The 114,024-nt window shown below is 71.9% G+C and carries 98 protein-coding genes, 3 pseudogenes and 1 riboswitch (1 of these 102 only partly in view); of the genes and pseudogenes, 37 read left to right on the top strand and 64 right to left on the bottom strand.

Translation table 11 applies throughout. From position 1 onward, the window contains the following. Positions 1-1,388, top strand: a pseudogene (gene dnaE, locus ACZ6CL_RS09270) (DNA polymerase III subunit alpha); its annotated part reaches 325 nt to the left of the window's first position; the annotation flags it as partial. Between the two features lie 6 nt (positions 1,389-1,394). Here the strand turns inward: dnaE and ACZ6CL_RS09265 are convergent. Beyond that, positions 1,395-2,177: an SAM-dependent methyltransferase gene (locus tag ACZ6CL_RS09265; RefSeq protein WP_468933116.1), complete on the bottom strand. Its 783-nt coding sequence runs from the start codon at positions 2,175-2,177 to the stop codon at positions 1,395-1,397. Between the two features lie 120 nt (positions 2,178-2,297). After that, complete coding sequence (locus tag ACZ6CL_RS09260) at positions 2,298-3,212, bottom strand: alpha/beta fold hydrolase (RefSeq protein WP_468933113.1); 915 nt, start codon at positions 3,210-3,212, stop codon at positions 2,298-2,300. 85 nt (positions 3,213-3,297) lie between these two features. Between ACZ6CL_RS09260 and ACZ6CL_RS09255 the strand changes: the two genes are divergently transcribed. Further along, positions 3,298-5,484, top strand: coding sequence for a BTAD domain-containing putative transcriptional regulator (locus ACZ6CL_RS09255; RefSeq protein ID WP_468933110.1), 2,187 nt, complete (start codon positions 3,298-3,300; stop codon positions 5,482-5,484). A 161-nt stretch (positions 5,485-5,645) separates the two neighbouring features. Here the strand turns inward: ACZ6CL_RS09255 and ACZ6CL_RS09250 are convergent, their stop codons facing one another. Then, complete coding sequence (locus ACZ6CL_RS09250; RefSeq protein ID WP_468933108.1) at positions 5,646-6,434, bottom strand: HipA family kinase; 789 nt, start codon at positions 6,432-6,434, stop codon at positions 5,646-5,648. A gap of 76 nt (positions 6,435-6,510) precedes the next feature. Here ACZ6CL_RS09250 and ACZ6CL_RS09245 point away from each other — a divergent pair, with 76 nt between their 5' ends. Then, a complete protein-coding gene (locus tag ACZ6CL_RS09245; RefSeq protein ID WP_468933106.1) occupies positions 6,511-6,723 on the top strand; it encodes a hypothetical protein in 213 nt (70 codons plus the stop codon). Here ACZ6CL_RS09245 and ACZ6CL_RS09240 read toward each other — a convergent pair. Then, a complete protein-coding gene (locus ACZ6CL_RS09240; RefSeq protein ID WP_468933103.1) occupies positions 6,720-8,126 on the bottom strand; it encodes an amidase in 1,407 nt (468 codons plus the stop codon). The genes ACZ6CL_RS09245 and ACZ6CL_RS09240 overlap by 4 nt on opposite strands. A gap of 183 nt (positions 8,127-8,309) precedes the next feature. Between ACZ6CL_RS09240 and ACZ6CL_RS09235 the strand changes: the two genes are divergently transcribed. Further along, complete coding sequence (locus tag ACZ6CL_RS09235) at positions 8,310-8,447, top strand: SCO1431 family membrane protein (RefSeq protein ID WP_468933101.1); 138 nt, start codon at positions 8,310-8,312, stop codon at positions 8,445-8,447. A gap of 12 nt (positions 8,448-8,459) precedes the next feature. On the opposite strand, the gene ACZ6CL_RS09230 is transcribed toward ACZ6CL_RS09235, so the two are convergent. Both ACZ6CL_RS09230 and ACZ6CL_RS09225 read right to left on the bottom strand, forming a co-directional pair. Continuing rightward, positions 8,460-8,672 (bottom strand): hypothetical protein, encoded by a 213-nt coding sequence (locus tag ACZ6CL_RS09230; RefSeq protein ID WP_055546847.1) that lies wholly within the window; start codon positions 8,670-8,672, stop codon positions 8,460-8,462. An 84-nt stretch (positions 8,673-8,756) separates the two neighbouring features. Beyond that, positions 8,757-10,331: an acyl-CoA mutase large subunit family protein gene (locus ACZ6CL_RS09225; RefSeq protein ID WP_468933098.1), complete on the bottom strand. Its 1,575-nt coding sequence runs from the start codon at positions 10,329-10,331 to the stop codon at positions 8,757-8,759. A gap of 132 nt (positions 10,332-10,463) precedes the next feature. On the opposite strand from ACZ6CL_RS09225, the gene ACZ6CL_RS09220 reads away from it, so the two are divergent. After that, positions 10,464-11,378 (top strand): L,D-transpeptidase family protein, encoded by a 915-nt coding sequence (locus ACZ6CL_RS09220; RefSeq protein WP_468933096.1) that lies wholly within the window; start codon positions 10,464-10,466, stop codon positions 11,376-11,378. A gap of 167 nt (positions 11,379-11,545) precedes the next feature. On the opposite strand, the gene ACZ6CL_RS09215 is transcribed toward ACZ6CL_RS09220, so the two are convergent. From ACZ6CL_RS09215 to ACZ6CL_RS09200, 4 genes are all read right to left on the bottom strand, one after another. Beyond that, a complete protein-coding gene (locus ACZ6CL_RS09215; protein WP_468933094.1) occupies positions 11,546-12,796 on the bottom strand; it encodes a hypothetical protein in 1,251 nt (416 codons plus the stop codon). Further along, entirely contained in the window at positions 12,796-13,440 is a 645-nt protein-coding gene (locus ACZ6CL_RS09210) for an RNA polymerase sigma factor (RefSeq protein ID WP_468933352.1), read from the bottom strand. Before ACZ6CL_RS09210 ends, ACZ6CL_RS09215 begins: the two co-directional genes overlap by 1 nt. A 55-nt stretch (positions 13,441-13,495) precedes the next feature. Continuing rightward, positions 13,496-14,470, bottom strand: a complete 975-nt coding sequence (locus ACZ6CL_RS09205) for a DUF4328 domain-containing protein (RefSeq protein ID WP_468933092.1) — start codon at positions 14,468-14,470, stop codon at positions 13,496-13,498. A 459-nt stretch (positions 14,471-14,929) separates the two neighbouring features. Further along, positions 14,930-16,585: a beta-N-acetylhexosaminidase gene (locus ACZ6CL_RS09200; protein ID WP_468933090.1), complete on the bottom strand. Its 1,656-nt coding sequence runs from the start codon at positions 16,583-16,585 to the stop codon at positions 14,930-14,932. 181 nt (positions 16,586-16,766) lie between these two features. On the opposite strand from ACZ6CL_RS09200, the gene ACZ6CL_RS09195 reads away from it, so the two are divergent. The 7 genes from ACZ6CL_RS09195 (at position 16,767) to ACZ6CL_RS09165 (ending at position 23,925) form a co-directional block, all read left to right on the top strand. Then, on the top strand, positions 16,767-17,345 hold the full coding sequence (locus tag ACZ6CL_RS09195) for a 2-oxo-4-hydroxy-4-carboxy-5-ureidoimidazoline decarboxylase (RefSeq protein WP_468933087.1): 579 nt from the start codon (positions 16,767-16,769) through the stop codon (positions 17,343-17,345). Positions 17,346-17,502: 157 nt separating this feature from the next. Further along, the gene (gene sdhC / locus ACZ6CL_RS09190; RefSeq protein WP_450874210.1) at positions 17,503-17,883 is read left to right on the top strand and encodes a succinate dehydrogenase, cytochrome b556 subunit; all 381 of its coding nucleotides are present in this window, start codon (positions 17,503-17,505) and stop codon (positions 17,881-17,883) included. A gap of 5 nt (positions 17,884-17,888) precedes the next feature. Further along, entirely contained in the window at positions 17,889-18,359 is a 471-nt protein-coding gene (locus ACZ6CL_RS09185) for a succinate dehydrogenase hydrophobic membrane anchor subunit (RefSeq protein ID WP_391182440.1), read from the top strand. Between the two features lie 24 nt (positions 18,360-18,383). Then, on the top strand, positions 18,384-20,138 hold the full coding sequence (gene sdhA / locus ACZ6CL_RS09180; protein ID WP_468933082.1) for a succinate dehydrogenase flavoprotein subunit: 1,755 nt from the start codon (positions 18,384-18,386) through the stop codon (positions 20,136-20,138). After that, on the top strand, positions 20,138-20,911 hold the full coding sequence (locus ACZ6CL_RS09175; RefSeq protein WP_468933080.1) for a succinate dehydrogenase iron-sulfur subunit: 774 nt from the start codon (positions 20,138-20,140) through the stop codon (positions 20,909-20,911). Before sdhA ends, ACZ6CL_RS09175 begins: the two co-directional genes overlap by 1 nt. A gap of 179 nt (positions 20,912-21,090) precedes the next feature. Then, positions 21,091-22,554, top strand: a complete 1,464-nt coding sequence (locus ACZ6CL_RS09170; RefSeq protein ID WP_468933078.1) for a protein kinase domain-containing protein — start codon at positions 21,091-21,093, stop codon at positions 22,552-22,554. A 105-nt stretch (positions 22,555-22,659) separates the two neighbouring features. Further along, complete coding sequence (locus ACZ6CL_RS09165) at positions 22,660-23,925, top strand: VanZ family protein (RefSeq protein WP_468933076.1); 1,266 nt, start codon at positions 22,660-22,662, stop codon at positions 23,923-23,925. On the opposite strand, the gene ACZ6CL_RS09160 is transcribed toward ACZ6CL_RS09165, so the two are convergent. Together ACZ6CL_RS09160 and ACZ6CL_RS09155 are read right to left on the bottom strand one after the other, a co-directional pair. Then, positions 23,911-25,221 carry a metallophosphoesterase gene (locus ACZ6CL_RS09160; RefSeq protein WP_468933074.1) on the bottom strand — a complete coding sequence of 437 codons (1,311 nt, stop codon included), beginning with the start codon at positions 25,219-25,221 and terminating at the stop codon, positions 23,911-23,913. The two genes, ACZ6CL_RS09165 and ACZ6CL_RS09160, sit on opposite strands and share 15 nt — an antisense overlap. Positions 25,222-25,279: 58 nt before the next feature. Further along, complete coding sequence (locus tag ACZ6CL_RS09155) at positions 25,280-25,531, bottom strand: SCO4848 family membrane protein (protein ID WP_468933350.1); 252 nt, start codon at positions 25,529-25,531, stop codon at positions 25,280-25,282. Between the two features lie 106 nt (positions 25,532-25,637). Here ACZ6CL_RS09155 and ACZ6CL_RS09150 point away from each other — a divergent pair, with 106 nt between their 5' ends. Then, positions 25,638-26,900 (top strand): D-alanyl-D-alanine carboxypeptidase family protein, encoded by a 1,263-nt coding sequence (locus tag ACZ6CL_RS09150; protein ID WP_468933071.1) that lies wholly within the window; start codon positions 25,638-25,640, stop codon positions 26,898-26,900. Between the two features lie 63 nt (positions 26,901-26,963). Here ACZ6CL_RS09150 and ACZ6CL_RS09145 read toward each other — a convergent pair whose 3' ends face one another. The 3 genes from ACZ6CL_RS09145 to trpS form a co-directional block, all read right to left on the bottom strand. Beyond that, positions 26,964-27,914, bottom strand: a complete 951-nt coding sequence (locus ACZ6CL_RS09145; RefSeq protein WP_468933068.1) for a YihY/virulence factor BrkB family protein — start codon at positions 27,912-27,914, stop codon at positions 26,964-26,966. A gap of 154 nt (positions 27,915-28,068) precedes the next feature. Further along, positions 28,069-28,680 carry a 2'-5' RNA ligase family protein gene (locus tag ACZ6CL_RS09140; RefSeq protein ID WP_468933066.1) on the bottom strand — a complete coding sequence of 204 codons (612 nt, stop codon included), beginning with the start codon at positions 28,678-28,680 and terminating at the stop codon, positions 28,069-28,071. 273 nt (positions 28,681-28,953) lie between these two features. Beyond that, on the bottom strand, positions 28,954-29,967 hold the full coding sequence (gene trpS / locus ACZ6CL_RS09135) for a tryptophan--tRNA ligase (protein ID WP_468933063.1): 1,014 nt from the start codon (positions 29,965-29,967) through the stop codon (positions 28,954-28,956). Positions 29,968-30,151: 184 nt separating this feature from the next. Between trpS and ACZ6CL_RS09130 the strand changes: the two are divergent. Continuing rightward, a pseudogene (locus ACZ6CL_RS09130) lies at positions 30,152-30,688 on the top strand (RNA polymerase sigma factor); the annotation flags it as partial. Between the two features lie 581 nt (positions 30,689-31,269). Beyond that, entirely contained in the window at positions 31,270-32,496 is a 1,227-nt protein-coding gene (rocD, locus tag ACZ6CL_RS09125; RefSeq protein WP_468933060.1) for an ornithine--oxo-acid transaminase, read from the top strand. A gap of 119 nt (positions 32,497-32,615) precedes the next feature. Here rocD and ACZ6CL_RS09120 read toward each other — a convergent pair whose 3' ends face one another. The 3 genes from ACZ6CL_RS09120 to pdxR all read right to left on the bottom strand — a co-directional run bounded on the left by ACZ6CL_RS09120 (position 32,616) and on the right by pdxR (position 35,786). Next, entirely contained in the window at positions 32,616-33,803 is a 1,188-nt protein-coding gene (locus tag ACZ6CL_RS09120; protein ID WP_468933057.1) for a glutathionylspermidine synthase family protein, read from the bottom strand. Between the two features lie 15 nt (positions 33,804-33,818). Next, on the bottom strand, positions 33,819-34,124 hold the full coding sequence (locus tag ACZ6CL_RS09115; protein WP_468933056.1) for a hypothetical protein: 306 nt from the start codon (positions 34,122-34,124) through the stop codon (positions 33,819-33,821). A 141-nt stretch (positions 34,125-34,265) separates the two neighbouring features. After that, positions 34,266-35,786, bottom strand: a complete 1,521-nt coding sequence (gene pdxR, locus ACZ6CL_RS09110) for a MocR-like pyridoxine biosynthesis transcription factor PdxR (protein WP_468933053.1) — start codon at positions 35,784-35,786, stop codon at positions 34,266-34,268. Between the two features lie 47 nt (positions 35,787-35,833). Between pdxR and ACZ6CL_RS09105 the strand changes: the two genes are divergently transcribed. After that, positions 35,834-36,316 (top strand): carboxymuconolactone decarboxylase family protein, encoded by a 483-nt coding sequence (locus tag ACZ6CL_RS09105; protein WP_468933051.1) that lies wholly within the window; start codon positions 35,834-35,836, stop codon positions 36,314-36,316. Positions 36,317-36,498: 182 nt separating this feature from the next. Beyond that, positions 36,499-37,287, top strand: coding sequence for an isocitrate lyase/PEP mutase family protein (locus ACZ6CL_RS09100; protein WP_468933048.1), 789 nt, complete (start codon positions 36,499-36,501; stop codon positions 37,285-37,287). A gap of 61 nt (positions 37,288-37,348) precedes the next feature. On the opposite strand, the gene ACZ6CL_RS09095 is transcribed toward ACZ6CL_RS09100, so the two are convergent. The 15 genes from ACZ6CL_RS09095 to purN all read right to left on the bottom strand — a co-directional run bounded on the left by ACZ6CL_RS09095 (position 37,349) and on the right by purN (position 55,688). After that, entirely contained in the window at positions 37,349-38,338 is a 990-nt protein-coding gene (locus tag ACZ6CL_RS09095) for an ABC transporter substrate-binding protein (RefSeq protein ID WP_468933046.1), read from the bottom strand. A gap of 1 nt (position 38,339) precedes the next feature. After that, on the bottom strand, positions 38,340-40,361 hold the full coding sequence (locus ACZ6CL_RS09090) for an ABC transporter permease (protein ID WP_468933043.1): 2,022 nt from the start codon (positions 40,359-40,361) through the stop codon (positions 38,340-38,342). A gap of 46 nt (positions 40,362-40,407) precedes the next feature. Continuing rightward, a complete protein-coding gene (locus ACZ6CL_RS09085) occupies positions 40,408-41,508 on the bottom strand; it encodes a quaternary amine ABC transporter ATP-binding protein (protein WP_468933041.1) in 1,101 nt (366 codons plus the stop codon). Then, a complete protein-coding gene (locus tag ACZ6CL_RS09080; RefSeq protein ID WP_468933040.1) occupies positions 41,508-43,094 on the bottom strand; it encodes a GMC family oxidoreductase in 1,587 nt (528 codons plus the stop codon). The genes ACZ6CL_RS09085 and ACZ6CL_RS09080 overlap by 1 nt, the downstream gene beginning before the upstream one ends. A gap of 202 nt (positions 43,095-43,296) precedes the next feature. Then, on the bottom strand, positions 43,297-44,799 hold the full coding sequence (locus tag ACZ6CL_RS09075) for an aldehyde dehydrogenase family protein (protein WP_468933037.1): 1,503 nt from the start codon (positions 44,797-44,799) through the stop codon (positions 43,297-43,299). A gap of 151 nt (positions 44,800-44,950) precedes the next feature. After that, the gene (locus tag ACZ6CL_RS09070; RefSeq protein WP_468933036.1) at positions 44,951-45,838 is read right to left on the bottom strand and encodes a serine/arginine repetitive matrix protein 2; all 888 of its coding nucleotides are present in this window, start codon (positions 45,836-45,838) and stop codon (positions 44,951-44,953) included. A 143-nt stretch (positions 45,839-45,981) separates the two neighbouring features. Then, complete coding sequence (locus ACZ6CL_RS09065; RefSeq protein WP_468933034.1) at positions 45,982-46,779, bottom strand: hypothetical protein; 798 nt, start codon at positions 46,777-46,779, stop codon at positions 45,982-45,984. 1 nt (position 46,780) lies between these two features. Beyond that, a complete protein-coding gene (locus ACZ6CL_RS09060) occupies positions 46,781-47,200 on the bottom strand; it encodes a hypothetical protein (protein ID WP_468933032.1) in 420 nt (139 codons plus the stop codon). After that, complete coding sequence (locus ACZ6CL_RS09055) at positions 47,187-48,911, bottom strand: hypothetical protein (RefSeq protein ID WP_468933030.1); 1,725 nt, start codon at positions 48,909-48,911, stop codon at positions 47,187-47,189. The genes ACZ6CL_RS09060 and ACZ6CL_RS09055 overlap by 14 nt, the downstream gene beginning before the upstream one ends. 149 nt (positions 48,912-49,060) lie before the next feature. Next, positions 49,061-50,050, bottom strand: coding sequence for a malate dehydrogenase (locus ACZ6CL_RS09050; protein WP_468933027.1), 990 nt, complete (start codon positions 50,048-50,050; stop codon positions 49,061-49,063). Positions 50,051-50,326: 276 nt separating this feature from the next. Next, the gene (locus ACZ6CL_RS09045) at positions 50,327-51,457 is read right to left on the bottom strand and encodes a helix-turn-helix domain-containing protein (RefSeq protein WP_468933024.1); all 1,131 of its coding nucleotides are present in this window, start codon (positions 51,455-51,457) and stop codon (positions 50,327-50,329) included. 422 nt (positions 51,458-51,879) lie between these two features. Next, a complete protein-coding gene (locus ACZ6CL_RS09040; RefSeq protein WP_468933022.1) occupies positions 51,880-52,452 on the bottom strand; it encodes a DUF3017 domain-containing protein in 573 nt (190 codons plus the stop codon). Continuing rightward, entirely contained in the window at positions 52,442-53,329 is an 888-nt protein-coding gene (locus tag ACZ6CL_RS09035; protein ID WP_468933019.1) for a bifunctional methylenetetrahydrofolate dehydrogenase/methenyltetrahydrofolate cyclohydrolase, read from the bottom strand. Before ACZ6CL_RS09035 ends, ACZ6CL_RS09040 begins: the two co-directional genes overlap by 11 nt. A 149-nt stretch (positions 53,330-53,478) precedes the next feature. Then, positions 53,479-55,044 (bottom strand): bifunctional phosphoribosylaminoimidazolecarboxamide formyltransferase/IMP cyclohydrolase, encoded by a 1,566-nt coding sequence (gene purH / locus ACZ6CL_RS09030; protein WP_468933016.1) that lies wholly within the window; start codon positions 55,042-55,044, stop codon positions 53,479-53,481. Further along, positions 55,041-55,688, bottom strand: coding sequence for a phosphoribosylglycinamide formyltransferase (purN, locus tag ACZ6CL_RS09025; protein ID WP_468933013.1), 648 nt, complete (start codon positions 55,686-55,688; stop codon positions 55,041-55,043). The genes purH and purN overlap by 4 nt, the downstream gene beginning before the upstream one ends. Before the next feature lie 353 nt (positions 55,689-56,041). On the opposite strand from purN, the gene ACZ6CL_RS09020 reads away from it, so the two are divergent. Next, a complete protein-coding gene (locus ACZ6CL_RS09020) occupies positions 56,042-56,971 on the top strand; it encodes a hypothetical protein (RefSeq protein ID WP_468933011.1) in 930 nt (309 codons plus the stop codon). Between the two features lie 69 nt (positions 56,972-57,040). Here ACZ6CL_RS09020 and ACZ6CL_RS09015 read toward each other — a convergent pair whose 3' ends face one another. The 8 genes from ACZ6CL_RS09015 to ACZ6CL_RS08980 all read right to left on the bottom strand — a co-directional run bounded on the left by ACZ6CL_RS09015 (position 57,041) and on the right by ACZ6CL_RS08980 (position 68,928). Continuing rightward, on the bottom strand, positions 57,041-58,819 hold the full coding sequence (locus tag ACZ6CL_RS09015; protein ID WP_468933008.1) for a cell division protein PerM: 1,779 nt from the start codon (positions 58,817-58,819) through the stop codon (positions 57,041-57,043). Between the two features lie 193 nt (positions 58,820-59,012). Beyond that, positions 59,013-59,897: a succinate--CoA ligase subunit alpha gene (sucD, locus tag ACZ6CL_RS09010; protein ID WP_009717120.1), complete on the bottom strand. Its 885-nt coding sequence runs from the start codon at positions 59,895-59,897 to the stop codon at positions 59,013-59,015. Between the two features lie 21 nt (positions 59,898-59,918). After that, a complete protein-coding gene (sucC, locus tag ACZ6CL_RS09005; RefSeq protein ID WP_468933006.1) occupies positions 59,919-61,091 on the bottom strand; it encodes an ADP-forming succinate--CoA ligase subunit beta in 1,173 nt (390 codons plus the stop codon). A 315-nt stretch (positions 61,092-61,406) separates the two neighbouring features. Next, positions 61,407-63,011 carry a hypothetical protein gene (locus tag ACZ6CL_RS09000; protein WP_468933005.1) on the bottom strand — a complete coding sequence of 535 codons (1,605 nt, stop codon included), beginning with the start codon at positions 63,009-63,011 and terminating at the stop codon, positions 61,407-61,409. Positions 63,012-63,105: 94 nt separating this feature from the next. Then, a complete protein-coding gene (locus ACZ6CL_RS08995) occupies positions 63,106-64,014 on the bottom strand; it encodes a hypothetical protein (protein WP_468933003.1) in 909 nt (302 codons plus the stop codon). Positions 64,015-64,172: 158 nt separating this feature from the next. Next, positions 64,173-65,351 (bottom strand): VWA domain-containing protein, encoded by a 1,179-nt coding sequence (locus tag ACZ6CL_RS08990; protein WP_468933001.1) that lies wholly within the window; start codon positions 65,349-65,351, stop codon positions 64,173-64,175. After that, positions 65,351-67,795, bottom strand: a complete 2,445-nt coding sequence (locus ACZ6CL_RS08985; RefSeq protein ID WP_468932998.1) for a DUF5682 family protein — start codon at positions 67,793-67,795, stop codon at positions 65,351-65,353. Before ACZ6CL_RS08985 ends, ACZ6CL_RS08990 begins: the two co-directional genes overlap by 1 nt. Next, a complete protein-coding gene (locus ACZ6CL_RS08980) occupies positions 67,792-68,928 on the bottom strand; it encodes an ATP-binding protein (protein ID WP_468932995.1) in 1,137 nt (378 codons plus the stop codon). Before ACZ6CL_RS08980 ends, ACZ6CL_RS08985 begins: the two co-directional genes overlap by 4 nt. A gap of 136 nt (positions 68,929-69,064) precedes the next feature. Between ACZ6CL_RS08980 and ACZ6CL_RS08975 the strand changes: the two genes are divergently transcribed. Together ACZ6CL_RS08975 and ACZ6CL_RS08970 are read left to right on the top strand one after the other, a co-directional pair. Then, a complete protein-coding gene (locus ACZ6CL_RS08975; protein WP_468932993.1) occupies positions 69,065-70,768 on the top strand; it encodes an SWIM zinc finger family protein in 1,704 nt (567 codons plus the stop codon). After that, entirely contained in the window at positions 70,765-72,453 is a 1,689-nt protein-coding gene (locus tag ACZ6CL_RS08970; protein ID WP_468932991.1) for a DUF5691 domain-containing protein, read from the top strand. The genes ACZ6CL_RS08975 and ACZ6CL_RS08970 overlap by 4 nt, the downstream gene beginning before the upstream one ends. A 188-nt stretch (positions 72,454-72,641) precedes the next feature. Here ACZ6CL_RS08970 and ACZ6CL_RS08965 read toward each other — a convergent pair whose 3' ends face one another. Further along, positions 72,642-73,052, bottom strand: coding sequence for a cobalamin B12-binding domain-containing protein (locus tag ACZ6CL_RS08965; protein ID WP_468932989.1), 411 nt, complete (start codon positions 73,050-73,052; stop codon positions 72,642-72,644). A gap of 235 nt (positions 73,053-73,287) precedes the next feature. Between ACZ6CL_RS08965 and ACZ6CL_RS08960 the strand changes: the two genes are divergently transcribed. Then, positions 73,288-74,148, top strand: coding sequence for an esterase/lipase family protein (locus ACZ6CL_RS08960; RefSeq protein WP_468933347.1), 861 nt, complete (start codon positions 73,288-73,290; stop codon positions 74,146-74,148). Positions 74,149-74,332: 184 nt separating this feature from the next. Further along, positions 74,333-76,003 (top strand): M23 family metallopeptidase, encoded by a 1,671-nt coding sequence (locus ACZ6CL_RS08955; protein WP_468932987.1) that lies wholly within the window; start codon positions 74,333-74,335, stop codon positions 76,001-76,003. Between the two features lie 36 nt (positions 76,004-76,039). Here ACZ6CL_RS08955 and pcrA read toward each other — a convergent pair whose 3' ends face one another. Beyond that, positions 76,040-78,553 carry a DNA helicase PcrA gene (gene pcrA, locus ACZ6CL_RS08950; protein ID WP_468932985.1) on the bottom strand — a complete coding sequence of 838 codons (2,514 nt, stop codon included), beginning with the start codon at positions 78,551-78,553 and terminating at the stop codon, positions 76,040-76,042. Positions 78,554-78,736: 183 nt separating this feature from the next. Further along, positions 78,737-78,914: riboswitch (cyclic di-AMP (ydaO/yuaA leader) on the top strand. A gap of 7 nt (positions 78,915-78,921) precedes the next feature. Between pcrA and ACZ6CL_RS08945 the strand changes: the two genes are divergently transcribed. Continuing rightward, entirely contained in the window at positions 78,922-80,112 is a 1,191-nt protein-coding gene (locus ACZ6CL_RS08945) for a C40 family peptidase (protein WP_468932983.1), read from the top strand. Positions 80,113-80,172: 60 nt separating this feature from the next. Here the strand turns inward: ACZ6CL_RS08945 and ACZ6CL_RS08940 are convergent, their stop codons facing one another. After that, positions 80,173-80,889 (bottom strand): L,D-transpeptidase, encoded by a 717-nt coding sequence (locus ACZ6CL_RS08940; protein WP_468932980.1) that lies wholly within the window; start codon positions 80,887-80,889, stop codon positions 80,173-80,175. Positions 80,890-81,079: 190 nt separating this feature from the next. Further along, positions 81,080-81,433, bottom strand: a complete 354-nt coding sequence (locus ACZ6CL_RS08935) for a hypothetical protein (protein ID WP_468932978.1) — start codon at positions 81,431-81,433, stop codon at positions 81,080-81,082. A gap of 235 nt (positions 81,434-81,668) precedes the next feature. Here ACZ6CL_RS08935 and ACZ6CL_RS08930 point away from each other — a divergent pair, with 235 nt between their 5' ends. Continuing rightward, positions 81,669-82,730 (top strand): C40 family peptidase, encoded by a 1,062-nt coding sequence (locus tag ACZ6CL_RS08930; protein WP_468932975.1) that lies wholly within the window; start codon positions 81,669-81,671, stop codon positions 82,728-82,730. A gap of 6 nt (positions 82,731-82,736) precedes the next feature. Here the strand turns inward: ACZ6CL_RS08930 and ACZ6CL_RS08925 are convergent, their stop codons facing one another. Next, the gene (locus ACZ6CL_RS08925; protein WP_468932973.1) at positions 82,737-83,660 is read right to left on the bottom strand and encodes an alpha/beta fold hydrolase; all 924 of its coding nucleotides are present in this window, start codon (positions 83,658-83,660) and stop codon (positions 82,737-82,739) included. A 26-nt stretch (positions 83,661-83,686) separates the two neighbouring features. Then, the gene (locus tag ACZ6CL_RS08920) at positions 83,687-84,013 is read right to left on the bottom strand and encodes a hypothetical protein (protein WP_468932971.1); all 327 of its coding nucleotides are present in this window, start codon (positions 84,011-84,013) and stop codon (positions 83,687-83,689) included. Between the two features lie 115 nt (positions 84,014-84,128). Between ACZ6CL_RS08920 and ACZ6CL_RS08915 the strand changes: the two genes are divergently transcribed. Next, positions 84,129-84,746, top strand: a complete 618-nt coding sequence (locus ACZ6CL_RS08915; protein ID WP_468932968.1) for a CGNR zinc finger domain-containing protein — start codon at positions 84,129-84,131, stop codon at positions 84,744-84,746. 229 nt (positions 84,747-84,975) lie between these two features. On the opposite strand, the gene ACZ6CL_RS08910 is transcribed toward ACZ6CL_RS08915, so the two are convergent. After that, positions 84,976-85,545: a DoxX family protein gene (locus tag ACZ6CL_RS08910; RefSeq protein WP_468932965.1), complete on the bottom strand. Its 570-nt coding sequence runs from the start codon at positions 85,543-85,545 to the stop codon at positions 84,976-84,978. A 458-nt stretch (positions 85,546-86,003) separates the two neighbouring features. Between ACZ6CL_RS08910 and ACZ6CL_RS08905 the strand changes: the two genes are divergently transcribed. From ACZ6CL_RS08905 to ACZ6CL_RS08890, 4 genes are all read left to right on the top strand, one after another. Continuing rightward, positions 86,004-86,270 (top strand): hypothetical protein, encoded by a 267-nt coding sequence (locus ACZ6CL_RS08905; protein ID WP_468932962.1) that lies wholly within the window; start codon positions 86,004-86,006, stop codon positions 86,268-86,270. Between the two features lie 415 nt (positions 86,271-86,685). After that, positions 86,686-87,693 (top strand): acyl-CoA dehydrogenase family protein, encoded by a 1,008-nt coding sequence (locus ACZ6CL_RS08900; RefSeq protein ID WP_468932960.1) that lies wholly within the window; start codon positions 86,686-86,688, stop codon positions 87,691-87,693. Positions 87,694-87,769: 76 nt separating this feature from the next. Continuing rightward, positions 87,770-88,834, top strand: coding sequence for a methyltransferase (locus ACZ6CL_RS08895; RefSeq protein WP_468932958.1), 1,065 nt, complete (start codon positions 87,770-87,772; stop codon positions 88,832-88,834). Positions 88,835-88,940: 106 nt separating this feature from the next. Further along, positions 88,941-90,119 (top strand): beta-ketoacyl synthase N-terminal-like domain-containing protein, encoded by a 1,179-nt coding sequence (locus ACZ6CL_RS08890; RefSeq protein ID WP_468932955.1) that lies wholly within the window; start codon positions 88,941-88,943, stop codon positions 90,117-90,119. A 105-nt stretch (positions 90,120-90,224) separates the two neighbouring features. Here ACZ6CL_RS08890 and ACZ6CL_RS08885 read toward each other — a convergent pair whose 3' ends face one another. Beyond that, positions 90,225-91,037 carry a MerR family transcriptional regulator gene (locus tag ACZ6CL_RS08885; protein ID WP_468932954.1) on the bottom strand — a complete coding sequence of 271 codons (813 nt, stop codon included), beginning with the start codon at positions 91,035-91,037 and terminating at the stop codon, positions 90,225-90,227. A gap of 115 nt (positions 91,038-91,152) precedes the next feature. Here ACZ6CL_RS08885 and ACZ6CL_RS08880 point away from each other — a divergent pair, with 115 nt between their 5' ends. Continuing rightward, entirely contained in the window at positions 91,153-92,136 is a 984-nt protein-coding gene (locus tag ACZ6CL_RS08880) for a redoxin family protein (protein WP_468932951.1), read from the top strand. 101 nt (positions 92,137-92,237) lie between these two features. Here the strand turns inward: ACZ6CL_RS08880 and ACZ6CL_RS08875 are convergent, their stop codons facing one another. From ACZ6CL_RS08875 to ACZ6CL_RS08865, 3 genes and pseudogenes are all read right to left on the bottom strand, one after another. Next, positions 92,238-92,879, bottom strand: a complete 642-nt coding sequence (locus ACZ6CL_RS08875; RefSeq protein WP_468932949.1) for a DUF1326 domain-containing protein — start codon at positions 92,877-92,879, stop codon at positions 92,238-92,240. Positions 92,880-93,136: 257 nt separating this feature from the next. Beyond that, positions 93,137-93,510, bottom strand: a pseudogene (locus tag ACZ6CL_RS08870) (Uma2 family endonuclease). Positions 93,511-93,574: 64 nt separating this feature from the next. Continuing rightward, positions 93,575-94,453, bottom strand: coding sequence for a hypothetical protein (locus ACZ6CL_RS08865; RefSeq protein WP_468932946.1), 879 nt, complete (start codon positions 94,451-94,453; stop codon positions 93,575-93,577). A gap of 362 nt (positions 94,454-94,815) precedes the next feature. Between ACZ6CL_RS08865 and ACZ6CL_RS08860 the strand changes: the two genes are divergently transcribed. After that, entirely contained in the window at positions 94,816-95,640 is an 825-nt protein-coding gene (locus tag ACZ6CL_RS08860) for an SAM-dependent methyltransferase (RefSeq protein WP_468932944.1), read from the top strand. On the opposite strand, the gene ACZ6CL_RS08855 is transcribed toward ACZ6CL_RS08860, so the two are convergent. Both ACZ6CL_RS08855 and ACZ6CL_RS08850 read right to left on the bottom strand, forming a co-directional pair. Beyond that, positions 95,627-95,881, bottom strand: coding sequence for a DUF397 domain-containing protein (locus tag ACZ6CL_RS08855; RefSeq protein ID WP_468932942.1), 255 nt, complete (start codon positions 95,879-95,881; stop codon positions 95,627-95,629). The two genes, ACZ6CL_RS08860 and ACZ6CL_RS08855, sit on opposite strands and share 14 nt — an antisense overlap. Beyond that, entirely contained in the window at positions 95,878-96,693 is an 816-nt protein-coding gene (locus ACZ6CL_RS08850) for a helix-turn-helix domain-containing protein (RefSeq protein ID WP_468932941.1), read from the bottom strand. Before ACZ6CL_RS08850 ends, ACZ6CL_RS08855 begins: the two co-directional genes overlap by 4 nt. A gap of 96 nt (positions 96,694-96,789) precedes the next feature. Between ACZ6CL_RS08850 and ACZ6CL_RS08845 the strand changes: the two genes are divergently transcribed. Continuing rightward, the gene (locus ACZ6CL_RS08845; protein ID WP_468932939.1) at positions 96,790-97,215 is read left to right on the top strand and encodes an ATP-binding protein; all 426 of its coding nucleotides are present in this window, start codon (positions 96,790-96,792) and stop codon (positions 97,213-97,215) included. Here the strand turns inward: ACZ6CL_RS08845 and ACZ6CL_RS08840 are convergent. Continuing rightward, positions 97,208-97,849 (bottom strand): TetR/AcrR family transcriptional regulator, encoded by a 642-nt coding sequence (locus ACZ6CL_RS08840; protein WP_468932937.1) that lies wholly within the window; start codon positions 97,847-97,849, stop codon positions 97,208-97,210. The genes ACZ6CL_RS08845 and ACZ6CL_RS08840 overlap by 8 nt on opposite strands. A gap of 90 nt (positions 97,850-97,939) precedes the next feature. Here ACZ6CL_RS08840 and ACZ6CL_RS08835 point away from each other — a divergent pair, with 90 nt between their 5' ends. Further along, positions 97,940-99,439, top strand: a complete 1,500-nt coding sequence (locus ACZ6CL_RS08835; RefSeq protein ID WP_468932935.1) for an FAD-dependent monooxygenase — start codon at positions 97,940-97,942, stop codon at positions 99,437-99,439. On the opposite strand, the gene ACZ6CL_RS08830 is transcribed toward ACZ6CL_RS08835, so the two are convergent. The 4 genes from ACZ6CL_RS08830 to ACZ6CL_RS08815 all read right to left on the bottom strand — a co-directional run bounded on the left by ACZ6CL_RS08830 (position 99,436) and on the right by ACZ6CL_RS08815 (position 104,072). Continuing rightward, positions 99,436-100,122, bottom strand: coding sequence for a DUF5701 family protein (locus tag ACZ6CL_RS08830; RefSeq protein WP_468932933.1), 687 nt, complete (start codon positions 100,120-100,122; stop codon positions 99,436-99,438). The genes ACZ6CL_RS08835 and ACZ6CL_RS08830 overlap by 4 nt on opposite strands. A gap of 90 nt (positions 100,123-100,212) precedes the next feature. Next, positions 100,213-101,007, bottom strand: a complete 795-nt coding sequence (locus ACZ6CL_RS08825; RefSeq protein ID WP_468932931.1) for a LuxR C-terminal-related transcriptional regulator — start codon at positions 101,005-101,007, stop codon at positions 100,213-100,215. Beyond that, a complete protein-coding gene (locus ACZ6CL_RS08820) occupies positions 101,004-102,281 on the bottom strand; it encodes a PspC domain-containing protein (protein WP_468932930.1) in 1,278 nt (425 codons plus the stop codon). Before ACZ6CL_RS08820 ends, ACZ6CL_RS08825 begins: the two co-directional genes overlap by 4 nt. Positions 102,282-102,419: 138 nt before the next feature. Next, positions 102,420-104,072, bottom strand: coding sequence for a serine/threonine-protein kinase (locus ACZ6CL_RS08815; protein WP_468933344.1), 1,653 nt, complete (start codon positions 104,070-104,072; stop codon positions 102,420-102,422). A 221-nt stretch (positions 104,073-104,293) separates the two neighbouring features. Between ACZ6CL_RS08815 and ACZ6CL_RS08810 the strand changes: the two genes are divergently transcribed. Together ACZ6CL_RS08810 and ACZ6CL_RS08805 are read left to right on the top strand one after the other, a co-directional pair. Beyond that, entirely contained in the window at positions 104,294-105,601 is a 1,308-nt protein-coding gene (locus ACZ6CL_RS08810) for a PspC domain-containing protein (RefSeq protein WP_468932927.1), read from the top strand. Further along, the gene (locus ACZ6CL_RS08805; RefSeq protein ID WP_468932924.1) at positions 105,598-105,822 is read left to right on the top strand and encodes a hypothetical protein; all 225 of its coding nucleotides are present in this window, start codon (positions 105,598-105,600) and stop codon (positions 105,820-105,822) included. The genes ACZ6CL_RS08810 and ACZ6CL_RS08805 overlap by 4 nt, the downstream gene beginning before the upstream one ends. Positions 105,823-106,334: 512 nt before the next feature. On the opposite strand, the gene ACZ6CL_RS08800 is transcribed toward ACZ6CL_RS08805, so the two are convergent. The 5 genes from ACZ6CL_RS08800 to guaA all read right to left on the bottom strand — a co-directional run bounded on the left by ACZ6CL_RS08800 (position 106,335) and on the right by guaA (position 111,596). Further along, entirely contained in the window at positions 106,335-106,910 is a 576-nt protein-coding gene (locus tag ACZ6CL_RS08800; protein ID WP_468932923.1) for a DoxX family protein, read from the bottom strand. Positions 106,911-107,011: 101 nt separating this feature from the next. After that, positions 107,012-108,286 (bottom strand): hypothetical protein, encoded by a 1,275-nt coding sequence (locus tag ACZ6CL_RS08795; RefSeq protein ID WP_468933341.1) that lies wholly within the window; start codon positions 108,284-108,286, stop codon positions 107,012-107,014. A gap of 124 nt (positions 108,287-108,410) precedes the next feature. Next, positions 108,411-109,214 carry a class II aldolase/adducin family protein gene (locus tag ACZ6CL_RS08790; RefSeq protein WP_468932920.1) on the bottom strand — a complete coding sequence of 268 codons (804 nt, stop codon included), beginning with the start codon at positions 109,212-109,214 and terminating at the stop codon, positions 108,411-108,413. A gap of 75 nt (positions 109,215-109,289) precedes the next feature. After that, positions 109,290-109,880, bottom strand: coding sequence for a Uma2 family endonuclease (locus tag ACZ6CL_RS08785; protein ID WP_468932918.1), 591 nt, complete (start codon positions 109,878-109,880; stop codon positions 109,290-109,292). Between the two features lie 129 nt (positions 109,881-110,009). Further along, on the bottom strand, positions 110,010-111,596 hold the full coding sequence (gene guaA / locus ACZ6CL_RS08780; protein WP_009717072.1) for a glutamine-hydrolyzing GMP synthase: 1,587 nt from the start codon (positions 111,594-111,596) through the stop codon (positions 110,010-110,012). Positions 111,597-111,881: 285 nt separating this feature from the next. On the opposite strand from guaA, the gene ACZ6CL_RS08775 reads away from it, so the two are divergent. Both ACZ6CL_RS08775 and ACZ6CL_RS08770 read left to right on the top strand, forming a co-directional pair. Further along, positions 111,882-112,151 (top strand): chorismate mutase, encoded by a 270-nt coding sequence (locus ACZ6CL_RS08775; protein WP_468932915.1) that lies wholly within the window; start codon positions 111,882-111,884, stop codon positions 112,149-112,151. 644 nt (positions 112,152-112,795) lie between these two features. After that, entirely contained in the window at positions 112,796-113,815 is a 1,020-nt protein-coding gene (locus ACZ6CL_RS08770) for a PT domain-containing protein (RefSeq protein ID WP_468932913.1), read from the top strand. The last annotated feature ends 209 nt before the right edge of the window (positions 113,816-114,024 follow it).

Here is a 114,024-nt window from a genome sequence, read left to right as displayed (position 1 = left end):
TGCAGAAGGCCGCGCAGGTGCTCGCCGGCTACTCGCTCGGCTAGGCCGATCTGCTGCGGCGGGCGATGGGCAAGAAGAAGCAGGAGGTGCTGGACAAGGAGTTCATCCCGTTCCGGGACGGCTGCCGGGCGCGCGGCTATCCGGACGACGCCGTCCAGGCGGTGTGGGACGTGCTGGTGCCGTTCGCGGGCTACGCGTACAACAAGGCGCACGCGGCCGCCTACGCGCTGGTCTCGTACTGGACCGCGTACCTCAAGGCCAACTATCCGGCCGAGTACATGGCGGCGCTGCTGACCTCGGTGCGCGACGACAAGGACAAGTCGGCTGTCTACCTCAACGAGTGCCGCAAGATGGGCATCAAGGTGCTGCCGCCGGATGTGAACGAGTCCGAGGCGGACTTCACGCCGCGCGGGGACGACACGATCGTCTTCGGCCTGACCGCCGTGCGCAACGTCGGGCAGAACGTGGTCGATTCGGTCGTCCGGCGGCGGGCGGCCGCCGGGCGCTATGTCTCGTTCCCCGACTTCCTGGACAAGGTCGAGGCGGTGGCGTGCAACAAGCGGACCGTCGAGTCGCTGATCAAGGCGGGCGCGTTCGACGCGCTGGGGCATACGCGCAAGGGGCTGGCCGCGCGGTACGAGCCGATGGTCGACACGGTGGTGGCGGTCAAGCGGAAGGAGGCCGAGGGGCAGTTCGACCTCTTCGGCAGCGATGAGGGTGACGCGCCGGGCCTCGGGCTCGACGTGGAGTTCCCCGACGACGAGTGGGAGAAGGCGTATCTGCTCGCCCAGGAGCGGGAGATGCTCGGGCTGTACGTCTCCGACCATCCGCTCTTCGGCGTCGAGCACCTGCTCAGCGACAAGGCGGACGCCGCCATCGCCCAGCTGACGGGCGGTGAGCACGCCGACGGCGCGATCGTCACCATCGGCGGCATCATCTCCGGCCTGCAGCGCAAGATGACCAAGCAGGGCAACGCCTGGGCCATCGCCACCGTGGAAGACCTCGCGGGCTCGCTGGACTGCATGTTCTTCCCCACCGCGTATCAGCTGGTGTCCACCCAGCTCGTCGAGGACACGATCGTCCTCGTCAAGGGGCGGCTCGACAAGCGCGAGGACGTGCCCCGGCTGGTGGCGATGGAGCTGGCCGTGCCCGACCTGAGCGCCGCCGACGCCCCGCTGTGCCTCGACATGCCCGCGGCGCACGTCACCCCGCGGTCCGTCCAGCAGCTGAAGGAGATCCTCCAGGCCCACCCGGGCCCCAGCGAGGTGCGGCTGAGGGTCCGGGGCCCGGCGCGGACGACGGTCTACCGGCTGGGCTACCGGGTCAGCGCCCAGCCCGGGTTCTGGGCGGACCTCAAGGCGGCGGTGGCGGTGACGCGGGGCGCGTGAGCGTGGTCAGGGCTTGCGCCCCACGCCTCCGTACGCGTCCACCCCGGCCCCTTCGGTTTCCGGACGCCACCGCGTGATCGGGACGATGCCGGGGTCCAGCACCTCCAGCCCGTCGAAGAACGACGCGATCTCGTCCACCGGACGGACGTAATACGGCACCGCACCGCTCGCGTTGTACGCCGCCGAGGCCGCGATCATCCCCTCGCTGGTGGCGGTGGAATCGCCGATCACGAGGTAGCTGCCGGACGGCAGCCCCGCCATCAGACGGCCCACCAGGGAACGGACTTCGGCGGGCTCGGCGACGTGGCCCAGGACGTTCAGCAGCACGAGCGCGACCGGCCGGGTGAGGTCCAGCGTCCCGGCCGCCGCCGCGAGGACGGCGTCCGGGGCGTGGAGGTCCGCGTCGAGGTAGTCGGTGGCGCCCTCGGGGGTGCTGCTCAGCAGGGTGCGGGCGTGCACCAGCACGAGCGGGTCGTTGTCGACGTACACGATCCGCGCGTCCGGCGCGACGCGCTGCGCGACCTGGTGGGTGTTGTCGGCGGTCGGCAGCCCCGTCCCGATGTCCAGGAACTGCCGTACGCCGTGCTCAGCGGCCAGGAAGGTGACCGCCCGGGCGAGGAAGTGGCGGCTGGCCACCGCGACGTCGGCCAGGCCCGGGAAGATCTCCTTGATCTGGTCGCCGACCGCGCGGTCGGCCTCGTAGTGGTCCTTGCCGCCCACGAAGTAGTTCCAGAAACGGGCGGAGTGCGGCTTGGTGGTGTCGATGCGCTGCGCGACATCATCGGACACGGAGCGGGCTCCTGACGGGTGGGGTCCGTACGTAGGGACGATCTGCCGCCAAGCTAGCCGGAGTTGGGCACGCGCAGGGCCGTTTGGCGGGTTTGGCGACCAAGGCCTCAGTCGGGGGCCTCAGGCGGGGCGGGCGAGCAGCGCGCGCAGCGCCTTCGCGACGTCGGCGGGCGCCTCCTCGGCCATGAAGTGGCCGTACGACACGGTCGCGTGGTGCAGATCGGGCGCCCAGGCGCGCCACAGGGCCTCCGCGTCGAACCCGAGGGCGGCGCCCCAGTCCTGCTGGAGGACGGCGACCGGCATCCGCAGCCGGTGGCCCGCCTCCCGGTCGGCCCGGTCGTGGTCGGCGTCGATCCCGGCGGAGGCCCGGTAGTCGGCGACGATCGAGGGCACGGCGGCGCGACAGGCGTCCAGGTACGCGGTGCGGATGGGGGCGGGGATCGAGGCGGGTTCCGTGCCCCAGAGGTCGAGGAAGTGGCCGAAGAAGTCGTCCGGGGCGGCGGCGATCATCCGCTCGGGCAGGCCGGGGGGCTGCGCCATCAGGTAGAGGTGGAAGCCGACGGCCGCGGTGGTGCCGTGCATCGCCTCCCACATGTCCAGCGTCGGCAGCACGTCGAGGGCGGCGAGGTGGGTGACGGTGTCCGGGTGGTCGAGTCCGGCGCGGAAGGCGACCAGGGCGCCGCGGTCGTGCCCGGCCAGGGCGAAGCGGTCGTGGCCGAGCGCGCGGGCTACGGCCACGATGTCGGCGGCCATCGTGCGCTTGGCGTACGTGGTGCCGTCGTCGGCCTCGGCCGGTTTGTCGCTCGCGCCGTAGCCGCGCAGGTCGGGGCAGATGACGGTGTGGTCGGCCGCCAGGTCGGCCGCGACGTGCCGCCACATCAGGTGGGTCTGCGGGAAGCCGTGCAGGAGGACGACGGGGGTGCCGGTGCCGCCGACCGCGACGTTGAGGGAGACGCCTTCGTGGGCGGCGAGGCGGTGGTAGGCGAAGCCGGGGATGGTGGGGGCGACGGGGGTGGTGGGGATCTGCTGTGGCATGTGACGAGGCTGCCGCCCCTCAATCAGCGGCCAATCAGCAGCCGATCAGCGCCGGAGCGTACCGGGGTGTGGTTACGGTGGCCGGGTGACGTGGGAACGGGTCGCGTTCGGGGTGCTCGGGCCGGTGGTGGCGGAGGGCGACGGCGGCGCGCTCGCGTTGAAGGGGCCACGGCACCGGGCGGTGCTGGCGCGGCTCATCGTGGCCCGCCGCCGGGTCGTACCGGTGACGCGGCTGGTCGAGGACCTGTGGGACGAACCCCCGGCGGGGGCCGTGGGCGCCGTACAGACCTTCGTCGGCGCCCTCCGCCGCGCCCTGGAACCCGACCGTCCGCCGCGCGCCCGGTCCCGGCTGCTGGTCACCGAGGGCCCGGGGTACGCGCTGCGGGCGGCGCCGGACGCCGTGGACGCGTGGCGCTTCGAGGCGGCCGTGGGCGCCGCCGCGACCCTGCCGCCCGAGGCGGCGCTGCGACGGCTCGGCGAGGCGCTGGAGCTGTGGCGCGGTCCGGCGTACGCGGAGTTCGAGGCCGAGCCCTGGACCCGCGCCGAACGCTCCCGACTGACCGAACTGCGGCTCCGCGCCGTCGAGCAGCGCGCCGAGACCCTGCTCGCCCTCGGACTCCCCGCCGAGGCGGTCCCCGACCTCGACGCCCACCTGACCGACCACCCCTGGCGCGAGGACGCCTGGCGGCTGCTGGCCCTCGCCCTCTACCGCGCGGACCGCCAGGCCGACGCCCTGTCCGCCCTGCGCCGGGCCCGCACGACCCTGACCACCCAACTGGGCCTGGACCCCAGCCCCCGCCTCCGCCGCCTCCAGTCGGCCATCCTGGCCCAGGACCCGGCCCTGGACGCCCCCGGACCGGTGGAGGCGGCGGCGCCCGGCGCGGTCCCGCTGGCGGCGGTGCCCGGCGCGGTCCCGGTGACGGCGGTGCCCGGCGCGGTCCCGGTGACGGCGGTGCCCGGCCGGGCGGCGGGCCCCGGCACGCCCACCGGCCCACTGCCCCCCGCCGAGGCGGCGACCCGGGCCGCGCCCGAAGAGCCGCCCGAACCGGCGGCACCCGGCGAGCCAGGGGCCGGGGCGGCTCGGGTGTGGGCCGAGGCGGCCGCGGTCTACGGACGGACGGTCGGCGGCGGGGCGCGGGCTCGGCTGGAGGCGGCGGTCGGGCTTATCCGGAATCTCGCCGTGACCGGCGGCGGAGGGCTGGAGGCGGCCCGGCAGCACCGGTGGGCGGCCATCACCGCCGCCGAGGAGTACGGCGATCCGGAACTGACCGCGCGGGTGATCGGCGCGTACGACGTCCCGGCGATCTGGCCCCGTAGCGACGACCCGGAGCTGGCGGCGCGCATCGTCGGCGCGGCCGAGCGCGCCCTGACCGCGCTGCCCGAGGGCAGCGCGGCGCGCTGTCGGCTGCTGGCCACCGTCGCGCTGGAGTCGCGCGGCACCCGCTCCCCGCGTGGGCCCGAGGCGGCTCGGGAGGCCGAGGAGATCGCCCGGCGGCTGGACGATCCGGCGCTGCTGGTCTTCGCCCTGAACGGGGTGTTCATGCAGTCCTGCACCCGGGCCGGGCTCGCGCCGCGGCGGGACGCGATCGGGGCGGAGCTCGTCGCCGTGGCCGCCCGGCACGGGCTGGTGACGTACGAGGTGCTGGGCCACCTGGTCCGGCTCCAGGCGCGCTGCGCGTTCGGGGACTTCGCGGCCGCGGACGGCCACGCCGCCGCCGCGGACCGGCTGGCCGCGCGCCACGAACTGCCGCTCGTGGGCGTCTTCACCGAGTGGTACGCGCCGCTACGGCTCGCCGCGACCGGGCAGACGGCGCGGGCCGAGGCCACCTACCGGGCCGCGGCCGGCCGGCTGGCGGGAGCCGGGATGCCGGGGGTGGAACGGGGGCTGTTGCCGCTGGCGCTGCTGTGCCTGCGTCTGTCTGACGGTGAGCGCTCCGCGCGGGAGGCGGGCCGAGGCGTCGACCTGGACGCGGACTGGGGTCCGTACCGCCCCTGGGCCGAGCCGTTCGCCCTGCCCGCCGAACAGGCACGGGCGGCCCTGCGCGCCCTCCCGGAACCGCCCGCGGACCTGTTGTACGAGGCACTGTGCTGCCTGGAGGCGGCGGCCGCCCTGCGGCTCGGCGACCGGAACACCCTCCGACGCGCCCACGCCCGCCTCCTCCCGGCATCGGGCCAACTCGCGGGCGCGGGCAGCGGCCTACTGACCCTCGGCCCGGTGGACAACCACCTCTCCGCGATCACGTCAGCACTGAACGCCCGCCCGGCGGGGTGAGCCCCGGCGCAGCTCGGGACCGGCGGCCTGGGCGTCAGCCGCGTGCCACGCGGGAGGGTGCGGGCGGTCCGCGCCGCTCGGCCCCGGCAGCGGGGCACCAGCCGCGCGCCACGCGGCGCCGGGGGCAGGGCGTCCGGCGGGCCTCGGCCCCGGCGGCGGGGTCAGCCGCGCCCCGTGGGTGGGAGCCATGCCGGGGAGTGGTGGGCTCGGGTGGCGAGGTGGGTTGTGTAGGCCTCGCGGAGGGCGGCGGGGGTGGGGAAGCCCGGCTCGGGGGGTAGCCAGGCGTCGGGGACCGTGGACACGATCTCGCGGAGCAGGCTCGGCGTGACCCGGGGGGCCAGTTCGGCGTCGGCCGTCGGCAGGGCGGGGGCGCCGTGGGCCAGGGCGTGGTGGCGTAGGTCGTACGGCTTCGTCACCGCGGCCGCCGCCGTCTCCCACCGGTGGTGGAAGACCAGCGAGGCGCCGTGGTCGATGAGCCACAGCCGGGGCGGCCGGTGGCCGGAGGTGGGCCAGGTCATGAGGTTGGTGCTGTGCACCGTGCGGTCCACGTTGGCGGTGAGCGCGTCCAGCCAGAGGATTCGGGCGCACTCCAGCGGGTCGATGTCGAGCACGTCAGGGGTGAAGTCGGCGGCGCCCGGCAGGTAGTCCATGCCGAGGTTGAGGCCCGCGCTGGCGCGCAGCAGGTCCTGGATCTCCTGGTGCGGTTCGTCCGCGGCGACCGCGGGGTCGAAGTGCACCAGAACCAGCTCCGGTACGCGCAACCCCAGCCGCCGGGCGAGTTCGCCGACGATGACCTCGGCGACGAGCGCCTTGCGGCCCTGCGCCGAGCCGGTGAACTTGACGACGTACGTCCCCAGGTCGTCGGCCTCCACCACGCCGGGCACGGAGCCGCCGCCGCGCAGCGGGGTGACGTACCGGACGGCCGTCACCTCGCGCAGGGCACCCTTCACCTCACACCTCCAACTGAACTGCGCTGCAAATATACAATGCGTTTCAGTTTTTGGCTGACCGAGAGGAGCCCGGTCCATGACGACGCCGGACGCACACCACGAGGCCGCGCGGCGCGCCAGCGAGGCGCTGCAGACCTACACGCTCTCCGCCGACGGCTGGCGCCGCAGCCCCGGCGAGACGCTGCGGCTGCTGCTCGCCGACCTGCTGCACTGGTGCGACGACACCCAGCGCGACTTCGACGCCGCGCTGGAGCGGGCCCGGGAGCGGCACGCGGACGAGCAGCGCTAGGCGACCGAGGGCCAGCGTTCGTACCAGCGCTGGTCGGCCTCCAGCTGGGCGGCCAGGGAGATCAGCAGGGGCTCGCTGCAGGCCGGCCCCAGGAGCTGGGCACCCAGGGGGAGGGTGGCGGCGGGGTCGGCGAAGCCCGCGGGGACGTTGACGGCGGGCCAGCCCATGACGTTCCAGGGCCAGGCGTACGGGCAGGCCGCGATCATCGCGCGGTCGGTGTGCCAGCCGGACAGCCGGGCCATGGCGCCGATCCGCAGCGGCGGGGTGGCGGTCGTCGGGGAGAGGACGACGTCGTACCGGCGGAAGATGGCGCCGACCCGGCGCCGCAGCGGCTCTTCGGCGGCGCGGGCGAGCCGCAGGGCGGTGCCGCGCAGGAGGCGGCCGTTGCGGGCGGCCGCGCGCGTACGGACGTCCAGCAGGAGCGGATCGGGCACGCGGGCCGCCCATTCGCACAGGCCCGCCGTGGCGCGCGGCAGGAAGGCGAGCCCGACGGCGCCGTAGCGCGGCTCGGCCTCCTCGACCTCGTGGCCGAGGGCTGCGAGCCGCTCGGCGAGGCCGGTCACGGCGGCGCGGACGGCCGGGTCCAGGCTCTTGGGCGTACCCGTGAAGGCGGGCTTGAACGACAGGGCGATCCGCAGCCGCCCCGGATCGCGCCCCGGGGCGGCCAGCACGTCGATGGGGTCGGGGCAGTGCAGGTCGCCGTCGCGGTTGCCGCTGGCCGCGTGCAGCAGCAGGGCGGCGTCGGCGACGGTGCGGGCGAGCGGGCCGTTGCAGGTGATGCCGTTGAAGGCCTCGGCGTCCGGCCAGGTGGAGATCCGGCCGCGCTGCGGCTTGATGCCGACGAGATGGGTCCAGGCCGCCGGGATACGGACCGAGCCCGCGCCGTCCGAGCCGAGCGCGGCGGGGACCAGCCCGGCGGCGACGGCGGCCGCGGCACCGCCGGAGGAACCGCCGGGGGTGTGAGCGAGGCTCCAGGGGTTACGGGTGTCACCGAAGGCGGGGCCTTCGGTGAACGGCCACTGCCCCAGCTCGGGCGTGTTCGTCTTGCCGACGATCACGGCCCCGGCCGCCCGCAGCCGCCGCACCGCCTCGCCGTCCTCCGTCTTGGCCGGAAAGTCGCCGCAGCAGCCGAACGCGGTCGGCTCGCCCGCCACGTCCGTATCGTCCTTCACCGCGAGGGGCACCCCGAGGAGCGGCAGCCGCTCGCCCGCCGCCAGCCGCCGGTCGGCGTCGGCTGCCTCGCGCAGCGCGGCCTCGGCCCGGACGCGCCGGAAGGCGTTGAGCGTGGCCTGGGTCTCCGCGATGCGGCGCAGCGCCCGCTCGACCAGCGCCCGGGAGGTCACCTCGCCGTCGGCCAGCGCCCTGACCTGCTCGCTCAGCCCCTTGGGAATGACGCTGGTCAACGATGGACCTCCTCGCTCGGACCCACTCGAACACAAGGGTGAGTTAGACCACTCCCCCTTTACCCGGAGAGGGGACCACCCGCACCCTGGGCAACAGTGATTGCCCGTTTCATCACCATCATCACCATCCTCCCCAGCATCTCCAAGCAGACTCAGCACCCTCCAGCAGCAAGGACGACCCGCATGACCGACATCGCGGTCCACCGGACCGGCACCGGCGGCCCCTCCGGCTCCGACCACGACAAGCTGATGGAGCACGCCATCGGCTGGGTCCTCGCCATCGCCATGGCGATGTTCGCCGCCCAGCTCGGCCTGTTCTAGCGCCGCTACACCTCAGAACAGCGGCTGCTGGCCCGGGGTCGGCGGCTCGTCCCCGCCGAACAGCTTCGGCGGGGTGGTCAGCAGCGGCGCGATCCGCCGCGACCCCGGGCAGGAGACCAGCTCGTAGTCGGAGCGGCGGCCCGGCGGGTCGTGGCGGGCGAAGCGCCCGCCGACCACCGCGATCTCACGGGTGCAGACCGGACAGGTGCGGCGGGGAGCAGACATGATCCCAGTGTCGCTCACCCGCCCCGGATGCCCCGGGCCTCCCCGGATGCCCCGGGCGTCCCCGGGGAGGAACCGCAGCGGCGCTCAGAACGCGTCAGCCGGGACATACGTACCCCACACGTCCCGCAACGCGTCGCACACTTCCCCGAGCGTGGCCCGCGCGGCGAGCGCGTCCTTCATCGGGTAGAGCACATTGGCCGTCCCCGGCTCGCTCTCGGCCGCCTTCTTCAGCGCCGCCAGCGCCGCCCCGACCGCCGCCCGGTCCCGCCCGGCGCGGAGCAGGGCGAGCCGGTCGCGCTGGCGCTCCTCGATGGCCGGGTCCACGCGCAGCGGTTCGTACGGCTCCTCCGCCTCGGTCCGGAACCGGTTCACGCCGACCACCACCCGCTCCCCCGCCTCCTGCTCCCGGGCGACGCGATACGCGGTGCGCTCGATCTCGTCCTTCTGGAAGCCCTGTTCGATGGCGGCCACGGCGCCGCCCAGATCCTCGATCCGGCGCATCAGGTCCACCGCCGCCTCCTCGACGGCGTCGGTCAGCGCCTCCACCGCGTACGAGCCCGCGAACGGGTCGACGGTCGCCGTCACGTCCGTCTCGTACGCCAGCACCTGCTGGGTGCGCAGCGCGAGCCGGGCCGAGGTGGCGGTGGGCAGGGCGATGGCCTCGTCGAAGGCGTTGGTGTGCAGCGACTGGGTGCCGCCGAGGACCGCCGCGAGGCCCTGGACGGCGACCCGGACGAGGTTCACCTCGGGCTGCTGGGCGGTGAGCTGGACGCCCGCGGTCTGCGTGTGGAAGCGCAGCATCTGCGACTTCGGGTCGCGCGCGCCGAACTCGTCGCGCATCACCCGCGCCCAGATCCGGCGCGCGGCACGGAACTTGGCGACCTCTTCGAGCAGGGTCGTACGGGAGACGAAGAAGAAGGAGAGGCGCGGCGCGAAGTCGTCCACGCCCATGCCCGCGGCGAGGGCCGTACGGACGTACGCGATGCCGTCCGCGAGCGTGAACGCGACCTCCTGCGCGGGCGAGGCACCGGCCTCGGCCATGTGATAGCCGGAAATCGAGATCGTGTTCCACTTGGGCAGCTCGGCCCGGCAGTACTGGAAGATGTCCGCGATGAGCCGCAGCGAGGGCTCGGGCGGGAAGACGTACGTGCCGCGCGCGATGTACTCCTTGAGGATGTCGTTCTGGATGGTGCCGGTCAGCCGGTCCCCCGGCACCCCCTGCTCTTCGGCGACGAGTTGATAGAGGAGCAGCAGCAGCGCGGCGGGCGCGTTGATCGTCATCGACGTCGAGACCTGGTCGAGCGGAATGCCGTCGAAGAGGACGCGCATGTCCTCGACGGAGTCGATCGCGACGCCGACCTTGCCGACCTCGCCGTGCGCGAGCGCCGCGTCGGAGTCGTAGCCCATCTGGGTGGGCAGGTCGAACGCGACCGACAGACCGGTGGTGCCGTGCTCGATCAGCTGCCGGTAGCGGGCGTTGGACTCGGCGGCGGTGCCGAACCCCGCGTACTGACGCATCGTCCACGGACGGCCGGTGTACATCGACGGATAGACGCCTCGGGTGAACGGGTACGCCCCGGGCTCGCCGACGCGGGCGTCATCACCACCGGGCCCGTACACCGGCTCGATCGGGAAGCCCGACTCCGACTCACGCGCCATGAGTCCCTGCCTTCCGGTGGCTTATACCTGCCCTTGTACCCATTCAGGGCCTTCTTCACAGCATGCGCCGATGTTCACGGCACGGCAGCCCCGGGCAACATTCCGGGCGACGAACCGGCGATAGGGGGATGCATGCACGGAAGATCGGTCGTCCGCACCGCACTCGCCACGGCCGCGGCCGCGGCCCTCGTGGCGGGCTGCCGGGGCGAGACGGTGACCCTGGACGGACAGCGACATACCAGAGCGGCGGAGCCGCGGGCGGGCACCAGTACGGCGAGCACGGCGCCCCGTACCCCGGCGGCCGCCGCCCCGCGCCCGCACCGCACGTACACCCACACCCCGCGGACCACACCCCGCCCGGCGGCCCCGCCCCGCACCCGGGTGGCGGCGAAGCCGCGCACCGCCCCGCGCGTGGCGCCGCCCGTCATCGCCTTCGGCACCAGCGGCGAACGGGTGCGCGAACTCCAGGCCCGGCTGCGCCAGCTCGGGCACTTCGACCGCAACCCGACCGGCTACTTCGGCACGGTCACGCGCGCGTCGGTCGCCTCGTACCAGCGCGCGCGGGGCCTCGCGGCCACCGGCTCGGTGGACAGCCGCACCTGGACCTCCCTGCGGTCCCGCACCACCCCGCCCACCCGCGACCAGCTGTACCCGCCGACCACCAACCCGCTGGCCAAGCCGGATTCGCGGTGCCTGACCGGGCGGGTGCTGTGCATCAGCAAGAACAGCCGGACGCTGGCGTGGATGATCAACGGCCGGGTCGTGTCGGCCATGGACGTGCGCTTCGGCTCGCAGTACACGCCGACCCGGGAGGGGCTGTTCCAGGTCAATTTCAAGAGCCGGGACCACGTCTCGACGATCTACGACACTCCGATGCCGTACGCGATGTTCTTCAGCGGCGGCCAGGCGGTGCACTACTCGGCCGACTTCGCCGCCCGGGGCTACAGCGGGGCATCGCACGGATGTGTGAACGTGCGGGACAAGAAGAAGATCGCGGCGGTCTTCAACCAGGTGAAGGCGGGCGACAAGGTCGTGGTCTACAAGTAGGCCCAGGAAAGTGGCGCGGGCAGAGCCGGGGGAACGTGCTCTGCCCGCGCCGATGCGCGGAGCCGTCGGTACGGGGGGAACCTCGGCTCTCGCGCGGCCGATGACCAGTCGGCCCGTTTCTTACTGCGTCGCCCCTGAAAAAAACGTCACACCTAGATTCACGAGCCTCATGGCGTGCTCGCTTTCGCGGCCGTCGCGGTGTCGGACGGGGTGCTCGACGGGCTGCCGGAAGGCGCCGTGGACTCGCTGTCGGACGAGGTGCTCGACGAGCCGCCGGACGGCGTGCCGGACAGGGCGCTCGACGGGGGGTCGGTCGGGGTGGGCTCCGGGCTCTGCGTACCGCCGCCGTCTCCGGACGGCGGCGGAGGCGCGGGATTGGAGGACCCGTCGCCGCTCCCGGAGTCGTCGTTGCCGTTGGTGCTGCCGGTGCCGGAGGGCGTGCCCGTCCCGTCCGTACCGCCGCGCGAACCGGCGTCGTCGTTGACGAGCTGTACGCAGTAGTCGTGGATGGCGGACCGGCCGCCCGCCGCTCGCTTCAGCTTCTGCAGCGCCTTGCGGCCGACGTCCGGTCCGGTACCGGCCTCCGCCGCGAGGTAGCGGCGGCAGGCGCCCAGGGCGCGCTGTCCGTTGCCGTTGTTCGCGCCGTCGCCGGTGCCGGATTTCCAGGCCCCGGGGGAGCCCTTCTCCCCCTTGCCGCGCTGACCGGGATTGTCACGCCCGTCGTGCTTGCCGTGCTCGTCCTTGCCGTGGCCCTCGCCACCGCCCGGCACGCCCCGGCCCTGGGGGCCCTCCGAGGTTCCGCCGCTCTCGCCGGGCGCCGTCGACGCGCCGCCCTCCCCGGAGATCTCCGGCCGCACCGAGTCCCCGCCCCCGGGACCGGTGTCCGACACGCTCGACCCGGGGCCCGGGGTGCCGCCGCTCTGCCCGAACGGCAGGACACCGGCCGCCGCCGCGACCGCGAAGCCGCTCACCGCGCAGCCCGCGACCGCGGCCACCATGCCCGCGCGCAGCGGACGCCGCAGCCCGCGCCGCCCGTCCCGCCGCTCGGCGAGGGCGGCACCGGAGGGCGCGTCAGCGGCCGTGTCGGCCGATCGCGCTATGCGCGTTGACTTGTCGCCGACCTGGGCGTCTATCGAAAGGGGAACCACGGTCGGCAGGGTCGGCTTGGGGTGCGCGGCGCGGAACGCGGCCACCGCCGCCTCCTCGCCGGGGAGCGGGCTCGTGTCCTCGGCGGCACCGTCCGGGCGGCGGGCCTCCTCGGCCACGGCGCTGAGCACGGCGGCCAGCCGTTCCGCTTCGGCGTGCGGCCGATCGCTCCGGCCGTCGGGGGTGCCGTGCTGCCCCTCGACCGGTTCACCTCGAAGCAGCCGCTCCGCGGCCTTGTCATCCAGCCAGCTGTAGCGGTGGTCGTCGGCCATCACATGTCTTTCTGCGTTGGCGCGCCCGATTCCGTCACACCCGCGGACCTGGCCACCCCCGTCTCCCGCTGCCCGGGTATCCCGTCGAGCACGGGAGTGTCGCCGAGAAGATCGGCCAGCCGCCGCAGGCCACGGTGCGCCGCGGTCCGTACCGCGCCCGGGCGCTTGCCGAGCACCGCGGCCGCGCTCTTGGCGTCCAGACCGAGGACCACCCGCAGCACCACGGCCTCCGCCTGGTCCTGCGGGAGCTGGGCGATCAGGCTGAGCGCGCGGCCGGTACCGAGGGCCTCCATCGCCTCACCGGCGGTGTCGGCCTCGGACGCCCGGGTCTCCAGCTCGGTCTCGTCGGCGCCGATGACCGGGCGGCGGCCGCGCATCCGTATGTGGTCGAGGGCGCGGTTACGGGCGATGCGGGCGGCCCAGCCGCGGAACCGGTCGGCGTCGCCGTGGAACCGTCCGAGATCGCGGGCTATCTGCAGCCAGGACTCGGAGGTGATGTCCTCCGCGTCCGCGTCGCCGACCAGGGTGCGCACGTAACCGAGCAGGCGGGGGTGGACGCACCGGTACACGACCCGGAAGGCGGTCTCGTCCCCGGCCTGTGCCGCGTTCACCGCGGCGGTCAGTTCCGCGTCGTCCCCCTGCACGCTCTCTTCCTGCCCCACTCGGAGAATTCTCGGTCCAGCGATGCCGGGCGGCGCGCTAGCCCTGCCCGTACGGCGGCTGCGGCCCGGCGGGCGGGCCGGACGGCGGCGCGGGCGGGGCCTGCGGGACGACCGGGGGCATCTGCGGGGCGCCACTGTACGGGTTGCCGCCGGAGGCGCCACCACCGTACGGATTGCCGCCGGACGCGCCGCCACCGTACGGGTTGGCGGGAGCGCCACCGTACGGGTTGGCGGGGGCGCCGCCGTACGGCTGGGCGGAGGCGCCGCCGTACGGGGCGCCCGCTGCCATCGGGGCCTGCGGCGGCATCTGGCCCTGCGGGCCCTGCGGCGGCAGCGCGGCGCGCTGCTCCTGCATCGCGGTGATCTGCCGGACGAGCAGCAGGCCGAGGATCGCGGCAGCGATGGTGAGCAGGTACGCGAAGCAGTTCGTGCCAATCGCCGTCTGCATGTCCTCGATGGCTCCCCGCGCCCCGAAGATGCCGCTGTCGAGGGCCCGCTGCCGGGCGTTGCTCCACTGCCCGAGGGACAAGCTGAAGAGCGGGCCGCTGATCACCCAGCACACCCACCAGCCGTTGAGCAGATTGCGGTTGGCCTGGTGCGGGCCCTGCGGGGAGCTGGCGCGCCAGATGTCGTTGGCGATCTGCTTGGGGAACCAGAGGCTGACCACGGGGGTGAACCAGGCGCCCGCCGCCCAGCCGGTGCCGAAGCGGTGCTGGCCGGGCGCGAACGTCTCGGCGTTCACCCGCAGCCGCCGGAACCAGATGGGCCACACGATGGCGACCGCGAGCATGGCCAGCGAGGAGAGGACCAGCGCGAAGGCGTAGAAGGAGTCGGCGTCGTCGGCGTCCGAGGCCGACACCGACCCGCCGTCCACGATGTCCCCGTAGAGGTTGTACTGCTGGACGCGGGCGATGAACGCCAGGATCAGCACGGCGATGGTCACGCCGAACAGCACGGTGAGCGTCGTGGCCAGTCCACGGCGCAGGTCGACGCCGCCGGGTGGCATACCCATCGGCGAAGCAGCGGGGTAGCCCCCGGGCCCGGCCACCGGCTGCTGCTGCTGATAGGTGCCGCACGCCGCGCAGCGACCGTCGGGGCCGACGGCGACAGCGCGGCAGTTCCCGCACGGATACATTTCTTGATCCCCCTGGGGACGTGGCCCGATCGGAACCACGCGAGAAAATAAATCTGACCGCGCCCACAGCGCGGACCTGCACGTTACGGGCATCCGACCGGTCCCGTCCAGAGTCGGCCCAGGGCATGGACGCGACCGGCGTGCCCGTAACGGTCAGGTTTCGTGTCCACAGCGGGTGTGACGCATTCGAAGCGTGCGACGCTATAAGGAGCAAGGGCCTTCGCGGGCCCGCGCTGGACGGCGGTCGGGGCCTCTCCTGTGGGGGGTGGCGGCCCCGGCCGTCCCTCCTTCTCTCCCCCTCAGCCTCTTCTGCCCCGCTTGTCCCCGCCGTGCTGCTCAGACTCCCAGCCGGTCGGCGAGACGAGTGAAGGCGGCCCAGCTCAGCGGGGGTGTCCCGGGGTCCCACAGACGCTGGGAGAGCGCGGCGAGCGGCAGCCGGATGCCCCTGGCCACCTGCTGCTCGGTCTGGGCGTCGGGCTGGTCGGACCAGACCGCGAAGCGGGCCCCGAGGACGCGGCTCGGACCGGTCAGCCGTTTGTCGGAGACGGGCTGGGTCCCGCGCAGGGTGCCGGGGGTCCATTCGTCGTAGATGCGCTTGCCGGTGGGGTAGTCGAAGCCGTTGGGCTCGCCGAGCACGTAGTAGAGGTACTCGGAGTTGAGGTTCACCACGTTCCGGCCCTCGCGCAGATACTCCACCGGCGGCCGGGCGGGCCACCGGGTGCGGCCCGTCCAGTACTCGACCTCGATGTTCTTGTCGGGGGTGATCACGCCGCCGCTGAAGAAGCCGTCGTTCCACGCCTTGGGCTCCTTGCCGAGCGAGCGGGCGACCGCCGCCCGGTCGTTCAGCCAGCCGGTGGCCAGGTCCTGGACGGTGGCCTGCGAGCCGTACTTGCGCTTGGCGGCGGCGACGAGCTGCGGGAACGAGGCCTCGGGGTCCTTCACGGTGAGCGCCAGGTACTCGTCGGCGCCCAGGTGCCAGTAGCGGCCCGGGAAGAGCGGGGCGTACTCGCGCATCAGCTGGTCGACGATCCGTGCGGAGCCCGGCTTGGAGATGTCCACGTCGCCCTGGAACGAGGTGCCGCCCGCGTTGCGCAGCTGGAGGTCCGGGTTCTGGCGGATCACCGCGCCGAGGTGGCCGGGCGAGTCGATCTCGGGCACGACCGTGATGTGGAGCTGCCCGGCCAGCGCGACGATCCGCCGGACCTGGGCCTTGGTCAGGTGCTGCGGCGAGACGATCTCGGGGTTCGTATCGCTTTGGATACGAAATCCCTGGTCGTCCGAGAAGTGCAGCCCCAGCTGGTTGAGCTTGAGGTCGGCCATCTCGCGCAGCCGCGCCTCGATCCATCCGGCGGTGTAGAACTTGCGCGCGATGTCCAGGTTCAGCCCGCGCTGGGAGCGGCCGGGGCGGTCGTTGATGACGCCCTCGGGGAGCTTGCCGCCGGAGCGCAGGGCCTGTTTCACGGTCCGGGTGCCGTAGAAGACGCCCGCGGTGGCCGGGCCGGTGACGCGGGCGCCGCCCTTGCGGACGGTGAGTGTGTACCCCTCGGCGCCGCCACCCTGACCGGGCGCGACGGCGAGGGACAGATCACCGCGGTGCGGGGTGCCGGAGGCGGTACGCAGCCCCAGCTCGTCGGCGATCATGCGGGCCTCGTCGGCGAGCGGGCCCTTGAGGTCGGCGACCACCCGGCTGTTCTTGCCGGGCTTCCAGCCGGGTCCGGACTTCGGCGTGAAGTCGCGTACGGAGGGGATCGTGCGGGGTGCGGTGGAGCGCGGCCAAGTGGCCGAGGCGGAGGTGGGCGCCGTACTGGCGTGGGCGGCCGATGAGCCCGCGGTGTGCCGCGTGGGGAGGGAGGGCGCCCGTGGGGAGCCCGAGCCGTTGTTCGTCGACTGCGTCTGCTGGCAGCCGAGGCCGATCAGGACGACGGTCGCGGCGGCACCAGCGACGCCGCCGCGGAGGATGGCCGCCTTGGCGGCTCTGACGGGCAACCCCATGGCGCGCACCTCCTGCTATCGGACTGTGCTGGGCCGCGATCTGCGCTGGGCCGCGATGTCTACTTCACGCCACAAAACGTCCCCCTACGAGTGAATTTACGCTCTCTCCGCCACACCGGCCTCCCCACGTCGTTACCGTGTACTGCTCACGCTTCCCAGCACACCTCCCCCACGCGCCACCGTGTGTCCCCGCGCGCCCAAGGAGTCCACGCTGTCCAGCTCCAGCACCCCAGGCGGCCTCGACCGGCTCAACCAGCTGACCGCCGACGCCGCCGAGACGGCGCTGCTCTCCTGCTGCGGCAGCCGCCGCTGGGCCCGGCTGATCGCGGACCACCGCCCCTATCCCGACCTCGGCGCGCTGCTGGCCGCCGGGGACGAGGCGAGCTATGACCTCACCCCGGCCGACCTCGCCGAGGCGCTGGCCGACGAGTCCATGACCGGCCATCCGCTGCCCGCCGAGGCCGGCCCCGGGGCCACCCCGGGGGTCGGCTGGCTGGCCGCGCACACCGCGTTACGCGCCGCGCACGCTGCGTACGAGCGGGACTTCGGCCATGCCTTCGTGATCTGCCTGGACGGCCTGGCCCCCGAGGAGAGGCTGGACCGGCTGCTGACCGGAATCCGGGACCGGATGGGGAACGAGCCCGAGGAGGAGCGGACCCACGCCGCCGAGGAGCTGCGCCGCATCGCCCGCGGACGGCTCACCCGGTTGGTTACCCCCAATGGGGCTATGCCCGATATCGCCCGGTTCGACCTGGCATGAAGCGCCCACCCGTGCCTCTTTGATCACACCTGAGCCCCCCGCGCGAACCCTCCGACAACACGTCGCTACGATGGCCAGGGCCGGTGGACCGTACCCGGCCGGGCCCGACCGACAGTCAAGCCGGCAGGCCCCAGTCCCCGCTTCCGGAGGGTTTTCCGTGCCGGCTGGAACGCTGTACCGCGGCCGGGAAGGTATGTGGTCCTGGGTGGCTCATCGAGTCACCGGCGTCCTCATCTTCTTCTTCCTGTTCGTACATGTCCTGGACACCTCGCTCGTCCGGGTGTCGCCCGAGGCGTACGACGACGTGGTCGCGACGTATAAGACGCCCATCGTGAACGTGATGGAGTACGGCCTGGTGGCCGCCATCCTGTTCCACGCCCTCAACGGCCTGCGCGTCATCGCCGTGGACTTCTGGTCGAAGGGCCCGAAGTACCAGCGCCAGATGCTGTGGTCCGTAGTCGGTATCTGGGCCGTACTCATGGCCGGTGCCTTCTACCCGATCCTCCAGCACACGCTGCGCGAACTGTTCGGGAGCTGACGCACATGTCCGCCGAGACCACCAACCCCGCGACCGACGCGGTCAGCGCGTACGACGTGGACCACCCGGCGCCGGTCATCGAGCCGCCCCGGGCGCGTACCCGTAAGACGCCCAAGACGACCCGGACCAACTTCGAGATGTACGGCTGGCTCTTCATGCGCCTGTCCGGCATCGTGCTGGTCGTCCTCGTCCTGGGCCATCTGCTGATCCAGCTGGTGCTGGACGGCGGTGTCACCAAGATCGGCTTTGCCTTCGTGGCGGGCCGCTGGGCCTCGCCGTTCTGGCAGGCATGGGATCTGATCATGCTGTGGCTCGCCACGCTGCACGGCGCGAACGGCCTGCGCACGATCATCAACGACTACGCGGAGCGGGACAACACCCGCCTGTGGCTGAAGGGGCTGCTCTACACGGCGGCCGGATTCACCATCGTGCTCGGCACCCTGGTGATCTTCACCTTCGACCCGAACATCCGCTAGGCCCCGGGGCTGAGGTATCCACTCATGAAGATCCACAAGTACGACACCGTCATCGTGGGCGCCGGCGGCGCCGGCATGCGCGCGGCCATCGAGTCGACGAAGCGCAGCCGTACGGCCGTGCTCACCAAGCTGTATCCCACCCGCTCCCACACCGGCGCCGCCCAGGGCGGCATGGCCGCCGCCCTCGCGAACGTCGAGGAGGACAACTGGGAGTGGCACACCTTCGACACGATCAAGGGCGGCGACTACCTGGTCGACCAGGACGCCGCCGAGATCCTGGCGAAGGAGGCCATCGACTCCGTCCTCGACCTGGAGAAGATGGGCCTGCCGTTCAACCGGACCCCGGACGGCACGATCGACCAGCGCCGCTTCGGCGGCCACAGCCGTAACCACGGCGAGGCCCCGGTCCGCCGGTCCTGCTACGCCTCGGACCGCACCGGTCACATGATCCTCCAGACGCTGTACCAGAACTGCGTCAAGGAGGGCGTGGAGTTCTACAACGAGTTCTACGTCCTGGACCTCCTGATGACCGAGGTCGACGGGGTCAAGCGCACCGCGGGCGTCGTGGCGTACGAGCTGGCCACCGGCGAGCTGCACGTCTTCCAGGCGAAGTCCGTCGTCTTCGCGTCCGGCGGCTGCGGCAAGTTCTTCAAGGTGACCTCCAACGCCCACACCCTCACCGGTGACGGCCAGGCGGTCGCCTACCGGCGCGGGCTGCCGCTGGAGGACATGGAGTTCTTCCAGTTCCACCCGACCGGCATCTGGCGCATGGGCATCCTGCTGACGGAGGGCGCCCGTGGTGAGGGCGGCATCCTCCGCAACAAGGACGGCGAGCGCTTCATGGAGAAGTACGCGCCGGTCATGAAGGACCTGGCATCGCGCGACGTGGTGTCGAGGTCCATCTACACGGAGATCCGCGAAGGCCGTGGCTGCGGTCCCGAAGGCGACCACGTCTTCCTCGACCTGACCCACCTGCCGCCGGAGCAGCTGGACGCCAAGCTGCCGGACATCACCGAGTTCGCGCGCACCTACCTGGGCATCGAGCCGTACACCGACCCGATCCCGATCCAGCCGACCGCGCACTACACGATGGGCGGCATCCCGACCAACGTCGAGGGCGAGGTGCTGTCCGACAACGACACCGTCGTGCCGGGCCTGTACGCCGCGGGCGAGGTCGCGTGCGTGTCCGTGCACGGCGCCAACCGGCTGGGCACCAACTCGCTGCTGGACATCAACGTGTTCGGCCGCCGCGCGGGCATCGCCGCCGCCGAGTACGCCGCCACGGCCGACTTCGTCGAACTCCCCGAGGACCCGGCCGGGTTCGTCCGCAACCAGGTCGAGGACCTGCGCGACGCCACCGGCACCGAGCGGGTCACCGAGGTGCGGCGGGCGCTGCAGGAGACCATGGACAAGAACGTCATGGTCTTCCGCACCGAGCAGACGCTCAAGGAGGCCGTCGAGGAGATCGGCAGCCTGCGCGCCCGCTTCAAGAACTGCTCCGTCCAGGACAAGGGCAAGCGGTTCAACACCGACCTGCTGGAGGCCCTCGAGCTGGGCAACCTGCTCGACCTGGCCGAGGTCATGGCCATCTCCGCGCTGGCCCGCAAGGAGTCGCGCGGCGGTCACTACCGCGAGGACTACCCGAACCGCGACGACGTCAACTTCATGCGGCACACCATGGCGTACCGAGAGGTGGGCGCGGACGGCTCCGAGTCCATCCGCCTCGACTACAAGCCGGTCGTGCAGACCCGCTACCAGCCGATGGAGCGTAAGTACTGATGAGCACCCCCACGCTTGAGAAGAAGGACCAGGCTCCGGAGCCGGCCGACGCCACCGCCGCGCACACGATCACGGTCACCTTCCGGATCCGGCGCTTCAACCCGGAGCTGGCGGCCGAGTCGTACTGGGAGGACTTCCAGCTCGACATCGACCCCAAGGAGCGCGTCCTCGACGGCCTCCACAAGATCAAGTGGGATCACGACGGCACCCTGACCTTCCGCCGTTCCTGCGCCCACGGCATCTGCGGCTCCGACGCCATGCGGATCAACGGCCGCAACCGGCTGGCGTGCAAGACGCTGATCAAGGACATCAACCCGGAGAAGCCCATCACGGTCGAGGCCATCAAGGGCCTCACGGTCCTCAAGGACCTGGTCGTGGACATGGAGCCGTTCTTCCAGGCCTACCGCGATGTGATGCCCTTCCTGATCACGACGGGCAACGAGCCGACGCGGGAGCGCCTGCAGACCGCCGAGGACCGCGAGCGCTTCGACGACACCACCAAGTGCATCCTGTGCGCCGCGTGCACCTCCTCGTGCCCGGTGTTCTGGAACGACGGCCAGTACTTCGGCCCGGCGGCGATCGTCAACGCGCACCGCTTCATCTTCGACTCGCGCGACGAGGGCGGTGAGCAGCGGCTGGAGATCCTGAACGACAAGGACGGCGTCTGGCGCTGCCGCACCACCTTCAACTGCACCGACGCGTGCCCCCGTGGCATCGAGGTCACCAAGGCCATCCAGGAGGTGAAGCGCGCGCTGATCACGCGGCGCTTCTGAGCCTCTCGCACGCCTGTACGGGCCCGCCCCCTCGCCCGGGGGCGGGCCCGTCGCGTTGTGGTGACCCATGGCGTTGTAGCCGCCCATAGCGTTTTCACAGCCGTTGAACGCCCGCCGCGACCTCGACGTACCTCCTGGGGAAGAGGGTGGATGGGGCACGTTCATCAAGGGGTGAAAGCGTGACCGGCACGCAGGAGCGCGGCACAGCGGAACGAATCGGCCGGCCCATGAGCGACAGCCGCCCATTAAGCGAGGAACTCTCCTGGCGCGGCGGGCTGGAACCGGTCCGTGCCACCCGCATCGGCCTGCAACTCCTCGCCGTCCTCGACTCCGCCCATCGCGCGGGCATCGTCCACGGGGACATCAGTCCCGCGCGGGTCCTGCTGCGCTCGGACGGTGAGGTCGTCCTCTCCGGTTTCGGCCAGGTCGGCACCGAACCGTCCCGGCAGGTCACCGACGCCGCGTACGCCTCCCCGGAGCAGGCGCGCGGGACCGGCGCCTGCGCCGCGTCCGACATGTGGGCGCTGGGCGCGGTCCTGTTCGCCATGGTCGAGGGGCGCCCACCGCACCGCAGCCGGGACTCACCGGAGGAGACGCTGCGGGTCATACGGGAGGAACCCGTACCGCCCCCGCCGCACGCGGGACCGCTCGTCCAGGTCATCCACGGGCTGCTGCGCGACGATCCCCGGGAGCGGCTGACCGCGCCGGTGGTACGCCAGGCCCTGGAGCGCATCCTCAACGAGGGCGAGCCCGTCGCGATCCGCGCCGCTCCCCGCCTGCCGTGGCTGCGCACCACGTACGAGGCGTGGTTCCCGTCGGCGCGGCGCGGCGGCGGGCGCGAGGGCGGCCGCGACGGCCGCCGGATCGCTCCGTTAGCCCTGGCGCTGGCCACCCTGGTCCTCGGCACGGCCGTCTCGGTGGTGGCCCTGGCCTCCACCAGCGGTCTGGGCGGCGGCGACGACCGCGCCGCCGACCCCTCCCCCTCTGCCCCACCGGCGGGCGGAGCCGCCCCGAGCCTGCCGCGCGACACTCCTCCGCCCTCCGCGCCGGACACCCCGGACACCCCGGGCCCGCCGGGCTCGTCCGCCCCCGAGCAGCCCCCGCCGTCGTCGTCCGCGCCCCCCGCCGGTGGCGGTGGCGGCGCGTACCCCGGCCCCGAGGACCCGCCGCCGCCCGGCTACTACCGCTATACGAGCGAGACGGGCGGGTTCTCCATCGACCTCCCCAAGGGCTGGAAGCAGGTCAAGAGCGGCTCGCGCTTCCACATCAAGTTCGCCGCCGAAGGCGACGACCGCGATCTGGTGGTGACCTTCGGGAAGGGCCCCGAAGAGGACCCCGTGGAGGGCTGGCGCCGCCTGATCCCGACGATCGAGAAGATCTACCCCGGCTTCCAGCGGATCGACGACATCCGCCCGGTCGACTACCGCGACTGGAAGGCCGCCGACATGGAGTGGAGCACCGCGGTCGGGCAGGACCGGCTCCGCACGTTCGGCCGGGGCTTCCTGGTCGGGGGCGGCCGGGGCTTCTCCATCCGGTGGACGACTCCGGCGCACGACTGGAACGCCAAGGAGAACAAGCAGGCGCTCGGCATCTTCCTCAGCTCCTTCGAGAAGACCCCGGCGAAGACCACGAAGGGCTCGTAGGCCTCGTACGGCTGGTGCCACCGTCCTGGGGTCCTCCCGGGCGGCGGCGCGGCCACCCCCGGCCCGCTATACATCCTGTGTATACACATGACGTATAGTCCGGCCATGGCCACCGCCTATCTCCTCCCGATCCAGACCGCCGCCGCCCTCTTCCCCCTGCTCGCGCTGTTACTGCTGCTGCCGACGGCCGTCGTCCTCTACCGGAGACACGGTGTGCTGTCCCATGGCCGGGCGCTGTCGCTGTACGGCTTCCTGTTCTACGGAATCACCGCCTTCTGCATGACGATCGTGCCGCTGCCGAAGGACGCGTCGAGCACGTGCACGCGCTTCGCCGCCGTCGCCCATCCCCAGTGGATACCGGGCAACACCTTCGGGGACATCTGGAAGGAGGCGGGGCGTCAGATCACCGCCGGCGCGCTGGTGTTCCAGAACCCCGCCGTCGCCGGGGCGCTCTTCAACCTGCTGCTGGCCCTGCCGCTCGGCCTCTTCCTGCGCTACCACTTCCGGCTCGGGCTGCGGCCCACCGCCATGATCGGGGCCGGGACGGCGCTGTTCTTCGAGATCACGCAGGTGACCGGGGTGTGGGGCCTGTACAACTGCCCGTACCGGCTCTTCGACGTGGACGACCTGATCATCAACACCTCGGGCGCGCTGCTCGGCTGGCTGCTCGCCGGACCGGCGGCGCGGCGGATGCCCGCGCTGGAGGCGCTGGACGGCCGGGCGCTGGGGCGGCGACCGGTGCCGTTCGGGCGGCGGCTGACGGCGCTGGCCGTCGACCTGGCCGGATACGTGCTCGCGACGGTATTCGCCGGTTTCGTGCTGACCGCTCGGAACGTGGCGCTCCCGGCCTGGCTGCTGCTCGTCGGGGGCTTCGTGGCCTGGTTCGTCCTGGTGCCGCTGGCGACCGGCGCGACCCCCGGCAAGTGGCTGCTGCGGCTGCGGCTCGTGGCGGCCGGTGGCGGCCCGCTGACGCCCTGGCGGCTCGTCCTGCGGGCGCTGCTGCTCGGGGCGTTCGTGCTGCCGCTGCTGACGGTGCTGTTCCTGGCCGTACTGATCGTGCTGGACGAGCCGTGGCCGCACAACCTGTTCGCCCTCGCCCATGACCCGGGCGCCCAGGGCGCGGAGGCGGTCTTCACCACGCTCGGCCCCGTCGAACTGCTCGCCGTGGCAGCGGGGTTCGCGCTTACCGTCACCTGTGCGCTGGAGACGCTGCGCCACCCGGACCTGCTCGGCCCGCACGATCACGCCTCGGCCATCCGCAACGAGGCGCTGCCGCACAGCCGCGCGGGGGCGGCTGCCGACGAGCAGCCGGTGAAAGACCCGGAACGCGTCCCGGCCGGGGCCTACGAGAGCACGTCAGGCGCGCGGTGAGGCCAGTTCCACGACGGTCACGTCCGGCGGCGCCCCGACCCGCACCGGCGGGCCCCAGGCGCCCGCCCCTCGGGTGACGTAGAGCTGGGTGTCACCGTACCGCTCCAACCCCGCCACGGTGGGGTTGGCCAGCTCAGCGACGTACGTGCCGGGCCAGAGCTGCCCGCCGTGGGTATGGCCGGACAGCTGGAGGTCGACGCCGCGCTCCACCGCGTCGTCGATCACCACCGGCTGGTGGGCGAGCAGGACGGACGCCCGCGCCCGGTCGCGGTCGCCGAGCGCCCGCTCGAAGTCGGGCCCCTGCCCCTCGTCCTCCCCGGCCACGTCGTTGACCCCGGCGAGGTCGAACCAGGGCAGCTCGACGCGCTCGTTCTCCAGGGGGCGGACGCCGAGTTCGCGGACGTGGTCGACCCACTGCTCGGCGCCGGAGAAGTACTCGTGGTTCCCGGTGACGAAGAAGCTCCCGAGGCGGCTGTCCAGGCCGCGCAGCGGCTCGGCGGCCGGGCCGAGGTCCGCGACGCTGCCGTCCACGAGATCGCCGACGACGGCGATGAGGTCGGGGTTCGTACGGTTGATCGTCTCGACGACGCGCCGGGTGTGGGCGCGGCCGAGGACCGGGCCGAGGTGGATGTCGCTGACGACGGCGATCCGGAAGCCGTGCGCGCGGCGCGGCAGCTTCGCGAGCGGCACGGTGACCCGCTTGACGCGCGGGCCGCGCAGCACGGTGTACGTCCCGTACCCGACCGTCCCGGCCGCCGCCGCCGTGGCGCCCACGGCCACGGTCCGGGCGACGAACAGCCGCCGGGAGGGGGCGGGGGCCGTGGCGGCCGCTTCGGGTGGCCGGGGCGGCTCGGGCGCCTGGGGTGTGACCGTCTCGGGCGCGCCTCCCGGCGCGGCGGCGGGCACCGGGGCAGGGGCCGGAGCCGGGGCGGCGGCGGATTCGGTGACGGTCGCGGCGGCGGTCGCCGCGTCGGCACGGCGCTTCAGCCAGGCGCGCAGGAGGGGGCGTACCGCCTCACCGACCAGCAGGGCCAGGGTCAGGTACAGCAGCAGCGCCAGCCACAGGTAGCCCGGCCAGGCCAGCACCCGCTGGACCGGGAAGGGCACGCCCGTGCGCCCCGCGACCAGGGCCCCGACGCTGATCAGCGGGAGCGCGAAGGCCGCCGCCGTGCCCGTACGGCGGGCCCGTCCGCCGGGCGCCGTCGTATCGCGGATCAGCCGCCGCCACACGTACCAGTGCACCCCGGCGAGCAGACCGACGACGGCCAGTGCGATCAAGACGAAGAGCACGACCATCCCCGGTCCTCCCTATGCGGCTGTATACGGCTATATGCGGCTCATGCGCGACGGCTGGCTACTCTTCGGTGTCATTCCGGCGCAAAGCACGCAGCCCACGCAACCCGATCACCCCGATGGCCGTCCCCAAGAGAAAGGACGTGATCGCGAGCAGCAGATGCACCCAAAAGTACGCGGTGGGGTCACCTGCGTCGTCAAAAGCGAGCCCGCTGGCGTCCTTCCACAAGTTTTTGACAAAGGTGAACCAGATGACCCAGCTCCAGACCCCGAAGGCGAGCAGGAACCAGGACACGGGGCGGCTGAGCTTCATGGTCTCCAGTATGGGCACCCAGTCGCGTACCTCCACGCGGGGGGCCACCACCCGTAAGACGGCGGTGCTTTCGCCGTCCGGAACGGCGACGGGTACGTTCGCAGACGTGCCGATCTCTTCGAACACCTTCCCGTCGCGAAGCGCCGCCGCGCCGCTGGCCACCACCGCCGCCCTGCTGCTGTCCGCCCTGCTGTCCCCGCTGCTCGCCTCCCCCGCGCTCGCCGCCGACGATCCCGGCGGCGCCAAGGGTGCCGAGGCCGCGAAGCCCCCCGCCCGGATGTCCACGGTGGGCGGGGCGCGGCTCGGCCGACCCGGCACCCAGGTGGATCCGAAGAAGGGCGCGCCCGCGCTGCCGAAGGAGCTGAGCGGTAAGTCCTGGATGGTGGCGGACGCCGAGTCGGGCGACGTGCTGGCCTCGCACAACGCCCACTGGCGGCTGCCGCCCGCGAGCACGCTGAAGATGCTGTTCGCGGACACCGTGCTGCCGAAGTTCCCGAAGACGCGGAAGCACACGGTGCGGGCGGCCGACCTGGCCGGGATGGGCGCGGGCAGCAGCCTGGTCGGGGTGAAGGAGAACCTCGACTACACGGTGCACGACCTGTGGCTGGGAGTCTTCCTGCGCTCGGGCAACGACGCGGTGCACGTCCTGTCCGCGATGAACGGCGGCGTCCCGGCGACCGTGCGGGACATGCAGGCGCACGCCAAGAAGCTGAACGCGCTGGACACCCATGTCGTCACGCCGGACGGCTACGACGAGGACGGCCAGTACAGCAGCGCGTACGACCTCACGCTGTTCGCCCGGTCCGGGCTGCAGAACGCGGACTTCCGGGAGTACTGCGCGACGGCGACCGCGCAGTTCCCGGGGGAATACAAAAAGGACAAAAAGGGCAAGAAGGTCCGCATGAGCTTCGGGATCCAGAACACCGACCGTCTGCTGACCGGCATCGACGTCAAGGCCTACAAGGGCCTGGCGGGCGTCAAGAACGGCTATACGAGCAAGGCGGGCTCCACCTTCACCGGTGTGGCCCAGCGCGGCAAGCGAGTACTGCTGGTCACGGTCATGAACCCGCAGAAGTCGGAGCCCTACGGGGTCTACAAGGAGACGGCGAAGCTGTTCGACTGGGGGTTCAACGCGGCGGACTCGGTGAATCCGGTCGGCACCCTCGTCCGACCCGGCCCGGCGGGCCTGGAGCAGAGCCACACCTCGGCGGACGGCAAGAAGAACGGGGACGAGCACACCCAGGCGTCCGTCTCCGGCGGCGGTGACTCGGGCGGCATGTGGACGGCGGCCGGGATCGCGGCCGGTTCCCTGGCGGTGCTGGGCGCGGTGGCGTACGCGGTGCACCGGCGCTGGCCGCGCCGGGGCTGAGGCCGCGCGCCGGGGCTGAGGCCGAGGTCGTACGCGTACGTACGCCGCTCCTTACGCCGTTCCTCACGCCGCCGAGCGGCCGGGCCCGTCGGCCCGGCCGTTCGGCCCGAGGGCACCGTCGCCCGTCTTCTCCTCCGCCTCCTGGGCCGTTTCCCCCGGCTCCTCGGCGGCGGATCCGGTGGCGGTCCAGGCGGCGCAGTACAGGGTGAGCTTCGCGGTGAAGTTGATCCACAGCAGCAGCGCGATGGGCACGCCGAACGCTCCGTACATGCTCTTCGCCGCCACCCCCCGCAGATAGCTGCTCAGCAGCAGCTTCAGCAGTTCGAAGCCGATCGCGCCGATCAGCGCCGCGACCACGACCCTCCGGCGCGGCGGCTCGACCCGGGGCAGCCAGGTCAGGGCGTAACACAGCAGCAGGAAGTCGGCCGCGACGGCGATCAGGAACGCGGCGATCCGCAGCAGCCAGCCGCCCACCCCGTTCTCGGGGATGTGGAGGAGCTGCGTCACCTGGTGGACGACGGTGACGGCGAGCGTCGAGACGGCGAACGAGGCGAGCGTGACGCCGCCCAGGCCGACGAGCACCAGACCGTCCTTGGCCCTGCGCGCCACAGGATTCCCGGGATCCTCCTCCAGCTCCCAGACGGCCCGCAGGCATTCGCGCAGCGAGCCCACCCAGCCGATGCCGGTGAACAGCAGCAGGGCGCCCGCGACGATCCCGATGGTCGTGGCGTTCTGGATGAGACCGCTCAGATCGAGCTGCCCGGAGATGCCGGGGATCTGCTGGGCGACCTTCCGCTGCAGCTGATGCATCTGCGGCTCGGTGAGCGCCGCGGCGCCGATGGCCGCCCCCACGGTGATGAGGGGGAAGAAGGCCAGAAAGCTGATGAAAGTGATCGCGGCCGCCAAGCGGTCCCAGTGGACGCGTTCCAGGCGCTCGTACGAACGCCAGGCGTGGGTCCGCATCAGCCGGGCGAGGGCGGGACCGATGAGCGGCAAGCGGGTCAGCCAGTCCATGATCAACAACTACCCTTCCGCCGAGTTTTACTCCTCGGCGGCGGGTTCCCATTTCTCCGCCACTCCACGACTCCGCTACGCCGTCCGGCTCAGGGCCCTTCCAGGGTCGGCCTTCCCGGGCGAGGGGCCGGCCTACCAGGGCGAGGGACCGGGCCTACCAGGGCGAGGGCGCGGCCGGGCGGGTGAGATCGGCCTGACGGGGCACCACGGGGGAGGCCGTATCCGGCTGTTCGCCCGAACCGCCGGGCCCGAAGGGGTACTCGCGGTCGAGCCGCCACACCCCGTCCTCCCCCTGCTCGTACAGCGCGAAGCCGTTGATCGTCCAGGCCGCCTCGAAGTCCTTCAGCTCGGCGAACGCCCGGTCCATCGCCTCCTCGTCGATGCCGTGCGCGACGGTGACGTGGGGGTGGTACGGGAACTGCAGCTCACGGGCGCACGGCCCGGACGACGCCCGGATCCGCTCCTGCAGCATCGCGCAGTCGTCCGCGCCTTCGACGATCTTGACGAAGACGACGGGCGAGAGCGGCCGGAAGGTGCCGGTCCCCTCCAGCCTCATCGGGAATGGCCGCCCCTCGGCCGCGACCTGGGCCAGATGGGCCTCGATGGCGGGCAGCGCCGAGGCCTCGACCTCGGTCGGTGGCAGGAGGGTGACGTGCGTGGGGATGCCATGAGCGGCCGGGTCCCCGAAGCCCGCGCGCCGCTCCTGGAGGAAGCTGCCGTACGGCTCCGGGACCGCGATCGAAACGCCGAGCGTTACGGTCCCCACTGCGTTCTCCCTCCTGGCCCTCCCGGGCTGCTGGGCTTCAGTCCGCTGCACCGGTGCCAGTGTGGCGGCTGTGCCGCCTTCGCGGCTAGATTCCTCGATTCTTCGGCACACGGGCCGAAGAACCCCCTGGTCAGGGGTGAGCCGCTGTACACTCCGGCGGCGATCGCCTCCGACGGTCCCCTGGATGCCCGCCTCCGGCGGTCTCCTGGAGCCCGCCTCGACGGCCTCCCGGACGCGGCCTCCTCCTCCTCCTGGACGCCCCGCCGTGGACGCTCAGCGCGTCGCGGGCAGGAACCCCACCTTGTCGTAGGCGAGGGCCAGCGTCTCGGCGGCGACGGCACGCGCCTTCTCCGCCCCCTTGGCCAGGACCTTGTCCAACGCCCCCGGGTCCCCCAGGTATTCCTGGGTCCGCTCGCGGAACGGCGTCACCCACTCGACCAGCACCTCGGCCAGGTCGGTCTTGAGCGCGCCGTACCCCTTGCCCTCGTACTTCCCCTCCAACTCCGCGATGGAGCTGCCGGTGAGGGTGGAGTAGATGGTCAGCAGATTGCTGACGCCGGGCTTCTTCTCCTCGTCGAAGCGGATCTCGGTCTCCAGGTCGGTGACCGCGCTCTTGATCTTCTTCGCGGAGACCTTCGGCTCGTCGAGGAGGTTGACGATGCCCTTGGGCGTGGAGGCCGACTTGCTCATCTTGACCGTCGGATCCTGGAGGTCGTAGATCTTCCCGGTCTCCTTGACGATGTACGCGTCGGGAACGGTGAAGGTCTCGCCGAAGCGGCCGTTGAAACGGTCCGCGAGATCGCGGGTCAGCTCGATGTGCTGGCGCTGGTCCTCGCCGACGGGGACGTGGTTGGCCTGGTAGAGCAGGATGTCCGCGACCTGCAGGATCGGGTACGTGAAGAGGCCGACGGTAGAGCGGTCGGCACCCTGCTTGGCCGACTTGTCCTTGAACTGGGTCATGCGGGAGGCCTCGCCGAAGCCGGTGAGGCAGTTCATCACCCAGCCGAGCTGGGCGTGCTCGGGCACATGGCTCTGGATGAAGAGCGTGCAGCGGTCCGGGTCGAGTCCGGAGGCGAGCAGCTGGGCGGCGGCGAGCCTGCTGTTGGCTCGCAGCTCCGCCGGATCCTGCGGAACGGTGATCGCGTGCAGGTCGACCACGGTGTAGAACGCGTCGTGGGTCTCCTGCAGCGCGACGTACTGCCGGATCGCACCGAGGTAGTTCCCGAGATGGAAGGAGCCTGCGGTGGGCTGGATACCGGAGAGCGCACGGGGACGATCAAGGGCCATGCCACCCATTCTCTCAGGTGTGGAACCAGACTCGGTCCGCCGGTGTATCAAAGGTGTGAGGACTCGTGAGGGGGCGCGGGAGGGGGACCTCGTCGCGCGGGACGAAGAGCAAGCCGAAACACAGGACGAAGCACTAGACGAAGCACTGGACGTCGCAGGGGTCGAAGCGGGCCCGGATGCGGCCGTGATCGCTCGGGTGCGGGCCGGGGAGACCGAGGCCTATGCCGAGCTGGTGCGCGCCCACGCGCCGATAGCGCTGCGCACCGCCGGGCTGATGGGCGCGGGCGCGGACGCCGAGGATGTGGTGCAGGACGCCTTCGTGAAGGCGTATCTCGCGCTCGGCACCTTCCGGGGCGATGCGGCCTTCCGGCCGTGGCTGCTGCGGATCGTCGCCAATGAGACGCGGAACGCGGTGCGCTCGGCGCGCCGTCAGCAGACGGCGGTCGACCGGGAAGCGGCGATGACCGGAGGCGGTCCGGAAGGTCCGGCAATACCGGAGAGCGCGGATCCGGCGGCCGTGGCGCTCGCGGACGAGCGGCGGGCGCGGCTGATGGCCGCGCTGGAGGAGCTGAGCGAGCCGCAGCGCTGGGTGGTCACCTATCGCTATCTGCTGGATCTGGACGAGGCGGAGACGGCGGCGGCCCTGGGCTGGCCGCGCGGCACGGTGAAGTCGCGGCTGAGCCGCGCGCTGCGGCGGCTGGAGCTGCTGCTGGAGGCGGGACCGGAGCGGGCACGGCAGACACGGCAGGCACCGCAGACACGGCAGGGAGGCATAGGGGATGGACGGGGAAGGGCTGCCCGGCGAGCTGCGGGCGCTCGGGCGCGCGCTGGAGGAGCCACCGCCCGCCGACCCGCCGGGGCACGACCTCCTGGCGGGCGGCGAGACGCTGGCCGAGCGGGTGCTGGCCCGGATCGTGGGCCTGTCGGACCGCGCGGGGCCCGGCGGCCGGTTCCGGGAGGAGCAGTGGTGGCAGGCCCTGCCCGGGCTTGAGGCCGGGCAGGCCTCCACGGGCCGGGGCCGCCCCGGCCGACCGACGGACCGGGACCGGGACCGGGGGTGCGACAGGCCACCACCGGCCCGGCGCCAGCGCCCTCTCCCCTGACCGTGGCGAGGCCCGGCCGTGGCGGGGCCCCGCCTCGTCATGGCCGACTCGCCAGTCACGGTGCACAGCCCCACCCTGGGTGGTGTCGCAGAGGTGGTGTCACAGCACAGGTGGTGTCACAGCACAGGTGGTCACAGCACAGGTGGTGTCACAGCACAGGTGGTCACAGCACAGGTGGTGTCACAGAACGGAGGACGTCTTGACCTCGACCGATCGCTCCTCGGAGCGCGCCATCGCGGCCGCCGAGGCCCACAGCGCGCACAACTACCATCCGCTTCCGGTCGTCGTCGCATCCGCCGAGGGGGCGTGGATGACCGATGTCGAAGGCCGCCGGTATCTGGACCTGCTCGCCGGGTATTCCGCGCTCAACTTCGGGCACCACAACCGGCGGCTGATCGACGCCGCCAAGGCGCAGCTGGAGCGGGTCACGCTCACCTCGCGCGCCTTCCACCACGACCGCTTCGCCGCGTTCTGCGCGGAGCTGGCCGCGCTGTGCGGCATGGAGACGGTGCTGCCCATGAACACCGGCGCGGAGGCGATCGAGACGGCGATCAAGACCGCCCGCAAATGGGGCTACCGCGTCAAGGGCGTGCCGGACGGGCGGGCCAGGATCATCGTCGCGGACAACAACTTCCACGGCCGCACGACCACGATCATCAGCTTCTCCACCGACCAGGAGGCCCGCGCGGACCACGGTCCGTACACGCCGGGGTTCGACATCGTGCCGTATGGCGATCTGGCGGCGATGGAGGCCGCGCTCGACGCGGGGGCCGGGGAGACGGTCGCCGTGCTGCTCGAGCCCATCCAGGGCGAGGCGGGGGTGCTGGTGCCGCCGCCCGGATATCTGGCCGGAGTGCGCGAGCTGACCCGGGCGCGGGGCGTGCTGTTCATCGCCGATGAGATCCAGTCGGGCCTGGGCCGCACCGGGAAGACCTTCGCCTGTGAGCACGAGGGCGTCGTTCCGGATGTCTATGTGCTGGGCAAGGCGCTGGGTGGCGGGGTGGTGCCGGTGTCGGCGGTGGTGTCCTCCGCCGAGGTGCTGGGCGTCCACCGCCCCGGTGAACACGGCTCGACCTTCGGCGGCAATCCGCTCGCCTGCGCGGTCGCGCTGGAGGTGATCGCCATGCTGCGGACCGGGGAGTTCCAGGGGCGCGCGGCGGAGCTGGGCGAGCATCTGCACCGGGAGCTGGCGCAGATGGCCGAGGGCCGGGCGGTGGTGAAGGTGCGGGGGCGCGGGCTGTGGGCCGGTGTGGACATCGATCCCTCGCGCGGCACCGGGCGGCAGATCTCCGAGCGGCTGATGGACCGCGGGGTGCTGGTCAAGGACACCCATGGGTCCACCATCCGGATCGCACCGCCCCTGGTGATCGGCACGGAGGATCTGGACTGGGGCCTGGACCAGCTCAGGGCGGTGCTGGCGGAATGACCGGAAACCGCGCATGGCCCCGGCCCCGGCCGCTCAGCCCCCGGTCACTCAGCCGCCAGTCCCCATGCCGCCAGCCGCCACGCCGCCAGTCCCCATGCCGCCAGCCGCTCTGGCGCCGCTTAAAGAATCACATGCGGCACAAAGCGCGCGTACTCGTCCGTGATCAGCCCGGCCGACTCCCGGATGCCGAGCCCGGCCGGTTCGTCCTCCACCACCCAGGCGCCGAGCACCACCCGGTTGCCGTCGACCTCGGGCAGCGGAGCCAACTCCTGGTAGCAGCAGGCCTCGTCCCGGATGACGGGCTCCGCGCCCGGCGGGTGCACGGTGACGCCCGCGCCCTCCCGGCCGAGCAGCGGCTTGGCCACGTAGCCATTGGTGCGGGCCAGTTCGCGGGGCCCGTCGAGGTAGGCGGGCAGCAGATTGGGGTGCCCGGGGTACAGCTCCCACAGAATCGCCAGCAGCGCCTTGTTGGACAGCAGCATCTTCCAGGCGGGCTCGATCCACAGGGTGGAGCCGGTGCCGCCGCCGTTGTCGATCGTGTCCAGCACATGGAGGCCGAACCGGTCGCTGACCAGCCACTCCCAGGGGTAGAGCTTGAAGCAGGCGCGGATGAAGCGGTGCCGCATGTCCACGAAGCGGCCGGAGAGCCGTTCCCAGCCGATGTCCTCCATGGAGATCGCCTCGGTCCGCAGACCCGCCTGTTCGGCCGTCTCCCGCAAGTAGGCGACGGTCATCAGGTCCTCGCCCAGCTCGTCCCCGGCCGAGTGGGCGAAGTACAGGGGCACGCCCGGCGGCAGCAGGGCGGCCTGGTGCCGCCAGGCGTCGACCAGCCGCTCGTGCAGGGAGTTCCACTGGTCGGCGCCCGGGAAGCGGTCCTCCATCCAGAACCACTGGGCGCTCGCCGCCTCCACCAGCGAGGTGGGCGTATCGGCGTTGTACTCCAGCAGCTTCGCCGGTTCCGGGCCTCCGTCGTACCGCAGGTCGAACCGGCCGTAGACGCTGGGCTGTTCGGCCCGCCGGCGCCAGGACTCGGCGATCAGCTCGGCCACCCGCGGCTCCTCGATACCGAGGTCGGCGAAGCGGTCGGCGTCGACGATGTGGGCGGCCGCCTCCAGACACATCCGGTGCAGCTCCTCGACCACCTCCTCCAGCGCCTCGACCTCGGGCAGCGAGAAGGCGTAGTAGGCGCTCTCGTCCCAGTACGGGCGCAGGGAGCCGTCCGGGTAGCGGGTCAGCGGGTAGATGACCCCCTGCTCCTCGACCGTGGCCTGCCAGCCGGGGCGGGGGTCCATGATGTGACGCTTCATCGGGTCGTCGTCCGGTCAGCCGCCGCCGGATCCCGAGCAGCCGAAGCCGCCGCGGTCGGCGGCCTGGCTCTTGCTGAAGGTGCCGTAGTCCGCCCAGCGGCCGTCGACGTCGGCGTCGTAGTACCAGTCGCCGTCGACCCGCTTGGTGGTGGTGCTGCCGCTGCCGCGCTTCTTCTTGCCGGTCGTGGAGCCCGAAGAGCTGTTGCAGGCGCTGGAGTCGACGATGCGGTAGCCGTTGACCACGTCGTAGCTGTTCCGGTCGACACAGCGCTTGTCGGGCTCGGACCCGCAGGAGGTGAGGGCCGCCGCGAGGGCTCCCATGCCACCGAGAATCACCGTGCTCGACCGCAGCCGACGTGGAAATTTGCGTTCCATTGGTACTGCTCCCCCGTTCGTTTGACGACCGCCCACCCTAGAGGGGGTTATCGCACAAGTGAACGTCGGGGGTGGGGAATGGCCCGCTCAGGGCAGCACCCGGCACAGCGCCTCCAGGGCGCCCGAGAAGGCGTGATCGGGCGGCGCCCCGTAGGCGAAGACCAGTCCGTCCGGCTCGGATCCGCCCCTTCCCGGCTCGTTCTCCTCGCGGTACCGGTAGCGATGCAGGCCCTCCATGGCCAAGCCCTGCCAGGCCGCGCCCTGGAGGACGGAGCGCACGGTGCCCGGCGGCAGTTCGAGCACCGCGTGCAGTCCGGCCGCGATGCCCGTGACGCGCACCTGGGGCGCGCGTTCGGCCAGCGCCGCCACCAGCTGGTCGCGCCGCCGCTGGTAGCGCAGCCGCATCCCGCGCACATGGCGGTCGTACGAGCCCGAGGCGATGAACTCCGCGAGCGTCAGCTGGTCCAGGGCGCCCGACTGCCACTCCCCCGTCCGCTTGACCGCCAGCAGCCGGTCCAGCAAGTGGTCCGGCACCACCATCCAGGCCAGCCGCAGCGCGGGCGCCAGGCTCTTGCTCGCCGTGCCCAGATAGACGACCCGTTCGGGATCCAGCCCCTGGAGCGCCCCCACCGGCTGGCGGTCATAGCGGAATTCGCCGTCGTAGTCGTCCTCCAGCACCAGCCCGTCGGTCCGGGACGCCCAGTCGACCACGGCGGCCCGCCGGTCGGGGTCCAGGGCGACGCCGGTGGGGAACTGGTGCGCCGGGGTCAGCAGCGCGGCGCGCACGTCGGTGAGGCGGTCCAGTTCGCCGGTGCGGGCGCCCCGCGCGTCGACCGGCAGCGCCACGGTGCGCAGTCCGGCGCGGCGCAGCACGTTCCAGTGGATGTCGAGTCCATACGACTCGACGGCCAGCGCGCGGTGGCCGTCCCCGTGCAGCGTCCGGCTGAGCAAGCCGAGCCCCTGGATGAACCCGGCGCAGACGACGATCCGTTCGGGTGCGGCCCGCACCCCGCGGGCGCGCGCGAGATAGTCGGCCAGGACGCGGCGCAGTTCGGGGCGCCCGCTGGGGTGGCCGTAGCCGAAGGCGTCGCTGGGCGCCGCGGTGAGGGCGCGCCGAGCGGCGGACAGCCAGGCGGAGCGGGGGAAGGCGGAGACATCGGGCGACCCGGCCCGCAGGTCGTACGCGGGGCGGCTGGCGGCCACGGCGGCGGGCGGCGGGGGGCGCGGCGGCGCGGGTTCGGGCGGCACGACGCGCCGGGCGACCCGGGTGCCGGAGCCCTGCCGGGCGGTGAGCCAGCCCTCGGCGACGAGTTCGCCGTAGGCGTCGGCCACCGTGTTGCGGGCGATGCCGAGGTCGGCGGCGAGCGAGCGGGAGGAGGGCAGCCGGGTGCCGGGGGCGAGGCGGCCGTCGCGTACGGCGTCGCGCAGGGAGCGGATCAGTGCGGCCCGCACCCCGGTGGTCCCGCCCCGGGGCAGGTCAAGGTGCAGGTCGGCGCCGAGCCCGTTCGCCTCCCCGGCCCCGGGAGTGGCCTCCCCGGACCCGGAAGTGGCCCCTTCGTGCTCGGAAGCGGCCTCTTCGGGCCCGGAAGTGGCCCACGAATCCTCCATGGAAATGGACCATACTCCTGGGCTGCCGAGCTTCTAGCGTGGACCGCATGACGACGCATGAGAGCACCCCTCACCACGGTCCCCGGATGGGTTTCGCCCACGCGGCACCCGCCGTCTACAAGGCCATGGTGCAGCTGGACGTGGAGGCCCGGAAGGGCCTGGAACCGGCGCTGACGGAGCTGGTCAAGATCCGCGCCTCGCAGATCAACCACTGCGCGTTCTGCATCGACATGCACATCAAGGACGCCCGGGCGGCGGGCGAGTCCGAGGAGCGGATCTACCTGCTCAACGCCTGGGAGGAGGCGGTCGGCGTCTACACCGAGAAGGAGCAGGCCGCGCTCGCCCTGACCGAGGCCGTCACCATCCTGACCGACGGCGTCCCGGACGAGGTGTACGACCGGGCCGCCAAGTACTTCGAGGAGCAGGAGCTGGCGCAGCTCATCGCGGTCATCTTCACCATCAACGCCTGGAACCGGATCGGGGTCACCACCCGCCTCGTCCCGGGTTCCTACAAGCCGACCGCGGGCTAGTCGCGTCAGCCAAGGTTCGCCCCGCTCACCGCCCTGGCACGGCCATCTGTGGCGTTGCCGATTCGACCGAGTAGGCCCACTACGAGGCCGATCCGGCGCCTTGCAGCCGACCGCACCAGGACGCCTCGCTACCGGGCAAACCTCGACTGACGCGGCACTAGATCTCTGCCAAGGGGGTTTCCATGACGGCCAGTGCCACGGCCGAGGCCAGGGCGTTCCGGGCGATGCACCACGGCCGGGACGCGGAAGCGCCGCTCGTGCTGCCCGGTCCCTGGGACGCCGGTTCGGCCCGTGCCTTCGCTGACGCGGGCTTTCCGGCGCTGGCGACGCCGAGCGCCGGGGTCTCGGCGTCGCTGGGCTACCAGGACGGCCGGCTACCGGCCGAGGAGATGTTCGCCGCGGTGGCCCGGATCGTCCGGGCCGTCGAGGTGCCGGTGTCGGCGGACCTGGAGAGCGGCTATGGCCTGGACGCCAAGGAGCTGGTCGAGCGGCTGCTGGAGACCGGGGCGGTGGGCTGCAACCTGGAGGACTCCGACCCGCTGACCAAGCAGCTGGCCGATCCGCGGGAGCAGGCGGACCGGCTGGCGGCGGTGCGAGCCGAGGCGGGCGACGGTCTGGTGATCAACGCCAGGATCGACATCTTCGCCCGCGGCGAGTTCGTCCGGGACGGGGCCGTCGTCGACACCGAGCGCGCGGCCGAGGCGGCGATCGAGCGCGGGCGGGCCTATGCGGCGGCGGGCGCGGACTGCGTCTACCCGATCTTCGCGCCCCCGGAGCTGCTGCCCCGGCTCGTGGCCGCCATCGGCATACCGGTCAACGCGGCGGCGTTCGCACCGGACGGCCCCTCGCCCGCCGAGCTGGGGCGGCTCGGCGCCGCGCGCGTCACCTTCGGCCCCCGGCTCTTCCGCGCGACGATGTCCGCCGCCCGGGACCTGGCCCAACAGCTGGGCCCCGCTCCGTCCACCCCATGAGGAAGACCCCATGAGGGGGACGGGCGGGGCCCGGCCGGGTGCGGCTTTCAGAAGGTGACCGCTAGGGCAGCCACTTCTTCCAGACGTCCGGGTGCGCCTCGACCCACTTCTTGCCCGCGTCCTGCGCCGACAACCCGTCCGAGGCGATCAGCTCGGACACCTCGTTCTGGTCCTTCTTGGTCCAGTGGAACTTCTTCAGGAAGGCGGCGGCCTTACCGCCCTGCTTCGCGAAGTCCGCGTTGAGGTACTTCTGCAGCGGGGTAGTCGGGTAGGCGCAGTCGAAGGAATCGGGGTCCTTCTCACCCTCGGCAGCACACTTGTCCGTGTACTTGGGCAGCTTCACCTCTTCCATCGGCACCTGGTTGAACAGCCACTGCGGCTCGTACCAGTACGACAGGAAGGGCTTCTTCTGCTTGGCGAACTGCTTCATCTGGGTGATCTGAGCGGATTCCGAACCGGCGAAGACGATCGAGTAGTTCAGCTTCAGATTCTTCACCAGCGCCTTGTCATTGGTGACATAGGACGGGGAACCGTCCAGCAGCTGGCCCTTCCCACCGCTTTCCGCGGTCTTGAAGGTCTTCGCGTACTTGTTGAGGTTCTTCCAGTTGAGAACGTCCGGATGCTTGTCGGCGAAGTACTTCGGCACCCACCAGCCGATGTGGCCGGTGACGCCGAGGTCGCCGCCCGACGCGATCGTCTTCTTGTCCTTGACGTAGCGCTGTTCTTGCTCCGGGTGGCCCCAGTCCTCCAGGATCGCGTCCACCCGGCCCTGGCTGAGCGCGTCCCACGCCGGAATCTCGTCCACCTGGACGGTGTCGACGTGGTACCCCAGCTTGTGCTCCAGCAGATACTGGGCGACGGCCACGTTGGCCTGTGCGCCGACCCAGGACTGGACGGAGAGCGTCACGCTCTTCGCGCCGCCCACATTGGCGTACGGCGAGGACTGCTTGGACATGTCCGCCGCGCCGCAGCCGGTCGCGGTGAGCAGGGCCGTGACCCCGGTGGCGGCCATCAGCAGCTGCCGACGGCGGTGCGTATGGGCCGTAGCCATCTCAGGCCCCCTTCTTCTCGCGGCGCGCGGTCGGCTGGGTCACCCGGTCGAGCATCAGCCCCAGACAGACGATTGCCGCGCCCGCCACCAGACCGGTCGCCAGGTCGCCCTGCGCCAAGCCGAACAGCACGTCGTAGCCGAGCGCGCCCGAACCGACCAGGCCGCCGATGACGACCACGGCCAGCACCAGCACCACGCCCTGGTTGACGGCGAGCAGCAGCGCCGGGCGGGCCAGCGGCAACTGGACCTGGCGCAACTGCTGCCCCTGGGTCGCGCCGAGCGAGCGCGCCGACTCCAGCGCGGACGGGTCGACGTTCCGGATCCCCTGGGTGGTGATGCGGATGACGGCGGGCAGCGCGTAGACGATGGCCGCGGCCGCCGCCGGGGCGCGGCCGACGCCGAACAGCGCGACCACGGGGATCAGGTACACGAACTGCGGCATGGTCTGGCACACGTCCAGCACCGGTCGCAGCATCCGCTCCAGCCGGGCACTGCGCGCGGCCCAGATGCCGATCGCGAAACCGAGGACCAGAGTGACGACGACGGCCGCCAGCACCTGGGAGAGGGTGTCCATGGACGACTGCCACACGCCGAGCACACCGATCGCGGCCATGGCGGCGGTGGCGGTCAGCGCGGTGGCCCAGGTGCCGATCAGCCAGGCCAGCGCCGCGACGATCAGCAGGATTCCGTACCACGGGATGCCCTGGAGCCCCTCACGCAGCGGGTCGAGGATCCACTTGAGGTAGTTCGCGGCCCATTCGGCGGTGCCACCGACGACCGGCACACCGGTGTAGAGGTGGTCGACCATCCACTCCTTGAACTGGTTGACGGGCCCCTCGATGGCGACGGTCCAGCCGCCCGGCCAGGTCTGGGAGCCGGTCAGCCGTCCGGCGAAGGTGATGGCCGCGGTGATCACCGCGACGCCCGCCCACGCGGGCCAGCCGCGCAGCAGCCGGGACCCGCCCTCGGCCGGGGGCGCGCCGAGCCGCTCGCCCGCCGACCCGATGGTGCGGTCCATCACGACGGCGAGCAGCACGATCGGGAGTCCCGCGGCGAGCGCCTTGCCGACATCGACGGCGGAAAGCGCCTGGTAGACGCGGTCACCGAGACCACCGCCACCGATCACGGACGCGATCACAGCCATGGACAGCGCCATCATGATCGTCTGATTGATGCCCAGCAGCAGTTCCTTGCGGGCCAGCGGCAGCCGGGCGGACAGCAGTCGCTGCCGCCAGGTCGCGCCGAGCGAGGCCACGGCCTCCAGCACCCCGGCGTCCGCGCCGCGCAGGCCGAGGGCGGTGAGCCGGGCCATGGGCGGAGCAGCGTAGATCACGGTGGCCAGCACCGCGCCCGGCACGCCGTTGCCGAAGATCATCACGACGGGCAGCAGATACGCGAACGCGGGCAGTACCTGCATGGTGTCCAGGATCGGCCGCAGCGCCCGGAACGCACGTTCCGAGAGCCCGCCGGCCAGGCCCAGCAGTCCGCCGACGACGACGGAGGCGGTGACGGCGACGGCCATCAGCGCGAGCGTCTGCATCGTCGGCACCCACATGCCCAAGCCTCCACAGACGGCCAAGGACACGAGGGTCGTCACCGCGACCCGCACCCCGGCCACCCGCCAGGCGACCAGGGTCAGCCCGGCGGTGACACCGGCCCAGCCGAGGGCGAGCAGGGCGACGTAGACGGCGCGGACGCCGATGATGATGGCCTCGCTGATGTGGCCGAAGAAGTAGAGGAAGATCCAGTGGCTGTCGCGGTTGTCGAGGATCCAGTCGCTGGCCTTGCCCAGCGGTCCGGACACATCGACGGTCAGCGCGTGGGGCCAGCTGGCGCCGGCCCACTTGGCGTGGGCGAGCGGTATCAGCACGGCGGCGATCACCGCGAGCACCGCGAGCTTGTGGACGGTCCGGCTGCGGACGAGGGTGTGCCACAGCGACGGGCGCGATGCGTCCGCGGCGGTCGTGCCCGCGGGCGGCCCGGTGCCGGGGTCGGTACGGGGGCGGGTGGTCGTGGCGCTCACACGCGCCTCCCGGTGCCACCCGGCGGAAAGAAGGTCGGGGGCGTGCTCATGCCGCGGCCGCCTCCTTCCCGTCCAGGCCCGCGACGACGCTGAGCAGGCAGGCGTGGTCGACGACGCCCAGGCAGCGGCCGCCGTCGACGACGCGCGCGGGGCCGCCGGAACGGGCCACGGCCTCGATCGCGTCGGCGACGGTGGTGCCCGGGGTCAGCGCGGGGCCGTCGTCCTTCTCGTCGGACTTGGCGGGGCGCATGGCACGGCGCACGGTCAGCACCTGCTCACGCGGCACATCGCGGACGAAGTCCCGTACGTAGTCGTCGGCCGGGGAGCCGACGATCTCCTCCGGGGTGCCGAGCTGCACGATTTCGCCGTCGCGCATCAGCATGATGCGGTCGCCGAGCCGCAGCGCCTCGCTGAGGTCGTGGGTGATGAACACCATCGTCCGGCCCTCGTCGTGGTGCAGCCGGATGACCTCCTCCTGCATGTCGCGGCGGATCAGCGGGTCCAGCGCGCTGAACGGCTCGTCGAACAGCAGCACCTCGGGGTCGACGGCGAGCGCCCGGGCCAGGCCCACGCGCTGCTGCTGACCGCCGGAGAGCTGGCCGGGACGCCGGCGCTCCAGCCCGCTGAGGCCGACCTTCTCGGCCATCTCGGCGGCCTTGGCGCGGCGCTCGGCCCTGCCGACGCCCTGGATCTCCAGGCCGTAGGCGATGTTGTCGAGGACGGAGCGGTGCGGCAGCAGCCCGAAGTGCTGGAAGACCATGGCGGCGCGGTGGCGGCGCAGTTCGCGCAGCCGGGCCTTGTCCATGGCCATGACGTCCTCACCGTCGATCTTCAGCGTCCCGGAGGTCGGCTCGATCAGACGGGTGAGGCAGCGCACCAGCGTGGACTTTCCGGAGCCGGACAACCCCATCACCACGAACACTTCGCCCGGCTCGACGTCGAAGGAGACGTCCCGGACGGCGGCCGTGCAGCCGGTGCGGGCGCGCAGCTCCGCGGCGGGCAGCTCGGCGTCGGGCGAGCCGGGGACACGGTCGGCCTTCGGACCGAAGACCTTCCACATGTCGCGGACCGAGAACACCGGGGTGCGGTCACCGGTCTCGGGGGTCTCGGGGGTGTCGGGCGTCTCAGTGGCCAGGGTCGTCGCCATCACGCCTCACCTCCCGGGGCGAGCTGGGCGGCTCGCTCGCGCGATCGGTAACGGACCTGATCACGCTCTCCGACCAGCAGGTCCGCGCACTTCTCGCCAACCATCAGCACTCCGATCATGGGGTTCACGGCGGGCATGGTCGGGAAGACCGACGCGTCGGCGATCCGGATGCCGGACAGGCCGCGGATGCGCAGATCGGGGCCGACCACGGCCAGCTCGTCGTTCGCGGCGCCCATCTTGCAGGTGCCGGCGGGGTGGTAGACGGTGTGCGCGACCTTGCGGGCGTACTCGCTGATCTCCTCGTCCGAGGTGATCTCCGGGCCCGGGCACACCTCGCGCTTGAGCCAGCCGGCCAGCGGCTGGGTCTTGGCGATCTCGCGGGCGAGCTTGATGCCGTCGACCAGGGTGCGGCCGTCGTAGTCGTCCTCGTCCGTGAAGTAGCGGAAGTCGAGGGCGGGCTTGACCTCGGGGTCGGCGCTCGTCAGGTACAGCCGGCCGCGGCTGCGCGGCTTGGGGATGTTGGGGGTCATCGACACCCCGTGCTCGGGCCGCTCGTAACCCAGCCGCTCGGGGTTGTCGGTGAAGGGGATCTGGTAGAAGTGGAACATCAGATCCGGGCCCTTGGACTCCGGGTCGCGGCGCACGAACAGACCGGCGTCCGAGTCCATCGCGGAGTTGTCCGGGATCGGGCCGTCCGTCTCCCACACGATCACCGACTCGGGATGGTCGAGCAGGTTCTCACCGACGCCCGGCAGATCCACCTTGACCGGGATGCCCAGCGCCTCCAGGTCAGCCTTGGGGCCGATGCCCGAGTGCATCAGGAGCCGCGGGGTGTCCACCGCGCCCGCGCAGACCAGCACCTCGGTCTTCGCCTGGACGAGGATCTCCTCGCCGTCCTTGGTGCGCACGTGCACGCCGGTGGCCCGGCCGGTCTCGTCCAGCTCCAGCTTGTGCGCCCAGGTCTCCAGCATGATGTGGAGGTTCGGCCGGTCCAGGAAGGGGTGCAGGTAGGCGACCGACGCGGAGGAGCGCTTGTTGTTCTCCGGGTGGTACGAGAGGTCGAAGAAGCCGACGCCCTCGTGGAACGGCTTCTTGTTGAAGCCCTCGACGCGCGGCACCTCGGCGGCGGCCTGGGCGGCCTCCACGAAGTCCCGGGCGATCGCGTTCCGGTCCTTCTCGTCGACCGGCACGACGTTGTTGCGCAGCTTGTGGAAGTACGGGTCCATCGCGGCGGCGTCCCAGCCCTCGGCACCCGCCTCGGCCCACTCGTCCCAGTCGCCCGGCAGCGGCTTGAAGGAGATCAGGGTGTTGTGCGAGGAGCATCCGCCGAGCACCCGGGCGCGGCTGTGCCGGATGTGCGAGTTGCCGCGTGGCTGCTCGACCGTGGGGTAGTCGTAATCCAGGTCGCCGCCGAGCAGACCCAGCCAGCGGCGCAGGGTGAGGACGTCCGGGCGGTCGATGTCGGAGGGGCCGCCCTCGATGACGGCGACGCGGACGTCCGGGTCCTCCGTGAGCCGGGAGGCGATCACCGATCCTGCGGTGCCTCCGCCAATGACGACGTAATCGTATGCGTCAGGTACGGGCATGGTGGGGGTTACTCCTCGCGGTCTTCCGGTCTTCGGGGGCGGCACACACGGGTGCGGGCCGGGCGCCGTCCCTGGAGGGGATGGGGGTTACGGACGAAGGGGGAGAGATGCCGGACGCCGTCACTGGACGCGACAGGGCCCGGGCCCGGCGGGAGGTCCGGGCCCGGCCGTGCCGCCCCGGGCGGGGGCCGGCGGCGGGGCGTCAGCCGCCGAACCAGCGCACCGGGCTGGGCCGCAGGTTCTCGTAGACATGCTTGGTCTCGCGGTACTCGTCCAGGCCCGCCGGGCCCAGCTCGCGCCCGACGCCGGACTTGCCGAAGCCGCCCCATTCGGCCTGCGGGAGGTAGGGGTGGAAGTCGTTGATCCACACGGTGCCGTGGCGCAGCCGCGCGGCAACCCGGCGGGCGCGCGCGGTGTCGGACGACCAGACGGCACCGGCCAGGCCGTATTCCGTGTCGTTGGCGAGGGCCACGGCTTCATCTTCGGTGCTGAAGGTCTCCACCGAAAGAATCGGGCCAAACGTTTCTTCGCGAACGACGCGCATGCCGCGGTGGCACTGGTCGAGCACGGTCGGCAGGTAGAAGTAGCCGGTCGCGGGGCGGACGTCGGACGGCTCGGGCTGCTTGCCGCCGGTGCGCAGCACGGCGCCCTCCTCCAGGGCGGACGCCACGTACGCCTGGGTCTTGGCGAGCTGCTGGGCCGAGACGAGCGGACCGCACTCGACACCCTCTTCGGTGCCGCGGCCCAGCTTGATCTTCTCGGCGCGGCTGACCAGCTCGGCGACGAACCGCTCGCGCACCGACTCCTCGATGATCAGCCGGGCACCGGCCGAGCAGACCTGGCCGCTGTGGATGAAGGCGGCGTTGAGGGCCTGGTCGACGGCGGTGTCGAAGCCCTCCTCAGTGGCGCAGGCGTCGGCGAAGACGACGTTCGGGTTCTTGCCGCCCAGCTCCAGGGCGACCTTCTTCACGCTCGGCGCGGCGGCCTGGGCCACCTTGGTGCCGCTGGCCAGGCCGCCGGTGAAGGACACCAGGTCCACATCCGGGTGGTCGGACAGCCGGGCGCCGACCGGGTCACCGGCGCCGGTCACCAGGTTGGCCACACCGTTCGGCAGGCCCGCCTCGACCAGCAGCTGCACCAGGTGGATGGTGGACAGCGGGGTCACTTCGCTGGGCTTGATGACGAAGGTGTTGCCCGCCGCGAGTGCCGGGGCCACCTTCCAGCTGGCCTGGAGCAGCGGGTAGTTCCAGGGGGTGATCATGGCGCAGACGCCGACCGGCTCGTGCACCACGACGCTGTGCACATCGGGGCTGCCCGCGTCGACCACACGGCCGGCCGACTCGCCCGCGACCAGCTCGGCGAAGTAGCGGAAGGCATTGGTCACGTCGTCGACGTCGACCCGGCCCTCCTCCAGGGTCTTGCCGGTGTCCCGGCTCTCCAGGAGCGCGATCACCTCACGGTCGCGCTGGAGCAGATCAGCGACCCGCCGCAGCAGCGCCGCCCGCTCAGCGACCGGGGTGTGCGGCCAGGGGCCGCTGTCGAAGGCGCGGCGCGCGGCGGCGATGGCCGCGTCGGTGTCTTCGGCGCCGCCCTCGGCGACGACCGCGAGGGTCTTGGCGTCCGCGGGGTCGAGAACCTCCCGCTGCGCGCTGGATGCGGCCGCTCGCCACACCCCGTCCACATGAATGGTCTCGACTGCCGACACGTCTAACCTCAGCCTTCCGGTGTTGCGAGCGTTTGCGCTGGCCACGCCAGCAACAAGGACCCCTTACCGGAAGAGCGAAACGTATGCGCAATTTTTCCTTGAAAGTGGCCCGGCTCACGCGAGGCGGACGGCCTGGGCCAGGTGTGAGGCCTCACGAAGCGGTGCAGTAGGCGGTGGGGCAGAAGGTCTCCAGCACGGTGTCGTGCAGCGACTGCTCCTGCGCCCGGTCACCGGCGGGGCCGATGATCAGCACCGCGTACATGGTGCCGTTCTGCGCGGCGAAGCGGCGGTCGAGTATCCGGCGGTCGCCGGATTCCTTGCTCACGTACGTGTACTCCAGCTGGGCCGGGTCCATGGCGGCGGCGCCGAGCTGGGCGAGGGCGATCTGCTCGTAGCCGCGGTTGCGGGACGCCAGCCGCTCGGCCTCCTGCGCCGACTCGTACGGCGTGGCCTCGGGGCCGTGCAGCTCGAACACCTGGATCATGGTCGAGTCGTCGGGCGAGGTGTAGAAGACGCTCGGCCCCTCCACCGTCCGCCGCCATCCTTCGGGGACGGCGATGTCGAAGCCCTCCGGGTCCCGCGCGGTGCTGAAGCCCGCGGGCGGCGCGGAGCCCGTCAGGGACGGCACCGCCGAGGGGGAGGCGTACGGCGACCCGGACGGATGCGCCGAGGGCAGCCCGGACGGCGCGGCGCTCGGCAGCCCCGACGGCAGATCGGTGGGCGCGCCGGTCTCGGGGGCGGGATAGACATCGCCGGGCGCGGTGGCATCCGCGGTCGCCGAGGGCGCCGGGGTCGCCCGGTCCCAGGGCAGCGGGCCCGCCTTGTCCCTGGTCGTCCCGTCGCCGCCGAACGCCACCCAGCCGGAGAAGGCGATCCCGACGGTCAGGAACAGCGTGACCGCGACCGCCTGCAGCACCCGCCGCGTCTCGTTCCCCGCTCCGGCGCCGCCGTCCCCCGCTCCGGCGCCGGGTCCGGCGCCCGGCTGCGCCGCCGGGCCGTCATCGGGCCCCCACTGCTCCCCCGAACCCCCGTCTGTCATGCCCGCTCCCCCTAAATCGCCTTCTTCTACCGATAAGCTGAGTTAACCGAGTTAGCCGACATACGGTGTACCCAGTATGTGCGCCGCGGCCACCTCCGCTACCGCCCCGATGCCGGATAGTTGGCCACCGGAGATGTGCGCGCTCAGCCCGCCGGGCAGTACGCGGTGGGGCAGAAGGCGCCCAACACGATCCGCTGCCGCTCCACTTGATCCGGCCACTCATCGGACGGGCCCGCCACCAGCACCGCGTACTGCACCCCGTCCGGCCCGGTGAAGGCACGGTCGACGACGCGGCGCGGGCCGTACTTCTCGCTGCGATAGCCGTATTCCAGCTGTGCGTCGGAGTCGTCGCCCGGGCCGAGCCGCTTCAGCCCGTACCGCTTGTAGCCGGGATTCTTCTTGAGGCTGGTCTCGGCCTGCTTGAGCGCCTCGTAGGGGGTGATCTGTGGGCTGGTCAGAGCGAACACCTGGATCAGACGGCTCGCGTCGGACGACTCGTAGAAGACTCCCGTATCGCGCTTGACGCGCTCCCAGCCCTCCGGGACGTCCAGCGTGAATCCCTCAGGATCCGCGGTCCGTTGATACCCCTGCGGTGGTGGCCCGCTGCCCGCGGCGACCGACCCCGATGGCGATACGGACGGCTGCGCCGACGACGGCACCACATCCGACGGCGCGGGCGAGCCGCTGTCCCAGCCGGACGCTGTCGCGCTCGGGCCGCCGCTGCCCTCCTGCGCTGTGTCATCGCCGTTGCCCGACAGCAGATTCCAGGCGCCGACGCCGATGCCGCCGATGAGCACGACGGCCAGCACCACGAGCAGCACCGGCCCCCGGTGTGGGCTGGGCGGCCGTCTGCCCGGGGCGGGCGGCTCGGCGCCCTCCCCCACCCAGCGCTGCGCGGCCTCGTCCCAGCGGGGACCGCGCTCGTCACTCGGCGTGCTCATCTCAGCCGCCCAGCAGCGCGCCGACCGCCTGGCCGACGGCAACGCCCGACGCCAGCATGCCGATACCGGCCCCGGCGTCCTGCAGCAGCACCCGGAGCCGGGCGAGACGGCCCGCCCCGGCCCGCCCGGTGCGCTGGATCTCGTCCTGAGTGCTGGTCAGTTCGTCCGACAGGGCGCTGACCTGCGGACTGGCCACCAGTCGCTCCAGATCGGCGGAGAGCTGCCCGACGGCGCGCAGCAGCTCCTCGTACGCGGGATCGCAGACGGCGTCGCCCTGCGGCCCGTTCACGATGTGGTTGTTGTCGCCGATGCCGACGACACCGCCGCGCACATTGCCGATGCGGATGTTCCCGAACCGCCGCCCGCCCTGGCCTCCGGCCGCGCCCGCGCCGCTTCCCTCGTCCCTCTCACCCGTCCCCATGGCCGCCTCCCCCTCCGTTGCCCCTGGTGTTGCTGACGGTGTTGTTGTCGCCGACGGTGATGGCGCTGTCCTGCGCGGACTCGATGAAGATGCCGCCACCGCTCACGTTGATGATCTTCTGCTCGAACTCGCCGGTCTCCCATCCGGCTTCGTCCAGCGCCTGCCGCACCCCGTTGGCCACCCGGTCCTCGACGCTCTTCAGATAGCGGCTGACGTCCATCTCCTGGAAGAGCGAGGCGCTGTCGTCGCTGCCCAGCTCGCGCACGGACTTCCAGGGCCCGTCGGGGATGGCCGCGCCATAGGCGCCCGTGTACATCCGCACGAAGAAGGCGATCATCCGGAAGCCGTGGATCAGCACGCGGCCCGCGGCCGTGGGCGTCCGGGCCAGCGCCCACAGCACCTTGCCCGGCAGTCCGCCGCGGCGGTGGGAGTCGGTGAGCCGGTCGATCGCGCGGAAGTCCGGGCGGATCGGACGCAGCACATGCGGGGCGAACTCCAGCATCAGCATGCCGCCCTGGGTGTGCACCCGAACGAAGACGGTGGTGACGACCTCCTCCTGCCAGGCGCCGACCCTGATGCGCAGGAAGTGCCGGCGGACCTCGCCGCCCTCCTCGACCGCCTCGGCCCGCTCCCGCTCGAAGTGCGCCTCGCCGTGTGGCGCGAGGGAGCGGATGCGCAACCCGGTCGCCTTCACGAACACGCACTCGTCCAGCTCCAGACCGCGCAGCCGGTCGCGGACCTCGACCGACTGCCTCGGCACCACGGAACCTTGGGCGGGAGGCCGGGCGGACGGGGTGCGCAGGTTCTCCACCAGCGGCCGGATCCGCTCCAGGACCACCCGGTTGTCGAGCGGCACCGCCGTACGGCCCTCGCGCGGCCGCAGCTCCACCGCGAGCGTCCAGGTGGCGTGCGCGGTGCCCGCTCCGAGAAAGGGGTGCTGATCGTGGTAGAGGATCACGGGCGCGTGCTGCTCGCGCCGGATCAGCTCCCGCACCCGCCGGAAGCGGGCGCTGCCGGAGCGCTCGGCGGGGTCGTCGGCCGGAGTGGCGAAGTTCTGCGGATCGAGGTCGCTGGACAGCACCCGGGCCACGTGCTCGCGGTGCAGGGCGACCGCCGCCGCCATCGCGGTGGGGATGAGCAGCGCCGCCCAAGCGGCGCCCGTGCCCGACGCGGCCGTCAGCTCCGACAGCGCGCCGCCGTCCAGAGTGCTCAGCTCCGGGTCCTCCGAGAAGACCAGCTCCAGCGCGGAGGAGACATAGACGATCAGCAGCAGCACTCCGGCCACCCGCAGCACCGCGGCCAGCCGCCGCCGGGTGGACGGGATCCCGTCCGAGCCCGGATAGTCGGCGCGGAAGGGGCCCGAGGCGCCGCCCCGGGCCCAGGTCGCCAGCAATAACAGCCCGCAGGACAGCAGGAAGACGGGGAAGAAGCCCTTGGCCAGCAGGGCGTGCAGCAGCCAGAGCGCGATCAGCAGCAGAATCCAGCCCGCCTCCAGGCGGCGGGCGCGCAGCGCGTGGGCGAGCACCCGGGACGCGTCGATGCCCAGCGACGGGGCCACGACGCGCTCCTCGTGGACCAACAGCTCGTCCACGACCGCGTCCCGGAAGTCGTCGTCCAGATAAGCGCCCGCGCACAGCAACCGCGTCGCCTCACTGGCCGCGTATCCGGCGGTGTGTCCGGTTGCGGGATCACTGCGACTGCCTGTGCCCATGCTCTCCCCCCGAGGCCGGCGGCAACCCCTCTTACGGTAGGAGAAGGTGGGGCGCAAGAACAGCGAATAGCCAAAGGGTCACCCTCCGGAGTGAATAACGGAGGGTGACCCTTCAGAAGTCCGCAGCCAGAAGTCGGCAGCGGGGTGCGTCAGATGAGGCCGAGACCGCGCACGGCCTCGCGCTCCTCCTCCAGCTCCTTCACCGACGCCTCGATGCGGGTGCGGGAGAACTCGTTGATCTCCAGGCCCTGGACGATCTCGTACTTGCCGTCCTGGGTGGTGACCGGGAACGACGAGATCAGGCCCTCCGGGACGCCGTACGAGCCGTCCGACGGGATGCCCATGGAGGTCCAGTCACCCGCCGCGGTGCCGTTGACCCAGGTGTGGACGTGGTCGATGGCGGCGTTGGCGGCGGAGGCGGCCGACGAGGCGCCACGGGCCTCGATGATCGCCGCGCCGCGCTTGGCGACGGTCGGGATGAAGGTGTCGGCCAGCCACTGCTCGTCGTTGACGACCTCGGCGGCGTTCTTGCCCCCGACCTCGGCGTGGAAGACGTCCGGGTACTGGGTGGCGGAGTGGTTGCCCCAGATCGTGAGCTTCTTGATCTCCGCGACCGGCACCCCGGTCTTCTGGGCCAGCTGCGACAGCGCGCGGTTGTGGTCCAGGCGCGTCATCGCGGTGAAGCGGTCCGCCGGTACATCCGGGGCGGCGGCCTGGGCGATCAGCGCGTTGGTGTTGGCCGGGTTGCCCACGACCAGGACCTTGATGTCGTCCGCCGCGTGGTCGTTGATGGCCTTGCCCTGCGGCTTGAAGATGCCGCCGTTGGCCTCCAGCAGGTCGCCGCGCTCCATGCCCTTGGTGCGCGGGCGGGCGCCGACGAGCAGCGCGACGTTGGCGCCGTCGAAGGCGACGTTCGGGTCGTCGGAAATGTCCACACCGCGCAGCAGCGGGAACGCGCAGTCGTCCAGCTCCATCGCGGTGCCCTCGGCCGCCTTCAGCCCCTGGGGGATCTCCAGAAGACGCAGTTTGACCGGCACATCAGCGCCGAGAAGCTGACCGGAGGCGATGCGGAAGAGCAGCGCGTAGCCGATCTGGCCGGCCGCGCCGGTGACGGTGACATTGACGGGAGTGCGGGTCATGGCGGTCTCCTGCGCTGTGTTTGTCCGAGATCTCTTGGTGTCGAGATACCGGCGTCAGGCTATCCGACGACGCGGCGCCCGCATCCCCGGGCCTCTGTGTCGCGGCTCACCGGCCACGCCCCGGCGGCCGCCTGTCAGGAGGGGGAGTACAGACGGCCGCCCGGTGCCGCACCCGTGGGGGGGTTCGGCGTGCGCCTGCCCCGATTCCCGGGGGTCATTCCCCCCGTTCCAAAATTCCCCCGGACGGACCCGCGGCGGCGCCGGAACACTCGTCGGTCACCCCTGAGGAGCGGCCTGAGGAGCGGCCTGCGGGGCGCCCTGCGGAGCGCCCTCCCGTGGCGTGCAGCCGCGCTGGCCGCCGGTGAGGGTCGCGCACGCGGTGGCCCGCGAGGCGGCGTCCGCGGTGACCATGTCGGTGTACGCGTCGCCGTCCGCGTCGACCGTGCCGCGCTCGGCACGGCCCGTCCCGCCGCCCTGGGCGGGGGCGCTGACCTGTACCTGATCACCGGGGACCGCCTGGGCGATGCGGGCCCAGGCGGCGCCGCAGACCTTGCTGTAGCGGACCTCGACGTACGCCGTTCCGACCATCGCGTTCGCGGTCGTCGTGGCGTACTTGTTGCCGCAGCCCATGGCCTCCGGGTCCTTCCCGGCGCAGCCGTCCCCGGAGCACTTCACCCCGGCCGGGAGCCGGGAGGCGGTGGTGGCGGGGGCCTTGACCGGCTTCTGGGCCCGCTTCTCGCCGTCGTCGCCCTGGCTGGTCACCAGGACGGCCCCGGCCACGATCAGCAGCGTGCCGACGACGCCCGCGGCGAACAGCGCGATCCGGCGCCGGGGCCGTCCGGCGGGACGCGGCGGGCCCGGTTCATCGGCCTCAGGCGATGGGGACGGTGGGGGCGGTGGGGGCTGTGCGGGCGATGACGCCGCCGGGACGGACTCCACCAGCGGGTGTTCGGGTGCGGGTACGTCAACGCCCTGGACGCTCGGGGTGCTTTGCACGCTCGGCGCGTCGGCCGGGCGGGACGACTTCGCCGCTTTGCGCCCGTTCTTCTTCTCCACCGGCGGCGGCGCGAACTCCTCCAGCGCCGCCCGTGCCCGGTCGACCCGGATCGCCTCCATCGTGACGTCGTGCCGCATTTCGGCGCGGCTCCACGCCCGCTCCGCCAGCTCCCACAGGGTGCTGAGATGACCCGCGTCCGCGCCCGTGGCGTCGGCCAGCGCCTCCACCGCGCCCTGTGGCGGCAGGAGTCTGCCGCCGAGGTAGCGCTCCCAGGAGGTCTTGCTGTAGCCCGTGCGGTCGGCGATGGCCACGACGCTCATCCCGCTGCGGTCGACGAGCCCGCGTAACTGCCCGGTGAACTCCCGCACCTGCGGGTCGAGTTCCTCCGGCAGGTCCCTCCAACGAGGCATGTGCCTCCCCCTGTCCCCCCGTACGTACCTGGTCGTTCCCCTGGCTCTGGCCCCCCGCCGGCCTCCCGGGCGCCGAAGTGACTACCCAAAGAGATGCCTTGCCCCAGGATGTCAGTTCCTCGCGCGGGGGCGCATCGGAGCATTTCGGACCGGGGAGCGCACTTCCCCTGCGTCCGCTCGTCGTTGCGCGGCCGATACCTCGTTGCGGAACTGTCACTTCCAAGCCACAGGCGCCCGACACTCATTGATCCCGCACAGCTGACACACAACCCTGGTCACCAGGCGGTCCGTCCTTCTTCGGGGGAGAGGGCGGACCGCCGCCAGGGCCCGAAGGCGGGCGAACAAGCCAACGGCGGCCCGTCCTCCCGCGGGGGGTGAGGACGGGCCGCCGTTCCGTTGACGGGCCGCGCGGAGGGCCCGGACTAGCGGACCGTGAAGTGCACCACGTCCTGAAGGAACGGGAGCTTGATCCAGGGGTCCGGCTGGACCATCAGCGACAGCAGCACGATCACCGCGCCGAGCCCGCCGTACGTCAGCAGGTCGGTGAAGCGCGACCGTACGGCCAGCATCCCCACCTCCGGCAGCGCCCACCGCAGTGCCGCGCCAGCCAGCAGGGACAGCCCGATCAGCGCCGTGCCCAGCCGGAAACCGTCCAGCGAGACGATCAGCAGCCCCAGCGCGACGCCGCCCACCACCGCCAGGAACGGCCACTGCCGGGCGGCCGACGGGGCGCTGCCGGGCGCGGCCCGGCCGCCACCCTGCGGACGCGCGGTGTCCCGGGTGATCAGCGGGAAGCGGCGGGACTTGCGGAGCAGCAGCCCGGGCAGTTCCGCGACGGTCGGCTTGCCCGACGAAGCCCCCTTGGCCGAAGCCCCGTCCGCAGCTCCACCGGCCGTCGCCCCACCGGCCGCGGCCTGATCAGACGCCTCGTTACCGCTCGCGGACCCTTCCGCCGCCTGGCCGGTCGCGGGCTCCTCGCTCGCCTCAGCCGTCATGACCGGCACCGCCGTCGGCGGCCGCCTTCGCGTCCCGCTCCGCCGCTTCCACGACGTTGACCAGCAGCTGAGCGCGCGTCATCGGGCCGACACCGCCCGGGTTCGGCGAGATCCAGGCCGCGACCTCGGACACATCGGGGTGCACATCGCCCGCGATCTTGCCCTCCGCGTCCCGGCTGACGCCCACATCGAGCACCGCGGCGCCCGGCTTGACGTCCTCCGCCTTCACCAGGTGCCGCACCCCGGCGGCCGCCACGATGATGTCGGCCTGGCGCAGCTGCGCGGACAGGTCGCGGGTGCCGGTGTGGCACAGGGTGACCGTCGCGTTCTCGGAGCGGCGGGTGAGCAGCAGCCCGATCGACCGGCCCACGGTGATGCCGCGGCCGACGACCACCACATGCGCGCCGTTGATCTCCACGCCGTGGTGGCGCAGCAGCTGGATGATGCCCTGCGGCGTGCACGGCAGCGGCGCGGTCTCGTTCAGCACCAGCTTGCCGAGGCTCATCGGGTGCAGCCCGTCGGCGTCCTTGGCCGGGTCGATCAGCTCCAGCACCCGGTTGGTGTCGATGCCCTTGGGGAGCGGCAGCTGGACGATGTAGCCCGTGCACTCCGGGTCCTCGTTCAGCTCCCGGACCGCCGCCTCGATCTCCTCCTGGGTGGCGGTGTCGGGCAGGTCGCGGCGGATGGACGCGATGCCCACCTGGGCGCAGTCGCGGTGCTTGCCCGCGACGTACCACTTGCTGCCCGGGTCGTCGCCGACGAGCAGGGTTCCGAGGCCGGGATGGACGCCCTTGGCCTTCAGCGCCTCCACGCGGCTGACGAGATCGGACTTGATCGCGGCGGCGGTTGCCTTGCCATCGAGAATCTGGGCGGTCATGGCTTCATCCTCCCGGATGCGGGGACATCGATTCCACTCAGGGCCCATGAGAAGGGCCTGTGAGAGGGGACGAGGTGGGGTGGGCGGCGGAGGCCGCACCCCTGACCTCGGGGTGCGGCCTCCAGTGAGATTCGTCGCGTCGGGCAGGCTCAGTGGAAGAAGTGCCGCGTACCGGTGAAGTACATGGTCACGCCCGCCTTACGGGCCGCCTCGACCACCTGCTCGTCGCGGACCGAGCCGCCCGGCTGCACCACGGCCTTGACGCCCGCCTCGGCCAGCACCTCGAAGCCGTCCGGGAAGGGGAAGAAGGCGTCGGAGGCGGCGTACGCACCGGCCGCCCGCTCCTCGCCCGCCCGGGCCACGGCCAGCTTCGCCGAGTCGACGCGGTTGACCTGCCCCATGCCGACGCCGACCGTGGCGTTGTCCTTGGCGAGCAGGATCGCGTTGGACTTGACCGCCCGGCAGGCGCGCCACGCGAAGGCCAGCTCGGCGAGGCCGTCGGCGTCCAGCGCCTCGCCGGTCGCCAGGGTCCAGTGGGCCGGGTCGTCGCCCTCGGCCTGGAACCGGTCCTTGGCCTGCACCAGCGTGCCACCCTCGATGGGCCGCTGCTCGGTGACGGCCGCGGGGGCGTCGGCGCAGCGCAGCACGCGGATGTTCTTCTTACGGGCCAGCACCTCGACCGCGCCGTCCTCGTACCCGGGGGCGACGATGACCTCGGTGAAGATCTCCGCGACCTGCTCCGCCATGGCGACCGACACCGGACGGTTGACGGCGATCACGCCGCCGAACGCCGACAGCGAGTCGCACGCGTGCGCCTTGCGGTGCGCTTCGGCGACGTCCGCGCCGGTCGCGATCCCGCAGGGGTTGGCGTGCTTGATGATCGCGACGCACGGGTCGGTGTGGTCGTGGGCGGCGCGACGGGCGGCCTCGGTGTCGACGTAGTTGTTGTACGACATCTCCTTGCCGTGCAGCTGCTCGGCGTGCGCGAGGCCGGTGCCGCTGCCGTCGCTGTAGAGCGCGGCGGGCTGGTGCGGGTTCTCGCCGTAGCGCAGGACCTGCTTCCGGGTGAAGGTCGCGCCGGTGAAGTCCGGCCAGTCGCCCTCGTCGGCGGCCGCGTAGCCTTCCGCGAACCAGTTGGCGACCGCCACGTCGTACGCGGCGGTGTGCTGGAACGCCTCGGCCGCCAGCCGCTTGCGCCGCGCCAGGTCGAAGCCGCCGTCTGCGGCGGCCTTGAGGACGTCACCGTAGGCGGCCGGGTTGACGACGACCGCCACGGACGGGTGGTTCTTGGCGGCGGCGCGGACCATCGACGGACCGCCGATGTCGATCTGCTCGACGCACTCGTCGGGCGAGGCGCCCGAGGCGACCGTCTCGCGGAACGGGTAGAGGTTGACGATGACCAGCTCGAACGGCTCGACGCCCAGCTCGGTGAGCTGCTCACGGTGCGCGTCGAGGCGCTGGTCGGCCAGGATGCCCGCGTGGACGCGCGGGTGCAGGGTCTTGACGCGGCCGTCCAGACACTCCGGGAAGCCGGTCAGCTCCTCGACCTTGGTCACCGGGACGCCCGCCGCCGCGATCTTCGCGGCCGTCGAGCCGGTCGAGACGAGCTGGACACCCGCCGCGTGGAGCCCCTGTGCCAGCTCCTCGAGCCCGGTCTTGTCGTACACGCTGACCAGCGCGCGGCGGATGGGCCGCTTGGTACCTTCGGCGGTCACGGGATCCTTACCTTTCGTCCCTCAATGCGGTAGCCGTGACGGGCCAGACGCCCCACGACCTCGACGAGCAGCGAACGCTCGACTTCCTTGATCCGCTCATGCAGAGCGGACTCGTCATCCTCGTCCCGGACCTCGACCACGCCCTGGGCGATGATCGGGCCGGTGTCGACCCCGTCGTCGACGAAGTGGACAGTGCAGCCGGTCGCCTTCACGCCGTACGCGAGCGCGTCGCGCACCCCGTGGGCACCGGGAAAGCTGGGCAGCAGGGCCGGGTGGGTGTTGACACACCGGCCGCCGAAGCGGGCCAGGAACTCCTTGCCCAGGATCTTCATGAATCCCGCCGAGACCACCAGGTCCGGTTCGTACGCGGCGGTCTCGCCCGCCAGCGCCGCGTCCCACTCGGCGCGGCTCGCGTAGTCCTTCACGCGGCACACGAAGGTGGGGATACCGGCGCGCTCGGCGCGCTCCAGACCGGCGATGTCACGGCGGTCGGCGCCGACGGCCACGATCTGGGCTCCGTAGGCCGCGGCGCCGTCGTCGGCGATGGCGTCGAGGAGCGCCTGCAGGTTCGTACCGGAGCCGGAGACGAGGACGACGAGGCGGGCAGGGGACCCGGAAGGGGCGGGGAGGGGCGGGGAGGCCACGGCGGGGATCTTTCTCGCGGGCGGTGCTGCCGTTTGTGTGGTCGTACAAGGTCATGGCCTGTTGAATTCCGGGGAACTCTACGAAGCCGCCGACCGTCAGCAACGATACCGGCACACGAAGCGGCCCCCGGGGGACGGGGGCGGGCACGGGAGGTAGCGTCTGGACTGCGAATCCAACTGATGCCGTGGGAACGACCGTCGCGCCCGCCCCGCCGAGCCGTACGGAAGCAGCCGTACCCGGCCCGGGTGTGCAGGACGACGACACAAGGGGAAGACACATTCCAGATGCCGGACCGACGCCGCCGCGCGGCACATCACCTCACTCCGACCCCCACCCGCACCGGGGGGCGGCGATGAGGCGCGCCCGCACGTCGCGTACGACGCCGCTGCTGCGCGAGCAGCAGTCACCGTCGTCCTCCTCCTCGTCCCCCTCGTCCTCCTCGCCCTCCTCCGCCTCGTCCGGGGGCCAGCACGGCGAGGACCGGCCCGAGGACAATCCGTTCGCCCCGCCGCCCGAGGGCAGGCCCGACCAGCCCTGGCAGCCCCGGCACCGGCCCGAGGGCGACAGCGACAGCGACAGCGACAGCGGGAACGGTGACGCCCAGGGCGGCCGGGACTCGCAGGGCGGCCAGGACGACCAGCCCCAGCAGCCCCCGGTCTGGGGCAGCCAGTGGAGCAGCCGCCAGCCCGGTCGGCAGGGCGGCGGCTTCGGCACCGGCCCCGGCACCGGCCCCGGCGGCAGCAACCGCCCCTCCGGGCCCGGCGGCCAGGGCGGCGGCCCGGCCGGTCCGCGCGGCTGGGACCCCACCGACCCGGCGCAGCGGCGCGCTCGGTATGCGCTGCTGTCGGGCATGTGGGCGTTCTTCTTCGCGCTCTTCAGCCTGGCGCAGATCGCGCTGCTGCTCGGCGCGCTCGCCCTGTACTGGGGCATCAGCTCGCTGCGGGCCAAGCCGCGCCGTACGGCCACGGCCTCGTCCGCCGCGGTGAGCGGCACGGCGAACGCCCCGCTCAACGCGCCGCCCCCGCCGCCCGGCGCCACCCCGGCCCGGCTGCCCGCGCCCGGCTCCGGCTCCGGCTCGTCGAAGCCGCAGTCGACGGCGGCGATCAGCGGGCTGGTGACGGGCGGGCTCGCGCTCGCGATCGTGGCGGCGACGTTCAGCTTCCAGATCGTCTACAAGGACTACTACAGCTGCGTGGCGGACGCCCTCACCCAGACCTCACAGCAGGCCTGCGAGAAGCAGCTCCCCAAGGAGCTACGGCCCCTCCTCAGCACCGGCGAATAACGCACCGGCGATAGACGCGCCACACGTCGCAGCCGCCCCGGACGCCATGTCCAGGGCGGCTGCGGCGGTCTACGGGGCCCCCTCCGGGGCGTCGGGTTTCCGGCGCGGGGGCGTGGCCTGCGCCTCCACCGGGCCCGCCATCGGGCCGGTCGCGCCCACCATGCCGCCCATGAAGTCGGCCATCGTGCCCGCGCCCATGCCGGTGCCGGCCCCGGAGCCCAGGCCCGGGCTCGTCGCCGGGTCCGGGACGCGCTGCGGCTCGCGCTTCCGCTTGCCGCGCTGCCGCGGGCTCGGCTTCAGCCACTGCCACCAGGGCTCGGCCATGGCCTTCCGCAGGTCGATCTGCTCGGCCTCCGGCTCCGGCCTCGGCTCCAGCGCCACCCGGGCCAGCGCCTCCTCGTGGGCCGCCCACTCCTTCGCCCGTAGCTCCGCCCGGGCCTGGGCCTTCGCCGCGCGGGCCGCCTTCCACTCCGCCCAGGTCGCCCGGCCGGGGACGTACAGCCGCACCCAGCGCACCACCAGCGCGCCGGGCACCGCGATCAGCCCGGTCCAGGCGAGCGTGGCCGTGCCGGTGCGCCACCAGTCGGGGCCGAGGTCGGCGAGGAGGCCCGCGCCCAGCGGCCCGCCGGACACGGCGGCCAGCAGCGCCATCACGACCGCACAGCCGAGCGCCGCAAGTCCCGCCAGCACCGCCGTCTCCCCCCAGCCCCACGCCGGGCGGGGCGCGCCCTTGCCGGGCCGCCGGGCCGCCGCGACCGCCGTCAGCCAGGCCACCGACGCCCCCGCCAGGGCCCCGATCAGCCAGTTCACCGGCCAGTGCGGGCCCTCCTCGGGCAGCGCCGAGACCAGGGGGAAGTGCGGCAGCTGGGGGTAGGTGGTGACGCCGAGCGGGGCGACCACGCTGCCGCCCCCGGCCGCGAATCCGGCGCCGATGCCGTACGAAGCGCCCCACACGATGGCGTTCGGCAGCAGCGCCAGGCTCACCAGCAGCACCGCGAAGCGGCCCTGCCATACGTCGCTGAGCTGGAGGAACGCCAGCTGTACGGCCCCCGTGTGGCTCAGCACCGACACCCCGGCGAGCAGCGCGCCGCTACCGAGCAGCACCATGATCCCGCTGGCCCCGGCGCGGCACGCGGCGAGCAGCCGGCGCCGTCGGCACCAGCTTCCGCGCAGCCACGACGCGCAGCGGACGACACACGCCGCCAGCCACGCCGCGCCCGGCACCCGGCCCAGCGCCGCCTTCGCCCGCGCGGGCAGCCGCACCGGGAACCGGCCGTCGGCCACCCACACGCCGAGGGCGGCGACGGCCGCCGCGACGAGCGGCAGATGCAGCGCGGCACTGAGCAGGTCGACGCGCAGCGGCCCGGCCGCGGCGTACAGCGCGGCGGCCGCGCCGACGAGCAGATAGCCGCCCGTCACCCAGCCGAAGGCGGTACGGGGGTCGACGACGGAGTCCTCGGGCACCCACTGCCCCTCGGCCTCCTCCGCCTGGCCCTGGTAGACCGCGTGCTGCGCGGCGCGGTAGAGCAGCCAGCAGGGCAGCGCGCTGACGAGCAGCGGGGTCAGCCCGACCGGCGCCGGATGCCCGGACAGCGTCCCGGACCGTACGAGGTCGGCGCCGTGCCCGAGGAGCCACAGGTCGGCGGCGACGTGCAGCGCCCCGTCGGGGCTGCTGTCGGGGGATGAGGAGGTGATCCACAGCAGCAGGACGACGACGGCGAGCGTGCCCAGGCCGAGCCCCGCGGCCACCACGCCGCCGAGGAACGCTTCCCTGGCGACGGAGGGGCGCTCGAGCGCGGCACTACCGCGTGAGGACACCGATGGACTGCGATCGGTCGTTTGGGTCACGGGCCCATGCTGCCAATAACAGTCGTTTCATCCGTACATCAACCGATTGGTCGCGTGTCGCATGTAATGGGCTTATGTGCCTTTTGTTGAGCGGCGGCATGCGGCCCCGGGGGCGGCCCGGGAACGCGAAAGGCGCGGGCCCGTACCACCCGTCCGGGGGTACGGGCCCGCGCCCGTTGAAGCGTGCGCTCCGTCAGCCTGCCAGCGCGGCGCGCGCCAGACCGGCGGTCTCGGTCGGGGTCTTGCCGACCTTCACGCCCGCGGCCTCCAGGGCCTCCTTCTTCGCCTGGGCGGTGCCGGAGGAACCGGACACGATCGCACCGGCGTGGCCCATCGTCTTGCCCTCGGGCGCGGTGAAGCCCGCCACGTAGCCGACGACCGGCTTGGTGACGTTGGCCTTGATGAAGTCCGCGGCCCGCTCCTCGGCGTCGCCGCCGATCTCGCCGATCATCACGATCAGGTCGGTGTCGGGGTCGGCCTCGAAGGCGGCCAGCGCGTCGATGTGGGTGGTGCCGATGACCGGGTCACCGCCGATGCCGACGCAGGACGAGAAGCCGATGTCCCGCAGCTCGTACATCATCTGGTAGGTCAGGGTGCCGGACTTCGACACCAGACCGATGCGGCCGGGCTTGGTGATGTCGGCCGGGATGATGCCCGCGTTCGACTGACCCGGCGTGATCAGACCCGGGCAGTTCGGGCCGATGATGCGGGTCTTGTTGCCCTTCTGACCGGCGTAGGCCCAGAAGTTGGCGGAGTCGTGAACGGCGATGCCCTCGGTGATCACCACGGCGAGCGGGATCTCGGCGTCGATCGCCTCGATGACCGCGCTCTTGGTGAACTTCTCCGGGACGAAGATGACCGTGACGTCGGCGCCGGTGGCCTCGATGGCCTCCTTGACCGAGCCGAAGACCGGTACCTCGTTGCCGTCGAAGTCAACAGTGGTGCCGGCCTTGCGCGGGTTCACGCCACCGACGATGTTGGTGCCCGAGGCGAGCATCCGACGGGTGTGCTTCTGCCCCTCGGACCCGGTCATCCCCTGGACGATGACCTTGCTTTCCTTGGTGAGGAAGATAGCCATGGTTTTTGGTGACCTCGTCCCTTACTTCGCAGCCAGCTCGGCGGCACGCTCAGCCGCGCCGTCCATGGTGTCCACCTGCTGCACGAGCGGGTGGTTGGCGTCGGTGAGGATCTTGCGACCCAGCTCCGCGTTGTTGCCGTCGAGACGCACCACGAGCGGCTTGGAGACGTCCTCGCCCTTGGACTTCAGCAGCTCCAGGGCCTGAACGATGCCGTTGGCGACGGCGTCGCACGCGGTGATCCCGCCGAAGACGTTGACGAAGACGGACTTGACGTCCGGGTCGCCGAGGATGATCTCAAGACCGTTGGCCATCACCTCGGCGGAGGCGCCGCCACCGATGTCGAGGAAGTTGGCGGGCTTCACGTTGCCGTGGTTCTCACCGGCGTACGCGACGACGTCGAGGGTCGACATGACCAGACCCGCGCCGTTGCCGATGATGCCGACCTCGCCGTCGAGCTTGACGTAGTTGAGGCCCTTGGCCTTGGCCGCCGCCTCGAGGGGGTTGGCCGCGGCCTTGTCCTCGAGCGCCGCGTGCTCCGGCTGGCGGAACTCGGCGTTGGCGTCCAGCGTCACCTTGCCGTCAAGCGCGATGATCTTGCCGTCACCGGTCTTGACGAGCGGGTTGACCTCGACGAGCAGGGCGTCCTCGTTGATGAAGACGGTCCACAGCTGCTGGAGGACATCCGCCACCTGGTCGGCGATCTCGGCCGGGAACTTCGCCGCGGCGACGATCTCGGCGGCCTTCTCGGCGGTCACACCCTCGATGGCGTCCACCGGGATCTTGGCGAGCGCGTCGGGGTTCTGCTCCGCCACAACCTCGATCTCCACGCCGCCCTCGACGGAGGCCATGGCGAGGAAGGTGCGGTTGGTGCGGTCCAGCAGGAAGGAGACGTAGTACTCCTCCTTGATGTCCGCGGTCTGGGCGAGCATCACCTTGTGGACCGTGTGGCCCTTGATGTCCATACCCAGGATCTGGGTCGCCTTCTCCACGGCGTCGGCCGGGTCGGAGGCCAGCTTGACGCCGCCCGCCTTACCGCGGCCGCCGACCTTGACCTGCGCCTTGACGACCGCGCGGCCGCCCAGTCGCTCGGCCACCTCGCGCGCCGCCTCAGGCGTGTCGATGACTTCACCGGCCAGCACCGGTACACCGTGCTTGGCGAAGAGGTCCCTCGCCTGGTACTCGAACAGGTCCACGCGCGTCCGTCCCTTTTCCACTGGATATCGCGGTCGTTATCTGCGCGGGCGTGCCGCGATGGCCAGCGTGAGGACGCGATCTATGAGAGGGCGGCACACGTGCGCCGGGTACGCGGCATGTCCGTCTCGCAGGTTATAACCGCGAGACGTGCGTCCCTAAATCGCAGATCACACTTGAGCGGTGATTACAGTCACAGATCGCGACCGTACGCACCTATTTTGGAACCCAAGAGCGGGCAGCCCCCTCCCCAACGAGGACTGCCCGCTCTCGGCTACTGCGCGGTGTTACGGCTGCGTACAGCCGTCAGACGGCCTTCAGACGGCCGGGAGGGTGTTCGGGGCGGTGGGCAGGTCGGCCGGGACGTTCGGCAGCTCGGCCGGGACGTTCGTCGGCAGGTCGGTGGGCAGCTGGGCCGGGACGTTCGGCAGGTCCGCCGGGACCTTCGGCAGGTCGGTCGGGAGCTGGCCCGGAACGGTGGGCAGGTCGGTCGGGAGGTCGGTCGGCAGCTGCGCCGGGACCGACGGCAGGTCGGCCGGGACCGACGGCAGGTCCGCCGGAACGGTCGGCAGGTCCGCCGGAACGGTCGGCAGGTCCGCCGGAACGGTCGGCAGGTCCGCCGGGACCGACGGCAGGTCCGCCGGAACGGTCGGCAGGTCCGCCGGAACGGTGGGCAGCTGGGCCGGGACCGACGGCAGGACCGGGAGGGCCGGGATGTTGGCGACGTCGGTCAGGTCGACCGGGGCGACCGGGAGCAGGCTCTGCACGCGGGCCACGGTGTCCACAGCGGTGCCCTGCGCGTTCGTGGCCACGGAGCCGGTCAGGTCCAGCGCGAACGGCACCGTGCTGGTGGCCAGGTCGGCGGCGAACGGAACCGTGTTGGTGACCGTGTTCTGGGCGACCGGCACGGCGTTGGTCACGGTGTTCTGCACGAACGGCACGGCGTCGGCGACGGTGCCCTGCGCGAACGGAACCACGTTGCTGGCGGTGCCCAGCGCGTAGCCCTGCGCGCTTCCGGCCACGTAGGCGACGTACGGAACGGTCTTGCCCGCGGCGTCACCGGCCAGCACGCCCGCGTCGTCCACGGTGCCCTGCGCGACCGGGACGACCTTGACCACGACGCGGTTCACGGCGGGCGGCAGCAGGTCACCCGCGACCCCGCCCACGACGGGCTTGGCGAGGCCCACGGTGCCCTTGGCCTTGCCGGTCAGCTCCTCCGGGCGGACGCCCGCGCCGGAGAGGGAGGCGAGCAGGTTGTCGGCGGCGCCGGGGGCGGCGGGCAGCTTCGGGGCGGCCGGGAGCTGGGCGGGCAGCTCGGCCGGGGCACCCTTGACGGACGGCACCGGGGCGGCGGCGGGCAGCGAGGAGCCGCTGGCCGGCAGCGAGCCGAGGCCCGGCAGGTGCGGAACGACGCCGGGCACCTCGCCGGTGGGCAGGTCCACGTCGGCGGCCTTCTGGACGGACTTCACGGCCTTGTGGGCCTTCTTGACGACCTTGCCCGGCTTGGTGGCGTCACCGGTCACACCGTCGAGCGCGCCACCGGTCACGTCACGGGTGGTCTTGGAGACGTCCGGCAGCTGGCCCTTGGCGGCACCGTCCACGGTGTCGTCCACGGTGCCGGTCACGCCGTCCACGGTCTTCTTCGCGGTGTCGTTCAGCTTGGACGTGTCGGCCACATCGCCGGTCGCACCGTCAACGGTGTCGGTCACCTTGCCGGTGGTGTCCGTCACCTTGTCCGTCGTGTCGGTGACCTTGTCGGTCGTGTCGGCGACCTTGCCCGTGACGCCGCCCACCGTGCTGGTGACGCTGTCGGTGGAGGGGACGCTCGGGGTCTCGGCGGCGTTGGCGGCGGCGGAACCGAGGGCCCAGATACCGGTGGCGGCAGCGGCGACGAGGATGGAGCGGCGAACGTTGTTGCGCATGGTGGAAGAAGTCCTTCGAATTCAAGGGGTGAGCGAACGGGCAGACCTGACCCGCCCCCGCGCGGCAGGTCTTACAGACGGGGGGAGGTCTGCCCTAGCCGGGGAATTCGAGGACTTCGTTGTACCGCTCGCGCGTCGGCGCGGAGCTGTCCGCGCGGACCGCGCCGGGCTCGAGCCCGAAGTGCGCGGCGCCGGACGGCGGCAGAGCGGCGTGGGTGTTCCCGCCACGGGGAGCGCCGCTGTCGCCGGTGCACTGGGTGACGGTCCCGAGGGGGGACCGCGGGAGGGGCATCGGCGCCGGGGCGCCGTCGCCCTGGCCCGCGCCGTCGGACGCCCGGGCGGCGGTGCCGTGACCGTCGTCGTGGGAGTCGGCGGAACGCGGCGCGGCGACGGCCGAGTCCGCCGTGTCGGGCCCCAGCGGGGCCGCGGCGGGCTGGGCCTGGTGGTGCAGGGTGTCGTCCTTGTCGGCGCCATTCGCGCCCGGGCCGTGGCCCGACGCGGCCCCGTGTGAGGCGTCACCGAGGGCGCCGACACCGGCGTCGCCGACCTCGGACAGCCGGACCGGGAGGTCCCCGCCCGTGGCCTTCCTGACCAGGTCATCGACCGGGTCGGTGACCTGGCGGGCATGCCGCTCGACCGGCTCGCGCACCGGTTCCACCGTCTTGCGGACGGTGTCGGTGGCGGTGTGCGCGGCGTGGCGTGCCACGGTGTCGGCGGTCTTGACCGCCTTGGCCGGTGCCGCCTTGGCCGGAGCCGTCTTGGCTGCCGCTGCCTTGGCCGGAACCGCCTTCGCGGCCGACTTCGCCGACTTCGCGGCGGCCTGCGTCGAGTCGACCAGGTCCGCTGCCTGGGCCTGGTGGCCCGTCACCGATCCGGTCGTCAACTCTCCCCGCTCGGCGGCCTGGGCGCTGCCGCCGAAGAGGAACGCCAGTGCCAGGAAACCCCCGAGGAACAACGCTGCCAGCAGCGCCCGCCGCGCGGCCACGGTGCGCGGCAGGCGCACAGCGGCAGGCAAAGCGAACGCGGCAGACAAGAGGGAGGGCCTTCCGTGGTACGGCAACAGGCGAGGCGCCAATCGGACGGTCACATTCCACGTCCTGGCGACGGGAATGATCCTTGCACGACCCACAGGGGGCCGCGCAAGCCCATGGCCAGTGATGGTCAGTGATGCATCGCCATGTCCGGTATCGGCGGTTGGCGCCGCTCGATCGCCGCCGCCATCACCTCCGGGAAGAGATCGGGGGTGCAGGCGAAGGCGGGTGCGCCGAGCGCGGCGAGCGCCGCCGCGTGCTCCCGGTCGTAACTCGGCGCCCCCTCGTCGGACAGCGCGAGCAGCGCCACGAACTGCACCCCGGAGGCCTTCATCGCGGCGACCCGCCCCAGCATCTCGTCGCGTATCCCGCCCTCGTAGAGGTCGCTGATCAGCACGACGACGGTGTCCGCGGGCCGGGTGATCCGCGTCTGGCAGTATGCGAGCGCCCGGTTGATGTCGGTGCCACCGCCGAGCCGGGTGCCGAACAGGACGTCCACCGGATCGTCCAGATCGTCGGTCAGATCCACGACGGAGGTGTCGAAGACGACGAGCCGGGTGGCGATCGACCGCATCGAGGCGAGCACGGCGCCGAAGACGGAGGCGTACACCACGGACGCGGCCATCGACCCCGACTGGTCGACGCACAGGATGACGTCCTTCTTCACCCCGCGCGCCGCGCGCCCGTAACCGATCAGCCGCTCGGGGATCACCGTGCGGTGCTCGGGGAGGTAATTCTTGAGGTTGGCGCGGATGGTGCGGTTCCAGTCGATGTCCCGGTGGCGGGGGCGGCTGATCCGGGCGGACCGGTCGAGCGCGCCGGTGAGGGTCGCCCGGGTGCGGGTCGCGAGCCGCTTCTCCAGTTCCTCGACGACCTTGCGGACGACGGCTCGCGCAGTGGTCCTGGTGGTCTCCGGCATCGCCTTGTTGAGCGAGAGCAGGGTCCCCACCAGATGCACGTCCGCCTCCACGGCCTCCAGCATCTCGGGCTCCAGCAGCAGCGCCGACAGGCCGAGCCGGTCGATCGCGTCGCGCTGCATGACCTGGACGACGGAGGTGGGGAAATACGTACGGATGTCGCCGAGCCACCGCGCCGCTTGCGGCGCGGAGCCGCCGAGCCCGCCTGACCGCGCGCCGCCGCCGGGGCCGCTGCCGGGGTCGTCTCCGTAGAGCGCTTCGAGCGTGCCGTCCATGGCGGCGTCGGTGCCGCTCAGATCGCAGCCGGTGCCATCGCCCTGCCCACCGAGCACCAGCCGCCAGCGCCGCAGCCGTTCGCTGCCGATGTCCGTGTCCGTGTCCGTGTCCGCCATCAGGCCACCTCCGTGGCGTCGTCGCGATCAGGAGCGAGTCCGGGACCGAGGCCGGGGCCAAGACCGAGCAGCAGCCGCACCGTCGGTACGACGGCGTCCGCTCGGCCCGCGTCGATCCCGGGGCCGAAGCCGGGCGCGGCGGGCACCGCGGGCGCCGCCTCGCCGCCCGCGTCGCTCCCGGGACCACGGCGGACCAGCTCGCCGAGAGTGCGGCGGACGCCCGCGTCGTAGGCGGAGAAGGTGCGCCGCAGCAGCGGCAGGACGTCGGTGAACGCCTCGGCGGGTACGGAGGTGAGCCAGCCGTCGATGAGCCCGAGCAGCCGTTCGTCGTGGACGAGCAACATGCCGCCGCCCGCGCCGCCGCCGATGAACCCCTCGATCCAGGAGGCCGCCTCGGGGGGCGCGGTGCCGGGCGAAAGCGCGAGCCGCATCAGCCGCGCCGCCTCGTCCTCGGCGAGCCGCCCGTCGTCCAGCAGCAGACGCGCGGCCCGCCCGCGAAGCAGCCCCGGGACGGCAGACCCACCGTCCCGCCCGGCGATCCCCCGCAAAACCCCCGCCCAACGCCCCCGCAACACCCCGCCCGAAGCCACGCCCCGGTCCCCGGTGGCCGCCGTGTCCGCCGTGTCCGCCGCCCCGGAGGCCGCGTCCGTCTTGGGCTCCGGCAGGAGGGCGATCGCCCGGTGCACGGCCTCCAAGTGGCGGAGCATCTCGGCGGCGCCGTCCGCGTCGAGCCCTACGCAGGCGGGCGGGAGACCGACCAGGATCCGTTCGGCCAGGCCCGCGGCGACCTCGCCCAGCGCCGCGGTGTCGGTGCCGCGTACGTCCCCGTAGCGCACCGACCGCACCAGGGCGGGCAGCGCCTGCGCGAGGTGGCCCACGTCGGCGTCGAGCGCGGCGCGGTCGGCGAGCGCGCGCATCACCACGGGGAGGGCGTCCGGAAGCGCGGCCAGCAGACAGCGCTCGGCCAGCTCGGTGGCCTCGGCGAGGGCCGTGGCGCCCAGCGCCATGGACTCGGCCTTGGCGGTGGCCGCCGACAGCACGGTCGTGCCCCACACCCCCGCCTCCGCGACCCGCACCGACAGCTCCGGCTCCCAGCACAGCCGCCACGTCTCGCGGAACGTGCCGGTGCTGCCGCGCGAGACCGCCGGGGTGCCCCAGTCGATCCCCAGCAGCCGCAGCCGGTGCAGCAACCGGCCACGCGCGGCGTCCATGTCCTTGCGCAGATCCAGCTCAAGCTCTCGCTCCACGGCCTCGGGCGCCAGCCGCAGCGAACGCTGGGCGCGCCGCAGGTCCCGCTGGAGCGGTACGGCGGGGGCCGACGCGGGGACCTCCCCCAGCACGTCCCCCACCACGAGCCGGTCCCGCACCAGCGCGATCGGCACGTCCGAGCCCTCGCACATGACGGCCCGCACGGCATCCATCGTCTCGGCGAGCCCGGCGAGCGGGCGGCCGCGCAGGGCGGCGAGGGTTTCGGCGAGCCGCACGGCCTCGATGACGTGCGCGGACGACACCGCGAAGTCCTCGTCCCGGAGCAGCCCGGCGACCTTGGTCAGCCAGCGCTCCAGGGGCCGGTCCGGGGCGTGGAAGAGATGGCTGTACCAGCCGGGCGAGGCGATCCCCGCCCCATAACCGCTGCGCCGTGCCAACCGGCGGTGTGTCCAGGGCACCCAGCTGACCTCGGCCTTGACCTTCGGCAGTCCCTTGAGCAGCTTCCGGTCGGCGGTCACGGTGGAGCGGGCGGCCAGCGCCGGTACGTGCCAGGCCCCGCACACGACGGCGACGGCCTCCCCGAACTCCCGCCGCGCCGCGTGCATCCGCACCCGCATGTGGGCCTCCCGGACGGCGTCGTCCTCGTGCCCGCCGTGCCCGTACGCGGCCCGCAGCTCCCCCATGGCCTCGCCGACGGCGGCGAACGCCGCCGTCCCGCCGACGCTGCGGTGCTCGACGACGTCCTCCCACCAGCGCTCCGGGTCCTCGTACCCGGCCGTCTCGGCGAGGACGGCGAGCGGATCGACGCGCGCCCGCTCGGCGTCGCCCGGCCGGGCCTCACCCGGCCGCTCCTCCCTCGGCGGGTCCTCCCCCGGCTCGGTCTTCGCCGTCATGGCCAGGGAGTTCGCGGCCGGGAGGTCGATGAACCGCACGGGCACGCCGCGGGCCAGCGCCCACTGGATGGCCGCCCACTCCGGCGAGAACCCGGCCAGCGGCCAGAACCCGGCGCGCCCCGGGTCGTCCGCCACGTGCGCGAGCAGCGCGACGGGCGGGCGCATGCCCTCATCGGCGGCGAGGTGCACCAACGCGTCCGCCTCCGGCGGCCCCTCGATGAGCACGACGCCGGGCTCGCACTCATCGAGCGCCGCCCGCACGGCCCGCGCCGACCCAGGCCCGTGATGCCGCACCCCCAGCAACAACGGCCACTCCGGCACCCGGTCGCCGTGCGGGCTCACGCGCTCACCTCGCGGCACGCGCGGTAGAAGTCCTTCCAGCCGTCGCGCTCGCGGACGACCGCTTCCAGGTACTCCTGCCAGATGACGCGGTCGGCGGACGGGTCACGGACGACCGCGCCCAGGATGCCCGCGGCCATGTCGCCGGGCCTCAGCACGCCGTCGCCGAAGTGGGCGGCGAGTGCCAGGCCGTTCGTCACCACGGAGATGGCCTCCGCCGTAGACAGGGTGCCGGAGGGCGACTTGAGCTTCGTACGGCCGTCGCCGGTCACGCCTTCGCGCAGCTCGCGGAAGACCGTGACGACGCGGCGGATCTCCTCCACGCCCTCCGGGGCCTCGGGGAGGTCCAGCGAGCGGCCGATCTGGGCGACGCGGCGGGCGACGATGTCGACCTCGTCCTCCGGGGTCGCGGGCAGCGGCAGCACCACCGTGTTGAAGCGGCGGCGCAGCGCGCTGGACAGCTCGTTGACGCCGCGGTCACGGTCGTTGGCGGTGGCGATGAGGTTGAAGCCGCGGACCGCTTGGACCTCCTCCCCCAGTTCGGGGATCGGCAGGGTCTTCTCGGACAGGACGGTGATCAGGGTGTCCTGCACATCGGCCGGGATGCGGGTCAGCTCCTCCACGCGCGCGGTCATGCCGTCCGCCATGGCCCGCATCACCGGGCTCGGGACGAGCGCGGCGCGACTCGGGCCGTGGGCGAGGAGCCGGGCGTAGTCCCAGCCGTAACGGATCGCTTCCTCGGGCGTCCCGGCCGTGCCCTGGACCAGCAGGGTCGAATCGCCGCTGACCGCCGCCGCCAGATGCTCCGAGACCCAGGTCTTGGCCGTGCCGGGGACGCCGAGCAGCAGCAGGGCGCGGTCGGTGGCGAGCGTGGTGACGGCGACCTCGACGATCCGGCGCGGGCCCACGTACTTGGGTGTGATCACGGTGCCGTCCGGCAGCGTCCCGCCGAGCAGATACGTGGCGACGGCCCACGGCGACAACCGCCAGCGGGCCGGGCGCGGACGGTCGTCGGCGGCGGCCAGGGCGCTCAGCTCGTCGGCGAAGGCGGCCTCGGCGTGCGGACGGATGACCTCGGCGGCCTCGCCGCCCTCGGTGCTTTCAGGTGAATTGATTCCGGACACAGTGACGGTCACAGCTCCCCCACGACTCGTTGCTCGTTCCGCTCCCGGACGCGCATTTCACTCTGCACCACCCCACTGACAACCGGCCCGTCCTCAACGAACCCGCAGGTCACGGCAATTGTCAGTGGGTGCCCGTACCGTCGCAGACATGAATCCGCAGGGGGAACGCTGGACGGCGGAACAGGTGCTGGCCCTGGCGCCTGACACCGCGTCACGCAAGGCGGGCGGCAGGCTCGCGGGGGCCGCTTCGTGGTCGGGTACGGGCGCGGGGGCTCGGGGCCGGGCCGTCTGGGGGTTGTGCGCGGGCAGCGGCAGCACGCCGTACCGGACGGTGGTCGACCTGCACGGGCCCGCCTACCGGTGCAGTTGTCCGAGCCGGAAGTTCCCGTGCAAGCACGCGCTCGGGCTGCTGCTTCTCTGGGCGTCGGGCGGGACCGGGGTGCCGGAGGGCGGGGAGCCGCCCGAGTGGGCCGAGCAGTGGCTCGACGAGCGGCGCGAGCGCGCGGTGGGGGCCGCGCGCAGGGGTGCGGAGTCCGCCGGGGACGACGACGAGGCGCCCGGTGGCGGCCGAGGTCACGGGCCCGGCGCCGCGAACGGCCCGGGCGGCGCGGGTGCTGCGGGCGGCGCAGGCGACACGGGCAGTGCGGGCGGCGTGGGCGGCACAGGCGCTGCGGGCGGCACGGGCGGCGTGGGTGGCCCGGGCGGTACGGGCAGCGCGGGCGCTGCGGGTGCTGCGGGCGGCACGGGCAGTGCGGGTGGCGCGGGCGGGGGTGCCGGTCCGGGGGCGGCTCGGCGCCGGGCCGAGCGGCGCGCTCAGCGCATCGCGGCGGGCGCCACCGAGCTGGAGCAGCGGCTGGCGGACCTGCTGCGCGACGGTCTGGCCACGGCGGACAGCGCCGGATACGGGGCGTGGGACGAGACGGCCGCCCGCATGGTCGACGCCCAGGCCCCCGGCCTGGAGGCGCGGGTGCGGGAGTTGGGCGCGATCCCCTCCTCCGGCCCCGGCTGGCCCGCCCGTCTGCTGGAGGAATGCGCCTTGGCGCACCTGCTCAACCAGGGTTTCCTGCACTTCGACAGCCTGCCGGAGGAGCTGGCCGCCACCACGCGCGCACGGGTCGGCGTCACGATGCCGGTGGCCGAGCTGCTCGCGCACGGGCAGCCGGTCCGGGACCACTGGCTCGTCCTGGGCCGCCAGGACAGTGGCGACGGCAAGCTCACCACCCGGCGGATCTGGCTCCGTGGCCGGACCACGGGCCGGATGGCGCTGCTGCTGTCCTTCGGCGCGGCGGGGCGGCCCCCCGAGCTGGCCCTGCCTCCCGGGCTGGTGCTCGACGCGGACCTCGTCTATTACCCGGGCACGCGCCCACTGCGGGCGGCGCTGGGCACGCGGTATCCGCCCGCCGAACCCCCACTGCCGCCCGGGTGGCCCCCGGTGGCCTCCGCGAATGGCGGGGTCGGCCGGGTCGGCGGGGCGGACGCCGGAGCCCCGGCACCCGGCGGGGTGCCCGACGGCGGCGGCATCGCGGCGGCGCTCGCCGCCTACGGCGACGCGCTGAGCGACGACCCCTGGCTGGAGGGCTGGCCCGTCGTGCTCTCCGGCGTCACGCCCGTCCCCGCCGGTGAGGACGGTTGGCAGTTGGCGGACGAGGCAGCCGGGATCGCGCTCCCCGTCGATCCGAGGTGCCTCGGCCACACGAACCTGTGGCAGCTCACGGCGATATCGGGCGGCCGCCCCCTCACCGTCTTCGGCGAGTGCGGGCACCGCGGCATCACGCCCCTCACCACCTGGGATCCGGAACCCGTCCCGCTTGCCACGGGCACCGGCCCGACCTCGTACGGAGGCACGCGTTGACCAGCACCGCATCCGCATCCGCGACCACGGCCTCATCCGCGCCCGTGGCGTGGGACGACCTCGTCGCCGCTGCCCTGCTCGGCACCGAGCGCCGCACCCCGCCCGTCGCCGCGCGCCCCGGGCAGGACGCGGCGTCCGCCCTGCTGGACGCCGCCGCGCTCAGCACCGTACGGCGGCGGGCCGGGCTGCGCCCCGCCGCCGCCCGGCCGGGCCCGGCCCCCGCGCCCGAGGACCCGCGCCCCGCGCTTCCGCCCGCCGCCCGCAGTCGGCTGGCGATGCTGCTCGCCGACCGTTCGTCCCCGGGGCGCAGCGGGCCGCGTTCCGCCCCCGATCTGGCAGAGCTGCTGCCCCAGTGGCTCGCCCTCGCCAACCAGCACGGCTATCGCGCGCCCGACGCGCTGCTCCCCACCCTGCTCGACGCCGCCCGCGCCCGTACCGATCTGCGGCCCGAGGCGCTCACCCTCGGCGGGCCCCGGGCGCTGTGGCTCGCCCGGCTCAACCCGGACTGGAAGTTCGCGCTGCGGGGTGGGCCCGGGCGGGGCACGGCGCCCGCGTCGGAGCCGGGCGGGGCGGCCGCCGACGCCGCCGAGGTGCGGCGGCGCTGGGAGGAGGGGCTGTTCGCCGAGCGGGTGTCGCTGCTGGCCAGGACGCGTCATCGCGACCCGGCGGCCGGGCTCGCCCTGCTCAGCGGCACCTGGTCCACGGAGCGGGCGGAAGACCGGCTGATGTTCCTGGACTCGCTCCGCGACGACCTCGTGGCCTCCGACGAACCCTTCCTGGAGCAGGCGCTGTCGGACCGCAGCCGGAACGTCCGGGCGACCGCCGCCGAGCTGCTGGCCGCGCTTCCCGGCTCCGCGTATGCCGCGCGGATGGCGGAGCGGTCTGGGGCCTGCGTCTCCCTGTCCCCGGCCCCAGCCCTGTCGTCGGCCCAGGCCCTGTCGTCGGCCCCGGCCACCGGACAGATCACCGTCGAGCCACCGGTGCGGTGCGACAGCGGGATGCAGCGCGACGGCGTCGTGCCCAAGCCGCCGTCCGGCCGGGGGGAGCGGTCCTGGTGGCTGAGTCAGCTGGTGGAGGCCACGCCGCTGGCCCGCTGGTCCGAGTGGTTCGGCGGGCTGAGCGCGGACCGGATCGTGGCCCTGCCGGTCGCGGACGGCTGGAAGGGGGACCTGCACGCGGCCTGGTGCCGGGCTGCCGTGCGGCAGCGCAGTGCGGAATGGTCGCGCGCGCTCCTCGGTCCGCCGGGCTCGCCCCCGGCCGCCGCGGGTGAGCCCGCGGCGGCGGCTTGGCGGGACCCGGCGAAGCTGCTGTCCGCCCTCCCCGCGGAGGAACGGGCCCGTTGGGTCGCCGACTTCATCGCGTCCCACGGACTGTCGGACGCGTTCCGGCTGCTGGGGGTGTGCGCGGTGCCGTGGGCCGAGCCGCTGGGCGGGGCGGTCGTGGACGCGCTGGACATCGCGCGGGACGCGGGCAGCTATCCGTGGAGTTTCAGCGGGATCATGGGCTTGGCCGAGCGCTGTCTCGACCCGGCGCAGGCGGACCGCCTGGAGATGCTGACCGCGCTGCCGGATGAGCCGGAGGGGGCGGCGCCGGGGGCCGGGGGGTACTGGTCGGAGGCGTTTCAGCGGTTGGTGGGGACGCTGAGGTTGAGGGGGGCGATGCGCGCGGAACTGGCCGGGGGCTGATTCCCCCACCCCGCCCCTTCCCGAAACCGGGGCTCCGCCCCGGACCCCGGCCCGCCTCCGCCGGTCGGAGGGCCCCCTGCAGGGCGGGCCCCGCATGGGTCTCCGCCGCTGCGAGCGGCGATACCGGCCGAGGAGGCGGGCGCTGCTCCCGCGCGCGGGCCGAGGGCCCGATCGGCGGCGGGTCTGGGTCAGGCCGCTACGGGGCGGACGTTTTCGCGGACCCAATCGACGATCGACGTCGTCGTCGCGCCGGGGGTGAAGATCTCCGCTACGCCTTGCTCCTTCAGCAGGGGGATGTCCGCCTCGGGGATGATGCCGCCGCCGAAGACCTTGATGTCCTCCGCCTCGCGCTCCCGCAGCAGCTCCAGCACCTTGGTGAACAGGGTCATATGGGCACCGGAGAGGACCGAGAGGCCGATCGCGTCGGCGTCCTCCTGGATCGCGGTGTCGACGATCTGCTCGGGGGTCTGGTGGAGGCCGGTGTAGATGACCTCCATGCCCGCGTCGCGCAGCGCCCTCGCGATGACCTTCGCGCCGCGATCATGGCCGTCGAGGCCCGGTTTGGCCACCACCACACGGATCGGACCGGTCACACCCATCGCAGCCTCCAAGCTCTAGCAGCGCGCGCACCCGCGTGAACGAACGTTATCTCCAGCTTCCCGCATGCATCCCCTACCCGGCAGTTTCGCGATGCGCGGCGAGGGGGAAATCACACCTGAAACACCTTCGACCTCGGGTCGGCCACCAAGGGGAGCCGCAGCGGGGACCGTCGCACCGCGCAGCGCCGCCCGGCAGCCGCATGGACGGCGGCATGGCATGGGCATGGCGCCGCCGGTGCGACGGCGCGGTCATCGACCTCGAGCACAGCCATGGGCTGCTCGCAGGGCACAGGGCGCAGGGCACAAAGGGGGCGGTCGCGTGGGCCTCGTATGCAACGGGAGTGGTCGGGTTCGGGCTCTCGCGCTCGATCTGGCAATCCTCGCCGGACACCTCCTCCTCTACCCCACCGGCCTCCGCCAGGAGCGTCCGCCCGCCACGCCCCCGCCCGACCTCCGGGGGCACCGACCCGTGCTGCTCCTCCACGGCTTCATCGACAACCGCTCCGTCTTCGTGCTGCTGCGCCGCTCTCTCCTCCGCAACGGCCGACAGCATGTCGAGGCCCTCAACTACTCGCCGCTGACCTGCGACCTCCGCACCGCCGCCGCGCTACTGGCCCGCCATGTCGAGGACGCCTGCGCCCGCACCGGCCACAGCCAGGTGGACATCGTGGGGCACAGCCTGGGCGGGCTGATCGCGCGTTACTACGTCCAGCGGCTGGGCGGCGACGCACGCGTGCACTCCCTGGTCACGCTGGGCACCCCGCATTCCGGCACCCGCGTCGCGCCCTTGTTGTCCGCACATCCGCTCGTGCGTCAGATGTGCCCGGACTCCGAGGTGATAACGGAGTTGAGGCAGCCTGCCCCCGAATGCCGTACGCGTTTCGTTTCTTTCTGGAGCGATGTGGATCAGTTGATGATCCCGGCGGAAGTCGCCCGCATAGAGCATCCAGATCTGATCTTCCGCAACATCCGGGTCAGCGGTGTGGGACATCTCGCCCTGCCGGTGCACTCGGCCGTCGCAGCCGGGATCCGGGAGGCGCTGGATGCCTCCAATGCCGCGCGGACGGACACTTCGGGCGCCTTCTCGGTCGCTTGATACGACCGAAAATTGCCGAACAACCGTCGAACGCCGGGCCAAGAGTGGGCGCACAGTCAACCGAAAGAGGTCCAAATGCCCTTTCCTGTGCAGCCCAAAACTTGCTGAAGATTGTCGCTCCCGCGTACCGCCGGGTACAGTCGCCGCTAATTCTCCTGCAGCCGAGGCGAAAGAGAAGTTGGTGGTGAACGACCGTCACCCGTCGGGGGCAACCCCGGCCGTCCCCGCTCCCGACGCCTCGTACTCCTATGACGAGGCCTACGGCCAGCAGCAGGGCACAGCGCACGGCCACGCCGGGTATGACGGCTACCCCACCGGCAGCTTCGATAACCTCGGGGCCGCGTACGGTGAGGCCGATCCCCTCTTCGGCTCGCTCCCTGGCAGCTACGGGGACGGCCAGGGCGACCCGCACGGCGGGCACAGCGGCCAGTACGACGCGACCCAGTGGAGCGGCGGCACCCCGTACGACACCGGGGCCTACGACACCGGCGTGCATGACACCGGTGCGTATGACACGGGCGCCTACGACACCGGCGCGTACGACACGGGCGCTTACGACACCGGCGCGATGTGGGCCGCCTCCGGCTATCACCTGCCCACCGACGTCCCCACCCAGCGGCAGGACGACACCGGCGGCCACTGGGACGTCGGCGCCTGGGACACCCAGTCGCATCAATCGCATCAGTGGGATACGGGCACCTACGACGCCACGGGGCAGTTCGATACCGGGCAGTTCGATACGGGACAGGCCGATTCGGGCCACTACGACACGGGCGCGTACGACGTCATCAGTCAGAACGCCGCGTACGACACCTCCGGCGTCGACACCGGGCATACCCAGTTCTGGGATACCTCGGCCTACGCCACGGTCGACGAATCGCAGTACAGCGAGCCCCAGTACAACGAGCACGACGGGCTCCAGTACAACGAGCTGCGGTACGACGACCAGCCGTACGACGAGCAGCCATACGACGAGCCACAGCAGACCGCCGTCTTCGAAGCCGTGGCCGAGCCGGAACCCGAACCCGACCCGGCCCCCGAGCCCGTCGCCGACATCACGCCGCCGCCCGCAGCCGCCACCGCCACCGCCACCCGTTCCGGCAGCCGCGCCCGCCGCCGCAGCGCGCCCGCCCGCCCCAAGCGCTCCGCACTCCTCACCGTCGCCGTCCCGTCCGTCTGCGCGCTCGGCGTCACCGCCGTGGCCGCCGCTTCCGTGAGCGGCATCTCCAGCGACAAGAAGGACGACACGACCACCCAGGCCGCGGCCCCCGACGTACAGCCCGTCAAGGCCTCCGTCGCCAACAGCGAGATGGACACCCGGCTCGCCGGGGTCGACGACGGCGTCAACGACTTCCGGGAGCGCGCCAGCCGTACCCAGGAGCGGATCGACCTCAAGGAGCGCCAGGAGGCCGAGAAGAAGCGCAAGGCCGCGGAGGCGGCGCGCAAGGAAGCGATGCGGCCGAAGTTCGCACTGCCGGTGGCGCAGCACGGGCTGAGCGCGGGCTACGGCCAGGCGGGCATCAACTGGATGTCCCTGCACACCGGGATCGACTTCCCGGTCAGCCAGGGCACGCCGGTCATGGCGGCGACCGACGGCACCGTACGGACCCAGTGGAACGACGCCTACGGCAACATGGTCATATTGACCGCTCCTGACGGCACGGAGACCTGGTACTGCCACCTCAGCAGCACCAAGATCCGCTCCGGGACCGTCAAGGCCGGGGACGTCATGGCCTACTCGGGCAGCTCCGGCAACTCCACCGGCCCGCATCTGCACTTCGAGGTGCACCCGGGCGGCGGGGCGGCCGTGGACCCGCAGCCGTGGCTGCAGAGCCACGGCCTCGACCCCAACTGACCGGCCCCCACGGCCCCCACCCCAGGACCAGGACGCTCAGAGCTTTTCGACCGGCGCGTACCGCAGCAGCAGCCGCTTCGGCTTCTCGCCGCCGAAGTCGATCGTCGCCTCCGCGTTGTCCCCGGTGCCCTTCACCGACACCACCGTGCCGAGCCCGAACGAGTCGTGCGTCACCCGGTCCCCGATGGTGAGGGAGACCACCGGGCGGTCCTTCGCCCGCCGCGTCGCGAAACCGGACGCGGAGGACCCGCCCCGCGAACGCGACGACGACAGCCCCGCCCCGCCGCCCGACATGGTCCCGCCGCCCGACATCGCGCCCATCGTCGCCGACGGAGTCGCGGGCCCGGTGCGCCGCCACCGCACGTACTGGTCGGGGATCTCCTCCAGGAAGCGGGACGGCGGGTTGTACGCGGGCTGGCCCCACGCGCTGCGCATCGTCGACCGGGACAGATACAGCCGCTCGCGGGCGCGCGTGATCCCCACGTACGCCAGCCGCCGCTCCTCCTCCAGCTCCTTGGTCTGGCCGAGCGCGCGCATGTGCGGGAAGACCCCGTCCTCCATGCCGCTGAGGAAGACCACCGGGAACTCCAGCCCCTTGGCCGTGTGCAGCGTCATCAGCGTGATGACCCCGGCGCCCTCCTCGTCCTCGTCCGGGATCTGGTCGGAGTCGGCGACGAGCGCGACCTGCTCCAGGAACTCCGCGAGCGTGCCGGGGTTCTCCTCGCCCCGGTCCTGCTCGAACTCCAGGGCCACGGACGCCAGCTCCTGGAGGTTCTCGATGCGGGTCTCGTCCTGCGGGTCGGTGGACGCCTGCAGCTCCGCCAGATAGCCGGTGCGCTCCAGCACGGCCTCCAGGACGGTCGCCGGGCCCGCACCCGACTCCACGATGGTCCGCAGCTCCTCCATGAGCGTGTTGAACCGCTTGACCGCGTTCGCCGAGCGGGCGGCCATGCCGTACGCCTCGTCGACGCGGCGCAGCGCCTGCGGGAAGGTGATCTTCTCGCGCGACGCGAGCGCGTCGATCATCGCTTCGGCACGGTCGCCGATGCCGCGCTTGGGCACGTTCATGATGCGGCGCAGCGGTACGGCGTCCTCGGGGTTGGCCAGCACGCGCAGGTACGCGAGGACGTCGCGGACCTCCTTGCGCTCGTAGAAGCGGACGCCGCCGACGACCTTGTACGGCAGGCCGACCCGGATGAAGATTTCCTCGAAGACACGGGACTGGGCGTTGGTGCGGTAGAAGACCGCGACATCCCCGGCCCGGGCGTCCCCCGCGTCCGTCAGCCGGTCGATCTCGTCGGCGACGAACTGGGCCTCGTCGTGCTCGGTGTCGGCGACGTAGCCGGTGATGGTGGCGCCGGTGCCCGCCTCGGTCCACAGGTTCTTCGGGCGGCGGTTCTCGTTGCGCTCGATGACGGCGTTGGCCGCGCTCAGGATGGTCTGGGTGGAGCGGTAGTTCTGCTCCAGCAGGATCGTCCGCGCGCTGGGATAGTCCTCCTCGAACTGGAGGATGTTACGGATCGTGGCGCCCCGGAACGCGTAGATCGACTGGTCGGCGTCGCCGACGACGCACAGTTCCCCGGCCTCCATCTCGTCCGTGTCCGTGCCGACCAGCTCGCGCACCAGCGTGTACTGAGCGTGGTTGGTGTCCTGGTACTCGTCGACCATGACGTGCCGGAAGCGCCGGCGGTAGTGCTCGGAGACGTCGGGGAACGCCTGGAGCAGGTTGACCGTGGTCATGATGATGTCGTCGAAGTCGAGGGCGTTGGCCTCGCGCAGCCGCGACTGGTACATCGCGTACGCCTCGGCGAGCGTCTTCTCGAAACCGTCCGCCGCCTGACCGGCGAAGGTCTCCTCGTCGATCAGCTCGTTCTTCAGGTTGGAGATCTTGGCGCTGAACGACTTCGGCGGGAACTTCTTCGGGTCGAGGTCGAGATCCCGGCACACCAGCGCCATCAGCCGCTTCGAGTCGGCGGCGTCGTAGATCGAGAACGATGAGGTGAAGCCCAGCTTCTTCGACTCGCGGCGCAGGATGCGCACGCACGCGCTGTGGAACGTCATCACCCACATGGCGTTCGCGCGCGGGCCGACCAGCTCCTCGACCCGCTCCTTCATCTCGCCCGCGGCCTTGTTGGTGAAGGTGATGGCGAGGATCTGGCCGGGGTGCACATGGCGGGTGCCGAGCAGATACGCGATGCGGTGGGTGAGCACCCGGGTCTTGCCGGACCCGGCCCCCGCGACGATCAGCAGCGGCGAGCCGGTGTGCTCCACGGCGGCCCGCTGCTGCTCGTTCAGCCCCTCCAGCAGCGCCGCCGGGTCGATGGCGGGGCGGGGCGCGCCGTCCCGGTAGTACGCCTCTCTGGGGCCGCTCGGCACCGGAGCGTCGAAAGCGCCCGTGAAGAGGTGGTGCGGCACCTCTTCGCCGCCGGAATCACCGGGGTCACCGGAACCACCGGCCGGGCCCGGGTGTGCGGAATCCTCGGGCGGCGGGGGCTCCTCGTCCGGAGGCCCGAGGTTCGCCAGGAAGCTGTCGTCAAAGAGGCTGCTCATCGCTCACCGAGTCTAGGGCGCCACACTGACAGCCTACGCATGGACCGCGTAGGGATGTCACGAAACGGTTTCGGGCATATCGGCCAACAGCCTTCACAGGAGCCCCACGAGTTGGCTACGGTCCTCCCTCAGGCAGCCCGTACACCCGTCGGCGAACCGCGTCGGCCCGGGCGGCCTCCGCCGAGTCCGGCCACGCCCAAAGCGCCCGGAGCCGGGGACCCAACAACGCAACACCGGGGTGAATCGGCCCGAGCGGCGGTACGACGCGTACGACACGTCGTCCCTCCACAGAGGCCGTAGGGCAACCTTCCGTACCGCCCGAACCCGACAGCTAACCCGGTAGGCGGTCCACGGAAGGAGCGCCTCCCTTGGCGTCGCACCGCAAGCCGCGGACCCGAATACCCACCTACGCCTCGTCCACCGGGCGCCGCACGGCCGTCGGATTCACCACCGCCGCCCTCGCCTCCGTCACCCTCCTCTCCCAGACCGCGAACGCCGCCCCCGGTGACCCGAAGCCCGGCGCCACGCAGTCGATCGAGGCGGTCAAGGAGAAGGTGGACTCGCTCTACCACCAGGCGGAATCCGCCACCCAGCACTACAACGCCGCCAAGGAGCGCTCCGAGCAGCAGCGCACCAAGGTCAACCGGCTGCTGGACGATGTCGCCGAGAACACGGAGAAGCTCAACGAGGCCCGCCGCACGCTCGGCACCTACGCCGCGGCCCAGTACCGCAACGGCGGCATGACCTCGAGCGCCGCGAGCCTGCTGTTCTCCAACGACCCGCAGGACCTCTTCGACCAGTCCCATCTGATGAGCCGGATGGCCGGTTCACAGAAGCGGGCCGTCGACGACTTCCAGACGCAGGCGGCGAAGGCCGCCAAGCAGCGCAGCGAGGCCGCCCGGAGTCTGGCGTCGCTGACCGAGACCCAGGAAGAGCTGAAGACCAAGAAGAAGTCCGTTCAGGACAAGCTCGCGCAGGCCCGGCGGCTGCTGGCCAGCCTGACCGCCAAGGAGAAGGCGCGGCTGGCGGCGATCGAGAAGAAGAAGGCCGAGGAGGCGCGGCGCAAGGCCGCCGAGCTGGCCGAAAAGCAGCGGGAGGCGGCGGCCGAGGAGAAGCAGCAGGAGCAGGAACAGCAATCGAGCGGCGGTTCCTCTTCCGATTCCTCCTCCGGTTCCGGTTCCAGCACCGGCTCGTCCACCCCCACGAACGGCACCAAGGCCGCCAAGGCGATCGACTTCGCCGAGTCCCAGCTGGGCAAGCCGTACGTCTGGGGCGCCACCGGCCCCAACTCCTACGACTGCTCAGGGCTCACCCAGGCCGCCTGGAAGGCCGCCGGTGTCTCGCTGCCGCGCACCACGTGGGACCAGGTGAAGGCCGGTACGCGCGTCTCGACCTCCGAACTCAAGCCCGGTGATCTCGTCTTCTTCTACGACGACATCAGCCACGTCGGGCTCTACATCGGCGACGGCATGATGATCCACGCCCCGAAGCCGGGGGACGTGGTGAAGAAGGCGCCGATCACCGAGATGCCGATCTACGGGAGCGTGCGGCCCGCGTAAGCCCTCTGCCGCCGCGAGCGGTGTGGCCGCCCGCGCATCGGGCAGCCACACCGCCCCAGGTCACGTGCCCGGCTTGCGCCCGTACACGTACACGTCGTCGCCGTTCCGCAACAGGCTCCAGTACTTCTGCGCGTCACCGGAGCGCATGTTGACGCAGCCGTGGGAGCCGGGCGGCGACCACACGCTTCCCGCGATGGAGTGGAAGGCCTGGCCTCCGTCGAAGAACTGGCTGTACGGCATGGCCACGTCGTAAATCGTCGACCAGTGGTCCTTGTTCCGCCAGTAGATCTTCTTCAGTCCGGTGCGGGTCTCGTACTTGTCCCGTCCGGTGCGCACCGGCACGGGGCCGAACACCAGCCGTGAGCCGTCCTGCACCCAGCTGAGCTGGCGGGTGAGGTCGACGCAGGCGATGCGGCCCTTGTTGGTGGGGCACTTGCGCGCCGCGTTGGGGTTACGCCCCGCCGCGTTCTGCGCGTTGATCAGCTTCATGACGCCCCAGGTGACGGGGCCCGCGTAGCCGATGGTCGGGCTGATGCCGTGGTTGACCTGGAACCTCTGCGTCGCGCGGCAGTCCCCCGAGGACTGCCGACCGTCGACGGGACGACCGAGGAACTTCTCCACCTGCTTCTGATACGGACCGGTGCCCGCCGTGCACGACGTCGCCGCCTGCGCCGGTGCCGCACCGAGTGCGACGGTCAGCGGCACCACCATGCCCGCCATGCCCAACGCGACCGCCGTGCGGCGGCGCCATGCCGCGAATCTTCCCTCTGCCCCCATTGCGCGCTCCCTCCGGGCTTGCCCTTGACGGGTAAGACAGTCGAAGGGTGCGTCGGGTTGCGCTTACAGGTGCGATTTCCCCCATTCCGCCCCTTCGCACCCCCTGGTCGGGGGTCCGGCGGCATGAGACAAACTGATGGACTGTCAGGTCCAGAGGTCCGGACGATCAGGCAGACGATCAGGCAGAGGATCAGGTCCAGAGCACGGCGATGAAGATGTTCACCGTCGTCAGCGCGCCGACCGCGCCGAACACCGCGGGCTCCACCTTCTCCTCGTCCCGCTTCACGTACACCAGGCCGAGGATCACGACCAGCAGCGCCAGCTTGATGCCGATCTTGACCGTGTTCACGGTCTGATCGTCCGCCTGGTTCAGCCCGACCAGGGCGGCTCCCGTGACCAGCATGGTCAGGGCGCCGTGCAGCATCCCCGGCGTCATCCGCGCGCCGCCCCCGCGTATCGCCGTGAGCTGGGAGAGAAAGCCGCCCAGCAGCGCGGCGATGCCGACGATGTGCAGGCCGACGAACACATTGATGACTACGTCCATGGCACCGGAGACTAGCGCCGCACATATCACCGCCAGTCACCCGGGTGCGCCCCGATCGGCACATCGGTCACAGCCGCCCCGATCCTGCCCTCGTCACGCCGCCCCCGCGATCAGCAGGTGCTACCGGGGGGACGAATCCGTCCAGCTCCGTTCATCCCAGCGCGCCGCGCCACCGACCGGCCTAGCTTCCCCTCCAGGAAGCCCCCTCTCCCCGTACGAAAGGTGAGTCGCCGCAGTGGCGCCGCAGCCCCCCACGAAGCCGAAGCAGCGGCACCGCCCGTCGCTCACCGGCACCACCCTCCGGACCAGCACCTTCCGGACCGCCGCGACCCTCGCCCTCGCGGGCGCCGCCTCCGCGACCGCCCTCCCGGGCGTCGGGCACGCCGAGCCCCGCCTGACGTCCGCCCAGGCGAAGGCGAAGGTCGACGCGTACCAGCGGGAGGCGGAGGAGGCCACCGAGAAGTACGACGGCGCCCGAGCCGCGGCCGACAAGGCGCAGCGGTCGCTCCACCGGTTACGCGACGAGGCGGGCCGCCGCACCGCCCGCCTCAACACCGCGCGCAACGCCCTCGGCGCCTTCGCCACCGCCCAGTACCGCTCCGGCACCGTCGCCCCCGCCCTTCAGCTGGCCCTCTCCTCCTCCCCCGGCCAGTACCTCCAGCGCGCCTCGCTCGCCGACCGCGCGGGCGACCGCCAGGCAGCGACGATCGCGAACATCACCCGCGAGGAGCGGTCGCTGCGCCGGATCCGGGACGAGGCGACCGGCCGCCTCCGTACGCTGCGCGCCGCGCAGGCGGCCGCGGCCCGCCACAAGCACACGGTCCAGGAGAAGCTGGCCGCGGCCGACGCGCTGCTGTCCAAGCTGACCCGCCAGCAGCGCGACCGCCTCCACGCCGCCCAGGGCGACGCCGCCTCGACGCCCCGGCACAGCGCCCCCGCCCGGACGGGCGGCCGGGCGGCCCGCGCCATCTCCTTCGCGTACGGGGCGATCGGCAAGCCGTACGTCTGGGGCGCGACCGGTCCGTACGGCTACGACTGCTCGGGGCTGACCCAGGCCGCCTGGCGCGCCGCCGGGGTGTCCCTGCCGCGTACCACCTACACCCAGATCAACACGGGCCGCCGCATCTCGCGCGGCGAACTCGCCCCCGGTGACCTGGTCTTCTTCTACTCCGGCGTCAGCCATGTCGGCCTCTACATCGGCAATGGCCAGATGATCCACGCGCCGCGCCCCGGCGCTCCGGTCCGGGTGGCCCCGATCGACCAGATGCCCTTCGCGGGCGCGGCCCGCCCTGCCTGAAAGCGCCTAGGGGCGAAGGAACGGCAGCAGGTGATCGAGCAGAGCCTCCGGGCTCTCCTCCGGCACATAGTGCCCGCAGTCCGGAAGGACGACGCTGTCGAGGTGTTCGGTCACCGGGTCGAGCAGGGCGCCGAGGCGTTCGCCCTGGCTGCGGGCTCCGGCGACGCCGAGGACGGGCATACGGAGCGGATTCCGCTTGCGCCGCTCGTTCTGGGCGATGTTGTCGTCCGTGGCCCGGTAGAACTCGAAGCTGGCGCGCAGCGCTTCGGGGTCGCGGGCGAGCGTTTCGACGTAGAAGTCGACGGCTGATTCCGGCAGCGGCCGGGCGGCCTTGGTGCGGAACTGGTCGCCGTAGTAGATGTGCTCGCGGCCGCGCACGAGCTGTTCGTTGATGCCGCGCTTCCGGTTGAAGGCGAAGTGCCACAGCAGGTCGTTCTGCGCCTCGGGGCCGAAGACGGGGATGTTGGGCGCGAGGCCCGGGATCATGGCGTCGAGCAGGGCGAGGCGTTCGACCGCGTCGCCGTGGTCGGCGGCGAGGGCGTAGCCGATCCACATGCCGACGTCGTGCCCGGCCATCGCGAAGCGCTCGTGGCCGAGCGCCCGCATGAGGGCGACGAGTTCGGCCGCCACGGTGCCGGTGTCGTAGCCCTCGCGGGGCTTGTCGGACGGTCCGACGCCGCGCGGGTCGACCGCGACGACGCGGAAGTGTTCGGCGAGGCGCGGCATGACGTGACGCCACACGTACCAGTTCTGCGGCCAGCCCCCGACGAGGAGCAGCGGCCGCCCGGCGCCGCCCCGCACGGTGTGGAGGGCGACGTCGCCGACGCGGACGAGGCTGCTGTCGAAGACGTCCGTGAAGCCGTCCGGAAGCCAGGGGACACCGGTCACGGTGCCGAAGCCGGTGAGCGGGCGGGCGGTGGTCGTGGTCATGTTGTTCTCCTTGCGCGGGTGTCGGGTCACGGTGACGGGGACGGTGAAGGGCGGCGACCGGCCCCGCCAGCCGTCCGGTTGAGGAAGGCGATCGCGGTGAGGAGTGCGGCGAGGAAGCCGGAGAACCACAGCGTCGCTGTCGTCGGGTTGGTCAGTTGCGCGGCGAGGCCGAGTCCGAGGGAGGTGAGGACGAGGCCCGTGTAGGCGGCGAGGAAGAAGGTCGCCAGGGCCTCGGCGCGCACGCCCGCGGGCGCGGCATTCGTGACCAGCGCGACCGCGCCCTTGAAGAGCGTGCCGGCGCCGATCCCGGCGACAACGCCTCGCGCGATGAAGAGGGCGGGATCCGCTCGCACTCACAACGCCACCGGGGAACTGTTTCAACTGGTTCATGTGAACCTGTTTAAACAGTTCGCTCAGGCGATGTCAAACATTGACCTCCGTGCGGTGGAGCGCCTAGGGTGAACCACCATGACCGGTTCACCCACCCCCGGAGACTTCCGGCTCGGCAACGAGATCCTTTCGTTCCGCTTCGTCGCCACGCTCAGCGAGCGGCGCGGCGACGCGGTGGTGGAGCGCATCGCCACCCCGGAGCGGCTACGGGCGTGGCTCGCCGTCAACGAGCTGGGCAGCGCGGACATGCCGCTCCCCTCCGAGGCGCTCCTGCGGGACGCCCGCGAGCTGCGCGAGGCCATCCACCGGGCGGGCACCGCCATCGCCGCCGACGGCGTGCCCGACCCGGCGGACGAGGACCTGCTCAACCGCTGGACCGCACGTCACCGGGCGCGGCTCGTCCTCACCGGCGGGCGGGCGCGGTGGCGCCTTCCGGACACCGACCCCGCCCGCGCGGCGCTGGCCGTCGTCGCCGTCGACGCGGTCACGACGCTGGGCACCCACCACGGCAGCCATGGCGACGGCGTGATCAAGCGCTGCGAGCAGCGCACGTGCGGGGGGCTCTTCCTGGACACCAGCCGGGGTCGGCGGCGGCGCTGGTGCTCCATGGCGACCTGCGGAAACAAGGTGAAGAAGGCGAACCTCAAGGCGGCGCGAGACGGCGCCGCGGCCGGGCACGGCGACCGGATGAGCTGACGCCGGGACAGCATCGCCCTTGGCGCGCCGGATTCGCGGCGTCCCACGAGGAGCACTTCGACGCCGTCCTCGACTTCGTGAACCCGGTGTGGGCGCGGCCGACAACTCGTCAGTGGCCGGGTGCGGTGCGCCGTGGCTCGGACGGCGCACCGCACCCGGCCGGGCCTCTCCTGACAGTCGTGATGGCAGCCAATGGCGCCGCTGCCCACGACTGTTCGGCCCTCCGTGCTCAGTGGCGCGTCAGAAGAGTCCCGGCCGCCAGCACGGCGCCGAGCAGCAAGGCCGCCACCCCGTATGTGAGGCGGTGTGCGCGCAGCCCCGGGAGCAGCCGGTCGACGGCGTACCGGCCGGGACCGGTCAGGGCGAGGGCCGCGGCGCCGGCGGCGAGCACCACCGCGTACTCCACGCCCTCGGGCAGGAAGAAACCGCCGCTCGCGTCCACGACGACGGCATTGACCATCGTGCCGAAAACAGCGGCACCCGCGAGCGGCGTGATCACGCCGAGCACCAGGCCGATTCCGCCGAGCATCTCGGTGATCCCGGCGATGGCGGCCATCGTCCTGCCCGCCGGATACCCCATGCCGGTGAATGCCTTGCCGATGCCGTCGAGGCCGAGGCCGCCGAACCAGCCGAACAGCTTCTGCGAGCCATGCGCCGCGATGGTCAGCCCGAGCACGATCCGGAGCAACAAGAGCCCGGTGTCGTACGCGTGCGCCGATGCGGTGGGGGTGGGTCCATCAGCGGCCGAAGACTCGGGGCTGATGGCCGGTGCGTCAACAGCGGCGGGAGTGGGAGGCATGAACGGAGCTCCTTGAGTCAGAGGGGGACCTGCGTACGGATCTTGCGGAATGCCGTCACGGGACAGGTGCCGGCGGATCGTCCGATGACCGTTGTTCGCGTTCAAATCCCGAAATGACCCAGCGGAGGGCGTGAATGCGTACAACAGGCCTCTTCCTTTGGACGGCCGTAGTCAAGCGGGCGTCAGATTCGTTTCCCCGCAGTTTCATCGAGGTGGCTCACGCGTCAACTGCCTCTCAATACCGCGATTTTGACGTCGTGATTGATCTTTCACCATCAGGCAACTGGCGAGAAACGCCAGGCCCCCGGTGGGCTGGTGAACTCTTCACCAAGCGCCAGAGGGCGATGGCAGACCCCCTGCACAGAAAGAGAGAGTCCATGTTTGCGTCTTTCAGCGAGGTACGAACCGGTCGCCCTTCGAACGGCCGACGGCGACTGATGCGGGCCGCGGGGACTTTGGTGGCGGCCGGCGCGCTCGCGGGTTTCGCCGGGACGGGCACCGCCTCGGCGCATGACAAGACGCCGTCGCGCTCTGTCACCAGCCCGGTCGGGGAGTCCGCGGGCGCCCTGTGGCACCACGTCGAGATGTACCACTTGAGTGACCCCACGTGGGAGGTGACCAGCATGCTCACCGACCCGGCGGGCAACCTCAAGGTTCACGGGAAGATGGCGGACGATGTCCTCTCCCCCATCGCGGAATCCGCCGTGGGTACGCTGGGCGGCTGATTTCCCGACCTGCCGTCCGCTTGACGACTGTCGAAAATCCCGACCAGTCCGGGGAAGCCGCCACACCAAGGGCGCTCCCCGGACTGCTCGACAGGGCAGTCAATTTCCATGTCCCATGCCGCGCGGGTGCCCTGTAATCGCTGCGCGGGAAATCCGCTGGCGAGAAGGAAAAGTGATGAGCGCTGCGGAGGCGGCAATAATGACCGCCAAGGATGTGCCGAATTCGGCGAATACGCCGGGTCCGGGGTTCGTGAGCCGTGCCACGGCACTCCGCGGACTACTGGAGCGGAATCGCGTCGCGGGCGATGAACGACGCCGCCTGACCGATCCGGTCATGGCCGAACTCGCCGGAACCGGACTGTCCCGAATGTGGGTGCCGAGGCGGTTCGGGGGGTGGGAATGCGACCTTCGCACCATGGTGGACACCACGATCGAGGTGACGAAGGGGGACCCGTCCGCGGGCTGGGTGCACTGGATTCTCGGCTGCGGCGACTGGCTAGTCGGGCTGTTCCCCGAGGCCGGCCAGGCGGAGGTGTACGCGAACGGGCCTGACACGCGGGTGTGTTCGGTCTTTGCTCCCAGCGCGACGGCGCACCGCGTGGCAGGGGGCTGGACGGTCAGCGGACGGTGGAGCCCCGCGTCTGGCTGCGCACATGCCCAGTGGGCCATGCTCGGCTTTCCCCGGCCCGACGCGGCGGAGAAAGGGCACCACCCGGACGACGGAGATCTCGGTTTCGCTCTCATCCCCATGAGCGAACTGCGGGTCGAGGACACCTGGTTCACCACGGGGATGCGTGGCACCGGCAGCAACACCCTTTCCGGTGAACACCTCTTCGTACCCGACCACCGTGTGCTGTCCGTGATGCCGGCCGTCCGCGGTGATCTCGCGCTCCAGGAGGGCGGCGCCGGCAGCCCCCGGTATCGGACGGCGTTCCTGCCGACCCTGGTGACCCACATGATGGGCCCCTACATCGGGATGGCCCGCGCCGCGCTGGAACTCGTCTCGAAGGACGCGTCGACACGCGGTATCTCGTTCACGACCTACGGCAGGCGCAGCGATTCCACGGCGTTCCAGCTGGCTGTCGCCGAGGCGACGGCACGCGTGGACGCGGCTACCGCTCTGGCCCACAGCGCGGCTGAGAGCATCGACGCCTACGCCGCCGCCGGGACGTACCCCGATGTCGTCTCCCGCGCCCGGGTCCGCATGCACTTCGGACATGTGGTGGCCCAGTGCTGCGAGGCGGTCGACCTCCTGGTCTCCGCGCACGGTGCCTCCGCGTTCGCCGAGGCGAATCCGCTCGGAGGCATCGTCCGCGACATCCAGACGGCCAGTCGGCACGCGTTCGCCAGCCCGGTGGTCAACAAGGAGGTGTTCGGGCGCGCCGTGCTGGGTGTCGAGGAAAACATCACCGAATTCATCTGACGCCTCCGAGGCGACCGGTTACGGCAGAAGCCCAGCCACCTACGGCAGCCCGCCCACCTACAGCAGGGAGACAGCTGTGCCCACAGCCGAAACGGCCCCACGCGGTATCCAGGACACGATGTTCAACGTCTTCATGGCACGCGCCCTGTATGCCGTCACCTCGCTCGGCATCCCCGACCTGCTCAGCGACGGGCCGCGGTCGTGCCGCACCCTCGCGGACAAGACCGGCGTACGCGCCGACTCGCTGCACCAGGTGCTGCGGGCCGTGGCGAGCACAGACGTGCTGTGCACCGTCCCCGCTCACGGCACCGGGGACGGGACCGGGGGGACGGACAAGGACGGAGCCGGGCAGGCCTACGCGTTGACGCCCATCGGAGAGACCTTGTGCACCGGCCACCCCAGCGGCACCCGCGACATGGTGCTCACCCTGCAGGGTCCCATCTGGGACGCGCTGACCGTCCTCCCCCAACGGCTGGCCACGGAGAGGACCGGAACGGAGATCGCCCTCGGCCTGCCGTGGTTCGACTATCTGCGGCAACGCCCCGACAAAGGTGCCGCGTTCGACCGCATGATGATCGCCGTGCACGGTGACGAGCCGGAGGCCGTGGCCCGCGCGTACGACTTCTCCTGGGCCGAGCACGTCACGGACGTCGGCGGCGGCGTCGGAACCTTGCTGCTGTCCGTGCTCCGCGAGCATCCCCATCTGTCCGGTGTGCTGTTCGACCTTCCGGAGGGTACGGAGCACGCCCGCGATTACATCGAGGCCTCCGGAATGGCGGACCGCTGCGGCACCGACAGCGGCAGTTTCTTCGACGCGGTGCCGCCCGGGTCCGACGCGTACCTGCTGTCGCACATCCTGCACAACTGCGACGAGGACTCCTGCCTGCGCATCCTCCGCTCCTGCTCGGCGGCGATGTCCCCGCGCAGTCGGCTGCTCATCGTGGAGATGGTGCTGCCCTCCGGCGACGAGCCACACCCCGGCAAGATGCTGGACCTCGCGATGGTCACGCTCACCACCGGCCGGGAGCGCACCGCGCAGGAGTACGAGGCCCTCCTGGCCCGGGCCGGGCTCCGGCTGCGGGAAGTCGTTCCCACCGCCTCCGCGGTCAGCGTCCTCGAGGCGGTACTGGAGACCGCCTGACAAAGCACTACCAGGCCCCCTGGTTCCGACGACTCGACACCGAAAGCCCACCCGGCTCAACAACAGAAGCCATCAGTTGCAGCCGGCCCGTTCAGCGAGGTGTGACATGAGCAGCACAAATCTATCCATCGTCGGAATCGGCGCGGTGACCGGCTACGGCTGGGGAATCGACACCATGTGGGACGGCCTCTCCAGCGGCCGCCCCGCCGCCCAGCAGTGGTACGAGCTGGGCGGCCGATTCCCGGAGGGCTGCTGGTTCGCCCGGGTCCCGGAAGGTCCGGAGCGCGAGAACAGCGGCACCTCACGGTACGCACAGGCCTACGCCGCCGCCGTCGACGAGGCGCTGCAGGACGCGCGGAACTCGGGCTGGGAGCCCGGCGAACGGGTCGCGATCCTGCACTCGACGACCCGCGCCGACCTCGAACTCATGCGTACGCGCTATCTGGCCCCCGAGTCCGTCAGCCCGCGGCGTTCGTACGTGGAGCAAGCGTGGACCACCCCTCCTGGCATGGCCATGATGCGGCACCAGTTCACCGGGCCTTCCATGGTGGTCAGTGCGGCCTGTTCGTCCGGGCTGCACGCACTGGCCGTGGCGCAACGGTTGCTGGACTGCGGAGACGCCACCGATGTGGTGGTCACCGCGGCCGACATCGGATTCGACGGCGAGGAGATGACTCTGTTCGCCTCGCTCGGCCCGCTCATCCACGACGCGCCGCCGGAGGCCGTGTGCCGGCCCTTCCAGGAAGGCTCCCGCGGGTTCGTCCTGGGGGAGGCGGCCGCCGCGGTGGTACTCAGCCGCTCGTCCACGGCCCAGCCGTACGCCAGACTGCTGTCGTCGACGCTCGGCAATGACGCCTACCACCCGGTGGCCATCAAGCCCGACCACGTCCAGATGCTGCGCGTCGTCGACGAGGCGCTCGCCGCCGCCGGCACCGAGCGGTCCGCCGTGGAGTACTACAGCGCTCACGGCACCGGCACCGAAGAGTGCAACCAGGCCGACACGGCAGTGCTGGACCACCTCGACCAGGCGGCGGGCTACGGGCTCAAGCCGCTGCTCGGTCACACGATGGGCGCCGCCCCGCTGATGGACACCGTGGTGATGGCCGCGTCATACCGGTCGGGCCGCCTCCCGGTACCCAAACCGGTATCGAACGGACACCCCCGGCTCGCGCGAGATGCCATCGAGCGCGACAGCGGGGTCACCCTGCAGCTCGGCATCGGGTTCGGCGGCAACATCTCCGCCGCCGTCTTCGACGGCCCGCCGACTCCCGGACGGGCGGCCTGAAGCACCGCGCTCCGCCGTGTCACCGCCGCCGGGCCCCGGCGGCGGTGCGGGCCGGGGCCCGACTCCCGGCCGAGCGGCATAGGGCGGCCCGGGAAGGTACGGCGCTCAGGCAGGCGTGATCGGCTCCTGGAGTTCCGTCACCCACGCGTCCTGGTCCTCCGGGCACTCCAGGTAGATCTCCCGGGGGTATCCGGCCGACCGGTAGCCGTTGGCCTCGATCCAGCGGCCCAGGGTCTGGATGGTCGGCAGGACCGCCTCCATCGAACCCCGGTGGACGATGGCCGCCGCCGCTTCGACCGGCGGCAGGTCCACGACCCGCAGCCCGTCGTCCTCCCCCACCGGGGCCGCGACCTCGATCCCGGCATGGATGAGGACACCGCCGTCTGGGGCGTCCTCGTAGTAGGCGACCCCGGGCCCGGTCGGCGTGATCCCCGCCGCCGCCAGGCGCGGCAGCAGTTCCCCGTACAGCGGCTGGATGACCGGTCCGATGGCGTCGAATCCGGTCGCCACACCGGTCAGCTCGGCGACGCGTACGCTCGGCAGGCTCTTCACCGCGACTTCGTTGGACGACATCTGTCCCTCGCTCTCGATCGACCGGAGCCTCGCCTCGACCCGCACCAGCCGTGCGGCCGCGGCCGTCATCGCCGCCTCCAGGTCGGCCTGCCGCACCCGCAGCATGGTCCGCAGTTCCTCGGTGGTGACCTTCTCCTCCAGGATCTCCCGGACCTGCTGAAGGGTGAAGCCGAGGTCTTTGAGGGCGATGATGCGGTTGAGACGGGCGAGCTGGGCGGCGGTGTAGTACCGGTAGCCGCTGGCGGGGTCGACGCGGGCGGGGTGCAACAGTCCGGTCGCGTCGTAGTGGCGCAGCATCCGGACCGACACCCGCCCGTGCCGGGCGAAATCTCCGATGGTGAACATGATGTCTCTCAGTCCACGGCCTCACACGGTGTCAGGGTCAAGCACCCATGACCGGCTCGATGGGGCTTGACCTTACCCTCAGGGGCAAGGTTTAGCGTTCATCGAGGTGAGAGACATGCGGATCGGTGAGCTGGCCCGCCGGGCGGGTGTGACGACCAAAGCGGTGCGCTACTACGAGTCGCTGGGGCTGCTGGCACCCGGGCGGCTGGCCAACGGCTACCGGGACTACGACGAGCACGACGTACGGCTCGCGCGGGAGATCCGGGCGCTCAGCGGCCTCGGAATTCCCGTCGAGCGCACCCGGCCGTTCCTGGACTGCCTGGCGGTCGGCCATCGGCACGCCGACGACTGCCCGGCGTCGCTGGCCGGGTACCGGCAGGCGATCGACGAACTGTCGCAGCGCATCGCGGGGCTCACGGCCCGGCGTACGGCTCTGATCGCGCACCTCCAGCAGGCCGCCCACCGCAACAGTCGTGTCTCACCGTCCGAAGCGCCCGAAGCGTTCGAAGCGTCCGACGGAGGAGCGACCCCGATGAACGACTACCTGAGCCTGCCCGCCGGCCTGCCCGTCCCCGAGGACGATGGCGCGGCCGCCCATCTGCCCGGCACGACGATGCCGCCCCTGGAGCTGCGCAGCACCGGGGACACGACGGTCCGGCTCGACGCGCCGGTCCCGGGCCGGACGGTGCTCTACGTCTACCCGCTCACCGGCCGCCCGGGCACCGACCTGCCCGAGGGGTGGGACGCGATCCCCGGCGCCCGTGGCTGCACCCCCGAGAGCTGCGGTTTCCGTGACCACTACCAGGAGCTGCTGGACGCCGGGGCGGTCCGGGTGTTCGGCCTGTCCAGCCAGGACACCGACTATCAGCGCGAGGTCGTGGAACGGCTCCACCTGCCGTTCGACATGCTCTCCGACCCGACGCGGAGCCTGGCGCAGGCGCTCGCTCTCCCCACGTTCGACGTCGCCGGGCTGACGCTCTACAAACGCCTGACGCTGATCATCCGCGACGGCGTGATCGAGCACGTCTTCTATCCGGTCTTCCCGCCGAACGAGCACGCCGACCAGGTCCTCACCTGGCTGCGCGACGCCCCTCGATAGGCACGTCGTACACACCCTGCGGGAGCAGCTGACCCCTGGCCGCATACAGGGCGGCCAGAGGTCGGAGAGCGCGCTGAGGGTGCGGTAGGTGGTGCGGGCCGTTATGCCTCCGGCCGCCAGTCGAACGGGAAGTGCTTGCTGGACCCGCCACGGTACTCGCGGGAGAAGTCAAAGCCTTCGGCGTGGTCCGCACTCACCACACCCCATGTCGCGACCTGGCCCGGCCCCACCTCCGCCCCGGGGGCGTTGATCAACTGCACCCGGCGCTTGGGGTCCGAGGTGGGACCGGTCAGCGCCGTGGCGCCCACGCTCACCTTGTCGGACACGGTCGCGCGCCAGTACGCGAGATCCGGCGCGGCATCGAAGTGAATCGGGGCGTATCGCACGCTGCGCACGTCGCTGATCAGCGAACCGAACGTGCCCGGCCACCCCCCGGCGTTGCCGCGGAAGATCTCCTCCAGGGCATCCCGCTGTGCGGGCGTCCCCTTCGCGTCGATGTAGAACATCGCCGTCATCGTGGCGTCAGGGTCGTCCACCCACATGTTCCCCGCGAACTCGCCGAGCGCCACGACACCCAGGCCGTCCAGGCGCACATCCCCGAAGTGCCCTTCATGGATCTGCCATACGAGCGTGAACAGGCAGGCGCCGTTCGTCGGAGCCTGCGCGAAGGTGCAAGGGCAGGGCATCGAGCAGCTGCAGACGTCGAACCACTCGCCCTTGAGGTGCCAGTTGGTCTGGTTCATCACCATTCCCCTTCCCCAGATACCCCGGTGGGGTATGCATCTGACGAGAGATTAACCCGCCGCCCGCCGTCGCGTCAAATACCCCTGGGGGGTATATGCCGGGTAGCGACAACCCAGGACCGTTCCCCGACGCTCGGCGCCTCGGCGCCGAAGCCGCCCGCGCCTCCGTCAACTTCGACGTCTACGACCCCGCCGACGCAGCCGTTTCACAGCCCGGGGATCGGCATCGACGGCGTCCCCGTCCGGATCTTCGACCCTCACGAGGCGTAGTCCTTGAGCTTCTCGGTCTTGAGGCTGATCCCGACGGGATCGGGAAGCTCGACGGTCTCGCCGTACGCCCAGGCCCTCATGCTCCGGTACCGTCCGCGCCGCGGCTCGCTGCAGACGACGAGCGTGCACTCGTCACGGTCGACGAGGAGATACACCGGGATGCCGGCGGTCGCGTAACCCCGGGCTTCTCCACACGGGCACGCCGGTTCGCGTCCGTCGCCCCATGATTCCCGTCCGACACGGGCTTGACCTCTAGCTTTCCGCTGATGAATTCGAGCGTGACGGTCTCCGGCGCCGTGCGGGCGAGCTGCTCGAACTCCTCGATGCCCATCTGCGGCCGGTCGGTCGTGCCAGGGGTCATGGGTTCGCCTCCTCGCACCCATGGTGCCCCGACATCCGGTGGCACGTCCTGCGAGGTCATTCGCTCATCCCTTCGCGTCGCGGGCGGCGGCTCGCAGCCGATCCGCCCAGCCGTGAACGTCGATGTCGCCCGGCGGCAGCGGTTCCGTCTCGCCCCGGCAGGGGCGGCAGAGGCCGCCCGGCAGGGCGGCGGGCGGGCCGGGGCGGCCGCAGTCGGTGCACTCCAGGAGGCGGCTGATGGTGATCTCCGGCCGGGCCTCCGGGGCGGGCGCCGGTACGGGCTCGGGCGGCAGCTTGGCCTCCAGCCGGGTACGGGCCAGCGCGGCCGGGCTGTGCACTTGCACAGGCAGCCCGGACGTCAGCGCCTGGACGAGGCGGGACGGGTCGGCGTCGCGCGCCAGCCAGAGCGCGGCGAGGGGTTCCAGGCGGGCACAGTCGGCCGCCGAGAGGGTCATCCGGGGGTCCGCACGCCCCAGGGACGCCAGGGCGTCGTACCCGGGGGTCCTGGTGGGAGCGGCGGCCGTGCGTACGGCGGCGGGGCGGGGCTCGGGCGCGGCGTCGCCGCGTACGAACGCCTCCCACCACTCCTCTGCGCGCGCCGCCCGGGAGAAGAACGTACGGGTCACCCAGCGCGCCCCGTCCTCCGTGATGAGGTGCTCGCGGACGCGCCGCAGATGACCAGCCTCCGACAGCCGCCGCAGAGCGGTGGCGCAGGCCATCTGGCCGTAGTCGGGAAGGCACTTGGCGAGAGTCTTGGCGTCAATCGCGGCACCGTCCGGCAACCGGTCGATGTACGCGGCGATAGCCGCCTCACGCTTGGGCAAATGTGCGAAGTCGTCCGCGCGGCGCGGGGATTGGCGGGATGCGCTGCGCTTGCCGTAGCCGGGGTTGGCCAGGGGGTGTGCGGAGGCGTGCGGGGCAACGCTAGAGTCGGCTGGAGCCACGGATCGAGTCCTCTTCGATCTTGTAGGTCAGGCCCCGGAATTGGTGTTGGCGCACCGCCGGGGCCGTTTTCTTGTTGCTGCGAACGCTAGACCGATGCCACCGTGCGTGGCAAGCCGGTCACATTATGTGCATGGGGAGGGTGGGTGGGTTGTTCACCCACCCGTTCCTTGGAAAGAGCGCTCAAGCCTCGGCGCCCGAAGCTCAACTCCAACTCTGTGCCGACGCACCGTTCCTTAGATAAATGCGCACAGGTCTCGGCGATCAACACTCCGTGCCGCCTACGATGACTTACGACCGCAACTGGTCAGCTGATTGCCGCAGATTGACGATCGGGGCGCACGAGATGTCAGGAACTGAATGGATGTCATCGAGGTCGGAGTTCGCCCAACCTCGGGTTGACCTCCGCACCGACATACCGCACTCCGCCCGCGTCTACGACTACCTCATGGGCGGTAAGACCAACTACGCACCCGACCGCGCCGCCGGTGACGCGTCCGCCCAGGCCTGGCCCAGCCTGCCGACGTCCATGAAGCAGGCGCGCCACTTCATGCACCGGGCGGTCCGTTCCCTCGTGCGGGAGCACGGCATACGCCAGTTCCTGGACATCGGCACCGGCATCCCGACGCAGCCGAATCTGCACGAGGTCGCGCAGGAAACCGCCCCCGACGCCCGGGTCGTGTACGTCGACAACGACCCCATCGTCCTCACCCACGCCCGTCACCTGATGACGAGCACCCCCGAGGGACGGACCGAGTACATCGACGCGGACATCCGCGACCTCGACTCCATCCTCGACGCGGACGCCCTGCACAACACGCTGGACCTGAAGCAGCCGGTCGCGCTGTCCCTGATCTCGATCGTCCACTTCGTCATGGACGAGGACGATCCGCAGGGCCTGGTACGGCGGTTGATGGCGGAGCTGGCGCCGGGCAGCGCGCTGGCCATGACCATCTTCAGCGGCGACACGGCCCCCGAGGAGGTCGCCGGGGTCGGCCGCGAGTACAACGAGCGCGGTATCCCCCTCAAGATCAGGGACAAGGGCGATGCCGAGCGCTTCTTCGACGGCCTGGACCTGATCGACCCCGGCGTGACCCTGCTCCACCACTGGCGCCCGGACGCCGCCACGGAGGGGGTCAGGGACGAGGAAGTGGCGATGTACGGGGGCGTGGCGCTTAAGCGGGGCTGACGGCGGCGGTGGCGAAGGTTATGAACTCCGCCCAGGCGTCCGGGGCGAGGGCCAGTTGCGGCCCGGCGCTGAGCTTCGAGTCCCGGACGTGGACGGTGTGCGGGCAGGTGGCGACCTCGATGCAGGCGCCGCCTTCGCTGTTGCTGTAGGTGGACTTGGCCCAGGAGAGGGCGACCTCGACGCAGTTGCCGCCCTCGGTGCCGCTATAGCTCGACTTGAACCACGCTAGTTCGTCGCTCATAGCTCCTCCGCCAACTTTCTGATGAAGTTTGCCGACTCCTCAGGACTGAGGGCCTGCCGGAGGATCATGGCATGGCGCTGGGTGACGATGCTTACCTTCGCCGGATCGGCGAACAGCACACCCGTGGTCTGCCCCTCCTCGTACACAAGGTGCTCGTGCTCGGGCGTCTCCAGCAGGACGAACGGGCCGTTGAGACCTGGATGAGCGCCCCCGTTGAGCAGGACCTGAATCGTGACGTTACGCCGCTGGCTCATCTCCAACAGATGGAGCAGCTGCCTCTTGTGGGCCTCGTCGCTAGCGACCGGACTGCGCACTGCCGTCTCGCCGATCACAAAGGTGAACGCCCTGGTCTGCTTGTCCAACTGGCTCTTTCGCTCCAGTCGGGCCGCGGCTCGCGCTTCGATCGTCTCGTCATCCAGTGGCGGCCAATGGGCGTTGAGCAACGCAAGGACCGTTTCCTCCGTCTGCAACAGCCCTGGAATCAGCTGGGGCTCGAACGAGCTGTGCACGACAGCTTCCGCTTCGTACCGCATAAAGTCCTGCGAGAACGACGCGAACTTGTCCGGCTTCAGGTACTCCTGCCCCGCCAGCAGCAGCCCCCGCGCCCCGAACATCTGGTCCGCGACCTGAAGCAGCCGCAGGGCAGGCTTGCGCCGCCCCTGCTCCATGGACTTCACGGTCTCGTACTCGTAGTTGGCCTCTTTGCCCAGCTGTTCGCGGCTGATCCCGGCCTGCATACGCCACAGCTTGATCTGATTGCCGCAATACCGCCAGGACATCGGCGACTGCGAACCACCTTCCATGACCGTCATCGCGCCCTCTCTCCCATGAGGCACCTGCGGTACGCATACGCTGCGTACCGACGTCGTTACTGCGGCAGAGTGCGCCTGACCAGCAGCATTCCGGTCATGAATGCACCAACTCCCCCACTTCCGATGGACATCGAATGGCGGCTCCCCCGCCACCCCCGCAGCGTGGGCCGGGCACGGGCGCTGCTGCGTGAGCAAGTTCGCACGTGGCAGATCCCGGAGGCGCAGGCAGAGGTGGCCGTGCTCCTGCTCAGCGAGCTGGTGACCAACGCCTGTCGCCACGCGCGCGTTTCCCCAGGTCGGGAGGTCCGCGCACGCTGCGTGGTGCGTGACGAGAAACTGCGGGTCGAGGTGTCGGACGCGAGCGAGGTGATGCCTCAGCCGCGCCAGGCGACGGCGGAGGACGAGTCGGGGCGGGGGCTGGAGCTGATCGCGGCGCTCGCGGACGCGTGGGACGCGCATCCGCGCGCCTGTGGGATCGGGAAGACGGTGTGGTTCGAACTGAAGCTGATCGCGGCTACGTAAGCCCCGCGAGGCCGCCGCCCAGCAGGTCGAAGGCCTGCTCGGCGTCGCGTACGGCGCCCGGGTAGCGCTCGTCGGCGGTCTCCCCTGCCACCAGGCGCTGGAAGTTGTCCGTCGACAGCGCCCACTGGACGCCGATGATCTGGACGCCGGCCAGGCGGGCGGTGAGGTCCGGTGCGTCCGTGGTGTCGCGCAGGGCCTCGGCGAGGGCGCGTTCACTGCCCGCCTTGAAGCGCTGCATGCGGTCCATCAGGGCCGGGGTTCCGAAGATCAGCTCAGTGAGCACGCGGACCGGGGGCGCGTCATTGAGCCCGGTGATCGGGTCGCGGCGGCGCAGGCCGTCGAGGAAGTGGTCGCGCAGGGCGGCCAACGGGGTGGTGTGCGAGGGGCGGGCGCGTACGACGCCTGCCGCTTCGGTCTCGTGGTCGGCCATGCGGTGCACCACGAGGTCTTCCTTGGACGGGAAGTACGTGAACAACGTGCGCTTGGAGACCTCGGCGGCCTCGGCGATCTGGGCGACGGAGACCTCGTGGTAACCGCATTCGAGGAAGAGGCCGATCGCGGCGTCCGAGATCGCGGCTCGGGTCCGCTGCTTCTTGCGTTCGCGCAGGCCGGGTTGACTTTCGGTCGTCACCATGCCCACGTTACCCCACCGAACTGCACTTGGAATAGTTCTGCACTTGGTGTACTTATTTACCGAGTGCAGGAACGCGAAGGGGAGCGTGGGATGAACGAGATCGAGACCGATGTCGTGGTCGTGGGGGCCGGGCCGACCGGGCTGACGCTCGCGCACGAACTGGCGCTGGCCGGGGTAGGGACCTTGGTGCTGGAGAAGCTGCCCAGCCGCAACCAGCAGACGAAGGGCGGCGCGATCCATGCCCGTACCGCCGAACTGCTGGAGTCGCGCGGGCTGCTGGAAGCGATGCGGAGCCGAGCGTTCGACGGTCCTCCGGTCGGCGCGAACTTCGCGCTGCTGCCGGTGTCGCTGGACTGCGGGCCGTGGGACACCCGGCACCCGTCCCCGGTCATGCTCCCGCAGTGGGAGATCGAAGAGGTGCTGGAGGAGCGGGCCACCGCGCTCGGGGCCCGGGTACGGCGGGACGCCGCCGTGACGTCGGTCGAGGCGGACGACGACGGGGTGACCGTCACGGCCGAGGGCGGGCTGCGGGTGCGGGCGCGGTATCTGGTGGCGTGCGACGGGGGCCGCAGCACGGTGCGCAAGAAGCTCGGCATGCCCTTCCCGGGGCGGCCCGGAACGTTTCGGGCCGTCCTCGCCGACATCCGACTGTCCGCCACATCGCCGCTGGTGCCGCGCGAGCGGAGGCACATCAGCACGCTGACGCGCAAGGCGAACGGCTACTGGGCCATGCTCATCCCGCTCGGCGACGACCGCTACCGGCTCACCTTCGGGAGCGAAGAACCCACGGACCTCACCCGGGACACCCCGGTCGGGGAGGAAGAGATCGCAGCCGCGCTGCGGGCCGTGTACGGCGAGGAGACCGTGCTCGGCGGCGTGGACAACGCGTCGCGGTTCACCGACGCGACCCGGCAGGTCGAGCGGTATCGGGAGGGCCGGGTGCTGTTCGCCGGGGACGCCGCGCACATCCACCCGGCACTGGGGGCCCAGGGCTTGAACCTCGGCGTCCAGGACGCGTTCAACCTGGGCTGGAAGCTGGCCGCGACGCTCCAGGGCCGGGCGCCGGCCGGGCTGTTGGACAGCTACCACGCCGAACGGCACCCGGTCGCCGCCAGAGTGCTGCACCACACCGCCGCCCAGCGGGTGCTGGCGGACCCTGACCCGACCGAGGACGTGACGGCCCTGCGGGACATCTTCATCGACCTGATGCGGCTACCGGACACCAACCGCTATCTGACGGGGCTGATCTCCGGCCTGGCCCTCCGCTACGACGTACCCGGTACGCACCCCCTCACCGGACAGCGCGTCCCGGACGCCGAACTGACCACTCCGGGCGGCCCCACCCGGCTGTCGGCCCTCTTCGGCGCGGGGCACGCCGTGCTGCTGGACGTGGGCGGGCTCGTCCCGGCCGACGTGACGCCGCCCGAGCGGATCGACCTCGTACGCGCGAAGTCCCCGGCCGACCTCGGCGCGGGCGCGCTGCTCCTCCGGCCCGACGGCTACGTCTGCTGGGCGGCGGACGACGCCGAGACGTGCCGTGAGGAGCTGTCGCGCGCGATCGCCACGCATCTGGTCGGTGGGACCGCCTAGACGTCGGACAGGCGGCTCGTCGCGGAGGCGAAGCCCAGCCAGGTGTGGCGGTTGTTCGCCCAGCACCAGCCCACCTTGGGGGCGTCGCGGCGCTCGCGGCCGTCCCGCCCGGTGCCGTTGCTGATCCAGATCGCCGGGGTGCGGGAATCCAGGGCGCCGCCTGCTTTGCGCAGCCGGGAGCCGATGGTCATGAAGCAGTGGTTGCGCTCCAGAACGGCGGGCTGCTGCATCACCCAGTGGATGCCCTCGGTGAGCAGCAACGGGGTACGGGCCTCGGCGGTGAGGGCGGGCAGCGCCTCGTTCGGGCTCCAGTTGGCCATCCGGTCGCCGCGGTCGAGGCCGGTGAGCAGGTAGAGCGGGGCGTCGGGCAACGCGACCGTGTCGAGCGGGGCGAAGAGGTCGACGTCGGGCATGTCGGTGACGACGAAGCCCGGCTTGTCACCACGGTGGATCAGCGGCGCGAGGGCGGAGGCGGGGGCCCGGTCCGGGTGAACGGCGAGCAGGGCGCCCTCGCCGCCCGCAACGGCCTGGGCGGCCTCGGTGAAGGTACGGATCTCGGCGGCGGACACCCCGGCGATCTCGTGCACCCCCAGCTCGATCAGCCGCTCGGCCTGCGTGCTCAGGGCCGGAGGTACCGGGGGCGCGGGGACAGCGGTGGGGGTGGCGGGCGTGGTTGCGGGCACGATGCTCCCAGGGCAGAGAGTGAACGGGCCCTGGGGCAACGCGGCCGCCCACCGGAACGTTCCCCGCCGCTTCGCGTCGGACCAGGCGCGTCAGACCAGGCGGCGGGCCGTCGCCCAGCGGGTGAGTTCGTGGCGGTTGGAGAGCTGGAGCTTGCGCAGGACCGCCGAGACGTGGCTCTCGACCGTCTTCACCGAGATGAACAGCTGCTTGGCGATCTCCTTGTAGGCGTAGCCGCGCGCGATCAGACGCAGCACCTCGCGTTCGCGCTGGGTGAGGCGGTCCATGTCCTCGTCCACGGGCGGGGCGTCGGTGGAGGCGAAGGCGTCCAGGACGAAACCGGCGAGGCGCGGGGAGAACACCGCGTCGCCTTCGGAGACGCGGAAGATCGCGTCGACCAGGTCGGTGCCGGTGATCGTCTTGGTGACGTAACCGCGGGCGCCGCCGCGGATGACGCCGATGACGTCCTCGGCGGCGTCCGAGACGGACAGGGCGAGGAAGCGCACCGGGCGTTCCGTGGCCGCCATCAGCGCGGCGCTGCGGCGCAGCACCTCGACCCCGCCGCCGCCGGGGAGGTGGACGTCGAGCAGGACCACCTCGGGGCGGGTGGCGGTGATCACGGTGACGGCCTGGTCGACGTCGGCCGCCTCGCCCACCACCTCGACACCGGTGCGGTCCGTCTCGCCGATCTCGGCCTGGACGCCGGTGCGGAACATGCGGTGGTCGTCTACGAGGACGACGCGGACCCGGCGGGCGTCGTCCGTGCCGCTGCCGCCCGTGCCGCTGCCGCCCGCAGCGTTGGCACCCGCGCCGGTCGTCGCGTCCGTGCCGCCCGTACCGCCTGTACCGCCTGTACCGCCCGTACCGCCGCCCGTTGCCTCGGTCATGTCGTCGCCGCCCTCTCCATCTCCAGCTCCACTACCGTGCCCCCGTCGGGCGCGGACCTCAGACTGGCCGTGCCGCCGTTGCGCTGCATTCTGCCGATGATCGATTCGCGGACGCCCATGCGGTCGTCCGGCACCGCGTCCAGATCGAAGCCCGGGCCGCGGTCGCGTACCGAGACGAAGACCGTGGCGCCCTCGACTTCGGCGAACACCTGGACCGCGCCGCCGTCGCCACCGTACTTGGCGGCGTTCACCATCGCCTCGCGTGCGGCCTGCATCTGTGCGCCCAGCCTCTCGTCCAGCGGGCAGTCGCCGACCACCACGACCTCGATCGGGACACCGTGGTAGTCCTCGACCTCCGCCGCCGTCGCCTTGACCGCCTCGGCGAGGGTGTCCGGCTCGTCCGCCTCGTCCTTGCCGGTGCCCTCCGGCTTGTACAGCCAGGCGCGCAGCTCCCGCTCCTGGGCGCGGGCCAGCCGGGCCACTTCACGCGGGTCCTCGGCGCTGCGCTGGATCAGGGTGAGGGTGTGCAGTACGGAGTCGTGGACGTGCGCCGCGACCTCGGCGCGCTCCTGGGCGCGGATGCGCATCAGGCGCTCCTCGGAGAGGTCCTGCGTCATCCGGATCACGTACGGGCCCGCCAGCAGCGCGACGCCGACGATCACGGCGAGGGCGGCCTGGAGGACGGCGCCCAGGTGCCGGGCCGAGCCCTGCAGGACGAGGATGCCGGTCACCCCCGCGCCGACCAGCACCACCCCCGCCCCGGCGCGGGCCAGCGGCAGCACCCGCTTGCTGCGGCTCAGCTCCACCCACTGGGCGCGGCGGGCGTTGTCGGCCTGCCGCCAGAAGAGCGCGACGCCCGCGCCGACGAGGAGCAGCGGCCAGATGTAGGTGTTGGCGCGGCCCAGCTGGAAGCCCTGGACGAAGATGCCCATGCCGATGAAGAGGGCGACCAGGGCGATGATCTGGCCGCGCTCCGGCCTGCGGGCCAGGATCCGGCGCCGCCCGTCGGGGCCGACGGTGGTGAGCGGGCGGGTCGTCTCCCCCACGCCGCCGACGCCGAGGGGGACGATGAACCAGAAGAGCGCGTAGAGGAGGGTGCCGAAGCCCTCCGCCATGATCAGCGCGACGAAGGCGATCCGTACCCAGGAGACCGGCAGCCCCAGATGCCCGGCGAGTCCCCGCGCCACGCCGCCGAGCAGTCGGCCTTCGGCGCTGCGGTAGAGCTTGCGCGGGGGTGGTTCGACGGGGGTGGTCGGGGGTGCGGCGGCGGTCATGCCCCGATCGTCACACGGTCCCCGTGTTCCGGACATCAGGGTCGACCCTGATCGTTCCCGGAGCGGGGCGGGGTGGGCGCCTGCGGCGGGCGGTCCCGGGGTCAGGGGAGGCGGATGCCGTCCGTGACCCATGGGCGGTCAGGGGAGGCGGATGCCGTCTCGGACCTTGTCGAAGATCGGGCGGTACTGGCCCCACTGGTCTTCCGGCGCGCTCAGGTAGATCGCGTACTCCTTGTCGCCCTCGTTCCCGAAGCCCAGGTCGATCGCCCGGAACCAGCGGGCGCGGCCCTTGAAGCGGAACTCCCAGATCGCGGCGGGCATGCCGCGGAACGTGGTCTCCTGCAGGCGGGTCCGCTCGTATTCGTTCTCCGCGAAGCTGCTCTTGAAGGCGGTCTCGACGTCCTCGAGGTGCTTGACCTGGTCCTTGGACGCGAAGTCCAGGACGTTGACCGACAGGCGGCCCATCTTGGCGGGGTCGAGGTAGCGGATCTCCTGGGTCTCGTCCACGATGCCCTCCTCGTCGGCGTCGGGCTTCCAGTCGTCGGGGACCGGGAAGGAGACGCCGAGGCCCTTCGCCAGGTGGTAGCCCTGCGGGACGGGGGACGGGGTGAACGAGGGCGTGGCCGAGGTGCCGGGGGCCGCGCCGGAGGCGGACGACGGGGAGCCGCCCTCCGTCTTCCACACGTAGACGCCGCCCGCCACCACCACGACCGCCAGCGCCGTCCCGATGGCGGCCCACCGGGCCTTGCGGGGGGCGGAGGTCTTCGGCTGAGAGAACGCCGGGGGCGTGGGTGCGGGCGGGGGCGGGGGCACGGGCCTGGGGACGGGGGCCGTGACGGGTTCGGGGACGCGCGGCACCGGTTGGGTGCGGTGCGTGGGGGACGTGGGGTGCGTGGGGGGCGCGGACTGGGTGGGGGACGTGGGCTGCGTGGGTTGTGGCCGCGGGGACGGCTCGGGGGCCGGGGGCTTGGCCCGGAGCTTCGTCAGGGCCATGGTCGTCCTGGTCGTCTGACCCTGCATCGGATACGTCGTCGTCTCCGGCTCCGACGCCGGGCCGCGCAGCGCCCGTTCCGTCTCCTCCGCCGTCGGCCGCCGCTCCGGCTCCTTCTCCAGCAGCGCCTCGATCAGCGGGGCCAGCGTGCCCGCCCGCTTCGGCGGCTCCAGGGGGTCCACGGCGATCGCGTACCCGGTCTCGATCGGCGTCGGCTTACGGAACGGAGCCCGGCCTTCCACCGCCTGATAGAGCGTCGCGCCCAGCGCCCACAGGTCGGACGCCGGGCCGGGCGTGCGGCCGCGCACCCGCTCCGGGGCTATGTAGTCGATGGAGCCGACGACCTCGCCGGTCTTGGTGAGCGTGGAGGTGCCGGTGGCCATGGCGATGCCGAAGTCCGTGAGCACGACCCGGCCGTCGCGGCCGAGCAGCACGTTGCCGGGCTTGACGTCACGATGCAGGACGCCCGCCGCGTGGGCGGCCCGCAGGGCGGCGATCATGCCGCGGCCGACGCGGGCGGTCTCGACGGGCGAGAGCGTCTCGCCCCCCTTGAGCAGGTCGCCGAGGGTCGTGGACGGCACGTACTCCATCACGATGCACGGCAGCCCGTCGTCGTCCACGACGTCATGGACCACGACCACGTTGGGGTGGGTGATGCGGGCCGCGCTCCGCGCCTCACGGCGGGTGCGCTCGTGCATCGTCGTCAGTTCTTCCTCACTGATGTGCGGCGAGACGTGCAGCTGCTTGAGAGCGACCTGACGGTCGAGCAGTTCGTCCTCGGCGCGCCAGACCGTACCCATGCCGCCGCGGCCGATCTGTTCGGCCAGCCGGTACCGTCCGGCAATCAGCCGCCCTACGTCCGACACCGCACTCCCCTCCCGCTCCGTGGCGGCCCTGATCCCCGCGCATCCACGCATGTTCGATCCGCCACGATAGTCGCCACGACATCGGGGATGATCTCAGGGAAGGCCCAGGGTTTCACCGGATGCCGCCGGAACGACCGTCTTGTCACCATGGACACATGACCGATGCACCCACCGTGGCGGACGACAGCGAGGGCTCGGCCGGTTCCGGCGACCCCCGGGGCGCGGCCGCGCCGCTGCGGCGCAGCCGCGACCAGAAAATGATCTCGGGGGTGTGCGGGGGACTCGGCCGCTACTGCGATGTCGACCCGGTGATCTTCCGCGTGGTCCTGTCCGTCCTCTCCCTCGCGGGCGGGCTCGGTCTGATCATGTACGGCTTCTGCTGGCTGCTCGTCCCCCTGAGCGGGGAGGACGAGAACGAGGGGCGGCGGCTGCTCTCCGGGCGTGTCGAGGGCCCGGCGCTGACGGCGGTGCTGTGCGCGCTGGTCGGTTGCGGGCTGTTCCTGTCGATGCTCAACAACGGCGGCGTGATGTGGTTCTCCTTCATGCTGATCCTCGCGACGGGCGGCGCCGGTTACTGGTCGCACCAGCGGCGACAGGCGGAGAGCGGCGGCGCGGTGGACCCGGCCACGGCGCAGGCCGTCGCGGACGCGCCCCCGGAGGCCAAGGCTCCGCCGACGCGGGGCGGGCCGGGGCCGTCGTGGTGGCGGGATCCGATCGTCAAGGACGGTACGACGGGGCCGCCGCGCGGGGCGGGTCCGGGGTATCTGTGGGGGCCGGACGACGGTCCGTACGACCGGGCCACCGCGCGGGCGGAGCGGGCCCGGCGGATCCGCGACCGGTCCTCCATCGGCGGCTGGATCTTCCTGGCCGCCCTCGCCACCGCGGCCGCCGGGGTCCGGCTGTCCTGGCACCACCAACCGCTCGGCACCAGCCTGGAGATCGGCCTCGCGGGCGCGCTGGCGGTCTTCGGGCTCGGGATGCTGGTCAGCTGCTGGTACGGACGGACGGGGGTGGGGACCGCCATCATGACCGTCGTCACCTGCGCGCTGCTGGCCGCCGCCACGGCGCTCCCCCGGTCCGTCACGACCGACTGGTCCCGCGAGACCTGGGCCCCCACGTCGGCGGCCGCCGTGCGGCCCTCGTACGAGCTGGGCGGGGGCGTCGGCGAACTGAAGCTGGACCGCTTCCGGCTGACGGAAGACCAGACCGTGCGGACCCAGGCCGCCGTGGGCGCCGGGAAACTGGCCGTGACCGTGCCCCGGGACGTCCGCCTCAAGCTGACGATCCGCACCGGGCTCGGCGACATCCGGCTGCCGGGTGAACGGGGCGATGACATCGACATCGAGCCGAGGCGGGAGCGGAACGTGACCATCGACCCGAAGGGCGGGGCGGGCGCGGCGCGCGGAACGCTGGTGCTGCGGCTGTCGATCGGGCTGGGGAATGTGGAGGTGACCCGCTCGTGAAGCGGCATCCGGTGGAGCCGGGGAAGCTGGTGGCGGGGCTCGTCGTGCTGGGTGTGGCGACGGTGTACGGGCTGGACGCGGCCGGGGAGTGGGATGTGCGGTCGCTCGTGCCGCTGATGGTGCTGGTGGGGGGTTTGTGCGCGGCGGGGTTCGTGTCGGCGCTGACGTACCTGGCCCGCCGCAAGCGCCCGCAGCCGCCGGACCGGCCCCCGCAAGCGTGAGCGGCCCGCCGAGCGTCGGAGGGGAGTAGTCCCCCGCCCCGCCCCTTCCCGAAACCGGTGGCTCCGCCCCCGGCCCCCCGCCGCCGCGCGGGCCTGCGAAGCCAGCCAGCGCGGTCGGCCGCCGCTCGGCGCGGGGCGCCCCGGAGCGGGAGCCGGGGGCTGGGGCGCCGCCGGGCGCCGTGGGTCCGGCCAGCGCCGGGCGGCCGGGCAGGCCGTCCGGCACACACCGCCTCGGGGCGATCACCGCCCTCCGGGGCGCAGGGGCGCCGCGGGCCCGGCCACCGCTCTGGGCGGGGCCCCGCAGGCCCGAGCGCGGCTCAGCACCAGGCACCACGCAGCGGGCACCGCAGACCAGCCACCGCCGAGCGCACGGGGCACCGCGGGCAGGAACTACCGGGCCCGGGCGGCGCTCGACGCAGGGAACCACGCAGCGGGCGTTGGCGTTGTGGGGGCCGGTCGGCGCGCGGGCTGGGCGCCGACCGGCGGGTGCCGCCTCGGGGCGGCGGTCGGCGTCAGGTGAAGAGTTGGGAGCTTTGGCGGCGGCGGCGTTTGGACCAGGCCGTGTCCAGGGACAGGTACGGGGCCCCGGCCAGGATCAGGGGAAGCCAGGCGATCAGGTAGGCCAGGTCGTTGCCGTAGTAGTACGGCTCCGTCTGCCAGCTCACCGTCAGCCACAGGCTCAGCGAGATCAGCGCGCCGCCCAGGGCCGCCAGGCGGGAGAGGAGGCCGAAGAGGGTGCCGAGGCCGACGGCCAGCTCTCCGTAGGCCATGACGTAGCCGAAGGTGCTCGGGGAGTTCAGGGCCTGGTCGACCAGCCAGGGGACCGCCGACGTATCGCGCACCTGACTCATCAGCTGGCCGATCGAGCCCGCGCCGCTGTCGGCCAGGAAGGCCGAATCGGTGAGCTTGTCGATCCCGGCGTAGACGAAGGTGACGCCCAGGAAAATCCGCAGGGGTAGGAGGGAGTAGCGGGCGGCCATGGCGCGCACGCCGCCCGTGGGCGGGCCGCCGCCTATGCCGCTCACGACGTTCACACTGCCCGCGTCTCCCGCGGGGCCCCCTCCGACCGTTCGGTCCGCATGCCTCATGACGCCCGCCTCTCCCATTGCGTAGTCATCAAAACCATACGGAAGGGGAGGGGGTGCGTACTCAGTCGAGGTCGGGTCCGGTCAGGTCAGGTCGGTCCAGGTCAGTCGAGTACGTCGATCTGGTAGCGGTTCGTCTCCGCCCCCGACGCCGTCACCACCTGCACGTCCACCCGGCCGGGCTCCACGTCCACCGGGACCGGCACGGTCAGGGCCGTATCGGTCGGGTTGCTGAAGCCGCCCGCGACCGGCACCAGGGGGACGTGGACGTGGACGGCGCCGATGCGGACGACCATGCGGGCCAGCCGGTCGGGGTCCTGCGCGCCCGGCGGGACGAAGCCGTTGCCGCGGATCTCGATGTCGTCGCCGGTGCGGATCGGGGCGTCGCGGTCGATGCCGCCCTCCTCGGGGCGGACCCGGACGACGGACAGGACGGTCGGGCGGCCGCCCTCCGCGTACTTGCCGGTGAGGTACATCAGGACCGAGACGACGGCGAGCACCACCAGCCCCCACGGCAGCTCCGGCAGCCGCCACGGTTCGCGGGCGAGCCGGACGGCGGCGAAGGCGAGGGCGACCGCGTGGACGACGACGTACTGGGCGTCGGCGAAGCTGCCGCGGCCCGCGTCGTCCGTGAGGAGGTCGGCCGCGCGCGGGCGGACCGCGCGGACCTTCTGGAGTCGCTGCGCCCGCACCCGGGCCGCGACGACGAGCCGGGCGAGCACCGCGGCCACGCAGGTCAGCCCGGCGACCGTGAGCAGCCCGGCCGCGTGGCCGAGGGACAGGCCCCCGGCGATCCGGTCCCGGTCACCGGGGTCGACGGCCAGCTCGACGGCCAGGACGAACACCGAGAAGACGGCGAGCAGCAGCCAGGCGGCGGCGAGGGAGCGGGAGGTGGACATCCGGTTGTCCTCGCCGACGAGCGGCGCGAGCGGGCCGCCGTTCGCGTAGTGCAGCCGGGCGGTGAGGGTCAGCAGCGCGCCGGTGACGAGGGCGGCGGTGAGCCCGGCGGTGCGGGCGACCGACCAGCCGGTGCCGAGCGCCGTCGCCAGCTGCCCGATCAGCAGCGCCCCGACCGCGCCCCAGACCACCAGCAGGGTGCGCCGCCACACCGCGTCGCGCCACGCGGTGCTCTCGGACTGGCCGCAGTCGACGAGCGTACGGGCGGCGTGGGCGAGTTCGTCCGACACCCACTGCCGGGACGCCCCGGCCGAGTGCGCGAGGGCCGCCGGAACGCCCTCTCCGGCCGCGAAACGCTCCCGCATGGCCACGAATGCGGCCACCGCCCGCCGGTGGCCCTCACGGGCGCCCTGGGGGCACTCACAGCCCGCCGGGCCGTGGTCCGCGTGGCAGTGCCCGTGGGGGCTGTCAGCCGCCTTCACTTTCGCCTTCGTGGCGTCTTTCGTCGTGTCCACCGCCACGAGGTCTCACCGCTCCGTCGTTCACTCGTTCTGTATGCCCAACTGACATGTGTAGAGGGAGGATTGTGCCGCACCGCGAGGGGTCTCAGTTGAGCAGGTCGGGCTCACCGCGGGTGATCTGCAGGTACAGAGGCTGATAGTTGATCCACGCCACAAGATCGCTTCCCAGCTGCTCACGGATCCGCGCGGCGCTCTCGTGGTCGACGGGAACGGGCTTGCCCGCCGCCTTCGCCGTCAGCTGCGCCTGGCACGCGCGCTCCATCGCGATGAACCACCAGGCGGCCGCGTCGACCGAGTCCCCGACCGTCAACAGACCGCGATTGCGCAGGATGAGGGCCTTGTACGCGCCGAGCGCCGCCGCGATCCCCCGGCCCTCCGCCTCGTCCACGACGACGCCCGTGCTGCTGTCGTAGAGCCCGTGGTCCTCGAAGAAGGCGCACACGTCCTGGGTGATCGGCTCCAGCAGCTCGCCGAGCGCGGACAGGGCCCGGCCGTGGACGGAACGGGTGTGGGCGACCGCCACCACATCCGGCCGGGCTCGATGCACGGACGAGTGAACGACGAAGGCCGCCTGGTTGACGTGGTACCGCCCCTGGACCACCTGACCCGCCTCGTTGACGAGGATCAGGTCGCTCACGGTGATGTGGGCGAAGGGCATTCCGAACGGGTTCACCCAGAAATGGTCGGTGAGTTCCGGGTCGCGCGCGGTGATGTGCCCCGCGACGCCCTCCTCGTACCCGTACCGCCCGAAGACGCGCAGCGCCGCCGCCAGCCGCTCCTTGCGGTACCGCCGCTCGTCGGCCGGGGAGGCGTGGGTGGGCGGCATGGTGATGTGCAGCTGATCGGTCGGTATCGGCTCGGGGTTCGGCCGCGGCATCGGCATCGTCATCGGCAGCTCCACTCCTCTGGGGTGCTGGAGCGGAAGCTACCTCCGGGTATGGCAGGAGGCCAGAGCCGGGGCCTCTTACAGCTGGTCGATCTCGGTGAGGTCGATGTCGATGGTGAAGGGGACGGTGAGCTTGAGCTGGTTGTGGTGGAGGCTGGTATGCCGGTAGGTGCGCGTTTCGGTGTCGAGTTCGAAGACGTGGACCACGGGGCGAGCATCCGTGTTCGTCATCTCGACGCGCCAGAAGTGCGGAATCCCCGCGTTGGCATACTTGTGCGGCTTGGTGTCGTGGTCGCGGGCCTCGGACTCGGGAGAGACGACCTCAACGGCGAGCATCACATCATTGACCTGGTAGTAGGTCTGCTCGCCACTCCGCCGGGACTCGGCGCGTACGACGGTGATGTCGGGCTCCGGGCCATTGCGTTTGTCGATCACCACGGTCATCTCCCGCCGGATCCTGTACTCCGGGGGCACGGTCCGGCGTAGCCCGCTGACCAGCAGATCAATCACCACGCTGTGAAAATCTCGCTGCGGACTCACGAAGACCAGACTCCCGTCGATCAACTCAGTGTGCGGCGGGAGATCAGGCAGACTCAGCAAATCGTCCACGGTGTAGCCATCCGGCGGCGGCACAGGCCACGGAGTGGTGTGCAGCGGCTCAGCGGTCATGGTTCCTCCCATGGACGGGATTCTTGGCCGTGGAGCCAGCGTACCGAGCACGAACGCCGATGCCGCCACCCAAACGAATGAGCGACGGCATCGGCGTTTGACGATCAGATGATGATCAAGAGGGGGAGGTCACTCCCACTCGATGGTGCCGGGCGGCTTGCTGGTGATGTCCAGGACCACCCGGTTGACCTCGTCCACCTCGTTGGTGATCCGGGTCGAGATGCGCGACAGCACGTCGTACGGCAGGCGCGACCAGTCGGCCGTCATGGCGTCCTCGGAGGAGACCGGGCGCAGCACGATGGGGTGGCCGTAGGTGCGGCCGTCGCCCTGGACGCCGACCGAGCGGACGTCGGCGAGCAGGACCACCGGGCACTGCCAGATCTCGCGGTCCAGACCAGCGGCGGTCAGCTCTTCGCGGGCGATCGCGTCGGCCTCGCGGAGCAGGTCCAGGCGGTCCTTGGTGACCTCGCCGATGATGCGGATGCCGAGGCCCGGGCCCGGGAAGGGCTGGCGGTGGACGATGTCCTCCGGGAGGCCCAGCTCCTGGCCGACGTTCCGCACCTCGTCCTTGAAGAGCCGGCGCAGCGGCTCGACGAGCTGGAACTCGATGTCGTCGGGGAGCCCGCCCACGTTGTGGTGGGACTTGATGTTGGCGGTGCCGGTGCCGCCGCCGGACTCCACCACGTCCGGGTAGAGGGTGCCCTGGACCAGGAACTCCACGGCCTCACCGGCCGCGCCCGCCTCGGCCACCAGCTCGGCCTGGGCCTGCTCGAAGACGCGGATGAACTCCCGGCCGATGATCTTCCGCTTCTCCTCGGGGTCGGACACCCCGGCGAGCGCGTCCAGGAAGCGCTGCTCGGCCTCGACGACCTTCAGCTGGACGCCGGTGGCGGCCACGAAGTCCTTCTCGACCTGCTCGGACTCGCCCTTGCGCATCAGCCCGTGGTCGACGTACACGCAGGTGAGCTGGTCGCCGATGGCCTTCTGGACGAGGGCGGCGGCGACGGCGGAGTCCACGCCGCCCGACAGCCCGCAGATCGCACGCTTGGTGCCGACCTGCTCGCGGATGGCCGCCACGGACTCCTCGACCACATTGGAGGTGGTCCAGGTGGGCGACAGGCCCGCGCCCCGGTACAGGAAGTGCTCCAGGACCTGCTGGCCGTGGGTGGAGTGCATCACCTCGGGGTGGTGCTGTACGCCGTACAGCTTGCGCTCGTCGCATTCGAACGCCGCGACCGGCACCTGGTCGGTGGACGCGGTGACCGTGAAGCCCTCGGGCGCGGCCGAGCAGGCGTCGCCGTGCGACATCCACACCTGCTGCTGCTCGGGGGTGCCCGCGAAGAGCGTCGAGCCCTGCTTGGTCACGCTCAGGTCGGTGCGGCCGTACTCGCGCGCACCGTTGTTGTCGACGGTGCCGCCGAGCGTCACGGCCATCAGCTGGAAGCCGTAGCACATGCCGAAGACGGGGATGCCCGCTTCGAAGAGCGCACGGTCGAGCCGGGGCGCGCCCTCGGCGTAGACCGACGACGGCCCGCCGGAGAGGATGATCGCCTTGGGGTTCTTGGCGAGCATCTCCGCCACCGGCATGGTGGACGGGACGATCTCGCTGTAGACCCGGGCCTCACGGACTCGTCGGGCGATGAGCTGGGCGTACTGCGCGCCGAAGTCGACGACCAGGACGGTGTCGGGGGCGGCAGCAGGGGACGCTGATGGCACTTCGGCGGCCTTCCGGCGGTGGAACTGGAGGGTTGGACTTTCGATTCTAACCAGCCCATAATCGACGCCATGTCCACGCGCATGACCTTCGTCTTTATCTATGGCACCGGCCCGTCCGGCTGCCATGGTCGTGCTGCTTGAACTACTGACAAGCGACTTCCCAGGCGCCCCGGGCCGGTACAGGCCCGGGGCGCTGGTGCGTTTGGCTTCGGGTCTCAGCCGGTTCCGGGCTCCTCCTACCGATTCCTGTCGATTCCCATCGATGAGAGACCAGGAGATACGGATATGAGTACGGCCACGACCCCTGACACGACCCCTGATGTGATCGGTTCCGCGCGCGAGCGGATCGACGCCCTCGACGGACGGATCCTCGAACTCGTCCGGGAACGGATGGCGGTCTCGGCCTCCATCCAGGAGGCGCGGATCGCGGCGGGCGGGCGGCGGGTGCACCTCTCGCGCGAGATGGAGATCCTCGACCGCTACCGCCAGTCGCTCGGCAAGCCCGGTACGACCCTCGCCATGACGCTGCTGGAGCTGTGCCGGGGGCGGGCCTGACGCCAGCCCCTGAGGGCCCGCCGTCACCCGTACGGCGCGTGACCGGCTCGCGAACGGGCTCGTTGAGCCCGGTGCCGCGTCGGCGAGGTGACCGGTCGGCAGGGGACAGCAGCCCGGTCACCATCCACAGGGCGGTCGGTCCCGGGGACGCCTGGGACCGACCGTATCCAGTCGAAACGGTTGCGCCCGGAGCGATGCATCCACCACGATGCAGTGAGGGATAACACCCCGGGTCAGCACCCGTCATTGGTCCGACCACGGCCTGATCACGAGTCCGGCCGCGCGGGCGTACGCCCCTGACGCACCTTCCTCCTCCCCCATCTTCCTTCCTCTTCTTTCCTCTTTTTGCTCACCCCCGAGCCCGCGGCGCACCCCCCCGGCGCCGCCCCTTCAGCACCGGCGCTGCCCTGACGCCGGTGCTGACCGCCTAGGGCCCCGGGACGTCCGCTCGGTCGGACGCCCCGGGGCCCTACGCCTGTGCCGCCTGCTCCGGGTTGTACCCGCTGAGGCACCCGTGGGTTCTGTGACCATATTGTGAGCAACCGTGAAGACAACCTTTCGGCCAGCGGGTTGGTCATGTACGTGCAAACCGAACGCACGGCCACTCCGCGCCCCACCGCGACGGCCTTCCAGAAGAGGTCTTCATGAAGATTCGCCGCACACTGGTGGCCGCCGTCGCTACGGCCGCCATAGCTCCCGCCGCGCTGCTCGCCGCGCCCGCCGCCTTCGCCGAGGACGGTCCGTCGCCCAGCCCGTCGGTCACCGAGCCGGGTGACGGCGGCACGCCGACCGAGGAGCCGTCGCTCCCGCCGTCTGATGAGCCGACGGGCGGGCCCACCGACGAGCCGACCGATGAGCCCACCGACGAGCCCACCGATGAGCCGACCGATGAGCCCACGGACGAGCCGACCGACGAGCCGACCGATGAGCCCACGGACGAGCCGACCACTGAGCCCACGGCTACGCCCACGGACGACCCGACCGACCCGGAGGAGTGCGAGGAGGCGTCCGACGAGGCCGCCGTCACCACTGAGCTGCGCGGGCTGCCCAGCAAGGTGGTGGCCGGTTCCGGCTGGGTGCCGTTCACGTTCCGGACGACCAACACCTCCGACAAGGCGATGAAGTCGGTAGAGGCGTACGTGGAGATGTACGTCATCAGCAAGGACGAGCTGGAAGACGTCTCGAAGCTGCTCACCGTGCAGTCGTACGACGAGGACAGCGGGAGCTGGAAGTCCATCAGTGACGAGGAGGGCTACTTCGGCTCGATCGGCGAGCTGAAGCCGGGTGAGTACGCGGACGCCAAGCTGCGGCTGAAGGTCGACGCCAAGACGCCCGGCAGCTACGGGTTCGGCTTCGCGATCGGCGCGTACCACGATGAGGACAACGTCTGCGGTTGGTCCGAGGCCATGGAGTACGACTTCGACGTGCTGGTCGCGGGCAGCAAGCCGGGGCCGATCGACGAGGCGGAGGGTAAGCCGGGGGACAAGGGCAACCGGCCCTCGCCGAAGGGCGGTGGCGCCCAGCTGACCGAGCTGCCGGTGTCGGGGCAGCTTGCCTCTACTGGGTCGTCTTCCGCACTGCCGATGATCGGGCTCATCGGTGGTGTGGCCATGGCCGTGGGTGGCGGGGCCGTGTTCGTTGTTCGGCGGCGCCGTTCTGCTTGAGCGTAGGTCGTGGGGTCACCCTGTTGCGGAATGGCCCCACGACGTTGCCCCTGGGGGTTCGTTGTCGGGGGCGGGGCGGTGGGTGGTTGTGCCCCCCCCCCGGGCCGCCCCCCACTGCCCCTGGGCGGTGTCCCCGGGGGGACGACTGCCCACCACGCTTCAGGCGGCGTCGGCCTTCCTTGTGAACGGCGGGGTTTTTAGGGGGACAG

It is taken from the genome of Streptomyces sp. NPDC041200 (assembly GCF_055591805.1).
Note: the sequence above shows the minus strand (reverse complement) of the source record. Positions and strands in the feature narration are given on the sequence as shown.

Bases quoted from the DNA above. Each gene is read 5' to 3' on its own strand.
- ACZ6CL_RS09260 (WP_468933113.1), bottom strand. From the start codon at position 3,212: ATGCCACAGCAGATCCCCACCACCCCCGTCGCCCCCACCATCCCCGGC.
- ACZ6CL_RS09245 (WP_468933106.1), top strand. From the start codon at position 6,511: ATGACGACGCCGGACGCACACCACGAGGCCGCGCGGCGCGCCAGCGAG.
- ACZ6CL_RS09235 (WP_468933101.1), top strand. From the start codon at position 8,310: ATGACCGACATCGCGGTCCACCGGACCGGCACCGGCGGCCCCTCCGGC.
- ACZ6CL_RS09230 (WP_055546847.1), bottom strand. From the start codon at position 8,672: ATGTCTGCTCCCCGCCGCACCTGTCCGGTCTGCACCCGTGAGATCGCG.
- ACZ6CL_RS09225 (WP_468933098.1), bottom strand. From the start codon at position 10,331: ATGGCGCGTGAGTCGGAGTCGGGCTTCCCGATCGAGCCGGTGTACGGG.
- ACZ6CL_RS09220 (WP_468933096.1), top strand. From the start codon at position 10,464: ATGCACGGAAGATCGGTCGTCCGCACCGCACTCGCCACGGCCGCGGCC.
- ACZ6CL_RS09215 (WP_468933094.1), bottom strand. From the start codon at position 12,796: ATGGCCGACGACCACCGCTACAGCTGGCTGGATGACAAGGCCGCGGAG.
- ACZ6CL_RS09205 (WP_468933092.1), bottom strand. From the start codon at position 14,470: ATGGGTATGCCACCCGGCGGCGTCGACCTGCGCCGTGGACTGGCCACG.
- ACZ6CL_RS09200 (WP_468933090.1), bottom strand. From the start codon at position 16,585: ATGGGGTTGCCCGTCAGAGCCGCCAAGGCGGCCATCCTCCGCGGCGGC.
- ACZ6CL_RS09185 (WP_391182440.1), top strand. From the start codon at position 17,889: ATGTCCGCCGAGACCACCAACCCCGCGACCGACGCGGTCAGCGCGTAC.
- sdhA (WP_468933082.1), top strand. From the start codon at position 18,384: ATGAAGATCCACAAGTACGACACCGTCATCGTGGGCGCCGGCGGCGCC.
- ACZ6CL_RS09175 (WP_468933080.1), top strand. From the start codon at position 20,138: ATGAGCACCCCCACGCTTGAGAAGAAGGACCAGGCTCCGGAGCCGGCC.
- ACZ6CL_RS09165 (WP_468933076.1), top strand. From the start codon at position 22,660: ATGGCCACCGCCTATCTCCTCCCGATCCAGACCGCCGCCGCCCTCTTC.
- ACZ6CL_RS09160 (WP_468933074.1), bottom strand. From the start codon at position 25,221: ATGGTCGTGCTCTTCGTCTTGATCGCACTGGCCGTCGTCGGTCTGCTC.
- ACZ6CL_RS09155 (WP_468933350.1), bottom strand. From the start codon at position 25,531: ATGAAGCTCAGCCGCCCCGTGTCCTGGTTCCTGCTCGCCTTCGGGGTC.
- ACZ6CL_RS09145 (WP_468933068.1), bottom strand. From the start codon at position 27,914: ATGGACTGGCTGACCCGCTTGCCGCTCATCGGTCCCGCCCTCGCCCGG.
- trpS (WP_468933063.1), bottom strand. From the start codon at position 29,967: ATGGCCCTTGATCGTCCCCGTGCGCTCTCCGGTATCCAGCCCACCGCA.
- ACZ6CL_RS09120 (WP_468933057.1), bottom strand. From the start codon at position 33,803: ATGAAGCGTCACATCATGGACCCCCGCCCCGGCTGGCAGGCCACGGTC.
- ACZ6CL_RS09115 (WP_468933056.1), bottom strand. From the start codon at position 34,124: ATGGGAGCCCTCGCGGCGGCCCTCACCTCCTGCGGGTCCGAGCCCGAC.
- pdxR (WP_468933053.1), bottom strand. From the start codon at position 35,786: ATGGAGGATTCGTGGGCCACTTCCGGGCCCGAAGAGGCCGCTTCCGAG.
- ACZ6CL_RS09105 (WP_468933051.1), top strand. From the start codon at position 35,834: ATGACGACGCATGAGAGCACCCCTCACCACGGTCCCCGGATGGGTTTC.
- ACZ6CL_RS09100 (WP_468933048.1), top strand. From the start codon at position 36,499: ATGACGGCCAGTGCCACGGCCGAGGCCAGGGCGTTCCGGGCGATGCAC.
- ACZ6CL_RS09095 (WP_468933046.1), bottom strand. From the start codon at position 38,338: ATGGCTACGGCCCATACGCACCGCCGTCGGCAGCTGCTGATGGCCGCC.
- ACZ6CL_RS09085 (WP_468933041.1), bottom strand. From the start codon at position 41,508: ATGGCGACGACCCTGGCCACTGAGACGCCCGACACCCCCGAGACCCCC.
- ACZ6CL_RS09080 (WP_468933040.1), bottom strand. From the start codon at position 43,094: ATGCCCGTACCTGACGCATACGATTACGTCGTCATTGGCGGAGGCACC.
- ACZ6CL_RS09070 (WP_468933036.1), bottom strand. From the start codon at position 45,838: ATGACAGACGGGGGTTCGGGGGAGCAGTGGGGGCCCGATGACGGCCCG.
- ACZ6CL_RS09065 (WP_468933034.1), bottom strand. From the start codon at position 46,779: ATGAGCACGCCGAGTGACGAGCGCGGTCCCCGCTGGGACGAGGCCGCG.
- ACZ6CL_RS09060 (WP_468933032.1), bottom strand. From the start codon at position 47,200: ATGGGGACGGGTGAGAGGGACGAGGGAAGCGGCGCGGGCGCGGCCGGA.
- ACZ6CL_RS09055 (WP_468933030.1), bottom strand. From the start codon at position 48,911: ATGGGCACAGGCAGTCGCAGTGATCCCGCAACCGGACACACCGCCGGA.
- ACZ6CL_RS09050 (WP_468933027.1), bottom strand. From the start codon at position 50,050: ATGACCCGCACTCCCGTCAATGTCACCGTCACCGGCGCGGCCGGCCAG.
- ACZ6CL_RS09045 (WP_468933024.1), bottom strand. From the start codon at position 51,457: ATGCCTCGTTGGAGGGACCTGCCGGAGGAACTCGACCCGCAGGTGCGG.
- ACZ6CL_RS09040 (WP_468933022.1), bottom strand. From the start codon at position 52,452: ATGACGGCTGAGGCGAGCGAGGAGCCCGCGACCGGCCAGGCGGCGGAA.
- ACZ6CL_RS09035 (WP_468933019.1), bottom strand. From the start codon at position 53,329: ATGACCGCCCAGATTCTCGATGGCAAGGCAACCGCCGCCGCGATCAAG.
- ACZ6CL_RS09020 (WP_468933011.1), top strand. From the start codon at position 56,042: ATGAGGCGCGCCCGCACGTCGCGTACGACGCCGCTGCTGCGCGAGCAG.
- sucD (WP_009717120.1), bottom strand. From the start codon at position 59,897: ATGGCTATCTTCCTCACCAAGGAAAGCAAGGTCATCGTCCAGGGGATG.
- ACZ6CL_RS09000 (WP_468933005.1), bottom strand. From the start codon at position 63,011: ATGCGCAACAACGTTCGCCGCTCCATCCTCGTCGCCGCTGCCGCCACC.
- ACZ6CL_RS08990 (WP_468933001.1), bottom strand. From the start codon at position 65,351: ATGGCGGACACGGACACGGACACGGACATCGGCAGCGAACGGCTGCGG.
- ACZ6CL_RS08975 (WP_468932993.1), top strand. From the start codon at position 69,065: ATGAATCCGCAGGGGGAACGCTGGACGGCGGAACAGGTGCTGGCCCTG.
- ACZ6CL_RS08965 (WP_468932989.1), bottom strand. From the start codon at position 73,052: ATGGGTGTGACCGGTCCGATCCGTGTGGTGGTGGCCAAACCGGGCCTC.
- pcrA (WP_468932985.1), bottom strand. From the start codon at position 78,553: ATGAGCAGCCTCTTTGACGACAGCTTCCTGGCGAACCTCGGGCCTCCG.
- ACZ6CL_RS08940 (WP_468932980.1), bottom strand. From the start codon at position 80,889: ATGGGGGCAGAGGGAAGATTCGCGGCATGGCGCCGCCGCACGGCGGTC.
- ACZ6CL_RS08935 (WP_468932978.1), bottom strand. From the start codon at position 81,433: ATGGACGTAGTCATCAATGTGTTCGTCGGCCTGCACATCGTCGGCATC.
- ACZ6CL_RS08925 (WP_468932973.1), bottom strand. From the start codon at position 83,660: ATGACCACGACCACCGCCCGCCCGCTCACCGGCTTCGGCACCGTGACC.
- ACZ6CL_RS08915 (WP_468932968.1), top strand. From the start codon at position 84,129: ATGACCGGTTCACCCACCCCCGGAGACTTCCGGCTCGGCAACGAGATC.
- ACZ6CL_RS08910 (WP_468932965.1), bottom strand. From the start codon at position 85,545: ATGCCTCCCACTCCCGCCGCTGTTGACGCACCGGCCATCAGCCCCGAG.
- ACZ6CL_RS08900 (WP_468932960.1), top strand. From the start codon at position 86,686: ATGGTGGACACCACGATCGAGGTGACGAAGGGGGACCCGTCCGCGGGC.
- ACZ6CL_RS08890 (WP_468932955.1), top strand. From the start codon at position 88,941: ATGAGCAGCACAAATCTATCCATCGTCGGAATCGGCGCGGTGACCGGC.
- ACZ6CL_RS08885 (WP_468932954.1), bottom strand. From the start codon at position 91,037: ATGTTCACCATCGGAGATTTCGCCCGGCACGGGCGGGTGTCGGTCCGG.
- ACZ6CL_RS08880 (WP_468932951.1), top strand. From the start codon at position 91,153: ATGCGGATCGGTGAGCTGGCCCGCCGGGCGGGTGTGACGACCAAAGCG.
- ACZ6CL_RS08875 (WP_468932949.1), bottom strand. From the start codon at position 92,879: ATGAACCAGACCAACTGGCACCTCAAGGGCGAGTGGTTCGACGTCTGC.
- ACZ6CL_RS08860 (WP_468932944.1), top strand. From the start codon at position 94,816: ATGTCATCGAGGTCGGAGTTCGCCCAACCTCGGGTTGACCTCCGCACC.
- ACZ6CL_RS08855 (WP_468932942.1), bottom strand. From the start codon at position 95,881: ATGAGCGACGAACTAGCGTGGTTCAAGTCGAGCTATAGCGGCACCGAG.
- ACZ6CL_RS08850 (WP_468932941.1), bottom strand. From the start codon at position 96,693: ATGACGGTCATGGAAGGTGGTTCGCAGTCGCCGATGTCCTGGCGGTAT.
- ACZ6CL_RS08845 (WP_468932939.1), top strand. From the start codon at position 96,790: ATGAATGCACCAACTCCCCCACTTCCGATGGACATCGAATGGCGGCTC.
- ACZ6CL_RS08840 (WP_468932937.1), bottom strand. From the start codon at position 97,849: ATGGTGACGACCGAAAGTCAACCCGGCCTGCGCGAACGCAAGAAGCAG.
- ACZ6CL_RS08835 (WP_468932935.1), top strand. From the start codon at position 97,940: ATGAACGAGATCGAGACCGATGTCGTGGTCGTGGGGGCCGGGCCGACC.
- ACZ6CL_RS08825 (WP_468932931.1), bottom strand. From the start codon at position 101,007: ATGACCGAGGCAACGGGCGGCGGTACGGGCGGTACAGGCGGTACAGGC.
- ACZ6CL_RS08820 (WP_468932930.1), bottom strand. From the start codon at position 102,281: ATGACCGCCGCCGCACCCCCGACCACCCCCGTCGAACCACCCCCGCGC.
- ACZ6CL_RS08815 (WP_468933344.1), bottom strand. From the start codon at position 104,072: ATGGGTACGGTCTGGCGCGCCGAGGACGAACTGCTCGACCGTCAGGTC.
- ACZ6CL_RS08810 (WP_468932927.1), top strand. From the start codon at position 104,294: ATGACCGATGCACCCACCGTGGCGGACGACAGCGAGGGCTCGGCCGGT.
- ACZ6CL_RS08800 (WP_468932923.1), bottom strand. From the start codon at position 106,910: ATGAGGCATGCGGACCGAACGGTCGGAGGGGGCCCCGCGGGAGACGCG.
- ACZ6CL_RS08790 (WP_468932920.1), bottom strand. From the start codon at position 109,214: ATGACGATGCCGATGCCGCGGCCGAACCCCGAGCCGATACCGACCGAT.
- ACZ6CL_RS08785 (WP_468932918.1), bottom strand. From the start codon at position 109,880: ATGACCGCTGAGCCGCTGCACACCACTCCGTGGCCTGTGCCGCCGCCG.
- ACZ6CL_RS08775 (WP_468932915.1), top strand. From the start codon at position 111,882: ATGAGTACGGCCACGACCCCTGACACGACCCCTGATGTGATCGGTTCC.
- ACZ6CL_RS08770 (WP_468932913.1), top strand. From the start codon at position 112,796: ATGAAGATTCGCCGCACACTGGTGGCCGCCGTCGCTACGGCCGCCATA.